Source organism: Streptomyces sp. PTL18 (assembly GCF_059510295.1).
Map to the genome: position 1 here is coordinate 1 of NZ_JCAJZO010000024.1, position 108965 is coordinate 108965.

At 71.0% G+C, this 108965-nt stretch carries 103 protein-coding genes and 3 pseudogenes; 47 read left to right on the top strand and 59 right to left on the bottom strand.

The window, feature by feature from the left end:
• The first annotated feature begins 194 nt into the window (after positions 1-194).
• Positions 195-506 (top strand): hypothetical protein, encoded by a 312-nt coding sequence (locus tag AC5WS8_RS31420; RefSeq protein ID WP_496106897.1) that lies wholly within the window; start codon positions 195-197, stop codon positions 504-506.
• A 241-nt stretch (positions 507-747) separates the two neighbouring features.
• On the opposite strand, the gene AC5WS8_RS31425 is transcribed toward AC5WS8_RS31420, so the two are convergent.
• Both AC5WS8_RS31425 and AC5WS8_RS31430 read right to left on the bottom strand, forming a co-directional pair.
• A complete protein-coding gene (locus AC5WS8_RS31425) occupies positions 748-1392 on the bottom strand; it encodes a response regulator (protein ID WP_496106898.1) in 645 nt (214 codons plus the stop codon).
• Positions 1389-2570: a sensor histidine kinase gene (locus tag AC5WS8_RS31430; RefSeq protein WP_496106899.1), complete on the bottom strand. Its 1182-nt coding sequence runs from the start codon at positions 2568-2570 to the stop codon at positions 1389-1391. Before AC5WS8_RS31430 ends, AC5WS8_RS31425 begins: the two co-directional genes overlap by 4 nt.
• Before the next feature lie 123 nt (positions 2571-2693).
• Here AC5WS8_RS31430 and AC5WS8_RS31435 point away from each other — a divergent pair, with 123 nt between their 5' ends.
• From AC5WS8_RS31435 to AC5WS8_RS31445, 3 genes are read left to right on the top strand one after another with little or no spacing between them, the layout of a single operon-like run.
• Positions 2694-3623, top strand: coding sequence for an ABC transporter ATP-binding protein (locus AC5WS8_RS31435; RefSeq protein WP_496106900.1), 930 nt, complete (start codon positions 2694-2696; stop codon positions 3621-3623).
• Positions 3620-4477, top strand: coding sequence for an ABC-2 transporter permease family protein (locus AC5WS8_RS31440; protein WP_496106901.1), 858 nt, complete (start codon positions 3620-3622; stop codon positions 4475-4477). The genes AC5WS8_RS31435 and AC5WS8_RS31440 overlap by 4 nt, the downstream gene beginning before the upstream one ends.
• A gap of 53 nt (positions 4478-4530) precedes the next feature.
• Positions 4531-5379 carry a hypothetical protein gene (locus AC5WS8_RS31445; RefSeq protein WP_496106902.1) on the top strand — a complete coding sequence of 283 codons (849 nt, stop codon included), beginning with the start codon at positions 4531-4533 and terminating at the stop codon, positions 5377-5379.
• Between the two features lie 799 nt (positions 5380-6178).
• Here AC5WS8_RS31445 and ychF read toward each other — a convergent pair.
• Positions 6179-7267, bottom strand: a complete 1089-nt coding sequence (ychF, locus tag AC5WS8_RS31450; protein ID WP_496106903.1) for a redox-regulated ATPase YchF — start codon at positions 7265-7267, stop codon at positions 6179-6181.
• Positions 7268-7674: 407 nt separating this feature from the next.
• On the opposite strand from ychF, the gene AC5WS8_RS31455 reads away from it, so the two are divergent.
• Positions 7675-8106: a DUF6542 domain-containing protein gene (locus AC5WS8_RS31455; protein ID WP_496106904.1), complete on the top strand. Its 432-nt coding sequence runs from the start codon at positions 7675-7677 to the stop codon at positions 8104-8106.
• Positions 8107-8154: 48 nt separating this feature from the next.
• On the opposite strand, the gene ppgK is transcribed toward AC5WS8_RS31455, so the two are convergent.
• Both ppgK and AC5WS8_RS31465 read right to left on the bottom strand, forming a co-directional pair.
• Complete coding sequence (gene ppgK, locus AC5WS8_RS31460) at positions 8155-8901, bottom strand: polyphosphate--glucose phosphotransferase (RefSeq protein ID WP_496106905.1); 747 nt, start codon at positions 8899-8901, stop codon at positions 8155-8157.
• 63 nt (positions 8902-8964) lie between these two features.
• Positions 8965-9969 (bottom strand): 4-hydroxy-3-methylbut-2-enyl diphosphate reductase, encoded by a 1005-nt coding sequence (locus tag AC5WS8_RS31465; protein WP_496106906.1) that lies wholly within the window; start codon positions 9967-9969, stop codon positions 8965-8967.
• A 90-nt stretch (positions 9970-10059) separates the two neighbouring features.
• On the opposite strand from AC5WS8_RS31465, the gene xseA reads away from it, so the two are divergent.
• Positions 10060-11292, top strand: coding sequence for an exodeoxyribonuclease VII large subunit (xseA, locus tag AC5WS8_RS31470; protein WP_496106907.1), 1233 nt, complete (start codon positions 10060-10062; stop codon positions 11290-11292).
• 9 nt (positions 11293-11301) lie between these two features.
• Positions 11302-11538, top strand: a complete 237-nt coding sequence (locus AC5WS8_RS31475; protein ID WP_496106908.1) for an exodeoxyribonuclease VII small subunit — start codon at positions 11302-11304, stop codon at positions 11536-11538.
• Positions 11539-11569: 31 nt separating this feature from the next.
• Here AC5WS8_RS31475 and AC5WS8_RS31480 read toward each other — a convergent pair whose 3' ends face one another.
• Positions 11570-12088 carry a DUF4245 domain-containing protein gene (locus AC5WS8_RS31480; RefSeq protein WP_496106909.1) on the bottom strand — a complete coding sequence of 173 codons (519 nt, stop codon included), beginning with the start codon at positions 12086-12088 and terminating at the stop codon, positions 11570-11572.
• Positions 12089-12216: 128 nt separating this feature from the next.
• Between AC5WS8_RS31480 and glpX the strand changes: the two genes are divergently transcribed.
• Complete coding sequence (gene glpX / locus AC5WS8_RS31485; protein ID WP_496106910.1) at positions 12217-13251, top strand: class II fructose-bisphosphatase; 1035 nt, start codon at positions 12217-12219, stop codon at positions 13249-13251.
• A gap of 72 nt (positions 13252-13323) precedes the next feature.
• On the opposite strand, the gene AC5WS8_RS31490 is transcribed toward glpX, so the two are convergent.
• Together AC5WS8_RS31490 and AC5WS8_RS31495 are read right to left on the bottom strand one after the other, a co-directional pair.
• Positions 13324-13695 carry a WhiB family transcriptional regulator gene (locus tag AC5WS8_RS31490; RefSeq protein WP_103838382.1) on the bottom strand — a complete coding sequence of 124 codons (372 nt, stop codon included), beginning with the start codon at positions 13693-13695 and terminating at the stop codon, positions 13324-13326.
• 163 nt (positions 13696-13858) lie between these two features.
• Positions 13859-14563, bottom strand: coding sequence for a DUF1707 SHOCT-like domain-containing protein (locus AC5WS8_RS31495; RefSeq protein ID WP_496106911.1), 705 nt, complete (start codon positions 14561-14563; stop codon positions 13859-13861).
• A 205-nt stretch (positions 14564-14768) separates the two neighbouring features.
• Here AC5WS8_RS31495 and AC5WS8_RS31500 point away from each other — a divergent pair, with 205 nt between their 5' ends.
• Positions 14769-16448 (top strand): fumarate hydratase, encoded by a 1680-nt coding sequence (locus AC5WS8_RS31500; RefSeq protein ID WP_496106912.1) that lies wholly within the window; start codon positions 14769-14771, stop codon positions 16446-16448.
• A gap of 207 nt (positions 16449-16655) precedes the next feature.
• Here AC5WS8_RS31500 and AC5WS8_RS31505 read toward each other — a convergent pair whose 3' ends face one another.
• Positions 16656-18080, bottom strand: a complete 1425-nt coding sequence (locus tag AC5WS8_RS31505; RefSeq protein WP_496106913.1) for a selenium-binding protein SBP56-related protein — start codon at positions 18078-18080, stop codon at positions 16656-16658.
• 383 nt (positions 18081-18463) lie between these two features.
• Here AC5WS8_RS31505 and AC5WS8_RS31510 point away from each other — a divergent pair, with 383 nt between their 5' ends.
• The 3 genes from AC5WS8_RS31510 to AC5WS8_RS31520 all read left to right on the top strand — a co-directional run bounded on the left by AC5WS8_RS31510 (position 18464) and on the right by AC5WS8_RS31520 (position 23047).
• The gene (locus AC5WS8_RS31510) at positions 18464-19849 is read left to right on the top strand and encodes a class II fumarate hydratase (RefSeq protein WP_496106914.1); all 1386 of its coding nucleotides are present in this window, start codon (positions 18464-18466) and stop codon (positions 19847-19849) included.
• A 95-nt stretch (positions 19850-19944) separates the two neighbouring features.
• Positions 19945-20655, top strand: a complete 711-nt coding sequence (gene fomD, locus AC5WS8_RS31515; RefSeq protein ID WP_496106915.1) for a cytidylyl-2-hydroxypropylphosphonate hydrolase — start codon at positions 19945-19947, stop codon at positions 20653-20655.
• Between the two features lie 274 nt (positions 20656-20929).
• Positions 20930-23047, top strand: coding sequence for a SpoIIE family protein phosphatase (locus AC5WS8_RS31520; protein WP_496106916.1), 2118 nt, complete (start codon positions 20930-20932; stop codon positions 23045-23047).
• Positions 23048-23127: 80 nt separating this feature from the next.
• Here the strand turns inward: AC5WS8_RS31520 and AC5WS8_RS31525 are convergent, their stop codons facing one another.
• Positions 23128-25533: a transglycosylase domain-containing protein gene (locus AC5WS8_RS31525; RefSeq protein WP_496106917.1), complete on the bottom strand. Its 2406-nt coding sequence runs from the start codon at positions 25531-25533 to the stop codon at positions 23128-23130.
• Positions 25534-25770: 237 nt separating this feature from the next.
• Here AC5WS8_RS31525 and AC5WS8_RS31530 point away from each other — a divergent pair, with 237 nt between their 5' ends.
• From AC5WS8_RS31530 to AC5WS8_RS31550, 5 genes are all read left to right on the top strand, one after another.
• Entirely contained in the window at positions 25771-26706 is a 936-nt protein-coding gene (locus AC5WS8_RS31530; RefSeq protein ID WP_496106918.1) for an SPFH domain-containing protein, read from the top strand.
• Positions 26703-26951 (top strand): type II toxin-antitoxin system antitoxin, encoded by a 249-nt coding sequence (locus tag AC5WS8_RS31535; protein WP_496106919.1) that lies wholly within the window; start codon positions 26703-26705, stop codon positions 26949-26951. The genes AC5WS8_RS31530 and AC5WS8_RS31535 overlap by 4 nt, the downstream gene beginning before the upstream one ends.
• Before the next feature lie 184 nt (positions 26952-27135).
• Positions 27136-27660, top strand: coding sequence for a PadR family transcriptional regulator (locus AC5WS8_RS31540; RefSeq protein WP_496106920.1), 525 nt, complete (start codon positions 27136-27138; stop codon positions 27658-27660).
• Positions 27657-28346, top strand: a complete 690-nt coding sequence (locus tag AC5WS8_RS31545) for an ABC transporter ATP-binding protein (protein ID WP_496106921.1) — start codon at positions 27657-27659, stop codon at positions 28344-28346. Before AC5WS8_RS31540 ends, AC5WS8_RS31545 begins: the two co-directional genes overlap by 4 nt.
• Positions 28343-30673: an ABC transporter permease gene (locus tag AC5WS8_RS31550; protein WP_496106922.1), complete on the top strand. Its 2331-nt coding sequence runs from the start codon at positions 28343-28345 to the stop codon at positions 30671-30673. Before AC5WS8_RS31545 ends, AC5WS8_RS31550 begins: the two co-directional genes overlap by 4 nt.
• Positions 30674-30689: 16 nt before the next feature.
• On the opposite strand, the gene AC5WS8_RS31555 is transcribed toward AC5WS8_RS31550, so the two are convergent.
• Positions 30690-31703, bottom strand: a complete 1014-nt coding sequence (locus AC5WS8_RS31555) for a LysR substrate-binding domain-containing protein (RefSeq protein ID WP_496106923.1) — start codon at positions 31701-31703, stop codon at positions 30690-30692.
• 152 nt (positions 31704-31855) lie between these two features.
• Between AC5WS8_RS31555 and AC5WS8_RS31560 the strand changes: the two genes are divergently transcribed.
• Entirely contained in the window at positions 31856-32410 is a 555-nt protein-coding gene (locus tag AC5WS8_RS31560; RefSeq protein WP_496106924.1) for a peroxiredoxin, read from the top strand.
• A 3-nt stretch (positions 32411-32413) separates the two neighbouring features.
• Positions 32414-32947 (top strand): alkyl hydroperoxide reductase, encoded by a 534-nt coding sequence (locus AC5WS8_RS31565; protein WP_496106925.1) that lies wholly within the window; start codon positions 32414-32416, stop codon positions 32945-32947.
• 136 nt (positions 32948-33083) lie between these two features.
• Here the strand turns inward: AC5WS8_RS31565 and AC5WS8_RS31570 are convergent, their stop codons facing one another.
• From AC5WS8_RS31570 to AC5WS8_RS31585, 4 genes are all read right to left on the bottom strand, one after another.
• The gene (locus AC5WS8_RS31570) at positions 33084-34439 is read right to left on the bottom strand and encodes an AI-2E family transporter (RefSeq protein ID WP_496106926.1); all 1356 of its coding nucleotides are present in this window, start codon (positions 34437-34439) and stop codon (positions 33084-33086) included.
• Positions 34440-34612: 173 nt separating this feature from the next.
• The gene (locus AC5WS8_RS31575) at positions 34613-35305 is read right to left on the bottom strand and encodes an aggregation-promoting factor C-terminal-like domain-containing protein (RefSeq protein ID WP_496106927.1); all 693 of its coding nucleotides are present in this window, start codon (positions 35303-35305) and stop codon (positions 34613-34615) included.
• Between the two features lie 412 nt (positions 35306-35717).
• Entirely contained in the window at positions 35718-37043 is a 1326-nt protein-coding gene (gene phoH2 / locus AC5WS8_RS31580; protein WP_496106928.1) for an RNA 5'-3' helicase PhoH2, read from the bottom strand.
• 350 nt (positions 37044-37393) lie between these two features.
• Positions 37394-38167 carry an isoprenyl transferase gene (locus AC5WS8_RS31585; protein ID WP_496106929.1) on the bottom strand — a complete coding sequence of 258 codons (774 nt, stop codon included), beginning with the start codon at positions 38165-38167 and terminating at the stop codon, positions 37394-37396.
• Positions 38168-38772: 605 nt separating this feature from the next.
• Between AC5WS8_RS31585 and AC5WS8_RS31590 the strand changes: the two genes are divergently transcribed.
• Positions 38773-39108 carry a DUF192 domain-containing protein gene (locus AC5WS8_RS31590; protein WP_496106930.1) on the top strand — a complete coding sequence of 112 codons (336 nt, stop codon included), beginning with the start codon at positions 38773-38775 and terminating at the stop codon, positions 39106-39108.
• Positions 39109-39368: 260 nt separating this feature from the next.
• Here the strand turns inward: AC5WS8_RS31590 and AC5WS8_RS31595 are convergent, their stop codons facing one another.
• From AC5WS8_RS31595 to AC5WS8_RS31675, 17 genes are all read right to left on the bottom strand, one after another.
• The gene (locus AC5WS8_RS31595) at positions 39369-40139 is read right to left on the bottom strand and encodes a class I SAM-dependent methyltransferase (protein ID WP_496106931.1); all 771 of its coding nucleotides are present in this window, start codon (positions 40137-40139) and stop codon (positions 39369-39371) included.
• A gap of 41 nt (positions 40140-40180) precedes the next feature.
• Positions 40181-41044 carry an LLM class flavin-dependent oxidoreductase gene (locus AC5WS8_RS31600; RefSeq protein WP_496106932.1) on the bottom strand — a complete coding sequence of 288 codons (864 nt, stop codon included), beginning with the start codon at positions 41042-41044 and terminating at the stop codon, positions 40181-40183.
• A gap of 40 nt (positions 41045-41084) precedes the next feature.
• A complete protein-coding gene (locus AC5WS8_RS31605) occupies positions 41085-41660 on the bottom strand; it encodes a dihydrofolate reductase family protein (protein WP_496106933.1) in 576 nt (191 codons plus the stop codon).
• Between the two features lie 76 nt (positions 41661-41736).
• Positions 41737-43533 (bottom strand): ABC transporter ATP-binding protein, encoded by a 1797-nt coding sequence (locus AC5WS8_RS31610; protein ID WP_496106934.1) that lies wholly within the window; start codon positions 43531-43533, stop codon positions 41737-41739.
• 140 nt (positions 43534-43673) lie between these two features.
• Positions 43674-43799, bottom strand: a complete 126-nt coding sequence (locus tag AC5WS8_RS31615; RefSeq protein WP_496106935.1) for a hypothetical protein — start codon at positions 43797-43799, stop codon at positions 43674-43676.
• Positions 43800-43974: 175 nt separating this feature from the next.
• A complete protein-coding gene (locus AC5WS8_RS31620) occupies positions 43975-44637 on the bottom strand; it encodes an OmpA family protein (protein WP_496106936.1) in 663 nt (220 codons plus the stop codon).
• A gap of 7 nt (positions 44638-44644) precedes the next feature.
• Positions 44645-45238, bottom strand: a complete 594-nt coding sequence (locus tag AC5WS8_RS31625; protein WP_496106937.1) for a hypothetical protein — start codon at positions 45236-45238, stop codon at positions 44645-44647.
• 15 nt (positions 45239-45253) lie between these two features.
• Positions 45254-45844, bottom strand: coding sequence for a pilus assembly protein TadG-related protein (locus tag AC5WS8_RS31630; RefSeq protein ID WP_496106996.1), 591 nt, complete (start codon positions 45842-45844; stop codon positions 45254-45256).
• Positions 45845-46161: 317 nt separating this feature from the next.
• A complete protein-coding gene (locus AC5WS8_RS31635; protein ID WP_496106938.1) occupies positions 46162-46908 on the bottom strand; it encodes a response regulator in 747 nt (248 codons plus the stop codon).
• The gene (locus tag AC5WS8_RS31640; RefSeq protein WP_496106939.1) at positions 46901-48205 is read right to left on the bottom strand and encodes a sensor histidine kinase; all 1305 of its coding nucleotides are present in this window, start codon (positions 48203-48205) and stop codon (positions 46901-46903) included. Before AC5WS8_RS31640 ends, AC5WS8_RS31635 begins: the two co-directional genes overlap by 8 nt.
• Positions 48202-49092, bottom strand: coding sequence for a DUF5936 domain-containing protein (locus AC5WS8_RS31645; RefSeq protein ID WP_496106940.1), 891 nt, complete (start codon positions 49090-49092; stop codon positions 48202-48204). Before AC5WS8_RS31645 ends, AC5WS8_RS31640 begins: the two co-directional genes overlap by 4 nt.
• 12 nt (positions 49093-49104) lie before the next feature.
• Positions 49105-50052, bottom strand: a complete 948-nt coding sequence (locus tag AC5WS8_RS31650; protein ID WP_496106941.1) for a type II secretion system F family protein — start codon at positions 50050-50052, stop codon at positions 49105-49107.
• A 57-nt stretch (positions 50053-50109) separates the two neighbouring features.
• Complete coding sequence (locus AC5WS8_RS31655) at positions 50110-51450, bottom strand: TadA family conjugal transfer-associated ATPase (protein ID WP_496106942.1); 1341 nt, start codon at positions 51448-51450, stop codon at positions 50110-50112.
• Between the two features lie 8 nt (positions 51451-51458).
• Positions 51459-51869 carry a TadE/TadG family type IV pilus assembly protein gene (locus AC5WS8_RS31660; protein ID WP_496106943.1) on the bottom strand — a complete coding sequence of 137 codons (411 nt, stop codon included), beginning with the start codon at positions 51867-51869 and terminating at the stop codon, positions 51459-51461.
• Entirely contained in the window at positions 51866-53482 is a 1617-nt protein-coding gene (locus AC5WS8_RS31665) for a CpaE/TadZ family protein (protein ID WP_496106944.1), read from the bottom strand. The genes AC5WS8_RS31660 and AC5WS8_RS31665 overlap by 4 nt, the downstream gene beginning before the upstream one ends.
• Positions 53483-53542: 60 nt before the next feature.
• Positions 53543-54256, bottom strand: coding sequence for a Flp pilus assembly protein CpaB (gene cpaB, locus AC5WS8_RS31670; protein WP_496106945.1), 714 nt, complete (start codon positions 54254-54256; stop codon positions 53543-53545).
• 119 nt (positions 54257-54375) lie between these two features.
• Positions 54376-55239, bottom strand: coding sequence for a hypothetical protein (locus tag AC5WS8_RS31675; protein WP_496106946.1), 864 nt, complete (start codon positions 55237-55239; stop codon positions 54376-54378).
• 351 nt (positions 55240-55590) lie between these two features.
• Between AC5WS8_RS31675 and AC5WS8_RS31680 the strand changes: the two genes are divergently transcribed.
• The gene (locus tag AC5WS8_RS31680) at positions 55591-57297 is read left to right on the top strand and encodes a chitinase (RefSeq protein ID WP_496106947.1); all 1707 of its coding nucleotides are present in this window, start codon (positions 55591-55593) and stop codon (positions 57295-57297) included.
• An 82-nt stretch (positions 57298-57379) separates the two neighbouring features.
• Here the strand turns inward: AC5WS8_RS31680 and argG are convergent, their stop codons facing one another.
• Complete coding sequence (argG, locus tag AC5WS8_RS31685; RefSeq protein ID WP_496106948.1) at positions 57380-58834, bottom strand: argininosuccinate synthase; 1455 nt, start codon at positions 58832-58834, stop codon at positions 57380-57382.
• A gap of 112 nt (positions 58835-58946) precedes the next feature.
• Between argG and AC5WS8_RS31690 the strand changes: the two genes are divergently transcribed.
• A complete protein-coding gene (locus AC5WS8_RS31690) occupies positions 58947-59666 on the top strand; it encodes a LysR substrate-binding domain-containing protein (protein ID WP_496106949.1) in 720 nt (239 codons plus the stop codon).
• Between the two features lie 48 nt (positions 59667-59714).
• On the opposite strand, the gene AC5WS8_RS31695 is transcribed toward AC5WS8_RS31690, so the two are convergent.
• Both AC5WS8_RS31695 and AC5WS8_RS31700 read right to left on the bottom strand, forming a co-directional pair.
• On the bottom strand, positions 59715-60281 hold the full coding sequence (locus AC5WS8_RS31695; protein ID WP_496106950.1) for a hypothetical protein: 567 nt from the start codon (positions 60279-60281) through the stop codon (positions 59715-59717).
• A gap of 214 nt (positions 60282-60495) precedes the next feature.
• A pseudogene (locus AC5WS8_RS31700) lies at positions 60496-60682 on the bottom strand (helix-turn-helix domain-containing protein); the annotation flags it as partial.
• Between the two features lie 341 nt (positions 60683-61023).
• Here AC5WS8_RS31700 and AC5WS8_RS31705 point away from each other — a divergent pair.
• On the top strand, positions 61024-62289 hold the full coding sequence (locus tag AC5WS8_RS31705; RefSeq protein WP_496106951.1) for an amino acid deaminase: 1266 nt from the start codon (positions 61024-61026) through the stop codon (positions 62287-62289).
• Positions 62290-62298: 9 nt separating this feature from the next.
• Complete coding sequence (locus AC5WS8_RS31710) at positions 62299-63909, top strand: N-acyl-D-amino-acid deacylase family protein (RefSeq protein ID WP_496106952.1); 1611 nt, start codon at positions 62299-62301, stop codon at positions 63907-63909.
• Positions 63910-63936: 27 nt separating this feature from the next.
• On the opposite strand, the gene AC5WS8_RS31715 is transcribed toward AC5WS8_RS31710, so the two are convergent.
• Positions 63937-64839 carry a trypsin-like serine peptidase gene (locus AC5WS8_RS31715; RefSeq protein ID WP_496106953.1) on the bottom strand — a complete coding sequence of 301 codons (903 nt, stop codon included), beginning with the start codon at positions 64837-64839 and terminating at the stop codon, positions 63937-63939.
• Positions 64840-64980: 141 nt separating this feature from the next.
• Positions 64981-65568: a hypothetical protein gene (locus AC5WS8_RS31720; protein ID WP_496106954.1), complete on the bottom strand. Its 588-nt coding sequence runs from the start codon at positions 65566-65568 to the stop codon at positions 64981-64983.
• A gap of 269 nt (positions 65569-65837) precedes the next feature.
• On the opposite strand from AC5WS8_RS31720, the gene AC5WS8_RS31725 reads away from it, so the two are divergent.
• The 3 genes from AC5WS8_RS31725 to AC5WS8_RS31735 all read left to right on the top strand — a co-directional run bounded on the left by AC5WS8_RS31725 (position 65838) and on the right by AC5WS8_RS31735 (position 68498).
• On the top strand, positions 65838-67049 hold the full coding sequence (locus AC5WS8_RS31725; protein ID WP_496106955.1) for a pyridoxal phosphate-dependent aminotransferase: 1212 nt from the start codon (positions 65838-65840) through the stop codon (positions 67047-67049).
• Between the two features lie 104 nt (positions 67050-67153).
• Positions 67154-67615 (top strand): SCO4983 family protein, encoded by a 462-nt coding sequence (locus AC5WS8_RS31730; RefSeq protein WP_496106956.1) that lies wholly within the window; start codon positions 67154-67156, stop codon positions 67613-67615.
• A 268-nt stretch (positions 67616-67883) separates the two neighbouring features.
• Positions 67884-68498 carry a hypothetical protein gene (locus AC5WS8_RS31735; RefSeq protein ID WP_496106957.1) on the top strand — a complete coding sequence of 205 codons (615 nt, stop codon included), beginning with the start codon at positions 67884-67886 and terminating at the stop codon, positions 68496-68498.
• A 178-nt stretch (positions 68499-68676) separates the two neighbouring features.
• Here AC5WS8_RS31735 and AC5WS8_RS31740 read toward each other — a convergent pair whose 3' ends face one another.
• Positions 68677-70500, bottom strand: coding sequence for a phosphoenolpyruvate carboxykinase (GTP) (locus AC5WS8_RS31740; protein WP_496106958.1), 1824 nt, complete (start codon positions 70498-70500; stop codon positions 68677-68679).
• Between the two features lie 308 nt (positions 70501-70808).
• Here AC5WS8_RS31740 and trhA point away from each other — a divergent pair, with 308 nt between their 5' ends.
• Positions 70809-71522: a PAQR family membrane homeostasis protein TrhA gene (gene trhA / locus AC5WS8_RS31745; RefSeq protein ID WP_496106959.1), complete on the top strand. Its 714-nt coding sequence runs from the start codon at positions 70809-70811 to the stop codon at positions 71520-71522.
• 55 nt (positions 71523-71577) lie between these two features.
• On the opposite strand, the gene AC5WS8_RS31750 is transcribed toward trhA, so the two are convergent.
• Positions 71578-72510: a DUF6528 family protein gene (locus tag AC5WS8_RS31750; protein WP_496106960.1), complete on the bottom strand. Its 933-nt coding sequence runs from the start codon at positions 72508-72510 to the stop codon at positions 71578-71580.
• Positions 72511-72833: 323 nt separating this feature from the next.
• On the opposite strand from AC5WS8_RS31750, the gene AC5WS8_RS31755 reads away from it, so the two are divergent.
• Positions 72834-73472 (top strand): TetR/AcrR family transcriptional regulator, encoded by a 639-nt coding sequence (locus tag AC5WS8_RS31755; RefSeq protein ID WP_496106961.1) that lies wholly within the window; start codon positions 72834-72836, stop codon positions 73470-73472.
• Positions 73473-73497: 25 nt separating this feature from the next.
• Complete coding sequence (locus tag AC5WS8_RS31760) at positions 73498-74229, top strand: Mut7-C RNAse domain-containing protein (RefSeq protein WP_496106962.1); 732 nt, start codon at positions 73498-73500, stop codon at positions 74227-74229.
• A gap of 84 nt (positions 74230-74313) precedes the next feature.
• On the opposite strand, the gene AC5WS8_RS31765 is transcribed toward AC5WS8_RS31760, so the two are convergent.
• The 3 genes from AC5WS8_RS31765 to AC5WS8_RS31775 form a co-directional block, all read right to left on the bottom strand.
• On the bottom strand, positions 74314-76344 hold the full coding sequence (locus AC5WS8_RS31765) for a thioredoxin domain-containing protein (RefSeq protein ID WP_496106963.1): 2031 nt from the start codon (positions 76342-76344) through the stop codon (positions 74314-74316).
• 258 nt (positions 76345-76602) lie between these two features.
• Positions 76603-77100 carry a transcription elongation factor GreA gene (gene greA / locus AC5WS8_RS31770; protein ID WP_496106964.1) on the bottom strand — a complete coding sequence of 166 codons (498 nt, stop codon included), beginning with the start codon at positions 77098-77100 and terminating at the stop codon, positions 76603-76605.
• Positions 77101-77268: 168 nt separating this feature from the next.
• Complete coding sequence (locus AC5WS8_RS31775; RefSeq protein WP_496106965.1) at positions 77269-77667, bottom strand: DUF4307 domain-containing protein; 399 nt, start codon at positions 77665-77667, stop codon at positions 77269-77271.
• Between the two features lie 172 nt (positions 77668-77839).
• Between AC5WS8_RS31775 and mca the strand changes: the two genes are divergently transcribed.
• Together mca and AC5WS8_RS31785 are read left to right on the top strand one after the other, a co-directional pair.
• Positions 77840-78718, top strand: coding sequence for a mycothiol conjugate amidase Mca (gene mca / locus AC5WS8_RS31780; RefSeq protein ID WP_496106966.1), 879 nt, complete (start codon positions 77840-77842; stop codon positions 78716-78718).
• Between the two features lie 6 nt (positions 78719-78724).
• Entirely contained in the window at positions 78725-78976 is a 252-nt protein-coding gene (locus AC5WS8_RS31785) for a hypothetical protein (protein WP_496106967.1), read from the top strand.
• Positions 78977-79197: 221 nt separating this feature from the next.
• Here the strand turns inward: AC5WS8_RS31785 and AC5WS8_RS31790 are convergent.
• Both AC5WS8_RS31790 and ilvA read right to left on the bottom strand, forming a co-directional pair.
• A pseudogene (locus AC5WS8_RS31790) lies at positions 79198-79345 on the bottom strand (daunorubicin/doxorubicin resistance ABC transporter ATP-binding protein DrrA); the annotation flags it as partial.
• 57 nt (positions 79346-79402) lie between these two features.
• Positions 79403-80632 carry a threonine ammonia-lyase gene (gene ilvA, locus AC5WS8_RS31795; protein ID WP_496106968.1) on the bottom strand — a complete coding sequence of 410 codons (1230 nt, stop codon included), beginning with the start codon at positions 80630-80632 and terminating at the stop codon, positions 79403-79405.
• Between the two features lie 164 nt (positions 80633-80796).
• On the opposite strand from ilvA, the gene AC5WS8_RS31800 reads away from it, so the two are divergent.
• From AC5WS8_RS31800 to AC5WS8_RS31810, 3 genes are all read left to right on the top strand, one after another.
• Positions 80797-81312 (top strand): MarR family winged helix-turn-helix transcriptional regulator, encoded by a 516-nt coding sequence (locus AC5WS8_RS31800; RefSeq protein WP_496106997.1) that lies wholly within the window; start codon positions 80797-80799, stop codon positions 81310-81312.
• A 187-nt stretch (positions 81313-81499) separates the two neighbouring features.
• Positions 81500-82003, top strand: a complete 504-nt coding sequence (locus tag AC5WS8_RS31805; RefSeq protein ID WP_496106969.1) for a sigma factor-like helix-turn-helix DNA-binding protein — start codon at positions 81500-81502, stop codon at positions 82001-82003.
• An 88-nt stretch (positions 82004-82091) separates the two neighbouring features.
• Positions 82092-82340 (top strand): hypothetical protein, encoded by a 249-nt coding sequence (locus AC5WS8_RS31810; protein WP_496106970.1) that lies wholly within the window; start codon positions 82092-82094, stop codon positions 82338-82340.
• A 9-nt stretch (positions 82341-82349) separates the two neighbouring features.
• On the opposite strand, the gene AC5WS8_RS31815 is transcribed toward AC5WS8_RS31810, so the two are convergent.
• Positions 82350-83504 (bottom strand): cystathionine gamma-synthase, encoded by a 1155-nt coding sequence (locus AC5WS8_RS31815; RefSeq protein WP_496106971.1) that lies wholly within the window; start codon positions 83502-83504, stop codon positions 82350-82352.
• A gap of 136 nt (positions 83505-83640) precedes the next feature.
• Between AC5WS8_RS31815 and AC5WS8_RS31820 the strand changes: the two genes are divergently transcribed.
• The 4 genes and pseudogenes from AC5WS8_RS31820 (at position 83641) to AC5WS8_RS31835 (ending at position 87087) form a co-directional block, all read left to right on the top strand.
• Positions 83641-84759: a hypothetical protein gene (locus AC5WS8_RS31820; protein ID WP_496106972.1), complete on the top strand. Its 1119-nt coding sequence runs from the start codon at positions 83641-83643 to the stop codon at positions 84757-84759.
• Between the two features lie 54 nt (positions 84760-84813).
• Positions 84814-85404 (top strand): annotated as a pseudogene (locus tag AC5WS8_RS31825) (DUF4291 domain-containing protein); the annotation flags it as partial.
• A 755-nt stretch (positions 85405-86159) separates the two neighbouring features.
• Complete coding sequence (locus AC5WS8_RS31830; RefSeq protein WP_496106973.1) at positions 86160-86339, top strand: hypothetical protein; 180 nt, start codon at positions 86160-86162, stop codon at positions 86337-86339.
• Between the two features lie 25 nt (positions 86340-86364).
• Positions 86365-87087 (top strand): DUF2637 domain-containing protein, encoded by a 723-nt coding sequence (locus AC5WS8_RS31835; protein ID WP_496106974.1) that lies wholly within the window; start codon positions 86365-86367, stop codon positions 87085-87087.
• 99 nt (positions 87088-87186) lie between these two features.
• Here AC5WS8_RS31835 and AC5WS8_RS31840 read toward each other — a convergent pair whose 3' ends face one another.
• From AC5WS8_RS31840 to AC5WS8_RS31855, 4 genes are all read right to left on the bottom strand, one after another.
• Positions 87187-88938: a S8 family serine peptidase gene (locus AC5WS8_RS31840; protein ID WP_496106975.1), complete on the bottom strand. Its 1752-nt coding sequence runs from the start codon at positions 88936-88938 to the stop codon at positions 87187-87189.
• A gap of 110 nt (positions 88939-89048) precedes the next feature.
• Positions 89049-89525, bottom strand: coding sequence for a hypothetical protein (locus AC5WS8_RS31845; protein ID WP_496106976.1), 477 nt, complete (start codon positions 89523-89525; stop codon positions 89049-89051).
• Between the two features lie 253 nt (positions 89526-89778).
• The gene (locus AC5WS8_RS31850; protein WP_496106977.1) at positions 89779-90165 is read right to left on the bottom strand and encodes a VOC family protein; all 387 of its coding nucleotides are present in this window, start codon (positions 90163-90165) and stop codon (positions 89779-89781) included.
• Between the two features lie 160 nt (positions 90166-90325).
• Positions 90326-91366, bottom strand: a complete 1041-nt coding sequence (locus tag AC5WS8_RS31855; protein WP_496106978.1) for an NAD(P)-dependent alcohol dehydrogenase — start codon at positions 91364-91366, stop codon at positions 90326-90328.
• A 166-nt stretch (positions 91367-91532) separates the two neighbouring features.
• On the opposite strand from AC5WS8_RS31855, the gene AC5WS8_RS31860 reads away from it, so the two are divergent.
• Entirely contained in the window at positions 91533-92456 is a 924-nt protein-coding gene (locus AC5WS8_RS31860; protein ID WP_496106979.1) for a helix-turn-helix domain-containing protein, read from the top strand.
• 346 nt (positions 92457-92802) lie between these two features.
• Here AC5WS8_RS31860 and AC5WS8_RS31865 read toward each other — a convergent pair whose 3' ends face one another.
• The 4 genes from AC5WS8_RS31865 to AC5WS8_RS31880 form a co-directional block, all read right to left on the bottom strand.
• Positions 92803-93486, bottom strand: a complete 684-nt coding sequence (locus AC5WS8_RS31865) for an ABC transporter ATP-binding protein (RefSeq protein WP_496106980.1) — start codon at positions 93484-93486, stop codon at positions 92803-92805.
• 39 nt (positions 93487-93525) lie between these two features.
• Positions 93526-94977 (bottom strand): ABC transporter permease, encoded by a 1452-nt coding sequence (locus tag AC5WS8_RS31870; RefSeq protein ID WP_496106981.1) that lies wholly within the window; start codon positions 94975-94977, stop codon positions 93526-93528.
• A gap of 156 nt (positions 94978-95133) precedes the next feature.
• Entirely contained in the window at positions 95134-96399 is a 1266-nt protein-coding gene (locus AC5WS8_RS31875; RefSeq protein ID WP_496106982.1) for a L,D-transpeptidase, read from the bottom strand.
• 222 nt (positions 96400-96621) lie between these two features.
• Entirely contained in the window at positions 96622-96975 is a 354-nt protein-coding gene (locus AC5WS8_RS31880; RefSeq protein ID WP_496106983.1) for a hypothetical protein, read from the bottom strand.
• Positions 96976-97085: 110 nt separating this feature from the next.
• Here AC5WS8_RS31880 and AC5WS8_RS31885 point away from each other — a divergent pair, with 110 nt between their 5' ends.
• Entirely contained in the window at positions 97086-97439 is a 354-nt protein-coding gene (locus AC5WS8_RS31885) for a hypothetical protein (RefSeq protein ID WP_496106984.1), read from the top strand.
• 222 nt (positions 97440-97661) lie between these two features.
• On the opposite strand, the gene hutH is transcribed toward AC5WS8_RS31885, so the two are convergent.
• The 3 genes from hutH to AC5WS8_RS31900 form a co-directional block, all read right to left on the bottom strand.
• The gene (gene hutH / locus AC5WS8_RS31890; protein WP_496106998.1) at positions 97662-99200 is read right to left on the bottom strand and encodes a histidine ammonia-lyase; all 1539 of its coding nucleotides are present in this window, start codon (positions 99198-99200) and stop codon (positions 97662-97664) included.
• Positions 99201-99282: 82 nt separating this feature from the next.
• Entirely contained in the window at positions 99283-100419 is a 1137-nt protein-coding gene (locus AC5WS8_RS31895) for a GGDEF domain-containing protein (RefSeq protein ID WP_496106985.1), read from the bottom strand.
• A gap of 136 nt (positions 100420-100555) precedes the next feature.
• A complete protein-coding gene (locus AC5WS8_RS31900; protein ID WP_496106986.1) occupies positions 100556-101362 on the bottom strand; it encodes an enoyl-CoA hydratase/isomerase family protein in 807 nt (268 codons plus the stop codon).
• Positions 101363-101597: 235 nt separating this feature from the next.
• Between AC5WS8_RS31900 and AC5WS8_RS31905 the strand changes: the two genes are divergently transcribed.
• Complete coding sequence (locus tag AC5WS8_RS31905; RefSeq protein ID WP_496106987.1) at positions 101598-102173, top strand: hypothetical protein; 576 nt, start codon at positions 101598-101600, stop codon at positions 102171-102173.
• A 74-nt stretch (positions 102174-102247) separates the two neighbouring features.
• On the opposite strand, the gene AC5WS8_RS31910 is transcribed toward AC5WS8_RS31905, so the two are convergent.
• Both AC5WS8_RS31910 and AC5WS8_RS31915 read right to left on the bottom strand, forming a co-directional pair.
• On the bottom strand, positions 102248-103387 hold the full coding sequence (locus tag AC5WS8_RS31910) for an adenylate/guanylate cyclase domain-containing protein (RefSeq protein ID WP_496106988.1): 1140 nt from the start codon (positions 103385-103387) through the stop codon (positions 102248-102250).
• Between the two features lie 179 nt (positions 103388-103566).
• Positions 103567-104460: a biotin--[acetyl-CoA-carboxylase] ligase gene (locus tag AC5WS8_RS31915; RefSeq protein ID WP_496106989.1), complete on the bottom strand. Its 894-nt coding sequence runs from the start codon at positions 104458-104460 to the stop codon at positions 103567-103569.
• Between the two features lie 159 nt (positions 104461-104619).
• On the opposite strand from AC5WS8_RS31915, the gene AC5WS8_RS31920 reads away from it, so the two are divergent.
• The 4 genes from AC5WS8_RS31920 (at position 104620) to AC5WS8_RS31935 (ending at position 107407) form a co-directional block, all read left to right on the top strand.
• Positions 104620-106203 (top strand): acyl-CoA carboxylase subunit beta, encoded by a 1584-nt coding sequence (locus AC5WS8_RS31920; RefSeq protein WP_496106990.1) that lies wholly within the window; start codon positions 104620-104622, stop codon positions 106201-106203.
• 24 nt (positions 106204-106227) lie between these two features.
• Positions 106228-106434 (top strand): acyl-CoA carboxylase epsilon subunit, encoded by a 207-nt coding sequence (locus AC5WS8_RS31925; RefSeq protein ID WP_496106991.1) that lies wholly within the window; start codon positions 106228-106230, stop codon positions 106432-106434.
• Between the two features lie 201 nt (positions 106435-106635).
• On the top strand, positions 106636-106764 hold the full coding sequence (gene mmpB, locus AC5WS8_RS31930) for a morphogenic membrane protein MmpB (RefSeq protein ID WP_496106992.1): 129 nt from the start codon (positions 106636-106638) through the stop codon (positions 106762-106764).
• Positions 106765-106786: 22 nt separating this feature from the next.
• The gene (locus AC5WS8_RS31935; protein ID WP_496106993.1) at positions 106787-107407 is read left to right on the top strand and encodes a Maf family protein; all 621 of its coding nucleotides are present in this window, start codon (positions 106787-106789) and stop codon (positions 107405-107407) included.
• A gap of 63 nt (positions 107408-107470) precedes the next feature.
• Here the strand turns inward: AC5WS8_RS31935 and AC5WS8_RS31940 are convergent, their stop codons facing one another.
• A complete protein-coding gene (locus AC5WS8_RS31940) occupies positions 107471-108004 on the bottom strand; it encodes a hypothetical protein (RefSeq protein WP_496106994.1) in 534 nt (177 codons plus the stop codon).
• Positions 108005-108355: 351 nt separating this feature from the next.
• Between AC5WS8_RS31940 and AC5WS8_RS31945 the strand changes: the two genes are divergently transcribed.
• The coding region (locus AC5WS8_RS31945) for a biotin carboxylase N-terminal domain-containing protein (RefSeq protein WP_496106995.1) at positions 108356-108965 on the top strand (610 nt) is incomplete at its 3' end.

A 108965-nucleotide genomic window follows, 5' to 3' on the forward strand; every position in this document is an offset into this window, starting at 1 on the left:
TGCGTCCCCCACCAGTTCACTCACACAGGGATCAACGACCCGGAACACCTACCGTTTCGGATCGATATGACCAGCAACAACTCGCCCACGATCGCCCGCGTTTATCCGACGGAGTTGCGTGCCCCCCCCACCTTTCCCACCCGCCACAGCCGGACGGCATGAACTCCGTCCCGGCCAACTGGAGTCAACCGCACATGAGAACCCACTGGCGCTCCTGCGCCATCGTGGCCGGCAGCATCGGGGCACTCGCGTGCCTGCTGCCCCAGCCCCCTGCCTCGGCGGACACCCTTTCTCCCACCATCACCGTCGGAGCGACAGGCCCGAACGGCAGCTCCGGCGTCAGCCTCTACGGGGAACCCGGTGACATCACCCTCCACGTGGCCAACCCTCCCGCACAGCCCGCCTACATCCGGCTCATCATCCAGCCGGGAACAGGCCAGAGCGGAGGCCTGGCGCTGCAGATCGACAGTTCTCGGGTGGTCGCCGATCCTGAGGCAGACTCATGACAGAGTCCTTGCAGCTCAGTGGCTATGCGTCGGCACGGTATTGATCGCGACAGGTGTGGCGCAAGGCGTATCGGCTAGCTTCACTCATCCAGGGGCCATGGGAGCGCTTACTGGCTGATCCCGGTGTTACCCGGCCGAGACGTGGGCAGTCGTTTCAAATCTTGCTGACCCCAGAACTGGGGGTGGTACGACCGATGGCTTGGCCTATCGGTTTGATGGCGGTCAGGTTCCACTTGAGTGGTCAGGCCATGCCTGACTCGTAGGCGGCGATGACGAGCTGGACTCGGTCGCGGGCATCGAGCTTGGTCAGCAGACGCGCCACGTGGCTCTTGGTGGTGGCCATGCTGATGTACAGGTGGGCGGCGATCTCGGCGTTGGACATGCCGCGTCCGATAAGGGTCAGAACTTCGCGTTCGCGGTCGGTGATCCCCTTGATCTCACGTTGGCGTCGGGCGGGGACGGCGCCCCGGCCGGTGAACCCCTGGATGAGGCGGCGGGTGACGCCGGGTGCGATCAGGGCGTCGCCGGCGGCGACGACGCGGACCGCCGTCACGATGTCATCCAGCACCATGTCCTTGATCAGGAAGCCGCTTGCGCCGGCGTGCAGCGAGGCGTAGACGTTCTCGTCGTCGTCGAAGGTGGTAAGGACGACCACGCTCGCCTGGGTTTCTGTCTTGATAAGCCGGGTGGCCTCGATGCCGTCCATGACGGGCATCCGGATGTCCATCACGACGACGTCTGGGTGGAGATCGGTGGCCAACTGGACGGCCTCGGCTCCGGTCCCGGCTTCACCGACGATCTCGATGTCCGGGATGTCGTTGATCAGCATGCGCAGTCCGGCGCGGACTACTGGCTGGTCGTCGGCGAGGAGCACACGGATCGTCATATGGGCAGCCTAGCCGCGACCCGGAAGCCGCCTTCGGTCCGCGGTCCGAAGCTGAAGTGGCCGTTAAGCAGGGCGATGCGCTCGCGCATTCCGGTTATTCCGTAACCGTTGTGCGTGCTCGTGGTCGCCGTGGCGCGTCCGTCGTCGGTGATCTGGATGGACAGTTCCTCCTCCTCGTAATCGACGCGCACGAGACAGTGTGCGGCGCCCGCGTGACGTACTACGTTGGTCACCGACTCCTGGATGACGCGGTAGGCGGCGAGCTCGATCTCGCGCGTGAGTGGGCGTCGTCGGCCATGCCACTGCACCTCGAGCCGCACCCCGGCGTCCGCCGCCGTCGCCGCCAGCCGGTCGACGTCCTCAATGCCCGGTACCGGGGTGAATGACGCTGGTTCTGAGTCGGCCTCGCGAAGGACGCCGAGCATGCGCCGCAGCCCGGTCAGCGTCTCCCGGCTGGTTTGCTCGATGATGCCCAGCGCCTCGCGCACACCGTCCGGCTGGCTGTCGACGGCTCGCTTTGCCGCACCGGCTTGGATCGCGATGGCACCGATGCTGTGGGCCACTATGTCGTGCATCTCCCGGGCGATCCGCAGCCGCTCGGCCTGGACCGCCTGAGTCGCAGCCTGTGCCCGCAGGGCCTCGGCGTGGTCCTGCCGCAGTCGGATCCAACTGCCGAGGATCCAGGCGACGGCGGTGGCCACGACGAGGACCGACCACGGACCGGTGAGGACCTCGAAGGCTCCCGGTCCGGGCACGAAGGCCGTCGCGGCCAGCACCCAGACGGCCAGCACGCCCGTCACCGCTGCGGCGGCGGCCCGGCGCGAACGGGTGACGGCTATATAGAAGACCAGGACGTCCGCCGCGAGGAACAAGGGCCACGTCGTGTCCCCGCACACCCGGGCCGCGACCGCCTCAGTCAGCAGCACCGCAAGGACCGGTGACGGTCGGCGGCTCGCCCAGCCGACCGGCCATGCCATCAGCAGAGCCATCCCCATCAAGGCCCAGCGCCCGATGTGAACGAAGTGACCGGACGGCAGGAAGACCGGGTGCGCGGGCTGAGGCATCGCGGTGTAGAGAACCAGCACGAACGCGGGGACGGCGCACCAACCGAGTGCCGTCAGCGGGTCCGGCGACAACCGGCGCAGCAGGGCCGCGGGCAAAGGGAGGCGAGGTCGCACCAGGCGATGCTATCCACCGAGGTTGAGGGCGGTATCGGTCCGTGGTCTGCATCCTGTGGGCTGACACGGCGGGAGCCCGCGGGCTGATGTGACACTGCCCCGGTCAGCGACAGCCTGGATAGCGTGATCGAAATCAACCAGCTGACCAAGCGCTACGGCAGCGTACTGGCCGTAGACAATCTGACCTTCTGTGTCCGACCCGGGCAGGTGACTGGGTTCCTTGGTCCTAATGGCGCCGGCAAGACCACCACGATGCGCATACTTCTCGGCCTGAACGCCCCCACCAGTGGCACCGCGACCATCAACGGCCGTCCCTTCCAGGACTTCGGTACCGGCCTGTGCCACGTCGGCGCCCTGCTGGACGCAGGTGACGTCCACCGGGGGCGCACCGCGAAGGCACACCTGGCCGCACTGGCCCGCAGCAACGGCCTGCCCCGCCGCCGGGTGCAGGAGGTCCTTGAAATGGTAGGTCTGGGCGAGGCGGCCCGTCGGCGGGTCGGCGGGTTCTCGCTCGGCATGCGTCAGCGTCTGGGGATCGCCACCGCCCTGCTCGGTGATCCCCCGGTCCTGCTCTTCGACGAACCGATCAACGGCCTGGACCCCGAGGGCATCCGGTGGGCTCGCGAACTGTTCCGTCGCCTGGCCGCCGAGGGACGTACCGTGTTCGTCTCCAGCCACCTGATGAGCGAGATGGAGCACACCGCCGACCACCTCGTCGTCGTCGGCGGCGGCAGGCTACTCGCCGACGAGTCCCTCGCCCTCTTTGCGGCCCGCGCCAGCACCGCCGGCGTCACTGTGCGGACCCCCGACCCGGCTGTGCTGGCCGAGGTGCTGCGCACTGCGGGAGCCTCGGTGCTGTCGCAGGGCCGCGACGGCCTAACCGTCACCGGCCTCACCTCGGCTCGCATCAACGAACTCGCCTTCACCCACCGTGTCCTGGTCCACGAGGTCGCCGCGCACGACGGAACGCTGGAGGACGCCTTCATGGAACTGACAGCCGCCAGCGTCCAGTACCGCGCCTCAGCCACGCCCGAGAGGAGCGAGGACCGATGACCGCCCTCTCGACGCCCCCCACAGCTGTCACCCGACGCGGCGCTGCCGGACCTGCCCGCTGGCGCGATCTGCTCGGCGCCGAGTGGATCAAACTCTGGTCGCTGCGCTCGACCCCCATCGTGCTGGGCGTTCTCCTCGTCTTCTACCTCTACTTGGCCTACCGCGCCGCTCAGCTCGCCCACGACTCCTATCCGACGTGGCCCGCCTTTGCCAAAATCGACCCCGACCCCGCGCACGACGCCTTCGACTTTCCGAAGTTCCTCCTGCTGATGGCCACCGCCGGCACGGTCGGCGCGATGAACGTCGCCGGAGAACACGCGAGCGGACTGATCCGCATCACCCTTATCGCTGTGCCGGCCCGAGGCCGCGTGATGCTCGCCAAGGTCATGGTGGTGTGCGCCGTGTTGGCCGTCCTCGGCCTGCTCATCGGGATCGGGTGCTGGGGCATCACCCTGGCCGTCATCTCAGATCGGATCACCGGCTTCTCCTTCACCACCCCCGGCATCCGGCGTCTCATCGCAGGCACGACGGTCATGGTCCCGGTCTGCGGTTTGATCGGCATGGCCGTCGCCACGCTCATCCGCAGCACGGCCGGCACCGTCTTCTCCGTCCTCGTCTTCTTCCTCGTCGGTCCACTGGCCGTCAAGGCGCCCCTCCCTCTGCTGTCCGCCAATCAGCGGGCAGATCTGGGCAACACCCTTCCCGCATACGCCTGGGGCCGCCTGACGATCACGAGCCACGGGCACCTTGTCGAACACGTCTCCTCCGTTCCGGCGGCCTGGATCTCGCTCACCGTCTGGGCCATCGTCTCGGTCGCCGTCACCGTGACGGTCCTGCGGCACCGCGACGTGTGACGGCGGCACCGACGCTGGACACCCGACAAAGCACTCCTCTCCCGGACTGACACATGCGACGAGGAACCCTGATGGTCACAACTACCAGACCGACAACAGCCGCGACCGGTGCCGAACTCCGCGGCCGATTCCGCAACCTGCTCGCCGCAGAACGGATCAAACTGTTCTCGCAGCGCTCGACCTACGTCCTGCTGGCACTTGCCCCAGTGATCACCATCTGCGGTGAGTGGTTCACCTGCTCGGGTGTCCACTTTGTCAGCGCGTCGGCGCATGCCGCGTACGATCCGCTGAGAGGTTCCTTCAACTCCGGCACCTGGGGCTTCCTCATGGTCGGCGCCAGCATGCTCGGTGTCCTGGAGATGAGCAGCGAGTACTCCAGTGGACTGATCCGCACGACCTTCCTCGCCGTCCCGAACCGTCGGCGCGTCGTACTCGCCAAGGCGGTCGTCGTCGCGAGCGTGACGGCCGCCGTCGGCCTTGTCACGGCGATCACTTCGTTCATCACTGCCCAGACGATCCTGTCCGGCGACCAACTAGGCGTATCGATCAGCCAGCCCGCCGTCCTGCAAGGCTTCATGGCATCCACCGCAGTCCTGCCGGTATGTGCGGTCTTCGGCATGGCCATCGGCACGCTCATCCGCACCTCCGTGGCCGCTCTATTCACGGCCGTTCTGGCCCCGGTCCTGCTGGGCGCCATACCACCCAACAGCAACCAGTTTGCGGCCACTCTGAACAACTCCGCACCCCAGAACGCGTGGAATAACCTGACCAGCCTCGGCACCGAATGGGACCATGTCGGTTCCTTCCCTTTCACGGCACTCCAGTCCTGGGCCGCGCTCGCGTTCTGGCCGCTCCTCGTGCTTCTCGCCGCCGTAATCGTCGTGTGCCGCCGTGACGTGTGAGCCATGAACAGCCCCAATGTTCACGTCAATCGAGCCCTCGCGCTGGGCGCCGACGCAGGCCGTCGACAACCGGTGTGTCGGGGGCGTCCCGCTCGGCTTCAGCGGACACCAATGCACCGGCGTGATCGCCGGATTCCTTCCGCCGTTGTGACGTTTGAGCTGGTCGACGTCATCGGGCGCTCCGAAGCCGGACTCCCCGCCATTGTGGTCATGCCCCTGTTGCTCTTGCGGTGTTCAGTCTGCTGATCAGTTGGCGGTTGGCGGATCGTGCGGCCTGGAGGTCCTGATCTCGTTCTTCGAGCTGGCCGGTCAGTTCAACGACTTGCTGTTCCAGCGCGGTGATCCGGCTCTTGAGTTGTTCGATGTCGTCCGGTGCTCCGACGCCGGACTCCCGCCATGCTTGTTCACCGAGGAGTTCGGAGAGCTTGGTCTCCAGATGCCTGACGCGAGCGGCGAGGCGGCTACCGCGGTCCAGTGCGTTCGCCAGGTCGGCCTGCAGGGAGGCCCGGCTGACGAGGGGACCGGTGTCCTCGCCGGGCGGTTCGGCGCTGGCGGCGTGGACTTCGGCGCCCCGTCCGCTGCGGAATCTGTAGCCGAACGTGAACCCTACAAACCTGACTTACCGTCAGCTCGATCCAGCGCCGATCCAGCAAGGGTGCGGATAACCAGGGATGACGGCAGGTGACGAAATCCAGCACGGATCCAGCAGGGGATGCAGCGACGGGGCCGGCCCTGGATAGGGCCGACCCTGCCTGACCTGCTCATTTGCCAGATCGCTACGCCGACGCTACGGCGGCAACTAAACGTTGAACCGGAACTCCACCACGTCCCCGTCCTGCATCACGTAGTCCTTGCCCTCCATGCGCGCCTTGCCCTTGGCGCGGGCCTCGGCGACCGAGCCGGTCTCCACCAGGTCCTCGAAGGAGATGACCTCGGCCTTGATGAAGCCCTTCTGGAAGTCGGTGTGGATGACGCCTGCCGCCTCGGGGGCGGTGGCGCCCTTCTTGATCGTCCAGGCGCGGGACTCCTTGGGGCCCGCCGTGAGGTAGGTCTGCAGGCCCAGGGTGTTGAAGCCGACCCGGGCCAGGGTCGCGAGGCCCGGTTCGTGCTGGCCGACCGACTCGAGGAGCTCGAGGGCCTCGTCCTCGTCCAGCTCGGCGAGGTCCGCCTCCAGCTTGGCGTTGAGGAAGATCGCCTCCGCGGGGGCGACCAGCGCGCGCTGCTCGTCCTTGAAGGCGTCGTCCATCAGCTCGTCCTCGTCGACGTTGAAGACGTACAGGAACGGCTTGGTGGTGAGCAGGTGCAGGTCGTGCAGGAGCTCGGCGCGCTCGCTGCCCTGGACGATGCCGTGGGCGAAGAGCGTGTCGCCCTTCTCCAGGATCTCCTGGGCCTCCTCGACGGCCTTCACCTTCGAGGCGACGTCCTTCTTGATCCGCGACTCCTTCTGCAGGCGTGGCAGGACCTTCTCGATCGTCTGCAGGTCCGCGAGGATCAGCTCGGTGTTGATCGTCTCGATGTCGTCCTTCGGCGAGACCTTGCCGTCCACGTGCACGACGTTCTCGTCCTTGAAGGCGCGGATGACCTGGCAGATCGCATCCGACTCACGGATGTTCGCGAGGAACTTGTTGCCGAGGCCCTCGCCCTCGCTCGCGCCGCGCACGATGCCCGCGATGTCGACGAAGTCCACGGTCGCCGGGAGGATCCGCTCCGACTTGAAGATCCCGGCCAGCTCGGCGAGACGGGCGTCGGGGACGCCGACGACACCGACGTTCGGCTCGATCGTGGCGAACGGGTAGTTGGCCGCCAGCACGTCGTTCTTGGTCAGGGCGTTGAACAGGGTCGACTTGCCGACGTTGGGCAGACCGACGATTCCGATCGTGAGCGACACGTTGCGACTTCCCGTACGTGAGGTTGGAGGACTGGGCTTGCGGGCCCGGGTCCGTCAGGAGAGTGTGCGGGCCGATCCACCAGTCTACGGCGTGCCGGGCCGCACTCCGGCGACGTATCGAACGCTTGGACAAGCTCTCGCCAACGTCGTGTGTCATGCGCCATTCCGCACATAAACCGACCTAAGTTGGTCCGGTGGAGCAACACAGGACGCGACCCCCGCAACACGGACCGCGACGCGGTGCCCCCCTTCCCCCGCAGGGCCGGCGCAGCGCCGCCGCGCCCGTACGGTCCGGCGCGGCCGCACGGCCCGCCCGCCCCGGCGGTCCCGAGGTACGCGACGGGGACGCCTGGGCGCGGCCCCCGGGCCAGGGAGCCGGTGGTACGCAGCGGCGCCCGGCGGCCCGGGTGCGGAACACTCCCCCGCTCGGCCAGGCGGTACGGCGACTGCCCGGCCCCCGGCTCACCGGGCTCGGCGGCGGACTGTTCTGCGGCGCCGTGATGCTGGTGCTGGGGTGCCTCGACCAGTTGCTGTTCGGGGCGTCCCTCACGGTCTACGGGGTGCTGTTCCTGCCGGTGGCCGCGCTGACCGCGCTGTGGGTGCGGCGCGGGGACCTGGTGACGGCTCCGGTCGTCGTGCCCATCGCGTTCGCCGCCGGGCTGCTGGTCATGTCCGACGGCGACAGCGGGGTCGCGGGACGGCTGGTGGGGCTGGTCACCGCACTCGCCACGCAGGCCGGCTGGCTGTACGGCGGCACGCTGATCGCCGGCGTCATCACGACCGTGCGCAAGGTGCGGATGCTGCGGCGCAAGGCGGCGGCGCGCCGTCGGAGCGGTTGACGGCGCGGGGCGCGCGCACCACCGAGCGCCCCGCGCCGGTGCCTGCTGCTATCCCTGCTTCGCCGCTCTCATCGCCGCGCCCACGATGCCCGCGTTGTTCTGGAGCCGGGCCGGGACGATCTCCGCCTCGATGCCCTCGATGAGCGGGAGGAACTTCTCGGACTTGCGGCTGACGCCGCCGCCGATGATGAACAACTCCGGCGAGAACAGCATCTCCACGTGCGCGAGGTACTTGCGCACCCGGCGGGCCCAGTGCTCCCACGTCATGTCGTTGTCCTCCTTTACCTTGGAGGACGCGCGTTTCTCCGCCTCGTGCCCGCCCAGCTCCAGGTGGCCGAACTCCGTGTTCGGCACCAGGACGCCGTCGGTGAACAGGGCGCTGCCGATGCCCGTGCCGAACGTCAGGACGATGACCGTGCCCGTGCGGTCGCGGCCCGCGCCGAACTGCATCTCGGCCACGCCCGCCGCGTCCGCGTCGTTCACCACGGTCACCGGGAGACCGCCCAGGCGCTCGCCGAACAGGGCGCGCGCGTCCGTGTCGACCCAGCTCCTGTCGACGTTCGCCGCTGAACGGATCATGGTGCCGCCCGTCACCACGCCGGGGAACGTGAGGCCGACCGGACCGGTCCACCCGAAGTGCTCGACGACCTCCTTCACGCCGTTCGCCACCGCGTCGGGCGTCGCCGGGTGCGGGGTGAGCACCTTGAAGCGCTCCTGGGCCAGCTCGCCCCGCTCCAGGTCCACGGGCGCGCCCTTGATCCCGGATCCGCCGATGTCCACACCGAAGATCTGCATGGGCACCACGGTACGTCGTGGCACCGACAGGTACGTTCCGGTGTCGTGGCGGCGGGCCGCGCCCTACTTCTCGCCGGTGCGCTCGGCCACCAGCGCCGCGGCCTCCTCACGCAGGTCGCGGCGGAGTTCCTTGGGCAGCGAGAAGGTGATGGACTCCTCGGCGGCCTTGACGATCTCGACGTCCTCGAAGCCGCGCTGCGCGAGCCACTCGAGCACCTGCTCGACCAGGACCTCCGGCACGGAGGCCCCCGAGGTCACGCCGATCGTGGACACGTCCCGGAGCCAGGACTCGTCGATCTCGTCGGCGAAGTCCACCAGGTAGGCCTCGCGCGCGCCCGCGAGCTTGGCGACCTCGACCAGTCGCTTGGAGTTGGAGGAGTTGCGGGAACCGACCACGATCACCAGGTCCGCCTCGGCGCCCATCTGCTTCACCGCGAGCTGCCGGTTCTGGGTGGCGTAGCAGATGTCGTCGCTGGGCGGGGAGACCAGCTGCGGGAACTTCTCCTTGAGCGCGTCGACCGTCTCCATGGTCTCGTCGACGGAGAGGGTGGTCTGGGACAGCCAGACGACCTTCGACGGGTCGCGCACCTCGACCTTCGCGACGTCCTCGGGGCCGTCGACGAGCTGGATGTGGTCGGGGGCCTCGCCGGAGGTGCCGATGACCTCCTCGTGCCCCTCGTGCCCGATCAGGAGGATGTCGAAGTCCTCGTCGGCGTACCGGATCGCTTCCTTGTGGACCTTGGTGACCAGCGGGCAGGTCGCGTCGATCGTGGCGAGCCGGCCCCGCTTCGCCTCCTCGTGGACGGTGGGCGCCACGCCGTGCGCGGAGAACATCACGATGCTCCCCGGCGGCACCTCCTCCGTCCGCTCCACGAAGATCGCGCCCTTCTTCTCCAGGGTCTGCACGACGTACTTGTTGTGGACGATCTCGTGGCGGACGTAGACCGGGGCCCCGTACTGCTCGAGGGCCTTCTCGACGGCGATCACGGCACGGTCGACGCCCGCGCAGTAGCCCCGGGGGGCGGCGAGCAGGACACGGCGGCCAGACGAAGCAGTCATGCGATCCATCGTAAGCCCGGGCCGGGGGTCGTAGATCGCCTCCTTGCGGAGAGGTTGCGCCGACCGGCGTTGTCGGTCCCGGCCACTACGCTCGGGCGCATGGCTGTCAGTACGTCCGCGGAGAACCCCCTGCCCGTCGGTGAGGTGTCGCGGCTCATCGGCGGGTGGATCGACCGGCTCGGTGCCGTGTGGGTCGAGGGGCAGATCACGCAGTTGTCGCGGCGGCCCGGCGCCGGGGTCGTCTTCCTGACGCTGCGCGACCCGTCGTACGACATCTCCGTCGGCGTCACCTGCTACCGCCAGGTGTTCGACTCCGTGGCCGACGTGGTGAGCGAGGGCGCCCGTGTCGTCGTCCTCGCCAAGCCCGAGTGGTACGCCCCGAGGGGACAGCTGTCGCTGCGGGCGGCCGAGATACGGCCCGTGGGTGTCGGGGAACTGCTCGCGCGGCTGGAACAGCTGAAGAAGGCGCTGGCCGCCGAGGGCCTGTTCGCACCGGAGCGCAAGAAGCCGCTGCCGTTCCTCCCGCAGCTCATCGGGCTCGTCTGCGGCCGGGCCTCGGCGGCCGAGCGCGACGTGCTGGAGAACGCGCGGCACCGCTGGCCCGCCGTCCGCTTCGAGGTGCGCAACGTCGCCGTGCAGGGTGTGCACGCCGTACCGCAGGTGGTGCAGGCTGTGAAGGAGCTGGACGCGCTGGACGAGGTGGACGTGATCATCGTGGCGCGCGGCGGCGGCAGTGTGGAGGACCTGCTGCCGTTCTCCGACGAGCAGCTCGTGCGGGCGGTGGCCGGCTGTCGTACGCCCGTGGTGTCCGCCATCGGGCACGAGCCGGACAACCCGCTGCTCGACCACGTCTCCGATCTGCGCGCCTCCACGCCGACCGACGCGGCCAAGAAGGTCGTACCGGACGTCGGGGAGGAGCTGGAGCGGGTACGGCAGCTGCGGGACCGGGCACGGCGCTGCGTGCGGGCGTTCGTGGAACGTGAGGAGCGCGGGCTGGCGCACGCGCTGGCGCGGCCCTGCATGGAGGATCCGCACCGCATGGTCGACGAGCGGGCCGACCAGGTGACCGCGATGGTCGACCGCGCCCGGCGCACCCTCGGGCATCTGCTCGACCGCGCCGAGTCGGAGCTGAGGCACACGCGGGCGCGCGTGGTCGCGCTGTCACCGGCCGCGACGCTGCGGAGGGGATACGCGGTGCTGCAGAAGGCGGACGGGCACGTGGTCCGCGCGCCGGACGAGGTGACGGCGGGCGAGGCGCTGCGGGCGCGGGTCGCCGAGGGCGAGTTCACGGTACGGGCCGACGGCGAGGGTTCCGCCGGCAACCAGGAATAGGGTGGGCGCATGACCGGCAGGACGGACGAGGCACTCGGCTACGAGCAGGCGCGGGACGAGTTGATCGAGGTGGTACGGCGCCTGGAGGCCGGGGGCACCACGCTCGAGGAGTCCCTGGCGCTGTGGGAGCGGGGCGAGCAGCTGGCCAAGGTGTGCCGGACGTGGCTGGAGGGTGCCCGCAGGCGGCTCGACGCGGCGCTGGCCGAGGAGGAGGGCGCGGCGGAGGGTGCCGACGGGGCCGGGTGACCGGGCGGGGCCTGACGGCGCCACCGCCTCGTCAGCCGGTCCGCAGCGCCTCGGCCATCTTCGTCAGCTGCGCGAACGACGCGGTGCCCGTCACCACGGTCGTGGCGCCCCTGCCCTTGAGCACGAGCGCGTCGTAGCGGCCGCCCGTGTACCGCTGCCAGGTCTGCCCGCCGACGCGCTGGGTGTCCTTGGTCTCCCGGGCGCCCTGGCTGGCGTCGTCGATGAACGCGGCCGCCCGCTGAGTCGACTGCTCGATCGCCACGTACTGTCCCTCGGGGTCCTGGAAGCCGAGGTGCCAGGCGTCGAAGGGTTCGTTCTGGAAACGCACCGAGGTGGCCTTCCAGGTGCGGGGCAGGCCTTCGGGCGCCGCGACCGGGTAGTTCGCGGCGCGGCGCGCCGTGAGCAGCTCGACGCGGTAGTCGACCCGTTTGATGTCGGGAGCGTGGTCGTCGTGGGGGATGAAGAGATAGATGACCCCCGCCATCAGCCCGATGAGGGCCAGGGAGAGGATCATGTCCCGGACCGTCTGCTTGCCTTTCATACCTGCCACGCCCCTATCGTCGCAGGTGCCGGGGTCTGCTCATCCGTGGGGTGCCCTGCTCATTTTGTCTGTTCGGCGATAGAGTCGGGGGCAATCACCCTCATCCGGCCGTCGTCGTATCAGAAAGGTGCGCTCCGATGACCGAGAATCATCATCTGCCGTCCGAGCTGGAAGTTCCCTCCGAGGCTCCGGACCGCAACCTCGCCCTCGAACTCGTCCGGGTCACCGAGGCCGCCGCGATGGCCGCGGGCCGCTGGGTCGGCCGCGGGGACAAGAACGGCGCGGACGGCGCCGCGGTGCGCGCCATGCGCACCCTCGTCTCGACCGTGTCGATGAACGGCGTCGTCGTCATCGGCGAAGGAGAGAAGGACGAGGCCCCGATGCTCTTCAACGGGGAGCGGGTCGGCGACGGCTCCGGCCCCGAGTGCGACATCGCCGTCGACCCGATCGACGGCACCACGCTCACCGCGAAGGGCATGCCGAACGCGATCGCGGTGCTGGCCGCCGCCGACCGCGGCACGATGTTCGACCCGTCCGCCGTGTTCTACATGGACAAGCTGGTCACCGGCCCCGAGGCGGCCGACTTCGTCGACATCGACGCGCCCGTCTCGGTGAACATCCGCCGGGTCGCGAAGGCCAAGCACTCCACGCCCGAGGACGTCACCGTCGTCATCCTCGACCGGCCACGCCACGACGGTCTGATCAAGGAGGTACGCGAGACAGGCGCGCGCATCAAGCTCATCTCGGACGGCGACGTGGCCGGTTCGATCCTGGCGTTGCGCGAGGGCACGGGCATCGACCTGCTGCTCGGCATCGGCGGCACGCCCGAGGGCATCATCTCCGCCTGCGCGGTGAAGTGCTTGGGCGGCACCATCCAGGGCAAGCTGTGGCCGAAGGACGACGAGGAGCGGCAGCGGGCCCTCGACGCGGGTCACGACCTCGACCGGGTACTGACCACGGACGACCTGGTCTCCGGCGAGAACGTCTTCTTCGTCGCCACCGGCATCACGGACGGCGAGCTGCTGCGGGGTGTGCGCTACCGGTCGGAGACCGCCACCACCGACTCGATCGTCATGCGCTCGAAATCGGGCACGGTCCGGCGGATCGACTCCGTGCACCGGCTGAGCAAGCTGCGCGCGTACAGCGCGATCGACTTCGACCGGGCGAAGTAGGCCTGCGCGAAAAGGGGCGCCCTCGGTGCGGAGGGGGCGCCCCTTTCCGTATGCGCCTGAATGCGCGGCCGCTCAGCCGGCCGCCGCTATCGTCCCCCGCGCGGCCTTCTTCAGCTCCAGTTCACGGCGGCGGCGCCGGGCCAGCACCACACGGCGTTCGGCGGCCGTGAGACCGCCCCACACCCCGTACGGCTCGGGCTGCAGCAGTGCGTGTTCGCGGCATTCGACCATCACCGGACAGCGTGCACAGACCCGTTTGGCCGCCTCCTCACGGGACAGGCGAGCCGCCGTGGGTTCCTTGGAGGGGGCGAAGAACAGGCCGGCCTCGTCGCGCCGGCACACCGCCTCCGTGTGCCACGGGGCGTCCTGATCCCTGTCGCGCACTGGCACCCGCTGATGCGGAACGTCAGCGACCTGCAGGGACGAATGCGGCGGTTGCAGCACGGTCTACTCCTGACGACGGCTTCGCGAGCGAGAGACGATGCAGCAAGGCCTACCCGCTGTGCGCGCGCCTATGCACTGAGTTCCCAACCGCAGGAACCCGAGGGGCTGTTCACGCCGTCGGAATGTGACCGGCGCATGCTGCGCACGGCCGGATTCACAAGCGTCAATGGTCCAGCTGTTTGCGCAAAGCCTTGTCCACCTTGTGCGACACGCGGTCGAGGATGTCGGCGACCGTCTTGCCGCGCCTGGGCTTCGCCTCGACGTTCCCGAACACGGCGAGCCCGTCGACGTGGACGACCGGCGCGTCGGGATCGCCCGAATCCAGCGGGCTCACCTCGAAATTGCCGAGCACTCCGCCGCCGGTGCTGCGCAGCGACACGTTCTCCGGGACGCGTATCTGCACATCGCCGAAGACCGAGACCGCCTTGATCACGACCTGCTGGTACTCGAACATCGCCTCGCTGAGGTCGATCTCCACACTGCCGAAGATCGCGTACGCGTGCGTGCGGCGGCCGGGGCGCCAGCGGCCCCGGCGCGTGGCGCTGCTGAAGACCGCCACCACGTTCTCGTCGGCGTCCCTCGGTATCGGCAGCGGGACGGGGCGGCCGGGCGGCGCGGCGTACACCGGGGCGGCCCGGCGCGGGTGGGCTGCGGGCAGGTCGCGGACGAACCGGTCGAGCTCACCGACCGTCTTGGCGTGCAGGACGCCCTCGACGCGCTCGGCATGCTCCTCGGCCGTCAGACGCCCCTCGGCGAGGGCGTCGCGCAGGATGTCGGTGATGCGGTCGCGGTCGGCGTCGGAGCAGCGAAGCTCGGCCGGGGTCACGGGCCGGCCGTCGGCCGGGGCGGGGCTCTGGTGAAGGTCCACGGCAGCAGCGTAGCGAAACGCGATAGATCGCGACTACCCCTCGAACAAGCCTGTGGAGAACGCACCCCCCACAGAAGCGAACCCACGACCGGGTGGTCGCACGGATCCCGGGACTGAGCCCTACCTCACAGGCCCGCGGCCGGACCCAGGTTCTACGCTGGTGGACGCTGCCAACGGAGGCCAGCCGCTGTCTGTCGAGTGAGGAATGGGCGAGATGCCTGAGTTCGCGTACACCGATCTGCTCCCCACGGGAGAGGACACCACCCCGTACCGGCTGGTGACGTCCGAGGGCGTCTCCACCGTCGAGGGACCCGACGGGCGTACGTTCCTCAAGGTGGAGCCGGAGGCGCTGCGCAAGCTGGCCGAGGAGGCCGTCCACGACATCCAGCACTACCTGCGCCCCGCCCACCTGGCACAGCTGCGCCGCATCGTCGACGACCCCGAGGCCAGCGCCAACGACAAGTTCGTGGCCCTGGACCTGCTGAAGAACGCGAACATCGCGGCGGCGGGCGTGCTGCCGATGTGCCAGGACACGGGCACCGCGATCGTGATGGGCAAGCGCGGCCAGAACGTGCTGACCCGGGGCCGCGACGAGGAGGCGCTCTCCCGCGGCATCTACGACGCCTACACCAGGCTGAACCTGCGCTACTCGCAGATGGCTCCGCTCACCATGTGGGAGGAGAAGAACACCGGTTCCAACCTCCCCGCCCAGATCGAGCTGTACGCGGCCGACGGCGGCGCCTACAAGTTCCTGTTCATGGCGAAGGGCGGCGGCAGCGCCAACAAGTCCTTCCTCTACCAGGAGACGAAGGCCGTCCTGAACGAGGCCTCCATGATGAAGTTCCTGGAGGAGAAGATCCGTTCACTGGGCACGGCCGCGTGCCCGCCGTACCACCTGGCGATCGTCGTCGGCGGCACGAGCGCGGAGTACGCCCTGAAGACCGCGAAGTACGCCTCCGCGCACTACCTGGACGAGCTGCCGGCCGAGGGTTCCGAACTGGGCCACGGCTTCCGGGACAAGGAGCTGGAGGAGAAGGTCTTCGAACTGACGCAGAGGATCGGCATCGGCGCCCAGTTCGGCGGCAAGTACTTCTGCCACGACGTGCGCGTGGTCCGCCTCCCGCGGCACGGCGCGTCCTGCCCGGTCGCCATCGCCGTCTCCTGCTCCGCCGACCGTCAGGCGGTCGCGAAGATCACGGCCGAGGGCGTCTTCCTGGAGCAGCTGGAGACGGACCCCGCCCGCTTCCTGCCGGAGACGACGGACGAGCACCTGGACGAGTCGTCCGACGTGGTCAGGATCGACCTGAACCAGCCGATGGAGACGATCCTCGCCGAGCTGACGAAGTACCCGGTCAAGACCCGCCTGTCGCTGACGGGCCCGCTGGTCGTGGCCCGGGACATCGCCCACGCCAAGATCAAGGAGCGGCTCGACGCGGGCGAGGAGATGCCGCAGTACCTGAAGGACCACCCGGTGTACTACGCCGGCCCGGCGAAGACCCCCGAGGGTTACGCCTCGGGCTCCTTCGGCCCGACGACGGCCGGCCGCATGGACTCCTACGTCGAGCAGTTCCAGGCGGCGGGCGGCTCCAAGGTGATGCTGGCGAAGGGCAACCGGAGCAAGCAGGTCACGGACGCGTGTGCCGCGCACGGCGGCTTCTACCTCGGCTCCATCGGCGGCCCGGCGGCCCGCCTCGCCCAAGACTGCATCAAGAAGGTCGAGGTCCTCGAGTACGAGGAGCTGGGCATGGAGGCGGTCTGGAAGATCGAGGTGGAGGACTTCCCGGCGTTCGTCGTCGTGGACGACAAGGGCAACGACTTCTTCCAGGATCCCGCACCCCAGCCGACGTTCACGTCGATCCCCGTGCGGGGGCCCGGCCTCGGCTGACGCAGTCCCGGCACGCCGCAGAGAGCCCCTGTCCGACGGTCGGGGGCTCCTGCCGTTCCTCCCCCGCACTCGGCCCGCACCGGACCGCGCAGACCTCTGCACCGTCACGGAGCGCGGGCGGCCCGCACCCGTCGGCCGATACCTGTTTCGGGCGTTCGCGTTCGACGTGGACCGCCCCGACAGCAGTGCCGGAGCGAACCGGCTCCGTCAGCGCCGGTAGCAGTACGAATCCGAGGAGGCGTCGCCGCCCTGCAGGCGGGTCTGGTGCACGCGCAGGCCGAGGAAGTCCGCCCCGTGCGGGAAGAAGCGGCTGTCGACCGAGAGCCCTCCGTGCGAGGTGTCGGCGTCGAGTTTGACCATCCACGGGTCGATGCCCGCGGGATAGAACTGTTCGTCCCAGGCGGAGTACAGGGAGTTGGTCACGTACACGCGCCGCCCGTCGCGGCTGAGCTCGACCATCTGCGCTGCTCCCGTCAGTGCCCTGTCCGGCTCGGCGGGATGCGGCTGTCGGCCGGCGATGCCGCCGAGACGCACGGCCGCGGTCCGCCTGGGACGGAACGGGTCGCTCACGTCGTACTGGAGCAGGTCGCCGGTCCCCCAGGCGGATATGTACAGCCAGCGGTCGTCCACGGACAGGTCGATGTCGGTGATCAACGGGGGCACGGCGCCGAACGGCTGCAGCGCCGGGGGCAGGTCCTCCGCCTGCGCGGGCTCGGCCGGAACGGTGATCACCTTGCGGACCACGAAGTCCTCGCCCTCCCGGTTCCACAACCACACCGATGCCGACAGGTCCTCCACGTCGACCACGGTGTTGGTGAACCCCCACGTCGCCTCCGGGTCGTGCGCGGGGCGCAGTTCCAGCACCATCTGGTTCTCGTCCGCCAGATCGACGCGCCGCAGGTGCCGACCGGAGTCGAGCTCCCAGAAGTGCAGGGAGTGGCCGTACTCGCGACCCAGCAGCAGTTCGGGGACAAGGCCGTCCTCGATCATCGAAGGGGTCCCCCACTCGCTCGTCACAGCGATGTTCTGCCCCAGATGCCACCAGACGTCGTAGGCGAACCGCTGCGGCCCGCGGTCGCTCTCCCAGGCGCGCAGGACCTCGAAGCTTTCGTGGTCCAGGAGCGCGACGCCGCCCGGCCCGTCAGCACCGTCCGCGCCGCCCAGGCAGGACAGGAAGACCCCGTCGGGACCGCAGTGCAGTGTGTGCGGTCGCGAATATCCGGCCTTGGCGGCGAGCTCCTCGGACTCGACCACCTTGACCAGGCGGGGGCGGGCGGGATCGGGGGTGGTGTCGAAGACGTGCAGCCGGGACGAGCGCAGTCCCGGAACGATGAGGTAGCGACGCGCGGCGTTGTGATGACCGGCGTGCGCCAGCGCGCTCGAGCAGGCGTTCCAGCCGAAGTGGTGCAGTTCGTTGCCCAGGCCGGGTAGCTCGGCGTGCGAGAGCACGCGGCCGTATTCGCGGGATCCGGGGTCGGTGCCGACGGTGAACAACGCGTCCGCGCGCTGCGCGGTCGGGTCGAATCCGACGACATAGGCGAGCCTCTCCGGAGGCGCGGCGACGGCATCCGCCGGAGTGCGGTACAAGGTGGGGTCACTGCGGTCGTCGCGGTCGTGAACGCGCTCGGTCATCCTCATGGCTCTTCCTTAACTCCCCGAACAAGCCTGGATACGGATGAACTCCGGACGAGAGCCCCACTCGCTCGTTCGGGATCGACGTGCAGGCGAGGAAGGGATGTGTCGGTAGAGATGCCGCATATCGAGCGTTTCACAGCCCTGGCCCCGTGCCAAGGCGGCAGCGCGACGGGCGACCGCCGAACGTGGACGGTCTTCCGGTCGCCGATCACCCCGACGAGCACCGCCGGATCCTTCATCGCATCGCCCCGACGGTGCCGAGTTCCGTCCGGGGCTTCTCGCGGGACGGCTTCGCCCCCGGAGGTCCCGGCCGGGGAGTGCGCGCACCCGGGCGGACCAGGCCACGGAACATCCCCGCCGCCCCGATCGCTGTAACCGGTATGAGCGACTACCGGATCGAACACGATTCCATGGGCGAGGTCCGTGTCCCCGCCGACGCCAAGTGGCGAGCCCAGACCCAACGTGCCGTGCAGAACTTCCCCGTCTCCGGGCAGCGGATCGAGCGCGCGCACATCGAGGCGCTCGCCCGCATCAAGGCCGCCGCCGCCAAGGTCAACGCGGAGCTCGGCGTGCTCGACAAGGACGTCGCCGACGCCGTTCGGGCCGCCGCCGCCGAGGTGGCCGAGGGGCGGTGGGACGAGCACTTCCCCGTCGACGTCTTCCAGACGGGCTCCGGCACCTCCTCCAACATGAACACCAACGAGGTCATCGCCACCCTCGCGACCGAGCGCCTCGGCCGGGACGTGCACCCGAACGACCACGTCAACGCGTCCCAGTCGTCCAACGACGTCTTCCCCTCCTCCCTCCACATCGCCGCCACCGCCGCCGTCAGCCGCGACCTCGTCCCCGCTCTCGACCATCTCGCCATCTCCCTCGAACGCAAGGCCGAGGAGTTCGCCGACGTCGTGAAGTCCGGGCGGACGCACCTCATGGACGCCACACCTGTGACGCTGGGTCAGGAGTTCGGCGGGTACGCGGCACAGGTGCGGTACGGCATCGAGCGGCTCACCGCCTCCCTCCCCCGCCTCGCCGAACTCCCCCTCGGCGGCACCGCGGTCGGCACCGGCATCAACACCCCGCCCGGCTTCTCCGCCGCCGTCATCGCCGAGATCGCCCGCACCACCGGGCTGCCGCTCACCGAGGCCCGCAACCACTTCGAGGCCCAGGGCGCCCGGGACGGGATCGTCGAGCTCAGCGGGCAGCTGCGGACCATCGCCGTGGGCCTCACAAAGATCGCCAACGATCTGCGGTGGATGGCCTCCGGGCCACGCACCGGCCTCGCCGAGATCACCCTCCCCGACCTGCAGCCCGGCTCCTCGATCATGCCCGGCAAGGTCAACCCCGTGATCCCCGAGGCCGTCCTGATGGTCGCCGCCCAGGTCGTCGGGAACGACGCCACCGTGGCGATGGCCGGCGCCTCCGGCAACTTCGAGCTCAATGTGATGATGCCGGTCATCGCCAAGAACGTGCTGGAGTCGATCCGGCTCCTCGCCAACGTCTCGCGGCTGCTCGCCGACCGCACGATCGACGGCATCGCCGCCCACCGCGAACGCGCCCGCGAGTACGCCGAGTCGTCACCCTCCGTCGTCACGCCGCTCAACCGGTACATCGGCTACGAGGAGGCCGCCAAGGTCGCCAAGAAGGCGCTTGCCGAGCGCACGACGATCCGTCAGGCCGTCCTGGAGTCGGGCTACGTGGACCGCGGCGACCTCACCCTCGACCAGCTCGACGAGGCACTCGATGTCCTGCGGATGACGCACCCGTAACGGCTCCCGTCATACCGGCGCACATCACCCGTCCGTGACGCGAACCGATGACGGGCACCGCAGCGTCGTATGCCTGGGGCACCTAATATCTGTGCATGGCAGAGGGTGGAGCGGTGAGACGAGTGGAAGCGGGCGAAACGAGCGAAGCGGACGGGGCGGCGGGGCGCTGGGCTCCCGGTGACCAGATCCTGTGGCGGTACCGGGAGAACGCCGGAGAGCGCTTCCACATCGCCCGCCCCGTCACCGTCGTACGCGACGACTCCGACCTGCTCGCCGTGTGGATGGCGCCGGGGACGACGTGTGTGAAGCCCGTCCTCGCCGACGGCACGCCGCTGCACGCCGAGCCGCTCCGTACCCGCTACACCAGACCGCGCACCGTGCAGCTCGACCGCTGGTTCGGCACCGGCGTGCTCAAGCTGGCCCGGCCCGGCGAGCCCTGGTCGGTGTGGTTGTTCTGGGAACCGGGCTGGCGGTTCAAGAACTGGTACGTCAATCTGGAGGAGCCGCTGGTGCGCTGGGCCGGCGGGGTCGACTCGGAGGATCACTTCCTGGACATCTGCGTGTACCCGGACCGCAGTTGGGGCTGGCGCGACGAGGACGAGTTCGCCCAGGCCCAGCAGGACGGGCTGATCGGTCCTCAGCTCGCCGAGCGGGTACGGGAGGCGGGGCGGTCCGCGGCGGAGGTGATCCGCGCCTGGGGCACGCCGTTCTCGGACGGCTGGCAGCACTGGCGTCCCGATCCGTCCTGGTCTGTGCCTCGACTGCCGGACGACTGGGACCGCACTCCCGCGTACATGACGTCATGAGACCCTTGTTGCGCCCCCGCGGTACAACCGTAGGATCGTCCTCCGCAAGGGCGCACCACAGCAACTCCCGAACCAAGCGCTGGGCTTGACCGAACGTCACCGAGGGGCGGCAGGACGTGAGCGAGGGGTACGAGGGCCACACCGGGAAGGCTCGTCGGGCCGGTGCACCAGGAACAGCGTGTGACCCGGCGGGAAATCCGTTCCTGGGGCATGTATTCCGGGTATCGGCTTCACTGCGGGACGAACTGCACGCACGGCGCGCAGCCCCGAACGGATGGATTCGACACGCGTGACGGAGCACCCGACCTCCCATGAGCGCCCCCAGCCGGGCGCCGGCCCCGCGGAGCCCCGCGGGGCGCTCCTGCGTACCCCGGAGCCGCTGACCGCACCGCCGGCCACGGCCTTACCCGTACAGACCCGGGCGGGCGACCCGCCCGCCTCTTCCGCCGCGCCGCTGCCCTGTGCCCAGCACGGATCGCCGGGCTCCCCGGGCGGCGCCTCCGCGCCGCTGCCCGCGGCGGACGGCACCGAGCACTCCCAGCCGGCCGCCGACGAACCCGACGCGCACCGGCCGCGCCCGGCCCCGGAGGTGATCCCGGTCCAGCCGAGCGGGGAGCAGGACCGTGCCGTCGCCCTGCCCGACGGCACGGAGCGGCGCACCGGTCAGAGCCGGCCGAGCGGGCCCATGCCGATGCGGCGCGACGGCGACCGGCTGCGTTTCGTGGGCGCGGCGACCCGCCGGATCGCCCGCGGCATCGACCTGGACGAGATCGTGATGGGGCTGTGCCGGGCCACGGTGCCGACGTTCTCGGACGCGATACTCGTGTATCTGCGGGACCCGCTGCCCGTGGGTGACGAGCGTCCCACCGGGCCCCTGGTGCTGCGGCTGCGGCGTACCGACCGGATACCGCAGGAGCGGGATCTGGAGGACGGCATCCTGCCGGTGCCGGTACCGGAGGACTCCGCGGTCGTGGAGCTGAGCAACGAGCTGTGCGAGGTGCGGCCCGGCGGTGCGCTCGCCGAGGTGCTGCGCGGGGTGCGGCCGGTGTTCGCGGACGCGCCCGCCGCCCGCGCCGCGCTGCCCGAGCTGCTCGGCGACGACCTGGCGGTCCCCCCGGGTCAGCGTGCCATCCTCGCGCCGCTGCGCGGACGGCGCCGGGTGATCGGTGCCGTGCTGTTCCTGCGCCGCCCGGAGCGCCTGGCGTTCGAGGCGGACGACCTGCTGGTCGCCGCGCAGCTCGCCACGCACAGCGCGCTCGGCATCGACAAGGCGGTGCTGTACGGCCGTGAGGCGTACATCGCGGACGAGTTGCAGCGCACGATGCTGCCGGAGACGCTGCCGAACCCCACGGGCGTGCGGCTGGCGTCCCGCTATCTGCCGGCCGCGGAGACCGCGCGGGTCGGCGGCGACTGGTACGACGCCATTCCGCTGCCCGGCAGCAGGGTCGCCCTGGTCGTGGGTGACGTCATGGGCCACTCCATGACGTCCGCGGCGATCATGGGTCAGCTGCGGACGACGGCGCAGACGCTGGCCGGCCTGGATCTGCCGCCGCAGGAGGTCCTGCACCATCTGGACGAGCAGGCGCAGCGGCTGGGCACCGACCGCATGGCGACCTGCCTCTACGCGGTGTACGACCCGGTCTCGCACCGGATCACCATCGCCAACGCGGGCCATCCGCCGCCGGTGCTGCTGCACCTGGGCGGCCGGGCCGAGGTGCTGCGGGTGCCGGCGGGCGCGCCCATCGGTGTCGGCGGGGTGGACTTCGAGGCGGTGGAGCTGGACGCGCCCGCCGGGGCCACCCTGCTGCTGTACACCGACGGGCTGGTCGAGTCGCGCCTGCGGGACGTGTGGACCGGCATAGAGCAGCTGCGGGAGAAGCTCGCCGCGACCGCACGGATCACCGGTGCCGACCACCCGCCGCCGCTGGAGGCGTTGTGCGACGAGGTGCTCGACATGCTCGGGCCCGGCGACCGCGACGACGACATCGCGCTGCTCGCCGCCCGCTTCGACGGCATCGCGCCGAGCGACGTCGCGTACTGGGTGCTGGAGCCGGAGGACGCGGCGCCGAGCCGGGCGCGGCGGCTGGCGCGCCGGGCGCTCGACCGCTGGGGACTCCAGGAGTTGACGGACTCGGTGGAGTTGCTGGTCAGCGAGGTCGTCACGAACGCGGTGCGGTACGCGTCGCGTCCGGTCACGCTCCGGCTGCTGCGCACCGACGTGCTGCGCTGCGAGGTCGGCGACGACGTGCCGCAGCTGCCGCGTCTGCGGCAGGCACGGGCCACGGACGAGGGCGGCCGGGGGCTGTACCTGGTGAACCGGCTGGCCCGGCGCTGGGGCGCGACCCGGCTGAGCACCGGCAAGGTGGTCTGGTTCGAGCTGAACCGGGGCTGAGAGCCCTCAGCCACGACAACGGAGAAGGGCGCCCGGTGGCCGGTCCACCGGGCGCCCTTCGCGTACGACAGGGCCTACTGTCAGCCCTTGGGATTGAGGGGGTTCCCCGGCGGCGGCGACGGCGACGCCGGGGAGTCGGTCGGCGACGGCGGGGCCGAGCTCGTCGGGGGCTGGCTCGATGTGGGCGGGTTCGACGGCGGCGCCGAGCTCGTCGGCGGCCTGGTCGTCGGCTTCTGCGAGGTCGGCGACGACGACGGCGAGGTGGTCGGCGACTGCGAGAGGCTCGGCGTCACGCTCGGCTGGACCGCCGCGCCCTGTGTGGTGTCCAGGTCGAACTTGCTGACCTGGTCCATGGCCTCGAAGGTGTACGCGGCCCAGATCTGCGCCGGGTAGCTGCCGCCGTTGATTCGGCCGCTCGGGCTGCCCGGGACATGGCCCGTGGCACCCGTCATGGGAACCTGGGCGTGGGACTTGGGGTCCTCGCCGAACAGGCCGACGGAGGTGACCAGGTCGGGCGTGTAGCCGGTGAACCAGGCCGACTTGTTGTTGTCGGACGTACCGGTTTTGCCCGCCACCTGCTGGCCGTCGCGCGCCGTGTTGGCGGCCACCGACGTCCTGGCCGTACCGTCGTCGACCACACCGGTGAGCACGGAGGTGACCGTGTCGGCGGCCTGGCGGCTGATGACCTGGTCGCCGATCGGATTCGGCAGGGTGACCGTACGGTCCTTGTGGTCGGCCGACTTCAGGATCGTCGGGGTGACCTTCCTGCCGTGGTTGTCGAGGGTGGCGTAGATGCCGGCCATCTCCAGCGGGCTCGCGCCCATGGAGCCCAGGGTCTGGGCGGGTACCGCCTGCATGCCCTTGGTGTCCATGCCGAGCTTGCCGGCGACGCTCATGACCTTGTCCATGCCCACGTCGACGCCCATCTGGGCGAAGACGGAGTTGACGGACTGGTTCATGGCCGTCTGGACGGAGATGGGGCCGTAGTTCGTGTTGTCCTCGTTCGGCGGGCCGAAGCCGACCTTGGTGCCGTTGTCCACGGCCTGGCGGCCGCTGGTGCCGTCGTAGACGGTGTTGGCGTCGATCGCCCGGCCGTCCTGCGTCTTGGCGCCCTCGTCCAGGGCGGCGGCGAAGATGACCGGCTTGAAGGTGGAGGCGACCTGGTAGTCGCGGCGGGTGGCGTTGTCGGTGAAGTGCTTGAAGTAGTCGACGCCGCCGTACAGGGCGAGGACCTTGCCCGTCTTCGGGTCGACGGAGGCGGCTCCGGCCTGGACGACGCCGTCGACGGAACGCTTCTTCGGGTTGAGTTTGCTGGTCAGCTGGTCCTTGACGGACTGCTCCAGCTGCTTTTCCCGCTTCTTGTCGATGTTGAGCGTGATGGTCCAGCCGCCCGCCCTGACCAGCGCCTCCGCGTCACCGAGGGAGGACGCGGTGCCCTGGGAGACGAGTTGCTTCTCCAGCTCCGCGTTCGCCTCGTCCACCAGGTAGCCGGTCTGCCCCTCCATGCCGGGCGCGCCCTTGGGTGTCTTGGGCACCGGGAACTTCATGGCCTGGCGCTTGCCCGCGTCCAGCCAGTGCATCTGGACCATGTTGTCCAGGACGTAGTTCCAGCGCGCCTGCGCCAGCTGCTTGCCGGTGTCGGTGGCGATCGCCCAGTCGTACTGGTTCGGCGCCTGGAGCAGGGCGGCCAGGTACGCGCCCTCCTCTACCGTGAGGTTCTTGGCGTCCTTGCGGTAGTACGCCTGGGCCGCGGCCTGGATGCCGTAGGCGCCCCGGCCGTAGTAGCTGGTGTTGATGTAGCCCGCGAGGATGTAGTCCTTGGACTTCTTGCGGTCCAGTTTCAGCGAGATGACCAGTTCCTTCAGCTTGCGCGTGACGGTCTGGTTCTGGTTCAGGTAGTAGTTCTTGACGTACTGCTGGGTGATCGTCGAGCCGCCCTGCGCGCCCTTGCCGGAGAGCGTGTTGATGATGCCGCGGGCGGTGCCCTTCAGGTCGACGCCGGAGTCCTGGTAGAACGTCTTGTTCTCGGCGGCGACGAAGGTGTGCTGGACGGGCTTGGGGACCTCGGCGAGGTCGACCGTCTCGCGGTTGAGCTTGCCGCTGCGGGCGAGGATCGAGCCGTCGCTGTACTTGTAGACGTTGCTCTGCACCGTCGCGTCGGCGTTCGCCGCCGCCGGTATCGGCGTCAGCAGGTACAGCGCCACGAACGCGCCCATGACCAGCAGCACGAGACCGAAGAGTGAGCCGAGGACGGTCTTCCAGGTGAAGAAGCGGCGTATGCCGCTCTTACCCGCCTTGCCCTTGGCCTTGCCGCGACTCTTCGCGGCGGCCCGCGCGGCGGCCCGGCCGCCGGCCGGGGCACCGCCCGGTGCGTCGCCCGGGCCGACCGCGCCGATCGACGGGGACTCGGCCGTCCCGGGCGAGCGCTTGGGCGCCGCGCGGCGACCACCGCGCTGCCGCGCTCGTCTCTCTTCCGCTCGTCCCATGGGTCGATCCGCTCCGCTTCACTCTCGTGTGTCACACAGGTGCGTGGTTCAGGTCAGCTCAGAAAGCTAACACCGCGCGGTATGACAAAGGGTTGTCGATCACGTCTTTTACGGACGTGAGATCCAGCACCCGTCCCATCGGAACCGACGAACAGGAGGTGCGGAAGGTTGTTCGGACGGATAATGTGATATCACTTAGCTAGTCACGAGCCGACACGAAAACGGGGGAGAGCACCCATGTCGACACAGGCCGCGTCCGCCACCACGGACATACCGGAGATGCCCGGCCCGCGCGTGCGGGAGTTCCCGGCGCACAGCATCGGCGGCGGACTGGCGCTGCTGCTCGGCCTGGTGGGACTGGTGCTGGGCGTCGGCCTGGTCGCCGCCGGGTCGACGCTCGCCGCGTCCGGCGCCAAGGCCGCGTTCATCGTCGCCGGGGTGCTGATCGGCCTCGCGGCGTTCCTCGCCATGTGCGGTCTGAACACGGTGGCGCCGGGCGAGGCGCGGGTGGTTCAGCTCTTCGGGCGCTACCGCGGCACGATCCGGCAGGACGGGCTGCGCTGGGTGAACCCCTTCACCTCGCGCACGAAGATCTCGACTCGGGTGCGCAACCACGAGACCGCCGTCCTGAAGGTGAACGACGCCTACGGCAACCCGATCGAGCTGGCCGCGGTGGTGGTCTGGAAGGTGGAGGACACGGCCCAGGCCACGTTCGAGGTGGACGACTTCCTGGAGTTCGTCGGCACCCAGACCGAGGCGGCCGTGCGGCACATCGCGATCGAGTACCCGTACGACGCCCACGAGGAGGGCGGGCTCTCGCTGCGCGGCAACGCCGAGGAGATCACCGAGAAGCTCGCCGCCGAGCTGCACGCGCGCGTGGAGGCCGCCGGGGTGCGGATCATCGAGTCCCGGTTCACGCACCTCGCGTACGCTCCGGAGATCGCCTCGGCGATGCTCCAGCGGCAGCAGGCCGGGGCGGTGGTCGCGGCACGGCGGCAGATCGTCGACGGTGCGGTCGGGATGGTGGAGGCGGCGCTGGCCCGGATCGCGGAGCGGGACATCGTGGAGCTGGACGAGGAGCGGAAGGCGGCGATGGTGTCGAACCTGATGGTGGTGCTGTGCGGTGACCGGGCGCCGCAGCCGGTCCTGAACACGGGGTCCCTCTACCAGTGACGGCTCCCTCCGGGGGCGCCGACCCCCAGCGCCGGCCGCAGCAGCGCAAGCAGGTGCTACTGCGGCTCGACCCGTCGGTGTACGAGGCGCTCGCGCGGTGGGCCTCGGACGAGCTGCGCTCGGCGAACGCGCAGATCGAGTTCCTGCTGCGGCGGGCGCTGGCGGAGGCGGGGCGGCTGCCGCGCGAGGCCGGGCCGATTCCCCGCCGGGGCCGGCCGCCGACCTCGGGCGAACCGGAAACATAGGCGCCGCCCGGGGTCCCCCGGGCCTCCGCCTCCGGGCCGCCGCACCGGCGACCGCCCGACCCGGCGGCGGGTCGTGTGGCAGAACTGTGACAATCGGTCGCCACCTGCGGGGGCTCACTCGCCGCCACGGCCTATACGCGGCATGTATACGCAAGGTGTATACGCTGTGTGTACAGTGCTTGGCATGTCCATCGGTCACACCCTCCTAGGACTCCTGGAGTCCGGGCCCCGCCATGGTTACGACCTGAAGCGGGCCTTCGACGAGAAGTTCGGTCATGACCGGCCGCTCCACTACGGCCAGGTCTACTCGACGATGTCCCGGCTGCTGAAGAACGGGCTCGTCGAGGTCGACGGGATCGAACCCGGCGGCGGGCCCGAACGCAAGCGGTACGCGATCACCGGGGCCGGCGTCACCGACGTCCAGCGGTGGCTGGCGACACCGGAGAAGCCCGAGCCGTATCTGCAGTCGACCCTGTACACCAAGGTCGTCATCGCCCTCCTCACCCACCGCGACGCGGCCGGCATCCTGGACACCCAGCGTGCCGAGCACCTGCGGATGATGCGGATCCTGACCGACCGCAAACGCAAGGGCGACCTGGCCGACCAGCTCATCTGCGACCACGCCCTGTTCCACCTGGAGGCCGACCTGCGCTGGCTCGAGCTGACCGCCGCCCGACTGTCCAAGCTCGCCGAGGCGGTGGCCCAGTGACTGCTCCCGCCGGTTCCCTGCTCGCCGCCGAGGGCCTGCGCAAGGCGTACGGGCCCACCGTCGCCCTGGACGGCGCGGAGTTCTCCATCCACCCCGGCGAGATCGTCGCCGTCATGGGCCCCTCCGGGTCGGGCAAGTCGACCCTGCTGCACTGCCTCGCCGGAATCGTGCCGCCCGACGCGGGCTCCATCGTCTACAACGGCCGCGAGATGGCCGGCATGAGCGATGCCGAACGCAGCCTGCTGCGCCGCACCGAGTTCGGGTTCGTCTTCCAGTTCGGGCAGCTCGTCCCCGAGCTGACCTGCGTGGAGAACGTGGCGCTGCCGCTGCGGCTGAACGGCACCTCCCGCAGACAGGCCGAGCAGGCCGCCCTGTCCTGGATGTCCCGGCTGGAGGTCGACGACCTCGCGGGCAAGCGGCCCGGTGAGATATCCGGCGGCCAGGGCCAGCGCGTCGCCGTGGCCCGCGCCCTGGTGACGGGCCCGCGCGTGCTGTTCGCCGACGAACCCACCGGCGCCCTCGACTCGCTCAACGGCGAGCGGGTGATGAACCTGCTCACCGAGGCGGCCCGGTCCACCAACGCCGCCGTCGTCCTGGTCACGCACGAGGCGCGGGTGGCGGCGTACTCCGACCGCGAGATCGTCGTGCGCGACGGGAAGTCCCGGGACATGGAGCGCCTCGTATGAACGCCAGCCAGTGGTCGAAGGACCTGGTCATGGGTGCCAGGTTCGCGTTCGGCGGTGGACGTGAGGGATGGGTCCGGCTCCTGCTGACGGGTTTCGGCGTCGGCCTCGGCGTCGCGCTGCTCCTGCTCACCACCGCCCTCCCCAACGCGATCGCGGTGCGGCACGAGCGGGACAACGCACGTGCGGACCACACCTTCAACCAGGAGCCGAAGCCCAAGGCCGACAACACCCTGGTGATCGCCGACGTCGACACCACCTACCGGCAGAAGGACATCCGCGGACGGGTGATGGAGCCCGAGGGCGCGCGGGCGCCGTTGCCGCCCGGCCTCGACAGGTTCCCGGAGCCGGGCACGATGGTCGTCTCGCCCGCCCTTAAGAAACTGCTCCAGTCCGGCGACGGCGCCCTGCTGCGGCAGCGGCTGCCGTACCGGATCACCGGCACCATCGGGGAGAGCGGGCTCATCGGCTCGCACGAACTGGCCTACTACGCGGGCGCCAAGGGGCTCGCGGCCGAGATCAGCCCCCCGGACGTGGCCCGCATCGACACGTTCGGGCCCGACGAGACCACGTCCGAGAAGACGGACCCCGTCCTGCTCCTGCTGACGCTGGTCGTCTTCGTCGTCCTGCTCATGCCCGTCGGCGTCTTCATCGCCGCGGCCGTGCGGTTCGGGGGCGAGCGGCGCGACCGCAGGCTGGCGGCGCTGCGGCTGGTGGGTTCGGACAGCGGGATGACCCGGCGGATCGCCGCCGGTGAGGCGCTCGCGGGGGCGGTGCTCGGGCTGGTCTTCGGTACGGCCTTCTTCCTGGCCGGGCGGCAATTCGCCGCCTCCGTCGAGGTCTTCGACATCAGTGTCTTCCCCAGCTACCTGGACCCCTCGCCTCTGCTGGTCCTGCTCGTGGCGGTCGCGGTCCCGGCGGCGGCGGTGCTGGTCACCCTGTTCGCGCTGCGCGGCGTGGTCATCGAACCGCTCGGTGTGGTGCGCACCGCGAAGCCCGCGCGGCGCCGGCTGTGGTGGCGGTTGCTGCTGCCGCTGGCCGGCCTCGCGATGCTCTACCCGATGGTGGGCAAGGGCCACACCAACGGGAACTTCAACGAGTACCTGGTGGTAGGGGGTGTGCTGCTCCTGCTGGTCGGCGTCACCGCGCTGCTGCCGTGGGTCGTCGAGACGGTCGTAGCCCGGCTGAACTCCGGCGGTGTGGCCTGGCAACTGGCGGTGCGCAGGCTCCAGTTGAGCAGCGGCACCGCCGCCCGCATGGTCAACGGCATCGCGGTGGCGGTGGCCGGCGCGATCGCCCTGCAGATGCTGTTCTCCGGCGTCGAGGGCGACTACACCAAGCAGACGCGGGAGGACGTGTCACGGGCGCAGATGCAGGTGGCCCTGCCCAGCGACGTCCGGGTCGCCGCAGCCGCCGAGGAGTTCGGCCGGACCAAGGGCGTCCGCCAGGTCATGGCGTTCTCCGGTTCGGAGATGGGCGACCGGCGCAAGGACCCCGGCACCACCAGCCAGGTGACCGTCGGCGACTGCGCGTCCCTGCGTGAGGTGGCGCACCTGCCCTCGTGCCGCGACGGCGACGTCTTCGTGCTGCGGGGCGGTGACGGCGACACCGACACGCCCGCCCTGGCCAAGCCGGGCCGCACCCTCTACCTCGACCCCTCGTACGGCGACGAGAAGGGCACGGAGTTCGCCTGGAGGGTGCCGCGGGGCGTCGAGCAGGCCCAGTCCCGCGAGGACCCGACCGGTGTGCGGCGCGGCGGTTTCCTCTTCACCCGCGGCGCGCTGCCCGCGCAGGCGGAACGCGGCTTCCACGGGGAGATCTACCTCGCGCTCGACCGCTCGGTTCCGGACGCCCCCGACTACGTACGGAACACCGCGGCCCGGGTCGTCCCGTTCTCGAGCCCCATGACCTGGGCGGCCACCGAGCAGTCGGTGCGCTTCACCTCCATCCGCACGGGGTTGTTCGTCGGCGCCACCTGCGTGCTGATGCTGATCGGCGCGAGTCTGCTGGTCTCCCAGCTGGAGCAGCTGCGCGAACGCAAGAAGCTGCTGTCGTCGCTGGTCGCCTTCGGCACCCGGCGCCGCACGCTGAGCCTGTCGGTGCTGTGGCAGACGGCGATCCCCATCGCGCTCGGCCTGCTGCTGGCCTCGGTGGTCGGACTGACGCTGGGCGGCGTGCTGCTGAAGATGTCCGGCGCGACGGTGAGCGTCGACTGGGCGAGCGTGCTGACGATGACCGGTATCGGCGCGGGGGTCGTGCTGCTGGTGACCGCGCTCAGCGTGCCGCCGCTGCTGCGGCTGATGCGGCCGGACGGACTGCGCACGGAGTAGGCCGTGCGGGCCCTTGTCAGTCCTCGGGCCCCAGCACCCGTACGGGGAGCGGTCGCAGCGCCTCGCGCAGGGCCGTGGCCAGCTCCTCGTACTCGGCACCCCGCGCGGCGCCCACGCGCATGGCGAAGGCGACGCGCCGGGTGGGGGCCGGATCCGCGAAGTAGCCGGTGAGGAGTCGGCCGTTGCGGGTGGTCTCCACCTCGACCGCCGTGCGCGGCAGCAGGGTGACGCCCAGGCCGCCCGCGACGAGCTGGACGAGGGTGGACAGACCGGCCGCGGTCGTCGTCACAGGCGCGCCCTCCCGTCTCCCACCGCCCTCGGCCGAGGGGCTTCGCCCCGCCCCGCTGATTGCGCGGCCGGCCTCCCGGCAGATGTCGAGAGCCTGGTCGCGCAGGCAGTGCCCCTCGTCCAGGAGCAGCAGGTTCAGCTCGCGCAGCGCCTCGCGGGGTATCCCGTCCCGGCCGCCGAGCCAGTGGTCCAGCGGGGTGACGAGGACGAAGTCCTCGTCGAACAGGGGGAGTTCGGTGACGCCGGGCACGCCCAGGGGGACGGCGAGCAGCAGCAGGTCGAGGCGGCCACTGGTCAGCCCGTCGAGCAGGTTCGCGGTCTGCTCCTCGTGGACCTGGAGGTCGAGGTGCGGATAGCGGTCGTGGACGAGGTTGAGGACGGTGGGCAGGAGGTACGGCGCCACCGTCGGGATCACGCCGAGCCGCAGGACGCCGGTGAAGGGCGCGCGGACGGCCTCGGCCTCTTCCATCAGCGCGCCGACCTCCTCCAGCACCGCCTTGGCCCGTACGGCGAGGCGTTCGCCGGCGGGTGACAGGAGCACCTTGCGGGTGGTCCGCTCCAGCAGGGTCACGCCCAGGGCCTCCTCCAGGGCGGAGACGGCGCCCGACAGGGCGGGCTGGCTCATGCCGATCGCGGCGGCGGCGTCCCGGAAGTGGAGATGCTCGGCGACGGCGGCGAAGGCGCGCAGCTGTGCGAGCGTGGGCCGGCGGCGCCCGTTGGTCCTGGTCCCACCCACGGCCATGCTCTGACTCCGGATCACTGATAGCCGATATCGATCAACGCGACCAAGTGTAGCTATTTCCCTAATCAATGCGCCCTGTGCCAGCATCGGAACAGTCCAACCCATGAGAAGCACCTTGCGTTCCGGGTGCTTCTGTGCTGCAAGGAGAGCGTGTGCTCACTGTCGGTGACAAGTTCCCCGAGTTCGAACTGACCGCCTGTGTCTCGCTGGAGAAGGGCAAGGAGTTCGAGCAGATCAACCACAAGACCTACGAGGGCAAGTGGAAGATCGTCTTTGCGTGGCCCAAGGACTTCACCTTCGTGTGCCCGACCGAGATCGCGGCCTTCGGCAAGCTGAACGACGAGTTCGCCGACCGTGACGCCCAGATCCTCGGGTTCTCCGGCGACTCCGAGTTCGTGCACCACGCCTGGCGCAAGGACCACCCGGACCTGCGCGAGCTGCCGTTCCCGATGATGGCGGACTCCAGGCACGAGCTGATGCGTGCGCTGGGCATCGAGGGCGAGGACGGCTTCGCGCAGCGTGCCGTCCTCATCGTGGACCCGAACAACGAGATCCAGTTCACCATGGTGACGGCCGGGTCCGTGGGCCGTAACCCCAAGGAGGTCCTGCGGGTCCTGGACGCCCTGCAGACCGACGAGCTGTGCCCGTGCAACTGGAGCAAGGGCGAGGAGACCCTCGACCCGGTCAAGCTGCTGGCTGGTGAGTGAGCCATGTCGCTCGACTCCCTGAAGTCCGCTCTGCCGGACTACGCCAAGGACCTGAAGCTCAACCTGGGCTCGGTCATCGGCAACTCCGATCTGCCGGCGCAGCAGCTGTGGGGCACGGTGCTGGCGACGGCGATCGCGTCGCGCTCGGCGATCGTGCTGCGCGAGCTGGGGCCGGAGGCGAAGGCGAACCTCTCGCCGGAGGCGTACACCGCGGCGAAGTCCGCGGCGGCCGTCATGGCGATGAACAACGTCTTCTACCGCACGCGGCATCTGCTGTCGGACCACGAGTACGGCAGCCTGCGCGCGGGGCTGCGGATGAACGTCATCGGCAACCCCGGGGTCGACAAGGTCGACTTCGAGCTGTGGTCGTTCGCGGTGTCCGCGATCAACGGCTGCGGGATGTGCCTGGACTCGCACGAGCAGGTGCTGCGCAAGGCCGGGGTGGAGCGTGAGGTCGTCCAGGAGGCCTTCAAGATCGCGTCCGTGATCCAGGCGGTGGGTGTCACCCTGGACGCGGAGGCGGTGCTCGCGCAGTAGTCCGCGACGGCGCGTGCGTCCGGGCCCCGTTCACCTCGGTGGTGAGCGGGGCCCGGGTGTTCTTCACGCGTTCCCCGGAGCCCGCCCCTGCGCTGCCGCGCCCGGACCCTCACCGACGGACCGCAGGGCGCCCGGCTCAGTCGTCCCTGGTCGCGATCCTCTCGGCGGCCCTTTCGCGCTCCCCTTCGCTCGGGGTCGGTGATCCCACGGTCGTGCTCTCCCGCGACGGGGGCGGCGCCGTCGGCTGCCGATGCGCCGCCGGCCCGCTCGCGTACGACCGCAGGTAGCCCACCACCGTGTTCGTCACCGCCACCAGCGGCACCGCCACCACCGCGCCGCCGATCCCCGCGATCATTCCCCCGGCCGTCACCGACAGCACCACCGCAAGGGGGTGCACCCGGACCGCGCGGCCCAGGATGAAGGGCTGCAGGATGTGGCCCTCGATCTGCTGGACCGCCAGCACCACGAGCAGCGTCATGATCGCGGTGAAGACGCCCTGCGTGACCAGCGCCACCAGGACCGCCAGCGCGCCCGAGGCCACCGCGCCCACCAGCGGGATGAAGGAGAAGAGGAAGATGAACACCGCGAGCGGCACGGCCATCGGGACGTTCAGGAAGTAGATCCCCAGCCCGATGAAGATGGCGTCGATGAGGGCCACGAGCACCGTGCCCCGGACGTACGCCGTCAGCGTGCGCCAGGCGCGGGGACCCGCCCCGGCCACCCCCGGCCGCGCCGCCGTCGGCACCAGCTTGAGCGTCCACTCCCAGATGCGCCGGCCGTCGTACAAGAGGAACAGCGTCGAGAACACCGTCAGGAGGATGCCGGTCAGGGCCTCCACGATGACCTGCACGCCCTGCAGGCCCGTCGACGTGATCTGGTCCGCGTTCGCGCCGATCGCCTCGCGCAGGTTCTTGGCTATCTGGTTGATCTGCTTGTCGGTGACATGGAAGGGGCTGTGCAGCAGCCACTTGCGCAGCTGGTCGATGCCGTCCTGGATCTGGTTGGACAGCGAGTCGATGTTCTCCATGACCTGCCAGGTCACGAACCAGCCGATCAGGCCCATGATGACGAAGCCGAGGATCGCGGTCAGCGCGGTCGCCGGGCCGCGCGGCACGCCGTACCGCCTCAGCCGGGCCACGGTGGGCTGCAGCAGTGCCGTGATGAGCAGCGCGCACACGAACGCGAACACCACCAGCTGCACCGTGCTGATGATCTGCATCAGAATCCAGACGGTGCCCGCGAGGACCAGCAGGCGCCAGCCCGCCTCCGCTGCCACCCGTACGCCCCACGGCACCGCCTCCGCGGGATGCGGTCGCGGCTGCGGCCGCGTCGCGGGAGCATACGCGGGGGGCGGCGGGGCGCTGTCCACCGACGGGGCGGGCTGGGGCTCGCCGTGCTCCTTCTCGACCTCCGCGCGGCGTTCGTCCAGCCGCTCCCCCATCTGGGTCAGTCCGGCGCCGAGCCGGGAGAGCCACCCTGGCACTTGCGACATGATCCGTCCTCTTCCCCCGCTTCCCCGGGTGCTCCCCACCACTCCCCCCTGGAGTCGTCGGTTCCGACCGTACATGGTGGGGCCGGCGGTGCCTGGGACGGCCGCAGCCCCTCACCCATAGACGGTGAGAGGCTGTGCGGGGTTGAGCATCGCGCGTGGACGAGGCCGAGGCCTCAGTACCAGCTGTTGGCCTGCCAGAAGGACCACGCCTGGCAGGGGCTGCCGTAGCGGCTGTCCATGTAGTTGAGGCCCCACTTGATCTGCGTGGCCGGGTTGGTCTGCCAGTCGGCACCGGCGGAGGCGTACTTGCCCGCCGGCAGCGCCTGGAAGAGGCCGTAGGCGCCGGAGGAGGCGTTGACCGCGTGGTAGTTCCAGCTCGACTCGTGGTTCACGATGTTGCTGAAGCACTGGAACTGGTCGGCCGCCACCATCTGACGTGCCATCGCCTGGATTTGCGCGACCGTGTACGAGCTCTGGACCGGGAAGCTGGAGGCGTCACGGCTGGCGCTGCGGCTCGCGGCCTCCGAAGCCTTGCGCGCCTTGGCTTCCTCTTCGGCCTTCTGCGCCGCCTTCTGCTTGGCGATCGCGTCTGCGGCCGCCTGCTTGCGCGCCGCTTCTTCGGCGTCCTTCTTGGCGAGCGAGTCCGCGGCGATGGCCTGGGCGTCGGCCTGCTGCGTCAGCGACGCGGTCTGGACCTGCGCCTGCTGACCGGCGGGTATGTCGGCGAGGAGCGTCGAGTCGGCTGCGGTCGCCTCGGCGTCGTTCGTCTGGGCAGTGCTGCCCGAGGCGACTCCGACGACGCTTCCGACAGCGGTGACCGCCGTGGCCGAGGCCACTGCGAATCCCCGGACCGAGATCGGGCTCACACGGTTTCCTTCCAGCATCGCCCGCTTCGGTGACCCTGGCGGACGCAATCGTGCCCCTGACACTGGCCTCCCACCTTCGTGGGTCACGGGAGGCACGGGCCCGGTGGGCAACTCCCGCTGGGGAGCGCCGCGTGGTGCTCGGGCGGCATACGACGGCTCTATGCAGTTGGTGTCTCTGTGGCGCTGGACCGCTGGGGGTACAGCTGTGTCGTATGCGGGGCCTGACAGGAACGAGACTCTGCCGTAATCCGGCGCCGCGTTGCAATTCCGAGATGAGTGTGAAAGCTCACATCCCGTTTGGAGCACGCAATTCTCGGAACCTCCCGCACACGACGGCGCCGCCCGGCTAGGCTCTGTGCCTTTGCCGGACGGCGCCAACTGACGGGTAGCTACTCCCGGTTGAGCATATGGGTCAGATCTGCCCGTCCTCGAGCATTTCGGTCACAAGGGCGGCGATCTGGGACCTCTCGGACCGGGTGAGCGTGACGTGCGCGAAAAGCGGATGCCCCTTCAGTTTCTCCACGACGGCGACGACTCCGTCGTAGCGCCCGACGCGCAGATTGTCCCTTTGCGCCACATCATGGGTCAGAACGACCCGCGAATTGGCACCGATCCGGGACAGAACGGTCAACAGCACATTCCGCTCGAGTGACTGGGCCTCGTCCACGATCACGAACGCGTCGTGCAGCGAGCGGCCGCGGATGTGGGTGAGCGGGAGGACCTCCAGCATCCCGCGCGCCGTGACCTCCTCGATGACCTCGCGCGTGGTGACCGCGGAGAGGGTGTCGAAGACCGCCTGGGCCCAGGGGCTCATCTTCTCCGCCTCGGTGCCCGGCAGGTACCCGAGCTCCTGCCCGCCCACCGCGTACAGCGGGCGGAAGACCATCACCTTCTGGTGCTGCCGCCGCTCCAGCACGGCCTCCAGGCCCGCGCACAGCGCCAGCGCCGACTTGCCGGTGCCGGCCCGGCCGCCCATCGACACGATCCCGATGTCCGGGTCGAGCAGCAGGTCAAGCGCGATCCGCTGCTCGGCGCTGCGGCCCTTGATGCCGAACACCTCCCGGTCGCCGCGCACCACCTGGACGTTGCCCTCCGCGGTGACGCGGCCGAGCGCCTTGCCCCGCTCCGACTGGATCGTCAGGCCGGTGTGCACGGGCAGGTCGGCGGCCTCCGGCACATATAGGTGCCCCTCTTCGAAGAGGATGTCCACCTGTTCGGCGGACAGGCTCAGTTCCGCCATTCCGGTCCACCCGGAGGAGTCCGTGATGGCCAGCTCCGCGCGGTACTCCTCGGCGAGCAGGCCGACGGACGACGCCTTGATCCGAAGCGGCAGGTCCTTCGACACGACGGTGACGTCGAACCCCTCCGCCTGCAGGTTGCGGGCGACCGCGAGGATGCGCGAGTCGTTGTCCCCCAGGCGGTAGCCGGTGGGCAGGACGCTGGGGTCCGAGTGGTTGAGCTCCACCCGGAGCGTTCCGCCGAGGTCCCCGGTCGGGATGGGGGCGTCGAGCCGGCCGTATCGCACGCGGTAGTCGTCGAGCAGGCGCAGGGCCTGCCGGGCGAAGTAGCCGAGTTCGGGATGGTGCCGCTTGGCCTCCAGCTCGGTGACCACGACGATCGGCAGCACGACCTCGTGCTCCTCGAAGCGGGTCATGGCATGGGGGTCGGCCAGCAGGACGCTGGTGTCGAGAACGTAGGTGCGCCGGTCTGGCTTGGGGCGCTTTGTGCTGGTCACCACGGAAGGACGTACCCCCTCGGATGAGGTCGGGGAGCGACGAGGCGGAGCTGGACCGGTCGTCGGCCACGATGCACGGGCCGAGAACCGGCCCTCCGCGTCTGCGTCCGTGCTGTGACCGCACGGTCGGGCTGGTGCAAAGGGCCTCCCGGGCGGACGGCCCCGTGCCGTCCGCTGAGATACGACACCCGTGGTTCGGGTGTCGACCTGTCTGGCTTATGCCCTCGAAAATGCGCCGTCATGCCACGTCATATGACGGCACCCCGATGAACTCCTCGTTACGTCCCATCCCCCGACCGAGCGACACCCCGGCGCGGCGCGGGTGGCTGCCGGATGTCTCGCACGAAAGGTGCTCAGCCGCCGTAGCGACGGTGTCGCGCCGCGTAGTCACGCAGGGCGCGCAGGAAGTCGACCTTGCGGAAGGCCGGCCAGAAGACCTCGCAGAAGTAGTACTCGGAATGGGCCGTCTGCCACAGCATGAATCCGGACAGACGCTGCTCGCCGCTCGTACGAATCACCAGATCGGGGTCGGGCTGGTCACTCGTGTAGAGGTGCCGGCCGATCATGTCGATGTCGACGGACTCGGCGAGCTCCTCCATCGAGGTGCCCTTCTCGCGGGCGTCGAGGAGCATGGAGCGCACGGCGTCGGCGATCTCCTGACGGCCGCCGTAGCCGATGGCGACGTTGACGAGTATGCCGTCGACGTGGGCGGTGGCCTCCTCGGCCTCCTTCAGGATGGTCTGCATCTGCGCGGGCAGCAGGTCGAGCGCGCCGACGTGGTGCACGCGCCAGCGGCCGTCGGCGGCGAGGGAGCGGACGACGTCCTCGATGATCTTCAGGAGCGGGACCAGCTCCTCCTTGGGCCGGTCGAAGTTGTCCGTGGACAGCAGCCAGAGGGTGACGACCTCGACGTCCGTCTCGGCGCACCAGCCGAGGAACTCCTCGATCTTGTCGGCTCCGGCCTGGTGCCCCTGCGCCGTGGTCGATCCCGCGGCCTTCGCCCAGCGTCGGTTGCCGTCCATGATGACGCCGATGTGCTTGGGCACCTGAGCGTGGTCCAGGTGGCCTTCCACCCGGCGTGCGTACAGCCTGACGAGCAGGCCGCGCAGCTTGTCGCGCAGGTTCACGTGATTGTCAGCCCCTCCGTGCGGTTCAGACAGGCGCGGTCGTGCGCGATCCCCGTCAGATGGCGGTCCACGAAGCCGAAGCCTACCGCCGGAAAGGGCGGGGGCGGCCACGGGTGTCAGCGGGTTGGTTCGGGTTCGTGGGCGTGAAGAGGGGTGGAGGTGGGGGGATTTGGGACGGTGTGGCCATTCACCCACCGGCCCACTCGCGCATCAGTCCCCAGGGCCGGAGCACTGGAGGCGCGGTCCCCGACGGGGGACCGGAGCGGGGCCCTTGGGACAAAGAAACGGGCCGGTCCGTGGGGGGGAGACGGACCGGCCCGAGGGGGGGCTTCCACCATAACCCTTCGTAAGGGATGTCGCGCGCATCGGCATGCAACAACTACTCTCCGGAATCGCCCGGCAACGCCGCGATGGCCTCGGAATCTCTCATTCAGGTCGCGATCATGGCCGAAAGCCGATGGACTCCTGGGAAATTCGGCCGAAAACAAAGGGAACCAAGGGGTTTGGGTTCACTTGCGGGCCATCTGGCGACATGTCCCGCGATACTCCGCCCGGGTGACCCGTACCGGAAGTCCCCGTTTGACGCCGGCGCTAACTTCGCAGTCATGCCCTTGCTCAGTACACCGCAGACGGCCCACCCGGTACCCCTGGAGATCGCACGGTCCGCCCGCGCCCGGCGGCGCGGCCTGCTCGGGCGCGACGGGATCGACGGAGCACTGCTGCTGAGTCCGGCGAGTGCCGTGCACACCCTGGGGATGCGGTTTCCGATCGACGTGGCGTACCTGGACCGGACCTTGCGGGTGGTGGCGGTACGCACGATGCCGCCGGGCCGTGTCGGCCTTCCCCGCCCGTGGGTGCGCCATGTCCTGGAGGCGGAGGCCGGGGCGATGGAGCGCTGGGGGATCAGACGCGGCGTGCGGGTCGCCGTGCGGGACGAGTGACGCCGCACCGGAGCCGCAGCGGCACGGAGTGCACGGAACCGCGCAGCCCCCTCCACTGCGCGGTGCCGCCCGCGCAGCTTCACTGGCGCGAATTACCTTGGTCCGAACTTACGCGATTCAACGGGACCGACGGGAGTCGGCCTCCATAACGATGCGGAAAATCCCGCTGCTTCGTCCCACATTTCGGACAAGCGTTCCATCGGTGTGTGTCTCCGACACACGGTGTGCCCCCGCTCGCCCGATCCCCGCCGTGCGGCCGCCTACGCCCCCGGCTTGCGCGCCTCGATCAGGAACCGCGTGCTGTGCGCGACGAACGGCCCCTGCGACACGATCCGCTCGTGCAGGGACCGCAACCGGTCCTCGTACCGCTCCACGGTGAAGTCCGGCACCATCCAGACCACCTTGCGCAGGAAGTGCACGACGGCCCCGATGTCCTGGAACTCCATGCGCAGCCGGGCCTCCCGCAGATCCACGACGTCCAGGCCCGCCGCTTCGGCCGCGGCGCACGCCCGCCGCGGATCGCGCCCGGTGCGCACCTCTTCCGGCTGCGGCCCGAGGAAGTGCTCGACGACCTCGAAGGCGCTCGCCGGGCCGACCTGCTGCGAGAAGTACGTGCCGCCGGGGCACAGCACCCGCGCGATGTCGACCCAGTGCGTCCGCACCGGATGCCGACTGGTGACCAGGTCGAACGCGGCGTCCGCGAACGGGAGCGGCGCCTCCTGCGCGGAGGCGACGACCACGGCGCCGCGCGGATGCAGCAGAGCGGTGGCCCTGGCGACGTTCGGCGGCCATCCCTCGGTGGCGACGGTGACCGGCGGCAGCGTGGGCGCGGAAGCCAGGACCTCTCCTCCACCGGTCTGGACGTCGAGCGCGGCCGACGCGCGGGCGAGCCGCCGCGCCGTCGACCGGGCGTACCCCCACGGGGGCCGCTCCTCGGTTGCCCGCCCCTCGAACCAGGAGAAGTCCCAGCCGTCGACGGGGGCGTCGACGGCCTCGCGGACCAGGTCGCCGTACGAACGGTGCGTGGACATGCCGCGATCTTCCCAGCGTCCCGGAAGCGGACGCGACCGAATTACGGCACGAGCGGCCGTACCCTCTCGGCCACGAACCGCACGAACTCCTCCGGGTCCGGCTCGTCGCCGGTCGGCTGCAGGACCACCGTGCCGGCCCCCGCGTCCGCGAGTTGCTGTACGGCCTTGGCGACCGTGGCCGCGTCTCCCGCCACGCCGTGCTCCGCCCCGCCCTCCCGCTCGATCTCGGCGCGCAGCCGGGCGGCGGCGTCCGGGCCGGTGGCGGCGCGAAGGTAGACGACGACGGGGTGCGGGTCGGTGCGACCGGCCGCCTCGCGTCCCTCGTCGATGAGCCCACGGGCCGCTCGTACGCCCTCCGGTGACGTGGCGGCGGTGAGGAGCGTGCCGTCCGCCGCCTCACCGGACAGCCGCAGCGAGCGCGGACCGGTGACCCCGGCGAGGACACGGACGGCCTGCGCCGGCGGCCAGTCGAGGGCGACGTCGTCCAGCTTCACGTACCGCCCGTCCGTGGTGACCCGCTCACCGCGCAGCAGGGCACGCAGCGCGCCCAGGTACTCCCGCAGCAGCGTCACGGGCGACTGCGCGCGGGCGCCGACCTGTCCCATCCAGCTCTGGACGCCGTGCCCGACACCCAGGGCCGCCCGCCCGGGGAACATCCGCTCGAGCGTGGCGGCCTCCATCGCGGTGAGGGCGACGTTCCTGAGCGGGACGGGCAGCAGTCCGACGCCCACGCGGAGCCGTTCGGTCCAGGCGAGCGCGGCGGACGCGGTGGAGATTCCCCCTTCCAGGAAGCAGTCCTCCCACAGCCACAGCTCCTCGAGGCCCGCCTCCTCCGCGAGCCGCGCGATCGTCCGCAGCCGCTCCGGGGGCAGTTGGGGCCGGAACACCACGCCGAGTCCAGTCATGCGGCCTTCCTACCCGGCGGGCACCTGCCCGGCAACGCCTTTACCGAACGCCCGCTTCGGGGCGACCGTAGTGCAGGAGCACGACGCCGTTGCCGAACCGGCGGGCGTCGATCAGCCGGAGGCCGGTGAGCGCGTCGTGCTCGGGGAACAGCCGCTTGCCGCGGCCGACGAGCACCGGGTGGACGTAGATGCGGAACTCGTCGATGAGGTCGTGCCGCAGGAACTCGGCGGCGAGATCGGCACCGCCGAGCGCGAGGTCGCCGCCGTCCTGCGCCTTGAGCGCGAGGATGTCGTCGACGACCACGTCCCGGGCGATGGTGGTGTGCCAGCCGGCGTGCTGGAGGGTGCGGGAGAACACCACCTTCGGCATGCTCCGCCAGATCCGGGCGAACTCGGCCACGGGGGCCGGCGCGTCCGGGTCACGGTCGGCGTCGGGCCAGACCTCGGCCATGAGCTGGTAGGTGACGCGCCCGTCGAGGAAGGCGCCCATCTCCTTGAGGACGTCGTTGAAGTGCTGGTGGAGCTCGTCGTCGACGAGATGCCAGTCGATCTCGCGGTTCGGGCCCTCCATGTAGCCGTCGAGGGACACCGACATCATCAGGACGATCTTCCGCATGGCCCACCTCATCGACGTCCGACCCGGCACCGGCGCCCACGGTACTCAGCGCGGGCGCCTCCATCACGGAAGACCGTCACCGGGCTCGGCCGGCTTCGGCCGTCGGGGGCGGCCCGGGGGTGGTGACGGTGGCGGTGCCGTCCGACACGTGGAGGACGAGGTCGGCCTGCGCGGCCAGGCGCAGGTCGTGGGTGATGAGGAAGGTGGTGCGGCCTGCCGTGAGACGTCGCAGCGGTTCCATGACGCGCGCGGTGGAGGCGTCGTCGAGGCCCGCCGTCGGCTCGTCGAGGATCAGCACGGGCGCGGTGCGGAGCATGGCCCGGGCCAGGGCGATCCTGCGGCGCTGGCCGCCGGAGAGTCTGTTGCCGCGCTTGCCGACGGGGGTGTCGTAGCCCTCGGGCAGGGCGCTGATGAACCCGTGGGTGTCGGCGGCCGAGGCGGCGGCGAGTACGTCCGTCTCGGAGGCGTCGGGTCGGCCGTAGGCGATGTTCTCGCGGACCGTGCCGTCGAAGAGCATGCTGTCCTGGGACAACAGGGTGATGTGACGGCGCACTTCGTCCACCGCGAGGTCGGCGATGTCCCGGCCGTCGAGCAGGATGCGGCCGCGGGTGGGCTCGTGGAAGCGGAGCAGCAGCTTGCCCAGCGTGGACTTGCCGGCGCCGCTGGGTCCGGTGACCGCCACCAGCGTGCCGGGGGCGATGTCCAGGTCGACGTCGTGCAGTACGGGGCGGCCGGAGCCGGGGTAGGAGAAGCCCACGGCCTGGAGGGTGACGGCGCCGCGGACGGGTTCGGCCAGCGGCGGGGCGTCCGGCCTCCGCTCGGCCTCGGAGACGGGGCGGGTGCGCAGCACCTCCAGGAGGCGTTCGGAGGCGGCCGTGGCGGAGGAGGCACTGACCAGCAGTTCGCCGAGTTCCTGCAGCCGCGGATGGAGATGGCCGAGATAGGCGGCGAAGGAGAGCAGACCGCCGACGGTGAGGTGGTGCTCCGAGATCTGCCAGGCGCCGGCGCCGATCACCGCCAACACGCTGACCGTCTCCAGGAGTTCGCCCAGCGGCCCGTACACGGCGGTCAGGCGGATCTGCCGCAGGCCGGCGCGCATCCAGACCCGGCCCTCGCGGTGGACCTTGGCGCGTTCGGCCTGTTGCCTGCCGTACGCCTGCACGAGGGGCATGTTGGCGAGGGTCTCCTCCAGGAGGGAGGCGAGCCGCCCGTTGCTGTCGCGTTCGGCGCGGCTCGCGGTGCGCATGAGGGTGCCGAACACCCGGGCGCCGACCCAGATCAGCGGTGCCACGACCAGGGTGATCAGGGCGAGTTGCCAGCTGGTCCAGAACGCGGCGGCGGCGAAGACGACGGCGCCGACGACGGACGTGATCAGCTCGACGGGAGCGGAGGCCACCAGCTGCTCCACGGCCTCGACGTCACCGGTGAGGCGGGAGACCAGGTCGCCGGTGCCGTACCGGTCCAGGGAGTCCGGCGGCAGCTGCTGGAGGTGCCGGAAGACGCGGTCGCGCAGGCCGAGCAGGAAGTGTTCGCCGGTCCAGCCCGCGAGGTAGCTTCCCACCGCGGACGCCACCGCGCCCACGGCGGCGAGCCCCAGCCACACGGCGGCGGGACCCCAGAAGGCGCCGAGGTCACCGGGGGTGAGGGCGTCGTCGGTGAGCCGTCCGACGATGCCGATGGCGGCCGTGTCGCACCCGGCGGAGACCACCAGCAGCAGCGCGGACGCGAGCACGGCGGCACGGTTGACCCGCACCAGCGGCCAGAACTTCCGGAAGGCCGCCGTGGGGGAGATCCGCGCGTGACGCATCCGCGCGGAGGCGTCGGGTTCGGCGACCGGAACGGTGATCTGTGCGGCGGTGGTCGCGGTGCTCATGGCGTGGCCGTTGCTCCCTGGGCGCTGCCCGCTGCGACCCGCCGACACGCCGGGATCCGCCCGCTGTGGACGACACGGACGGACCCCGGCGGGGCCTGGCTGCGCGGGTCCTTTTTATGTGGCCCGGTTACCCGGCCCGATTACTTGGCGGCCTTCTTGTGCTTGCGGTGCTTCTTGTGGTGGTGCTTCTTGTGTGCTTCCTTCGCCGCGCAACCGACTTCCTTCTTCTTGGCCTTCCTGCCCAGCATCAGCTTGTCGAATGCCATGGTCTGCCGCCCTTTCCCGGTCGGTACTCAAGGTGATCTCGATGACCATGAATACGAACAAGGGGGCGAGGCCGTTCAAGGAAAAACCACACTTACCGACAACTTGCCCTCTTACTTCATTCCTACGGAATCACGGGATCCCCTCCATTGCCGCGAGGGCTGCCCGCCGGAGGTGTCAGCCGCCGGAAACCGTCGAGCCGCCGTCGCCCGACGTGCCGACGCCCGCCGAGCCTCCCCTCGGGAACGACACCTCCACGCGGCGGTTCTTCCGGCGGCCCTCCTCCGTGGAGTTGTCCGCGATCGGGTAGTCCTCGCTGTAACCGCGCACCTCGAAGGTGACGTTCCCGCCGAGGCGGGCGGCCAGCTCGTCGTGCACCGCCTCCGCGCGCTGTTTGGACAGGACGAGGCCGTGGGCGTAGGTGCCGAGGTTGTCCGTGAAGCCGAAGACGCGGACGGTGGTCGCCTTCTGCTTCTTGGCCTCGTCCGCGATCGCGTCGATCCGGAAGCGCGCCTCCGGGTTCAGTTTGGAGCTGTCCTTGGGGAACAGCACCTCCGCCTGGAGCGCGAAGGTGACGTTCTCGTTGGTGTCCTCGCGCCGCTCCTCACCACCGAGGTCCTCCACGACGGACTTGATGTCCAGCACCTTGGCAGGCGCGAGGACGGCTCCGTCGGCGAGTTTCAGGCCCGGGCTGGCGGGGTCGACGGAGGGGGGTGGGGAGGTGGTTACGGTGCCGGGCGCCGGGCCGGGGGGGTTGTCGGCGGAGACCGGGGGTGCGCCGAGAAGGGTCAGGACGGTCAGAGCCGTCAGGGCGGTGGCGGTGCGGGCGGTGAGGGCCACGGTCACCTCACCCCTCGGAGAGTTCGATGGAGGCGGGGGGCATGGAGCCGACCTGGAAGTCGAGCTTGTCGGTGCCTTCGGGCGGGGCGGGGAACTGGGCGAACCACTGGGTGGTCGCGCCGTCCTTGACACCGATACCGAATTGGGTGCACAGGCAGCGGCCAGAGGTGTCGCGCAGGATGAGGTACTTCTTCTTGCCCTTCTGATCGACCAGGCTGGCGCCCGCGAGGGAGCCGCCGTTCTTGGCCAGCTCCTGCTCGTCGCCACGCCAGTCCCCCGCGATCCACACACTGCCCGTGTTGTTGGTGACAGTCCCCTCGACGGTCACAAAGCCTCCGCCTTCTCGCTTGGCGGAGGTGATCGTCAGCGTCAGCCCGTTCTCCCCTTTGACTTCGGCCAGCGTCGTGTCGGACTGCGCCGGCTTCGGCTGCTTCTGGCTTCCGTCACTGCCGCTCTGAGCAGGAGCGGCGGAAGCCGCCGCTCCCTTGTCCGACTTACCGTCCCCTCCCCCGCCACAACCGGCCACCGCGAGGAGCAGCCCGGTCGTGATCGCGACCGCGCTCAACGCCCTGCGGCCCTTCATGGTGCGCCGAAAGTCCATCGGTACGGCTTCCTCTCACTCGACCAGGTGCACAGAGAACAGCACGGACGCGTCAGGGAGGTCGCCCGAATGGAAATGTCCGGGGTCGATTTTGACCGTCCGGCCGTCGCAGTCCAGTTGCACGGGTTTCTTGGGGTCTGCCTTCGGATCGAAGTCGCAGCGCGGTTGAATCACAGCGATGGCATGCGCCCTCGCATGCATGCCCTCCGTACCGAGAATGACCGAATGGCCCACCGTGTAGTTCGTCTGCACAGCCACCTGGAATCCGGGGTAACCGTCCCTGGTCACCGGCTGGACTCCGCCCTCGACGGCCGCGTCGTTCTCAACAGCCAGTTGCTCCGCGGCAGCGCCGGCTCCGTCGTCGGCGGGCAGCAGACCACTCAACCAGGTCAGCCAGTCGGCGTCATGCCCCACCGCGCCCTGGAGGCGGTCCATCAACTGGTCCCGGGCATCCTGTGCCGCCGCCAAAGCGGCGGCGTCCGCCGCGGACTGGGCTCCATTGCGGGCAGACGCCGCCTCGGCGAAGGCGAAGAAGGCAAAGGCGGCGAACAGGAGAATGCTCGTCAGCCAGATGTAGACGGGCAGCGCCTGTCCGCGGTCGTTCAGCCGCCCGTGACGTTGCTCACCGCCTGCGAGATCGCCTGCGCGATCACCTTGTCCAGCCCCAGTCCATGAACCATCGTGAAGATGCTCGCCACGATGATCATCAACCCGGCGTACTCCACGAACCCCGCCCCGGCATCGCGCCCGGCTCCCCGCATCCGAGCCCCCACGGCCCGCCCCCATGCACCGACCCCACGCCTCACCCTGCTCATCACGGCCCTCGCCCTCCCACCCGATGCGACACTCGATCCCAGCACCGTAGGTGAAGGCACTCTCACTCTTCGTGGGCCCAGGGGCCCAACTTCCACCCGCCGGCACGCTCATCGGCCCCACCCCTCCCGAGCCGTCCCCAGCCAGCGAGCAATCGCTTCGCTCCGCGAAGAACTCCGCAGCTTCGCGAAGATGCGGTTGATGTGGTTCTTGACCGTCTTCTCGCTGATGAAGCAGGCGGCGGCGATCTGCCGGTTGTTCATACCGGCCGCTATGAGGTCCATGACCTCCACCTCCCTCGAACTCAGCCCGAAGGCCGGCCATCCCGCGACGCCGCGACGGGGTCCCCCCTCCCGGGCGGCCACACCCCTCGACGACTGTGCCATAACCGGTTGCAGGTGCGAAGAGGGTTCCTTCTCTTCGTAGGAAACGCCGAGCGAGGACCGGACAGCGCACGGGGACACCGTCCGCCGGCCCTCCCTCAGGCCCCGTACGGCCGCGACCAGTTCGAGGGCCGTGAAGTCGCCGTGGACCAGGTAGCCCGAGGCTCCACGACGCAGTGCCTCCGCCACCACCTCGGGTTCTCTGCTGTACGTCAGCATCATCACCGGGGCCCGGGCGGCCAGTCGCGGCAGTGCCGTCAGGCCGTCCGTGCCCGGCATGCGGTGGTCCAGAAGGATGGCGTCGGGGCAGTGCCGAGCGGCGAGGGCGACGGCCTGGGCACCGTCCGCCGCTTCCGCCACCACCTCGATGTCGTGGTGGGCGGACAGCAGGGCGGTCAGGCCCGCCCGGACGACCGGGTTGTCGTCGGCCACGAGGACGCGCAGGCGCGGGCCGGGTTGTGCCTGGTCAGGCATGTGCGGCCTCCTCTTGGTGAGTGGGGGGAGCGGTCGTGGGGCGGGGGAGGTGCAGGTGGATCTCGGCGCCGCCCAGCGGTGAGCGGGCCAGGCTGAGCCGGCCGCCGAGGGAGGCGGTGCGTTCCGTCATGCCCAGCAGGCCGAAGTGGCCGGTTCTCGCCAGGCTCTCGGGCGTGGCGGACGCGGGCAGGCCGACACCGTCGTCTCCCACCCGTAGGTCCAGCGTTGCGTTCCCGGGCGCCGCGAGTTCGATCCGTACCCGGGTCGCCCGGGCGTGGCGGTGGGTGTTCTCCAGTGCCTCCGAGACGATCGCCAGGACGTGCTGCGCGGTCGTGTCCGGCAGGAGCAGGGGGGCGTCCGGTTTCCTCAGGGCCACTTCGATGCCGGTGCGGCACGCGAAGTCCGCGGTACGCGTGGTGAGTTCGGCGACGAGGTCCAGGTGGGTCCCCGTGTCTCCCGTACGGCGCCGCAGGTCCGAGAGCAGGTCGCGGGACTCCGCCGCCGCCCTGCGTGCGGCCCCGGCGACCAGTGCGGCCTGGCGCTTGAGCGTGTGGGGGTCACCGTGGTCCGCCGAGGCGGCCAGCGCCTCGGCCGCCAGGGCCAGGCCGTGCAGCGTCTTCGCCACCGAGTCGTGCATCTCCCTGGCCAGGCGGGCACGTTCGGACTCCACCGCCTCCGCGGCGGCCAGCCGGGCCTGGGCTTGGGACAGCGCCTCGCTGGCCGCGCCGAAACGGAACACCAGGTTGCGCAGGGTCACGCCGATGATGCCGGCCGCGACGCAGAAGCCTGCGACGAGGAGGGTGCTGGTGCCGGCGCCGGGACGGTGTTCCCAGGCGCGGAACACCGAGAGGACCACCGCGAGCTGGAGGCCCGTGAGGACTCCCGCGCCGCGCCAGCCGTACAGCAGGCCGGACAGGAGGGGCGTGCAGACCGTGGCGTACGCCAGCGGGGAGGCGGGCGAGGCGGTCAGGAGCAGTGTGGCGACGAAGAGCAGGTCCAGCGCCATCAGCGTGGGGTGTGCGAGGAGGCGCGGGCCCACGCGGTCCCAGTCGCGGAGCACGGCGTAGGAGGCCGTGACGCCGAGGACGGCTGCCGCGACGGCGGCGTGGCGGGGGCCGTCCTGCGGCGTGTTGGCCAGGGCGAAGGGTGTGCCGATCAGAATCAGGGCGAGGCGTACGGCCACGGTCTGGCGGCACAGCGCCTGGAGCGCGCCGAGCTGGAGGCGGACGCCGGCGGGAGCGGGGGCGTCGTCCTCCAGGTACCCGGGGGCGGGCTGACCCGTGCGGCTCGTCGTCATCGGCCCAGAATCGATCCGAAGTCCGTCCCCGACCCCAGGAACATGCCCGTGGCGATGAGGATCATCGTCGCGGGGAGCATGAAGACCAGGGTGACCAGCGTGGCCTTGGGGATCGTCTTGGCGGCGCGACGGCGGGCGTTCTGGGCGTCCGTGCGGCGCATGTCCGTGGCCAGCTGGATGAGGGTCTCGGCGATCGGCGAGCCCAGTTCCTCGCCCTGTTGCAGCGCCGACACGAACTGGGCCACCTGTTCGGAGGAGTTGCGCCTGCGCAGTTCGTCGAAGGCCTGGCGGCGGCTGACGCCCATGTCCATCTGGCGCAGGGTGATGCGCAGTTCGTCGGCCCAGGGGCCCTCGTACTTCTCCGCGACCCGGTCGAGGGCCTGCCGGAAGCCGAGGCCCGCCGAGACGACGACCGCGAGGACGTCCAGGAAGTCCGGCAGGGTGCGGTCGATGACGTCCTTGCGTTCCCGGACGGCCTGCCAGATCAGCACGTCGGCGGCGCACAACCCGAAGGCGAACGTGACGGCGGCGAAGAACAGTCGGCCGTTCGTCAGGAACATCAGGCCGAGGACCAGGCCGAAGATGCCGTAGACCGCCCGGCGTGCGGCGTACCGGTTCAGGGTGAGGCCGCCGGGGTTGCCCGCCATGTCGATGCGGCGCCGCTTGGCCTCGACGCGGCGCGGGCCCATCAGGCGCAGGACCAGCGGGGCGAAGCGAATGCCCAGCCGGTCGACGGCCGAGCCCGCCTTGGAGACCCGGGTGGCGCCGACCTCCAGGGCGAGCGCGAGGTCGCTCGGCAGTTTCACGTCCGCGCGGATCATCCGGACGCCGAGGAGGATGCCCGCGACGGACACGGCCATCAGCAGGGCGAGGAGCAGCGGCAGCATCGCGTTCTCCCCTCACACTTCGATCTTGCCGAGGCGTCGGATGACGAAGAAGCCGATCGTGTAGAGGCCGAGGGAGAGCAGGACCAGGCCCTGGCCGAGCGGGGAACCGGTGACGCGGGCCAGGGCGCCCTCGCTGGAGGAGTTGACCAGGATCAGCGAACCGAGGCCGAGCATGGGGACCGTGAAGGCCGTCGCGTTCACTTCGGAGAGCATCGTGCGGACCTCGCGCCGGGTCTCCTTGCGGTCCTCCAGGGTCTGGGTGAGGTTGCGCAGCGAGCTGACCACCGAGCCGCCCGCCTTGTTGGCGAGGACCAGGGTGGTGACCAGGACGATCAGCTCGCGCGAGGGGAGGCGTTCGGCCAGTTCGTCCAGGGCGTCGTCGACCGAGCGACCCAGCGACAGCTGGTCGGCGACCCGGGCCAGCTCCTCGCCCGCCGGGGCCTCCAGCTCCTCCGCCGCCATGGCGAGGGCGGTGCGCAGGGCGAGTCCGGCGGCCGTGGCGTTGGCCAGCAGGCGGGCCACGTCCGGGAGCTGGTTGATGAACGCCTCGATGCGTTTCTGCCGCTGCCAGTTGAGGAAGACGGCCGCGCTCCAGATGCCGACCAGGCCGGCGATCGGGCCGAAGAAGGGCGCCAGGGTGGACGCCGCGACCAGCCACAGCGCCACGACGACAGCGGTGACGTAGGTGAAGAACTCCCCCGCCGTCAGGTCCAGGCCCGTCGCCGAGAGGCGCATGTGGATGGCACGTCCCAGGCGGGTGCGGCGCAGCCGCCGGTCCACGGCCGTGAAGCGCCGTACGCGGCCCGCCGCCGTGCGGGCCGGGCCGCCCTCGGTGCCGGAGAGCCGGTCGACGAGCACCCGGCGCCGGGCGCGGCCGGAGGCGTACGAGTGCACGCCCGCGACGGCGAGCGCGCCGGTGAGGACGGTGGCGCCGAGGGCGAGGAGGGCGGGGTCGTTCATGGCCGGCTCCTGAGGTGGGCGGGGTCGTTCACGGCCGGCTCCTGAGGTGGGCGGGGCTCATCCGATGGCCTGCCGCGTGTTCAGTACGTCGAGGGCGTCCGCGACACCGAAGGCCGGCGGAAGGGGTTCGCCCGCGCCGTACAGCTTCTCCGCGACCGGCCGGGGCAGCGGCAGGTGCTCGAAGCGGCCGCGGACGATCCGGTCGGGGCCGAGGGGCTGGGGCACGAAACGGGACACGGTGGCGACACGGAACTGGTCGCGGCCGTGCGACACGACGAGCGCGATCTCCACGACCTTGCGGGAGCCGTCGGGGTAGCGGGCGAGCTGCACGACCACGTCGACGGCCGAGTTGATCTGGTCCTTCAGCGCCTCGAAGGGGATCATCACCTCCGACATCGAGCCGAGGGTCTGCAGCCGCATCAGCGCGTCCTCCGCCGAGTTGGCGTGGACCGTGGCGAGGGAGCCGTCGTGGCCCGTCGACATGGCCTGGAGCATGTCGAGGGTCTCGCCGCCGCGGACCTCACCGACGATGATCCGGTCGGGGCGCATGCGGAGGCTGTTGCGGACCAGGTCGCGGATGGTGATCTGGCCCTTGCCCTCGACGTTCGGCGGCCGGGACTCCAGGCGGATCACATGCTCCTGCTGGAGCTGGAGTTCGGCGGAGTCCTCGATGGTGATGATGCGCTCCTGGGCGGGGATGAGCGCGGAGAGCGCGTTGAGCAGGGTCGTCTTCCCGGAGCCCGTGCCGCCGCTGACGATGAGGTTGAAGCGGGCGCGGACGAACGCGGCGAGCAGCATCAGCATCTGCTCGTCCAGCGAGCCCAGGCCGATGAGTTCGGGCAGCGTGTAGGCGCGCGGGAAGCGGCGGATGGTGAGGGTGGGGCCGGTCAGGACGAGCGGCGGGATGATCACGTTGACACGCTCACCCGTGGGCAGCCGGGCGTCGACCATGGGGTTCGACTCGTCGACACGGCGGTTGACGGTGGAGACGATGCGTTCGATCGTCTGCATCAGCTGCTCGGCGGAGGCGAAGCGGAGCGGAAGCTGTTCCACGCGGCCCGCCCGCTCCACGAAGATCGAGTCGGGGCCGTTGACCATGATCTCGGTGATGGACGCGTCGGCGAGGAGCGGTTCGAGGACGCCGAGGCCGAGGGCCTCGTCGACGACCCGGCGGATCAGCTGGGAGCGCTCGGCGGAGGACAGCACCGGGCCCTCACGGCTGATGAGGTGCCCGAGGACGCGTTCGAGCCGGACCCGGCGTTCGGCGGTCGCGAGACCCGACATCTCGGCGAGGTCGATCTCCTCCAGGAGCTTGGCGCGGTAGACCGCGACGAGGTGTCCGTCCTCGCGGGCGGCTCCTCCGTCGTCGGGGGCGGCGATACGGGAGCGGAGGCTCATGCCGGTCGTCAGCTCCTTCCCGGGATGGCGGGGCCCGGGTCGTTGGGCATGGTGGCGTGGCGGCGGACGGGAATGTTGTCGAAGAGAGGGATCACCGCCGGGACGTGGACGGTGACGACGGCGGTGGTGGTGTCGCCGCCCGACTCAACGACGGGCTCCGGGCTCAGCCAGTCGCTGACCGCGGCCCGGCCCGCGGCCCGGCCGGTGCCCTCGTGCAGGGACTCCGCGCGAGCCGCCGCCCGCGCAGCCGTGCCCGCCTGGTTGATGCCGTACCCGACGAGGCCGAGCTGGACGGCCGCCATGCCGATGACGAGCAGGATGGGCAGGAAGCCCGCGAACTCCAGCATGGAGACGCCTCGGTCGTCCCAGCGGCGGGTGCGTTTCGACTGCGTTCGGTGGCGGCGGAAGAGGCCTTTCACCGGGCGTCTCCCTCCAGCGCCGCTCCCGCGCTGCCGACCACGTGCCAGCCCGGGTTGATGCCCGGGAAGAACAGCGGCACATCGGCCGTGACGGTCGCCTTCATCACCGGCCCCTCCGGCCTGCACTCGATCACCGCGCCACTCCACGCGTCCGGGAGATGTCGGGCGCCCGCCGCCTCGCAGGGCCCCATGTAGTCGGTCCCCTTGGACGCCGCGAACGCCGCGGTGCCCGTCCGGGCCGCCTCGTCCGCCGCGTTGCCCGCCAGCGAGTACGTGTAGCCGTACAGCACGCACTCCCACAGCAGCGCCATCACGACCAGCAGCAGCGGGAACGTCCCGGCGAACTCCAGGGTCACCGACCCCCGGTCGCCGCCCTTGCGCCACAGGCTCAGCGCGCCCCGGTCCGACGGGGCCCTCCGCCGCCGGCCGCCGCCCTCCTGCGCCTTCACCAGCTCCAGCTCCCCGGCCAGCGCCCACAGCGCCTGCTTCACGCTGGAGCGGGCGTCGAGGTCCTGCAGGCGTCCGGCGTCCACGACCGACTGGAGTTCCTTGAAGGCGGCCGGGACGGCGGTGCGGGCCGCCTTGGTGCCGGTGACGCGTTCGACGAGGGCGGGCTGGATCTCCGTACCGCGCGAGTGCCGGTTGACGACGGTCAGCGTCTCCTCGGCCTTGCGGATCTGGAGCCGGTCCCACAGCCGGACCATCCGCTTGGCGGCGCGCACCGCGACCACGTCCGGGGTGACCAGCAGCAGCGCCTGGTCGGCGAGCTCGACGGCCGCGGCGGTGGCGGCGGTCATCTGCGAGCCGCAGTCGACGACCACCACGTCGTGGCGGGAGCGCAGCGCGCCGAGGACCTGGCGGGCCACCCGGTCGGTGATCTCCTCCCCGCGTTCCCCCTCGGCGGGTGCGAGGAGCAGTCCGACGCCGCTGTCATGGGTGTAGAGGGCGTCCTGGAGGACGCGCGGGTTGATGTCCGCGATCCCGGCGAGGTCGGCGACCGAGCGCCGGAACTGCACGTCGAGGTAGGAGGCGACGTCCCCGGACTGGAGGTCGAGGTCGACCAGCGCGACCGTGCGGCCCGACGCACGGGCCGCGAGCGCGAGGTGCACGGCCGTGACCGTGGCGCCGACGCCGCCCTTCGCACCGGTCACGGTCACCACGGTCCCTCCGGGACCGGTGTAGGACTCGGGGGCGCCGCTGCTCAGGTGCCGCCGCATGCCGGCGGACCAGGCGGCGGCGGCCTGGACGCGTTCGGCGAGGGCGTCGTAGCCGAGGGGCAGGGTGACGATGCCGCGGGCGCCGGAGTCCATCGCGGCGGTGACCACGCCGGTGCCGGTGTCGGCGGTGACGAGGACGACCCCGACCGCCGGGAACCGCATGACCAGGTCGCGGATCAGGTCGAGCGCGGGCACCGGGCCGATCCGCTCGTGCACGACGACGACCTCGGGCAGCTCGTCGAGGGATTCCGCGGCCAGGCGCGCCAGGGTGTCGAGCAGGGCCGTGGAGTCGTGGACGGGCGGGGCGGGCTCGGCGTCGGGGAGCTGGCCGAGCAGGGTGGTGAGCGAGCGGCCGGCGTCGAGGTCGCCGACGGCGGGCAGGACGCGGACGGTCATCGGCGACACCCCGCACCGCCGGACAGCGTGGGGACCGGTACGGACCTCATGCGCGGCCTCCTACTTGTCCTCGTCGAGGGTGTACGTGCGGTCGCCCGGCGCCACCGCGGTCTGGGAGCCGCCCGCGACCAGGGCGAGCCGGACGTGAGTGGCGAACGACTCGGCGTAGGCGACCCGCTGGGCGTCGGCCGTGTCGAGCGCGAAGGTGATCGGGACGGCCTCGGTGGCGGTGCGCCGCCGGTCGTCGCTGGACTGGCCGGGGTCGAGGGCGGTGAGCTTGCCGACGTTGAGGACGCGGGCGTTGGTCACGATGACCTTGGACTCGTCCTTGGTCTTGTCGTTCTGGCCCTTGAAGGTGGCGTAGATGTTGACCCGGGAGCCGGGGTCGATCTGGCCCGCGACGCCGGTGGAGGCGTCGATCATGATGGCGATCTCCTGCTGTCCCGGCCGGAGTTCGGGACGGTCCACGATCATGTCGCTCTGGAGCAGGGATCCCTGCTCCAGACGGGTCACGGCGATCTTGCCGCGGATCCGGGCCAGATCGGTGACGGCGGTGACGGGCAGCCACCGTTTCGGCATGGAGATCTTCTGGAACTGGTCGGGCGAGAGTTCCCGGTAGGGCTCGATGTCGTCCTTGAGCCGGTACGCCGTGACCTCGGGGCCGACCTTGGAATTCACGTCACGGATCACCGACAGCACCCCGGCGAAGGCGGCGACGGCGGCGAGGGCCGAGAGGACCAGCAGGATGACGCCTCGGCGCTGGCGTGAGTTCATGCGGGAACAACCTCGATCGGAGCGGGCGAACGGCGGGTCGGGCGGTTGCAAGGTCGAACGGTCGAACGGTCGAACATGGTGCGAGGCGCACTGCGGGTCGCTGCGGGGTCGTGCCGGGTCTATGTGCCGCCGCGCGGCAGGGCGGCGCGGACGGCGCCGGCCGGTTGCTGTTCGGGGGGCGGCGGGAGGGGTGCGGCGCAGAACCCACAGCGGTCGCCGATGAGTTCGAGTCCGCACCAGTGGCAGGTCTCGCGCCGCACGGACGACACGAGCTGGTAGAGCACGGACACGTCGTGCAGGCCGGCCGCGAACTCGACGAGCCGGTTGGTGCCCCACCAGCGGGCGGAGTCCTGGGGCAGGGGCACGGTCCCGACGGCCTGGACCCGCCAGGCGGGGGCGAGGGAGGCGGTGACCCAGTCGGAGGGCGGCTGCCCGGTGGCGACGACCATCCGGGTGCCGAACTCGGGACCCGGTAACTCCTCCTGGCCGACCCGTACGAGCTGGAAACGGGGGCCCGCGAGCACGGCGAACTGGGCGCCCGGCACCCAGGACTTGGCGTGGGACGTGAGGGAGACGGGGACGCGGTCGAGCTTGGCGACCGAGCCGAGGAGGGCGCCGGCGTAGATGTAGTGGGCCAGCAGGCGCGCGGACGACGCCAGGACGCCGGGGCTGAAGTCGCAGACCGACAGCTGGCGTAACTGCTGGGCGAGCAGCGCGAGTCCGAGCGGGGGCAGGTCGACGCCGAGCAGCGCGACACGGTCGCTCTCCAGGACGGAGCGTACGGTGCGCAGCCGCTGCACGGCCGGGTCGTCACCGGAGGCGGGGTGCAGGGCGATGACGTATCCGTGCTGCTCGATGAGCGCGTGCATGCCGGTCAGGGACGCCTCCAGCGTGGGCCGGGGCTGGACGGCGGCGGTCGGCGTCTGCCGGTCGAGCGGTGGGAGCACCAGGTCGGGACTGGTGACGGCTATCGCGGTCGGCACGGCTGCTCACCACCCCGTTCACTGCGGCGGGTGGTCGACCACCGCCTCAGATCGCCCCTGTGACGTCCTGTTGCATCGTCCTGCAACAGCACCATATCCACGGCATGCCCCGCTCAACACAGATTCGGGAAGATCATCTCACCCAAGGTGGGGGCATGATCCACACAGAGTAGGGGCATATGCCGCAACTCCGGTCGTACAACGGGCAGTTGAGGATGCCCGGCCCCTTGACACGATGATTGGTCTGGACCAAATTCGTGGGACATCGGGCGGCGGCACCGTTCCGCACATCCCCTCCCGCCCCATGCCCTTCCCGACCCCTCCTTTCCTCTCCCCACACCGGAGGCCGAAGTGGACCGCGTACCAGCCCTGCCCCGCCGCAGACGGACCCTCGCCGGGGCCGCCGTCGCCGCGCTCGCCCTGTCCCTCCTGGGCGCCGGCCACGCGGCCGCGGCGGACGTGAACAACGCGAAGAACGCCGGTTTCGAGGCGGGCCTCGCCGACTGGACCTGCTCGGCGGGCAGTGGCACGACGGTGTCGTCCCCGGTGCACGGCGGCACGGCCGCGCTGAAGGCGACGCCCGCGGGCCAGGACTACGCGCAGTGCGCCCAGACGGTCGCGGTGGAGCCGAACTCAACGTACACGCTGAGCGCATGGGTGCAGGGCGGGTACAGCTACCTGGGCGCGACAGGGACGGGCACGACGGACGTGTCGACGTGGACGCCGGACTCGACGAGCTGGAAGCAGCTGTCCACGACGTTCACGACGGGCGCCTCGACGACCTCGGTGACGGTGTATCTGCACGGCTGGTACGGGCAGGCGGCGTACTACGCGGACGACGTGTCGGTGTACGGCCCGGACGGCGGCTCGGGGGGCGGCCCCTCCCCCGGGCTCCCCTCGCCCCCCACGGGTTTGGCGGTCTCCGGCACGACCTCCTCCTCCGTGTCCCTGTCCTGGAACGCGGTGACGGGCGCCATGGGCTACAACGTCTACCGCGACGGCACGAAGGTGACGTCGGCGAGCGGTACGTCCGCGACGGTGGCGGGCCTGTCCCCCGCGACGTCGTACTCCTTCCAGGTGACGGCGACGAACGCGGCGGGCGAGTCGGCCGGGTCGGCGGCGGTGACGGCCACGACGGCGTCGTCCGGCGGCGGGGGCGGGGGCGGTACGGGGCTCCCGAAGCACGCGGTGACGGGGTACTGGCAGAACTTCGACAACGGCGCCACGGTGCAGCGGATCTCGGACGTGCCGTCGCAGTACGACATCGTCGCGGTGGCGTTCGCGGACGCGACGAGCACCCCGGGCGCGGTGGGCTTCACCCTGGACTCGGCCGGCCTGGGCGGCTACACGGTGGACCAGTTCAAGGCGGACATCGCCGCGAAGAGGGCCCAGGGGAAGAAGGTGGTCATCTCGGTCGGCGGCCAGAACGGCACGGTGTCGGTGAGCGACGCGACCTCGGCGGCGAACTTCGCGGACTCGGTGTACGCGCTGATGCGGACGTACGGCTTCGACGGGGTGGACATCGACCTGGAGAACGGCCTGAACGCCGCCTACATGTCGCAGGCGCTGCGGCAGCTGTCGTCGAAGGCGGGCTCGTCCCTGGTCATCACGATGGCCCCGCAGACGATCGACATGCAGTCGACGTCGAACGCCTACTTCCGGACCGCCCTGAACGTGAAGGACATCCTCACGGTCGTCAACACCCAGTACTACAACAGCGGTTCCATGCTGGGCTGTGACGGCAAGGTGTACTCGCAGGGCACGGTGGACTTCCTGACGGCCCTGGCCTGCGTCCAGCTGGAGGGCGGCCTGTCCCCGTCCCAGGTGGGCCTGGGCGTCCCCGCCTCCACGAGGGCGGCGGGCAGCGGCTACGTGTCGCCCTCCGTGGTCGACAACGCCCTGGACTGCCTGGCGAAGGGCACGAACTGCGGCACGTTCAAGCCGTCGAGGACGTACCCGGACCTGCGGGGCGCGATGACCTGGTCGACGAACTGGGACGCGGCGGCCGGGAACACGTGGTCGAACTCGGTGGGCCCGCACGTGCACGCGCTGCCGTAGACGGGGGCCGGCCGCAGGGCACGGCCCGCCCGGCGATGGAGGCGGGCCGGGCCGTGCGCTGTGGACCGGACGCGTCCGGGTCTCAGTCGGTGCCCGACTCGATCGCGGCGTGGTCGAGCAGTTCGGCTTCGTCGGTGGTGCCCTCGCCACGGGAGGCGATCGTCTCCGCGCCGCCCTCGGGCATCGCACCGATCAGGCCGGTCGAGGCCGCCTGGGCGGCGCCGATCAGCGCCGGGTCCGGGCTGCCGCCGACCATGCCGAGCCGGGCGTACTGCTCCAGCTTGGCGCGCGAGTCGGCGATGTCGAGGTTGCGCATCGTCAGCTGGCCGATACGGTCGACCGGGCCGAAGGCGGAGTCCTCGGTCCGCTCCATGGAGAGCTTGTCCGGGTGGTAGCTGAACGCCGGCCCGGTCGTGTCCAGGATCGAGTAGTCCTCGCCGCGCCGCAGCCGCAGCGTCACCTCTCCGGTGACCGCCGTCCCCACCCAGCGCTGCAACGACTCGCGCAGCATCAGCGCCTGCGGGTCCAGCCAGCGGCCCTCGTACAGCAGCCGGCCGAGGCGACGGCCCTCGTTGTGGTAGGCGGCGAGCGTGTCCTCGTTGTGGATCGCGTTGACCAGGCGCTCGTACGCCGCGAACAGCAGCGCCATGCCCGGTGCCTCGTAGATGCCCCGGCTCTTGGCCTCGATGATCCGATTCTCGATCTGGTCGCACATGCCCAGGCCGTGCCGGCCGCCGATGGCGTTGGCCTCCAGGACCAGGTCCACCGGGGAGGCGAACTCCTTGCCGTTGATGGTGACCGGGCGGCCCCGCTCGAAGCCGATGGTGACGTCCTCGGGGGTCACCTCGACCTCCGGGTCCCAGAACCGCACGCCCATGATCGGCTGGACGATCTCGATACCGGTGTCGAGGTGCTCCAGGGACTTGGCCTCGTGCGTGGCGCCCCAGATGTTGGCGTCGGTCGAGTACGCCTTCTCGGCGCTGTGCCGGTAGGGCAGGTCGCGCTCCAGCAGCCACTCGGACATCTCCTGGCGGCCGCCGAGCTCGCTGACGAAGTCGGCGTCCAGCCACGGCTTGTAGATCCGCAGGGAGGGGTTGGCGAGCAGACCGTAGCGGTAGAACCGCTCGATGTCGTTGCCCTTGAAGGTGGAGCCGTCGCCCCAGATCTGCACATCGTCCTCGAGCATCGCGCGCACCAGCAGGGTGCCCGTGACGGCCCGGCCGAGCGGGGTGGTGTTGAAGTAGACGCGGCCGCCGGAGCGGATGTGGAAGGCGCCGCACGCCAGGGCCGCGAGCCCCTCCTCCACGAGCGCGGCCCGGCAGTCCACGATCCGGGCGACCTCGGCACCGTAGGCCGTGGCCCGCCCGGGCACGGAGGCGATGTCGGGCTCGTCGTACTGGCCGAGGTCGGCGGTGTAGGCGCAGGGCACGGCGCCCTTCTCGCGCATCCACGCGACCGCGACAGAGGTGTCGAGGCCGCCTGAGAAGGCGATCCCGACGCGTTCACCGACAGGCAGGGAAGTCAGCACCTTGGACACGAGGCAAAGTGTATGCACACTCTCGCATGATTATGCAACCCCGAGATCCCGACGGCTTTCCTCCCGTGTCGTCGGCCGGTCGGCGGACGGGCCGCCTCCGAGAAGGCGCGAGTTGCCCGGCGAGCAGCGCGGCCGGGGCGAGGACGAACCCGATCGGCTGAAGGCCGGTGAAGCTCTCGCCGAGCAGGAGGGCGCCGAGGGCGGCGGCGACGAGCGGGGAGAGCAGCCCGAGCAGGGCGGTCGCGGTGACGGGCGGGCGCCTATGCCGCGCTCGAGCGACGAGCTCACGGCCGGGGTACGCGAAGGCGGGCTCGACATCGCTTTCCTGGGGCTGCCCGAGACCGACCGCCCGCGTGGCGTGCGGGCCCGGGAGCCGGCCCGCGACCGCCTCGTGGCCGTGGTCGACACCACGCACCCGCTCGCCGCCACCGGCGAGGCCGACCCGGCGGGGCCGGGCGAGGAGACCTTCGTCGACTTCCCCGCCGGAACCCCGGGGCGCGCTCAGAGCGACCAGGCCTTCACCGCCGCCGGTCTCGGCCGTGAGGTCGCCTCCGAGGTCACCCCCGCGGACCTCATGACGCGCATCGTCGGCAGGGCCTCGCGGTCTCCCTCCGCAAGCGGCGTTCACCCACGGTCTGCCGGACGTGGTCACCGTCCCGGTCACCGACGGTCCCGGTGCGGGTCGCGCACCTGGTGTGGAGCGATGTCAACCCGAGCCCGGCGACGCCGGCCTTCCCCGACGTTCTCCAGGCGTGGACGGCGGTCGGCGTGCCCGTGGAGTGAGCCGAGCCTGTGCGGCAAGCCGGCCGGGAGTCACCGCGTCGGGCGGTAGTGCCCGGTGGCGGCGGGGGGCCCTCTCCGGGAGGGCCGTGTCCCACGGTCAGTCGTCGTCCTTCTCCGGGGCGGCGGGTTCCTCCTCGGCGTCCTCGAAGTAGGCGTCCAGCACCTCGTCCAGCCGGGACTCCCACTCCGTGAAGCGGGCACGGGAGTCGGCCTCGATCTCGATGGGGTACCAGCGGCGCTCCGAGGTGTGCACGGTCACCGTGAACCGCTTGCCGAAGCGCGCGGTCTGCGTCTCCACGGCGCCGATCTCGTCCCAGCGGAACTCGCAGTCCTGGTCGTCCAGGCGGAGCCGTACGCCGCTGTGGTCGGCGACGATCCGGGCGCGGCGGTCCGCGGCCTCGAAGACCGGTCCGTCGGGGGCCTCCTGTTCCTCCGCGGGGGGCTCCTCGGCGGCCTCCGGCTCGGGTTCCGGCTCCCCGGCGACGGCCTCCTCGTCCGGCACCGCGTCCTCCGGCTCCACGGACTCGTCCGGCTCCAGGGAGTCGTCCGGTTCGACGTCGGCCTTCTGGTCCACGGACACGGGTGCGGTGAGCCCGGGGACGAAGGCCGGGTCGACCCCGGCGCCGTCCAGGGGCTGGCTGCTCGAACCAATGCGCTGCTCCACAGCGGGCAGTATGGTCCAAGATCCTGTGCGGGACACAGCCGGCCCCCGCATCGTTATCCGAATCCAGCCCGACGTCCTACGTCCTTGGCCCCATCGGGCCTCATATCGTCACGGGACCGATGCGCGTGCGTCAGCCGAGGACGGCCGGCGCGTCGATCTCGATGAGCGGTCCGGCCGGGAGGCCCACGTGGACGGTGGTCCGGGCGGCGGGCGGCCGGGCGTCGGACGGGCGGTGGACCAAGCCGTGCTCGTCGAGGGGTGCAGCAGGCGCAGCGAGGGTGTGCAGCAGGCGCAGCGCGGTGAACTTGTGCACCGAGCCGGTCGGCGACCTGCCCGAGAGCGGCGGGTCCCTCGGCGAGCAGCGGCAGGATGCTCAGGGCGCGGTCGACGGTCTGGCTCATGGGGTGCGCACCTGATCGGGGGACCGACCGGCCCGCGTCCGGCCCGGGCCGAGTCGAGGTGTCTCCCGGGCGTCGTCGTCCAGGGCGGCAGGCGGTCGGCCTGCTGCGGGAAGGGGGTACGGCGAGGTCGCCGGGGACGGTGAGGGCGGCCGCCGCCCGGAAGTGGGGCCCAGCGAGACGACATCGACGGTGTAATCAGCGTGAGCGATGATGACCCCTGTCGTGATCCGGGCGGCGGCTCCGTCGACCCGGTGCCGGCGAGATGCTGGACACCAGCAGCATTCTGCGCAACGGCCGTTGCACTGCATGCAACAGCACAACAGCACCGAGAGAGGGGCTCCATGAGCACCGCGGCACTCGCCCGCCTGGCAGAGGAACGCGTCGGCCACCGCTTCAAGGGCCTCCCGCCGGACGCCGGGGCACTGACCGTCGGCGAGCTGGCCGCACAGCGCCGCAATCTCTTCACCGGCGGCTTCACGACCCCCGTCCTCGTCCTGTCCGCCGAGCGTCTGGAGCACAACCTGGCGTTGATGGAGACGTACGCGACCCGGCACGGCCTCGCCTTCGCCCCGCACGGCAAGACGTCGATGGCCCCGCAGCTCTTCCGGCGGCAGATCGAGCACGGCGCCTGGGGGATCACGCTCGCGGTGCCCCACCAGGTGCGCGTGGCACGGGAGTTCGGCGTCCGGCGGATCTTCCTCGCCAATGAGCTCGTCGACGCCTCGGCCCTGCGCTGGATCGCCGCCGAGCTGGCCGCCGACCCGCAGTTCCGGTTCGTCTGCTGCGTCGACTCCGTGCGCGGGGTGGAGCTGATGGACGCGGCCCTGCGGGGCACCGCCCGCCCGGTGGACGTCGTCGTGGAGCTGGGCGCGGGCGAGGGGGCCCGGACGGGCGTGCGCACGGAGGCGGAGGCGACGGCGGTCGCGGAGGCGGTCGCCGGGGCGCGGACACTGCGGCTGGTGGGCGTCGCGGGCTACGAGGCCCAGGTGCCCGGCGCCTCCCCGGAACGGGTCCGGGAGTGGCTGGCACGGCTGGTGGCGCTCGCCGCCGGGTTCGACCGGGCGGGGCGGTTCACGGGGGCGGAGGAGATCGTGGTGAGCGCGGGCGGGAGCGAGTGGTTCGACGTGGTCGCCGACGTCTTCTCCGAGATCCCCGAACTGTCCCTGCCGGTGCTGAAGCTGCTCCGCTCGGGCGCGTACGTCTCGCACGACGACGTGCACTACCGCAGGCTCACCCCGTTCAACCGGGTCCCCGGGGAGGGCGCCCTGGAGCCCGCGTTCCGGCTGTGGGCGCAGGTCGTCTCGCGGCCCTCCCCCGACCAGGCCTTCGTCAACGCCGGCAAGCGGGACGCGGCCCACGACCTGGACCTGCCCGTCGCCCAGGTGGTACGCCGGGACGGTGACGAGCGCCCGGCGAGCGGGATCGAGGTGACCGCCCTGTCCGACCAGCACCTGTGGCTGCGCACCGGTCCGGAAGCGGACGTCGAGGTCGGCGACTGGGTCGGCTTCGGCCTGTCCCACCCGTGCACGTCCTTCGACAAGTGGCAGCTGATCCCGGTGGCCGAGGCGGACGGGACGGTCGTCGACTACATCCGCACGTATTTCTAGGGGGCCTTCGTGGAGGACCTGGTCATCCGTGACGCCGACGTCGTCGACGGCAGCGGGGAGCCGTCGTACCGCGCCGACGTGGTCGTCGACGGCGGCCGTGTCGTCTCGATCGTCAAGGAGGCCGCGGCGGCGGGCTGCCAGCGCCCGCGCGCCAGGCGCGAGCTGGACGCGGAAGGCCTGGTCCTCTCCCCCGGCTTCATCGACATGCACGCCCACTCCGACCTCGCCCTGCTGCGCGACCCCGACCACAGCGCCAAGGCCGCGCAGGGCGTGACGCTGGAGGTCATCGGGCAGGACGGCCTGTCGTACGCGCCGGTCGACGACCGGACCCTCGAAGAGGTGCGGCGCGCCATCAGCGGCTGGAACGGGTACGGCGACGACATCGACTTCACCTGGCGTTCGGTGGGCGAGTACCTGGACCGCCTGGACGAGGGCATCGCGGTCAACGCGGCGTACCTCGTCCCGCAGGGCACGGTCCGGATGCTGGCCGTCGGCTGGGAGGACCGGGAGGCGACGCCCGAGGAGCTGGACCGGATGCGGCGGCTGGTGGCGGAGGGCATGGAACAGGGCGCGGTCGGCATGTCGTCCGGGCTCACCTACACGCCCGGCATGTACGCGAGGGACGCCGAACTCACCGAGCTGTGCCGGGTGGTGGCCTCCTACGGCGGCTACTACTGCCCGCACCACCGCAGTTACGGGGCGGGCGCCCTGGAGGCGTACGCGGAGATGGTGAGCCTGGCCCGGGAGGCCGGCTGCCCGCTGCACCTGGCCCACGCCACCATGAACTTCGGTGTGAACAAGGGCCGCGCCCCCGAGCTGCTGTCCCTGCTCGACGAGGCCCTCGCGGCCGGCGCCGACATCACGCTGGACAGCTACCCCTACACTCCCGGCTCCACGACGCTGGCGGCGCTGCTGCCGAGCTGGGCGAGCGAGGGCGGCCCGGAGGAGATCCTCAGGCGGCTCACCGACGACACGACGGCCGAGCGGATCCGGCACCACATGGAGGTCGTCGGCGCCGACGGCTGCCACGGCGTGCCCGTCGAGTGGGACACCGTCGAGATCTCGGGCGTGACCGACCCGGCGCTCGCGTCGTACGTCGGCAGAACGATCCGGGAGTCGGCGGAGGGGCGCGGCGAGACCCCGTGGACGGTCGCCCGCCGCCTGCTGACCGAGGACCGGCTCGGCTCGACGATCCTCCAGCACGTGGGCCACGAGGAGAACGTGCGGGCGATCATGCGGCACCGCGTCCACACCGGCGGCTCGGACGGCATCCTCCAGGGCGACAGGCCGCACCCGCGGGCGTACGGGACCTTCCCGGAGTATCTGGGCCGCTGGGTGCGGGAGTCGGGGGTGCTGTCCCTGGAGGAGTGCGTGGCGCATCTGACCGGCCGACCGGCGGCCCGCCTCCGCCTGCCGGACCGGGGCCTGGTGCGCGAGGGCCACCGCGCCGACCTGGTGCTCTTCGACCCGGCCACCGTCGCGGCGGGCTCCACCTTCGAGCACCCGCGGACACCGCCGACGGGCGTCCCGTACGTCCTCGTCGACGGCCGTTTCGTGATCGAGGACGGCCGCAGGACGGACGTGCTGGCGGGGCGGGCGGTCCGCAGGAGTCGCGGGTGACCCCGGACCGCCCGCCGCACCGTCCTCCTACGGCTTGGGCAGGACGCAGCCGCTCGCGCTCAGGTCCAGCTTGTTGCCGGCTCCGAAGCAGGCGGGTATCAGGTAGGTCTCCTCGGCGTAGTTGATGCCCTGACGGACGGTCACGTCGCCGCTCGCGTCGACCTCGCAGGGGTTGTTCTCCGTGCAGCGCTCGCCGTCCTCGTTGCCGGTGTTGTTGACGGCGACGACCTTGCCGGTGGCGTTGTCGATGACGGGCGACCCGGAGGTGCCGCCGATCGTGTCGCAGGCGGAGGTGTAACGGACTGAGTCCTTCCAGGTCCAGTCGCCCTCCTTGAGCCGGTACACGAACCCGTCGATGGAGCAGCTGTAGACGCGCCTCCAGTAGCCGGAGACGACCTTGATGGCGGTACCGGCGACGGGGTGGGTGTCGCTCACGGTCAGCGCGCTGATGCCGTAGGAGCTCTTGATCTGCGCGTAGGTGGTGGTGAGGCGGTAGATCGTGACGTCGGTGTCCGTCATGGTCGAGTAGACGACCTGGTCGGCACGGAGCGTGGCGATCCTGCCGCCGGAGGAGTTCAGCAGGCCGAAGGAGCGTCTGGAGGACTGGCCGGTGATCACCTCGCCGGGCTCGGGGAAGCCGGTCTCCAGGCAGTGGCCGTTGGTCAGGACGAGCGCCGGGTCGCTGTCCGCGGAGTTCGGGAAGCGGATGACCGAGCCGGAGCAGTTGCTGAGCGAGACGGTGCCGGCGAAGTCGACGGCCCGGATCGTGGCCGTCCTGTCCTTCGTCGCCGTCCCGGCGGCCTCGGCCGTGGCCGCTGGGGCGGCCGTGACCGTCGCCGTCCTGGCGGCCGCGGGTACCGCGACCGCCGGCGCCGCACCGGCTCCGGCCAGGGCCAGAGCGAGGAGCGCGGCGGCGAGAGGCTTTCTCATGTGGGGGTCCCCTCTCGATGAGGTGGCGCTGACGTGGGCGGCCGAGGTCTTCCGGCCGCACCTGTTTGTCATGCGCATTGTCAATGGAGGGGCATGCGGGGACAAGGAGCGGTTTTCGGCCGCGGGCTCCGCGCGGCCGGCCTACTTCGGCCCTTTGGTGGCCCCCCGCCCACGGCCGGGCTTGCCGCCGGAGTTGCCCGGCGCGACGGCGCCCGCGGTGCCGCCGGGAGGGACGGAGGACGCCCCGGCGGTGGGCCCGGTGGATGGGGGCGCCCCGGACGCGGCCGGCGCCGGAGCGGCGGCCCGTGAGGCGCCCGGCGTGGCGGACACGTCGGTGGTGGCGGCGCGGGACGGCTCGGCGGCGGAGGGGGAACCGGTCGCCTCCGCCGGCGGCGCCGACGGTGCCGCCTTCGGCCGGGCCGACTGCCCGGCGTCCGTGGGACCGCCGGAGGGACCGGAACCGAAACCGCCGGCGAGTGCGGCGGCGACGCCCACGGCACCGAGCGCGCCCACGGCCACGGCCGCGCGGCGGGGCAGACGGGACCGCGTCCGCGCCCGGCGCCGGGATCCGCGGGTCTCCCCGACGACCGCTGGAGCACCGGCCCCGACACCGTCGCGGGTCACGGGCAGCTCGCGCGTCTCGTCGTAGGCGTTCTGCCAGCCATGGGCGGCCGCCGGATCGGTGAAGCCGTCGTAGTCGGGTGGCGCTACGGCGTACGGGTGATACACGTTCAGGTGATTCCGGCCCTCGCCGCCGTCCGGATGTGACCCCTCGGGGGAGTACCCGGCCGCCGCCCCGTTCACGGCGTTCGGCCCGTAAGCCCCGCCTTCCGGGCCGTACGCACCATCGCCAGACTGATGCTCCCATGACATGTGGGCGCATTGTAGAGGCGCGAGGATTGTTTGGTGCGGTCGAGGCGACAACCGGCCGATCTCCCCCGTCTCACGTGGTGGAAAACACGCCGCGTGCGGCACTACGCGGCCGTAAGCTCACGGGCATGCAGGTGATCCAGTCCACGAAGCTCGCCAACGTCTGCTACGAGATCCGGGGCCCGGTTCTCGAGGAGGCGATGCGGCTGGAGGCAGCGGGTCACCGCATCCTCAAGCTCAACACCGGCAACCCGGCGGCCTTCGGCTTCGAGTGCCCGCCCGAGATCCTCGAGGACATCCTCCGCAACGTCTCGACGGCGCACGGCTACGGCGACGCGAAGGGCCTGCTGGCTGCGCGCCGGGCGGTCGTCATGCACAACCAGACCCTCGGCATCGAGACGGACGTCGAGCACGTCTTCATCGGCAACGGCGTCTCCGAGCTGATCGTGATGGCGATGCAGGGCCTGCTGGACGACGGCGACGAGGTACTCGTACCGGCACCTGACTACCCCTTGTGGACGGCCGCCGTGTCCCTGTCCGGCGGCACGGCCGTCCACTACCGCTGCGACGAGCAGTCGGACTGGATGCCGGACCTGGCGGACGTGGAGCGGAAGGTCACCGACCGCACCAAGGCGATCGTCATCATCAACCCCAACAACCCGACGGGCGCCGTCTACGACGAGACGGTCCTGCGGGGCCTGACGGACATCGCGCGCCGCCACAACCTCCTCGTCTGCTCGGACGAGATCTACGACAAGATCCTCTACGACGGCGCACGGCACGTCCCGACCGCCGCGGTGGCCCCGGACCTGCTGACCCTCACCTTCAACGGCATGTCGAAGGCGTACCGGGTGGCCGGGTACCGGGTGGGCTGGATGTCGATCTCGGGCCCCCGGGCGCACGCGGAGTCGTACATCGAGGGGCTGACGATCCTGGCGAACATGCGCCTGTGCGCGAACATGCCGGGCCAGCACGGCGTGGTGGCGGCGCTCAGCGGCCGGCAGACGATCAACGACCTGGTCCTGCCGGGCGGACGCCTGAAGGAACAGCGGGACGCGGCCTATGACCTGCTGACGCAGATCCCGGGTGTGACATGCGTGAAGCCGAAGGGCGCGCTGTACCTCTTCCCCCGCCTCGATCCCCAGGTCTTCAAGATCAAGGACGACCGGCAGATGGTCCTGGACCTGCTGCGACGCGAGAAGATCATGGTCGTCCAGGGCACGGGCTTCAACTGGACCGAGCCGGACCACTTCCGGGTGGTGACCCTGCCGACGGTGGCGGACCTGACATCGGCGATGACCCGCATAGGGAACTTCCTGGACGGCTACAGCCAGCCCTGACGCTCGCGCCCGGTGACCACGGACCACCACTTCCGTGATCCAGCCAATTTTAGACGAGTTCTAAGCTAAGATGGCTTCCTGTCAGGCGTCAGGAGGCCGTTCCCATGTACGAACCGATCCGCACCAAGTCGGTCCACACGATGGCCGACGCCGCGGGCGCGGACTTCCCGCACCGCTCACGCGAGGAGGAGCTGGACATCCAGCTCGCAGGCCATCTTGCGGCCCTGCTCGCGGTGACGGACGAGTTGCGCGCCCTGGCCCCCTCCGCCGACCTGGACACGGCCGCGGAGCGGCTCGCCGAACAGGTGTCGCGGTTGCGAGGGGGGTCCCCCCTGCCCGAGCGCAGCCGAGAGCCCGGGCGAGGGGCACCGCCGGCCCGCGCGACGGCGACCGCACCCGGGCCGCAGGTCACGGCACTCCACCGCCGCGCCCAGGCACTGGCGGGCCGAGCCCTGGTGGTGGCGGCATCCCGCGCGGACACGGCGGCGGCGATCCTGTCGGCGGAACGCATGGACGCGCATACCGCCGCGCTGACCGAGCCGCGGGAAACGGTCACCGCGGGCTGACCCCCCGTGCCGCCCCGGCGGGCGGCCTCCTCATACGGCCCCGGTCCGCGTGGACACCCAGAGACGCGCGGACCGGGCGCCACGACCGACGCAACGGGAATCACGGACAGCGCCTGGGCCGTCCGCCACCGGACCGTACCTGCTCCGCCGATGCGGTGACCGTGCCGCGCGCCTGCCTTCTGGTGGGCACATGCCACCGAACTATGGCTGACGAGGTTCGAATGCGCCTCTGGAGTTGACCTCCATTCGGTTCCACAAGGAGCAATTCATGAGTCCTGAGAACAGGACCCCAGCGTCCGGCCTTGGCCCCCTTTCCCGGCAGGGAGTGCGGCTCGCGGGCGGCGCGGCGGCCACGCTTGCCCTCCTGATGCTGGGCTTCACCGGCCCCGCGGCCGCGGCCGTGCACACGGCCAAGACGCCGAGCGGTCCCTGCCGGGTCGCCGGCGGCGGCGACCCGTGCGGCGACAACGGGCACAAGGGGAACGGGAACAACAACTACCCTCCCGTCACCATCGTCAACCCGTGCGCCGACTTGGCCACGCTGAGCGCTGTCGTCGCCACCCCGACGGGTACCACTCCCACCACAGTTCCGAACGAGTTCGACGCCGCGCTCCAGAACGGACGCGTGTCCATCACGCAGAGGCCCGCGGGTCTGGCCGTCGCCCCCTTCGACACCTCACTGGTCGCGCCTCCGAACGCCTGTGGGGTCGACCTGCGTGCCGTGGTGAACACGGCCGGCGTGACCACGGGCATCGCGGTCGACGTGGTCACCACGACGGGCTACCTCTACGAGGCCACGTGCACTCCGGTTGCGCCGACGACCACCGCGCAGGACGTGACGCTCACCGCGTGCACCTCGTTCACCTTGATCGGGCACGTGTGAGGGACCTGAAGGACAACCAGGGTCCCCCGGCCCTTTGACCGGGCCGGAACCCTCGGCGAAGCAACGTGTGCCGTGCCCGTTCCTACCGGGCACGGCACACATGCGTCTGCACCGCGGCCGACCGTGACGACGTCGCAGGTCAGGGCAAGTCGGGCCGGCCGCGGAGCTCATGCGGGGCTCAGCCCAGGCGCTGCACCAGGGCGTGGTACTCGTCCCACAGCTCCTTCGGGGTGTGGTCGCCGAAGGTGTTGAGGTGCTCGGGGACCAGGGCGGCCTCCTCGCGCCAGACGTCCTTGTCGACCCTGAGCAGGAAGTCCAGGTCGGACTCGGACAGTTCGAGGCCGTTCGTGTCCAGGGCCCCCTTGGCCGGCAGGATGCCGATCGGCGTCTCGACGCCCTCCGCCCCGCCCCCCAGGCGCTCGACGATCCACTTCAGGACGCGGCTGTTCTCGCCGAAGCCCGGCCAGACGAACTTGCCCTCGTCGTTCTTGCGGAACCAGTTGACGTAGTAGATCTTCGGCAACTTGGACTGGTCCTTGTCCTTGGCGACCTCGATCCAGTGGGCCATGTAGTCGCCCATGTTGTAGCCGCAGAACGGCAGCATCGCGAACGGGTCGCGGCGCAGCTCGCCGACCTTGCCCTCGGCCGCGGCGGTCTTCTCGGAGGCGACGTTGGCGCCGAGGAACACGCCGTGGTTCCAGTCGAACGACTCCGTCACCAGCGGCACCGCGGTGGCGCGGCGCCCGCCGAACAGGATCGCCGAGATCGGCACGCCCTTCGGGTCCTCCCACTCGGGCGCGATGATCGGGCACTGCGAGGCCGGGACCGTGAACCGGGCGTTGGGGTGGGCGGCCGGGGTCTCGGACTCCGGCGTCCAGTCGTTGCCCTTCCAGTCGGTCAGGTGGGCGGGCGGCTCCTCGGTCATGCCCTCCCACCAGATGTCGTTGTCGTCGGTGAGGGCGACGTTGGTGAAGACCGCGTTGCCCCACAGCGTCTTCATCGCGTTGGCGTTGGTGTGCTCACCGGTGCCGGGGGCGACGCCGAAGAAGCCCGCCTCGGGGTTGATCGCGTAGAGCCGGCCGTCCTCGCCGAACCGCATCCACGCGATGTCGTCGCCGATCGTCTCGACCGTCCAGCCCGAGATCGTCGGCTCCAGCATGGCGAGGTTCGTCTTGCCGCAGGCGCTCGGGAAGGCGGCGGCGACGTACTTGGACTCGCCTTGCGGGGGCGTGAGCTTGAGGATCAGCATGTGCTCGGCCAGCCAGCCCTCGTCACGCGCCATGACCGAGGCGATACGCAGGGCGTAGCACTTCTTGCCGAGCAGCGCGTTGCCGCCGTAGCCGGAGCCGTAGGACCAGATCTCGCGGGACTCGGGGAAGTGCGAGATGTACTTGGTCGAGTTGCAGGGCCAGGGCACGTCCTCCTGGCCGGGCTCCAGCGGGGCGCCCAGGGAGTGGACGGCCTTGACGAAGAAGCCCTCGGAGCCGAGTTCGTCGAGGACCGCCTGGCCCATGCGCGTCATGGTGCGCATGGAGACCGCGACGTAGGCGGAGTCCGTGATCTCCACGCCTATCGCGGAGAGCGGCGAGCCGAGCGGGCCCATGCAGAAGGGCACGACGTACATCGTGCGGCCGCGCATGGAGCCGCGGAACAGGCCTTTTTCGCCCTGGAAGATCTCCCGCATCTCGTCGGGCGCCTTCCAGTGGTTCGTCGGACCCGCGTCCTCCTCCTTCTCGGAGCAGATGAACGTCCGGTCCTCGACCCGGGCGACGTCCGTCGGGTCGGAGGCCGCGTAGTAGGAGTTCGGGCGCTTGATCGGGTCGAGCTTCTTGAAGGTGCCCTTGCGGACGAGCTCATCGCACAAGCGCTCGTATTCGGCCTCGGATCCGTCACACCAGACCACGCTGTCCGGCTGGGTCAGTTCGACGATCTCGTTGACCCACGAGATCAGTTCCTTGTGCTGGGTGGGGACGGTTGAGGGAGCCGCGATGTCGCGCGCCACGATCGCTCCTAGATGAGGGATTTTGTGTTGGTTGCCCCGTGGGGGCCGCGACCCGGATGCTTCGTAGCCGCTCATCCGGTGCCGACCGCACTCATTTGATCATCCGACGAGATTGCCCATCTGTCCAGAGGACGTCACACCTGAGCGGAGTGGGGATCGCCACACGTTTCCGCGTTTCTTTGCGTGCACGTAGACTTCGACAGAAGGTTTTTTTGCGCGGCGGCCGTATCCGTACGGGTCGGGCGAGCAGGGTGATACCGGTCGCACGTTGATCCGCAACTTACGGTTCCGTAGGTACCATGCGGCGCATGACTGCGTCCGTCCCCGACGCGCCCACGGACTCGCCGGCAGCCGGCCGCGGTCCCGTCGCGCTCTCCCTGCCCCACCCGGTCAAGCCGAAGCTCCGCGGCTGGCTGCACCTGGGGATGTTCCCGGCCGTACTCATCTCGGGCCTCGTCCTCACGGCCCTCGCGCACTCCACGAGAGGCCGCATCGCCTGCGGCATCTACGTCCTGACGGCCTGTCTGCTCTTCGGCGTCAGCGCGCTCTACCACCGCGGCAACTGGAGCCCGCGCATGGACGGCGTGCTCCGCAGGCTCGACCACGCGAACATCTTCCTGATCATCGCGGGCACGTACACACCGCTGACCCTGCTGCTCCTGCCGGGCAGCAAGGGGCGGTGGCTGCTGTGGGGCATCTGGGCCGCCGCGGCGGCGGGCATAGCCTTCCGGGTCTTCTGGGTCGGCGCCCCGCGCTGGCTCTACACGCCTTGCTACATCGCCATGGGCTGGGCGGCCGTCTTCTTCCTCCCGGACTTCATGCGGACGGGCGGGATCGCGGTGCTGGTGCTCGTCGTCGTCGGCGGACTGCTCTACAGCGCGGGCGGCGTGGTCTACGGCATCAAGCGGCCGAACCCGTCACCGCGCTGGTTCGGCTTCCACGAGGTCTTCCACTCCCTCACGCTCGCCGCCTTCGTCGTGCACTACGTGTGCATCTCACTGGTGGCGTACCAGCACGCGTAGCCGAACACGGTCCTGCACGGTGCAAGGAACGAGGACGGCCCACGCCGAGCCCGGCTCAGCCGCCCGGCCGACCCTCGAGCCACCATCGCGCCTTGTACACACGTGTGCCGGTCAGTGCGTCCTGCCCGCTCGGATCCACGAAGTCGACACGCGAACTGCACCAACTGCAGGAAGTCCGATCATCAGGGCTGACCATGACGAGCTGCCCTGTCGTCGGATGCTGGCTGATGCTCTTGACGTGCGCCCTGTCGATGCCGCCGGGTGCGGCGGCCCGAGCGAATTCTCCGCTCGTCAGGGAGACCCGGTAGACATGGCGGCCGGTGGTCACCCAGCGGTCATCGGGGGCGCCGACGACCGGAGCGAGATCGTGGCCGTCCTCGTCGGGCAGCGCGAGCCGGCGTCGCAGGGTGAGGCCGGGTGCGGCCGTGGTCCCGTCGACAGCGAGTGCGTGCAGCTCCGAGGCGCCGAGCGCCCACAGCAGACGCTGACCTGCGTCCCACGAGACGGCGTGGGCCCCGGGCAGAGGATGCTGCACGTAGTGGCGGGAACGCGGGCCCTGGGACGATGTGTAGACGCGGATGTATCCGCCCGTGCCGGCAGCCACGGCGATATTGCCGTCCGGCAGCATTTCCAGACTGTGGAGATTGTTGGAGCCAGGGACACTCGTCGCCCAGTAAGTGGATCCCCGACTGCGGTTGAAGGCGACGGCCATACCGCCCGAGGCGCAGGTCAGGAGCAGCGTCCCGGCGGGCGTCTCGACTTGTTTCGCCTCACTCACATTGATCCAGCTCCTGGACGGGAGCAGGTCGGCCAGCTCTGCATCCGACGCGGGAGACCAGGACCAGAGCGCGGTCAGGTCCAGTCGACGTTCACGGTACGCCCTGAGGATTCCGGCCTCCGTGAGGATCACGGACTGCGATTGCTGATCGCAGAGGACGATCAGCCGGCGGTCGCCGGCCGGACGGGGAACGCCCTGTGCGGCGGCCATGGGTTCACCGGCAGGGGGAATGGCTGCGGCCGAAGCACCCGCACGCAGAAAGCGCCGCCGCGTCAGGCCCGGACCCCTGGAAACGTGTGCAGCGGACAGTGCCGGATTTCTCACCGTGACAGAGTTATCAGCCGAGTCCTGGGTTGTTGAGGGACGCGCCCTGGGCGCACGCGACCCCGAGAACAGTCACACCAACACACCGCGACCGCTGTCCCGAGGCCGGCGCGGGCCTGTGGCCGGGATTTCGGACCGCCGCACGGGGCAAGCCGCGAGTCCGCCCCGGTTTTGATCGCCACCGGGGCGGATGCCGGACAATGACCGTCATGACGGCCGCACGTTCCCCCCACCCCCCTGCCGACCGCCCCCGGCTCGGACTGCGCGAGCGGAAGAAGATCAAGACCCGCGAGGCGATCCGCGCCGCGGCCTACGCGCTGATCGGAGAGCAGGGGTACGACGCCACGACGGTCGAGCAGATCGCCGACCGGGCCGAGGTGTCGCCGTCCACCGTCTTCCGTTACTTCCCGACCAAGGAGGACATCGTCCTCACGGACGAGTACGACCCGCTGCTGCTGGAGGAACTGCGCGCACGGCCCGAGGACGAGCCGTGGACGGACTCCCTGCGGTGCGTGCTGGGCAAGGCCCTCGACCGCAGCGAGCAGGAGGAACCCGAGGTGCTCCGGCTGCGGGCCCGCCTCGGGGTCCAGGTCCCCGCCGTCCGCTCCCGGTACTTCGAGAGCATGTCGGAGACCGGGCGCCTGCTCCGCCGGGCTCTCGGGGAGCGCACCGGCCGCGACCCGGACAGCCTGGAGGTGCGCGTCAGCGCGATGGCCCTCATCGGCGGCATGCTGGAGGTCTCCATGTACTGGGCGGAGAACGGCTTCGAGGGCGAGCTCCGTGACCTGATGGACCGGGCGCTGGACGTCCTGGAACACGGGCCGGCGCGGAAACCCGGGGGCTCGTGAACCGCCCGCGTGCCATCCTGACCACGTGAACGGACCCGAGATCCACATCGAGTTCGCCCCCGAGCTGGGGCTCTTCGTCCCGCACGCGCGGCGCGGCCGCCCCACGGAAGTCGTCACCGACGGGGCGTCCACGCTCGGTCACGTCGTCGAGTCGCTGGGTGTGCCGCTGACCGAGGTCGGGGCGCTCGTCGTGGACGGCCGCACCGTGGCCGTGTCCCATGTGCCGGCCGCCGGGGAGACCGTCGAGGTCCGTCCCGTCGAGCGGCCCCAGCGGGTGCCCGGCGCCCCGCTCCGCTTCCTCCTCGACGTCCACCTCGGCACCCTGGCGCGCCGGCTGCGGCTGCTCGGCGTGGACGCGGCGTACGAGTCCACGGACATCGGGGACGCCGCCCTCGCGACCCGGTCCGCCGCCGAGCGCCGGGTGATGCTCAGCCGTGACCGGGGGCTGCTGCGCCGCCGCGAGCTGTGGGCGGGCGCCTTCGTCTACAGCACCCGCCCCGAGGAGCAACTCCGGGACGTGCTCGACCGGTTCACGCCCGAGCTGCGCCCCTGGACACGCTGCACGGCCTGCAACGGCCTGCTGCGCGACGCCACCAAGGACGAGGTCGCCGATCAGCTCCACCACGGCACCCGACGGACGTACGACGTCTTCGCCCGCTGCCTCGACTGCGGCCGCGCCTACTGGAAGGGCGCGCACCACGACCGGCTGGAGGCGATCGTGGAGCGCGCCCTCGCGCAGGGGTCGAGCCCCGGCTGACGCGTCTTCAGGGCCGCCGGCTCGTGACCGCCGCGGAGCGAGGGAGGCGACGCCGACCGGACGTCCGGCAAGAGGGCCGGCGTTTCAGCCGCTCAACGCCGCGCGGAGCCGTGCCGGGTCGGTGGTCGGGGCGTCGCACGTGAAGTGGCGGCAGACATACGCGGTCGGTTCGCCGTCGACCAGAGTCCGGTCGACCAGGAGCGGCAGTTCACCGCTCTCCGGAGTGCCGAGGGCCACGACCGCGCCGGGCGCCGTACCCAGAAGCGCCGTGCGGTGCAGGACCCTGGTGGCCGGGTCGTCGAGCGCCGGGCCGAGGACCGCCACCTCGCGCGGCCCGTCCAGGAGCGCCTCGGCGACCGCGAGACCCCACCCGATGAAACGCGGCACCCGCGGCCCGAGCGCCTTCACGACACCCAGCGCCCGCTCGGCTGCGACACGGTGGGGTTCCGAACCGGTCTGGGCGGCGTACGACAACAGCGCGCCCGCGGCGGCGGTCCAGCCCGACGGGGTGGCGTTGTCGGTGGGGTCCTGGGGGCGGCGGATGAGCTTCTCGGCGTCCGCGGCGGTGTCGTACAGCGTGCCGCTGTCGTCGGTGAACCGCGCGAGCACGTGGTCGAGCAGGAACCCGGCGAACTCCAGCCACACGCCCTCACCGGTGGCGGAGGCGAGCGCCAGGAAGCCTTCGGCGACATCCGCGTAGTCCTCCAGCACGCCTGCGTTCGCGCCCACCCGGCCGTCCTTGGAGGTACGGGCCAGACGGGCGTGCTCGTCCAGGTGCAGCCGTACGAGCAGGTCCGCGGCGCCGAGCGCGGCGTCCACGAGGTCGGGGCGGTCGAAGTACACGCCGGTCTCGGCGAGCGCGGCGATCACGAGGCCGTTCCAGGCGGCGACCACCTTGTCGTCACGGCCGGGGGCGGGGCGCTCGGCCCGCTTCCCGAAGAGCCGGCGCCGGACCGACTCGATCCGCTCGGCGTCGAACACCCCCTCCTGCTGGGGAAGTTGGAGGACGGAGGAACCCTGCTCGAAGGTCCCCTCCCCGGTCACCCCGAAGTACCGGGCGGCGAGCTCGGCGTCGTCGTCCCCGAGTGCCTCACGGAGCTGCTGCGGCGTCCACACGTAGTACGCGCCCTCGACGTGCCGACCGGTGCCGTCGTCGCTGTCCGCGTCCAGCGCGGAGGCGAACCCGCCCTCGGCGGTGCGCAGTTCGCGCACCATGAAGTCGGCGGTCTCCAGGGCGACCCGGCGCGCGATGTCCGAGCCGGTGGCACGCCACAGGTGCGCGTACACCCGGCACAGCAGGGCGTTGTCGTAGAGCATCTTCTCGAAGTGCGGCACCACCCAGTCCCGGTCCACGGAGTAGCGGGCGAACCCGCCGCCGAGCTGGTCGTAGACGCCGCCGCGGGCCATGCGCTCACAGGTGTCCTGCGCCATCTGCAGGGCGCCCTCCGAGCCGGTGCGGGCGTGGTGGCGCAGCAGGAACTCGATCACCATCGCCGGCGGGAACTTGGGCGCACCGCCGAAGCCGCCCCGCTGCGGGTCGTACTCGCGGGTGAGCCCGAGGAGCGCCTGGGCGAGGTCCTCCTCGCCGGGCGCCCGGGTGTCGCCGTAGCTGATCTCGCGCTGGGCGAGGTCCCGCGCGATCTTCCCGGCGACCTCGGTCACCTCGTCCCGGCGACCGGCCCAGGCCTGCTGGACGCCTTCGAGGACCTGCCGGAAGGAGGGCATGCCGTGGCGGGGGGAGGGCGGGAAGTACGTGCCGAAGTAGAAGGGCTCGGCGTCGGGGGTCAGGAACACGGTCATGGGCCAGCCGCCGTGGCCGGTCGCGGCCTGGACGGCCTCCATGTAGACGGCGTCGACGTCGGGGCGCTCCTCGCGGTCGACCTTGACGCTGACGAAGTGCTCGTTCAGGTACGCGGCTGTCGCGTCGTCCTCGAAGCTTTCCCGAGCGAGGACATGGCACCAGTGGCAGCTCGAATAGCCGACGCTCAGCAGTACCGGAACATCACGCCGTCGCGCCTCCTGGAATGCCTCCTCCGACCAGGGCCACCAGTCGACGGGATTGTCGGCGTGCTGGAGCAGATACGGGGACGTCTCATGGGCCAGTCGGTTCGGCATGACTCCATCCTGCCCCAGGGTGCCTGCGACCGGTGGCGCTGCGCCCTGCCTCAGCCGGACGCGTCCGCCGCTTGCGACCCATCCGTGCGATGCCATGGGGGTTCGGCCCCGTGCGGTCCGGTCGACCCCTGCTGCCCCGTAGTGGTCCGTCGAGCCCGCACGGACGACCTCGCCAAACCCTCCGGACTCGTCCGGGGACACGACGAGGCCCCCGGGCGCGCCCTGAGGGCCCAGGGGCCGCGAAGTGTCGGGAGGGACTCAGCCCTGGTAGGGCTCGGCCCTGAGGATCCGCACCATGGCCTTCTTGCCGTTCGGCAGCTCGTACTCGGCGTCCTCGCCGACCTTCTTCCCGTTCACGCCCGCGCCCAGGGGGGACTGCGGCGAGTAGGTCTCGATGTCGCCGCTCGCGTACTCGCGGGAGGCCAGCAGGAAGGCCAGGGTGTCGTCCTCGTCGCCGTCGAAGGCGATCGTGACGACCATGCCCGGTGCCACCACGCCCTCCGCCGCCGGAGCCTCGCCGACCTTGGCGTTCTCCAGGAGCTGGGTCAGCTGGCGCACTCGGAGCTCCTGCTTGCCCTGCTCCTCCTTGGCCGCGTGGTACCCGCCGTTCTCACGCAGGTCGCCCTCCTCGCGCGCGGCCGCGATCTTGGCGGCGATCTCCGTGCGCGCAGGACCAGAAAGGTACTCCAGCTCGGCCTTGAGCTGGTTGTACGCCTCCTGGGTCAGCCAGGTGACGTTCTCGCTGGTCTGGGTCACAGGTGCTCCTCGTCGGTACTGGGAATACAAAGCATCGCCCTACCCAGAAGCATGTTCCTCCACGGGTGGGCGAAACCACGAGCCTAACAATTCACCGGCGAAAGGGGGAGGACATAAGCCACCAGAATTACGTCCACGCAGGTCAGGACCTGTGCGACACGAGTCACGTCACTCGGCGTGGCAGCCCAGCAGCTCCGCCGTGGTCCCCGGCGCGGTGGTGCGCAGGGTGACGACCTTGTCGATCCGTGTGGCGTGCCCGCCGAACCGGAAGTCCGCCCGGCCGACCTCCGTGCCGTCCGCCGACTGGGACCGCAGGGTGCAGTACCCGGTGGCGTCCGCGTCCTTGCGCACTTCCAGATGGGCCTTGACCGTGCCCTGGGAGCCCTCGAACGTGATGACCTGGCCGCTGATCCTGTTCTGGCCCACGTAGTGGTACGCGAACCAGCCGACGAGCACGAGCAGCGCCGCCCCCAGCACACTGCCGACGATCTTGAGGGTGCGGTCGGCGCGCTCGTCCGAGGAGCGCCCGTAGCGGTCCCGGGGCGGCCGCGTGCTCACCGTGGTCATGATCGTCCTCTCGGCCGGTCCGGGACGGGTGTCCCGAAAAGGAGCTCCGGGGACCGGACCCGGAATTTTTCACCCTCCGATTCGGTCACTATAGAAGCCGCCCATCGCGCCGCATGACACCGGGCGCCGACTTGCCGACTGGCCGACTGGCCGACTGACCGAGGATCGAGTCTTGACTGACCAACTGCGACTGATGGCCGTGCACGCCCACCCCGACGACGAGTCGAGCAAGGGCGCGGCCACCATGGCGAAGTACGTGTCCGAGGGGGTGGACGTGCTCGTGGTGACCTGCACGGGCGGGGAGCGCGGCTCCATCCTCAACCCCAAGCTGCAGGGCGACAAGTACATCGAGGAGCACATCCACGAGGTACGCAAGAAGGAGATGGACGAGGCCCGCGAGATCCTCGGCGTCAAGCAGGAGTGGCTCGGCTTCGTCGACTCCGGTCTGCCCGAGGGCGACCCGCTGCCTCCGCTGCCGGAGGGCTGCTTCGCCCTGGAGGACGTCGACAAGGCGGCCGGCGAGCTGGTGCGCAGGATCCGCGCGTTCCGCCCGCAGGTGATCACCACCTACGACGAGAACGGCGGCTACCCGCACCCGGACCACATCATGACCCACAGGATCTCGATGGTGGCGTTCGAGGGCGGGGCGGACACCGAGAAGTACCCGGAGGCGGAGTTCGGCCCCGCCTGGCAGCCGCTGAAGCTGTACTACAACCAGGGCTTCAACCGGCCCCGCACCGAGGCCCTGCACCAGGCGCTGCTGGACCGCGGGATGGAGTCGCCGTACGGGGAGTGGCTCAAGCGGTGGGACGAGTTCAACCGCGCCGAGCGCACCCTGACCACCCACGTCCCGTGCGCCGACTTCTTCGAGATCCGCGACAAGGCGCTGATCGCGCACCGCACGCAGATCGACCCCGACGGCGGTTGGTTCCGGGTCCCGCTGGAGCTGCAGAAGGAGATCTGGCCGACCGAGGAGTACGAGCTGGCGAAGTCGCTCGTGGACACCTCGCTCCCCGAGGACGACCTCTTTGCAGGCGTCCGCCGACCCTGAGGGACAATGCCTGACATGAGCGCAAGCGTGAGCCTGGCCGTGACGCACCTGGTGCCGCTGGCCGAGGTCGACGAGAACAAGGTCACCCCCGGTGTCCTCGGCTTCATCGTCTTCGCGGTGATGGCACTGGCCGTGTGGGGACTGATGAAGTCCATGAACAAGCACATGGGGAAGGTGTCCTTCGAGGAGGACGCCGACGCCTCCGGCGAGGAGGCCGGGACGAAGGGGCCGGGCGCGCCCAAGGCCCAGCGGGGCTGAGGTTCCAGGCCTGCCCGTCCGGTTGCACCGGCCGGGCTGCGGCGCCGTGCCCCAGCCCGGCCGATCACCGGTCGCCTCCGTGGGGTCAGGCCGTCGCCGTGCGGTAGGCGCGGGCCGCCGGGGTGCGGAAGATCAGGGTGAACGGGACCGACCGGATCAGCGCACCCCGTACGGGGTGCTGCACGGGCCAGGCGTCGGGCGTGCGGAAGCCCGGGCTTCCCCTTGCCGCGCATCCGGTGGAGCCGGCCCACCATCGGAAGGATCTCGCGGCCGGTCAGGTACTCGTCGACCGCGGGCGAACCGCCCGGACAGGCCGACCGGGCGGCGCGCCGCGTCGGGGTCCTTCAGCACGTCGATGCCGTGCACAACGCGATATACCGCTTTTTTCAACGGTTTCCGCCGGCTGCTCCGACCCGGGTGCCGGCCTCAGCCGATCACGGTGTAGCCCGCCTCCCGCAGCGCGTGACCGACCTCCGCGCAGTGCTCCGGGCCCTTCGTCTCCAGGTGCAGCTCGACCTCCGCCTCCGTGAGCCCGAGCCGGGGGTCGGTCCGCACGTGGCTCACGTCGAGGACGTTGGCGTCCACCACCGACAGCACGCCGAGGAGCGTGGCCAGGGCGCCCGGGCGGTCGGTCACCCTGAGCCGTACGGCCAGGTAGCGGCCCTGCGCCGCCATGCCGTGGCGCAGGATGCGCTGCAGCAGCACCGGGTCGACGTTGCCGCCGGACAGCACCGCGACCACCGGGCCCTCGAAGGCGCCCGGATCGCTCAGCAGCGCCGCGACGGGGCTCGCGCCGGCCGGCTCGACCACCAGCTTGGCCCGCTCCATGCAGAGCAGCACCGCGGCGGACAGCGCGTCCTCGGACACCGTACGCACCTCGTCGACCAGATCGCGGACGATACGGAACGGCACGTCACCGGGCCGCCCCACCCTGATGCCGTCGGCCATGGTCGCCGCGCTCGCGACCGACACCGGCCGCCCGGCCGCCAGCGAGGCCGGATACGCGGCCGAGCCCTCCGCCTGCACGCCCACCACCCGCACGTCCGGGCGCAGCGCCTTCACCACGGTCGCGATGCCCGCGACCAGTCCGCCGCCGCCGGTGCCGACGACGATCGTGCGCACACCGGGGCACTGCTCCAGGATCTCCAGGCCCACCGTGCCCTGGCCCGCGATGATGTCCGGGTGGTCGAACGGGTGGATGAACACCGCGCCCGTGTCGGCCGCGTACTCCTGCGCGGCGGCCAGCGTCTCGTCCACCACCTGGCCGTGCAGCCGTACGTCCGCGCCGTACTCGCGGGTCGCGCTGATCTTGGGCAGCGGGGCGCCCTTCGGCATGAACACCGTGGAGTGCACACCGAGCAGCGCGGAGGCGAGGGCCACGCCCTGCGCGTGGTTGCCCGCGCTCGCGGCGACGACACCCGCGGCACGCTCCTCCGGCAGCAGCCCCGCGATGCGCACGTACGCGCCGCGCAGCTTGAACGACCCGGTCCGCTGGAGGTTCTCGCACTTCAGGTGCACCGGGGCGCCGATCATCTGGGACAGGTGCCTGCTGCCCTCCATGGCGGTGACACGTGCGACGCCCGAGAGCATCTTCTGGGCGCCTCGGACGTCGTCCGCGGTCACCGTCGGCAGGGAGTCGGCCGGGCTGTAGTTCATGACCACCAGTCTCGCAGTTCACGTCCGTGCACAGCGGCCGTGACCAAGCCTCGGAATGGGTTTGCACAGCCCTGGTACACCCCGTGCCCCGGCCGCGTACCCTGTCCCCCAACCCAGCTCCCCACGCACGAAGTGAGCCCCCGGCGATGCCCACAACACCTGAGATGTCGATGGACATGACCGACATGAGCACTGTCGGTGACACCGGTCTTCTGGACACGCTGCAGCACGAGGTCGCGGTGTTCGCGCGCCGTGCCGAGCAGACGCGGCTCGGCGGGGTGGGGCAGGTGCGCAACTCCATGGACCGTGCCGCGTACCTGCTGCTCAACCGCCTGGACAAGGAAGGCCCCATGGGCGTCAAGGCCCTGGCCGCGAGCATGGGGATCGACTCCTCGACGGTGACCCGGCAGGTCGCCCCGCTGGTCGACACCGGCCTGGTCAAGCGCACGTCCCACCCGGAGGACGGACGCGCGGTGGTGCTCCAGCTCTCCCCGCGCGGGCTGTCCCGGCTCGAGGAGGTACGTTCCTCCAGACGCCGGTTGATGGCCGAACTGACGCACGACTGGGCGCCGGAGGAGCGCGAGGCGTTCACCACGCTCCTCACCCGCTTCAATGTCGCGCTCTCCGCCCGGCAGGCCACGCAGGGTGCCGCCGGCCCGGAGTCCCAGCCGGCGTCCTGAGCCTGCCGCACGCGTACGCCGTGACGCCGACCCACGCGCGTGCGGGTGCTCCCGGCTCTTGACCCCGAAGGCGCCGCCGGTCTCCCATGAGAGCGGGACCCTGTCGTCCGTACGCCGTCCGGCCCTTCACACCGCACGCAGGGCGACGGGTCCGGTCCCTCACGGTCACCGTCACGCGGGAGGCGCGGTGGGAGAACGGCATGCGTCGCGCGACGCCCGCCGGGCCCGGGAGTTCGAGGTGTTCGTCGCGGGTGCCGCCGGGCGGCTGCTGCACGCCGCGACCCTGCTCACCGCGGAGGCCCCCGACGGCAACCCGCGCGCGCGGCGCCTGCTGACGCTGGCCCTCGCGCAGACGTACGCCTCCTGGGACCGGCTGCGCGGCGAGGACCCGTACGCCCGGGCACGCCGGCATCTGGCCACCCGCTTCGCGCGCGAGGCGTGGCACCGGTACGGGGCGTTCGGCCGGCACCGGCCGGTTCCGGGCAGCCCGCTGGGGAACCTGTCGCCCCAGGAGCGGCTGATCCTCGTCCTGAGGATGTACGAGGGGGTCGCCGAGGAACAGACGGCGGCACTGCTCGGCCTGCCCGTCGACCGGGTACGGGCGATCTGCGCGCGGGCGACGACGACGCTGCTGCATCCTCCGCGACAGGCGGCACCAGCGGTGCCGGCACCGAAGCCGGCGCCGTCGTGACCGTGCCCCGCGCGGGCCGGCGCGGCCCCCGGCCCGCCGCGCACCGCGGGACCGCCCTCGCCGGGCCGTGCGCCGAAGGAGGTGTCCGGTGAACGTGTCCGAACGGGAGGCGACCGTGCGGCGGATGCTGGAGCGGACGCCGCCCGCGGTGCCGCCGGACCTGTACGCGGACGTGGTGCGGCGCGGCAGCCGCATGCTGCGCCGCCGCACGGTGGCCCTCCGCGTGCTGTGGCTCGCCCTGCTGGCCGCGGCGCTCGCCTTCACCGTCTGGGCGTCGGTCGCCCGCCCCTGGGTGGAGCCGCCGTCGACGACGACTCCACCGGTCAGCGACTGGTGAGGCCGCGCCTCAGCCGAGAGCCTGCTTCAGGTCCTCCAGAAGGTCGTCGACGTTCTCGATGCCCACGGAGAGACGGACCAGGTCGGCGGGGACCTCGAGGGCCGAGCCGGCCGCGGACGCGTGCGTCATGCGCCCGGGGTGCTCGATCAGGGACTCGACGCCGCCCAGCGACTCGCCGAGTGTGAACACCTTCGCCCGGTTGCAGACCTCGACGGCCGCCTCCTCGCCGCCCTCCACCCGGAAGGACACCATGCCGCCGAACGCCTTCATCTGCTTCGCGGCGACCTCGTGACCGGGGTGCTCCGGCAGGCCCGGGTACAGGACGCGGTGCACGCGCGGGTGCCGGCTGAGCATGTCGGCGACCTTGGCGGCGTTCTCGCTGTGCCGGTCCATGCGCACGGCGAGCGTCTTCGTACCGCGCAGCACCAGCCAGGAGTCGAACGGTCCGGCGACCGCGCCCATCGCGTTCTGGTGGTAGGCCAGCTGCTCGCCCAGCTCCCCGTCGTTCACGACGAGCGCCCCGCCGACGACGTCGGAGTGACCCCCCATGTACTTGGTCAGGGAGTGCACGACGATGTCCGCGCCGAGCGCCAGCGGCTGCTGGAGGTAGGGGGTCGCGAACGTGTTGTCGACGACGAGCCGGGCGCCCGCGCCACGGGCGACCTGAGCGACGGCGGCGATGTCGGTGATGCCGAGCAGCGGGTTGGAAGGGGTCTCCACCCACACGACCTTGGTCCTCGGGGTGAGAGCGGCCCGCACGGCGGCCGGGTCGCTGGTGTCGGCCACCGACCACTCCACGCCCCACCGCGAGACGACCTTGGCGAACAGGCGGAACGTGCCGCCGTAGGCGTCGTTCGGGATCACCACGTGGTCGCCGGGGACGAGCAGCGTACGCAGCAGGCAGTCCTCGGCCGCCAGCCCGGACGCGAACGCGAGGCCTCGCCGGCCGCCCTCCAGGGCGGCGAGGTTCTCCTCCAGGGCGGTGCGGGTGGGGTTGGCGCTGCGGCTGTACTCGTAGCCGCCGCGCAGCCCGCCGACGCCGTCCTGCTTGTAGGTGGAGACCTGGTAGATCGGCGGGACGACCGCGCCCGTCAGGGGGTCGGCGGTGTTCCCCGCGTGAATCGCGAGGGTCTCGAAGTGCTGACTGATGTGCCTGTCGCTCATGGGTTCCGAGGGTAGTGCGCCCGCGGCCGGGGCGACGGACCGCGAGGCCGGACACCGAGCCGGGCCGGGCGGCGGGTTTTCCACAGCACGGCGACCAGGATGGTCAAGTGTCGGACCGGTCTGGTTCGCTTGGGCCATGGCGATTGTGTGGGTCCTGATGGCACTGGCCCTGTTCAGCGTGGTCCTGCTCCCCGTCCTCATGCGCAGGCGCGGGGGCATCCAGCAGGTCTCGCCGGGCGACCCGGACGCCGCGGACCCGGCGGACTACGGCTTCCTCCGCCAGGAGGAGCTGGACGTCCGCATGCCCGGGCCCGACCAGGACCTGCTGGACGTGCTGGACGTGGTGCAGCACACGCAGGACTACCGGGCGGCCGCGCAGCTCCTGGCCGGCACGGAGGCGGCGGGCGAGACGCGCTGGCAGCGCGTGCAGGCCTTCGCGGGCGCCGCGTCCCTGGAGCTGCAGCAGCGGCCCGGCGGGGTGAGCGAGACCCCGGGCGGGCAGTGGCTGCGGGTGTGGCGGGCCGAGAACCCGAAGGACGCGGGCGGCGCGGCCGTGCACGCGGAGTTCCTGGTGCAGCAGGCCTGGCGCACGTCGACGCCTGGGACGGAAGAGTTCCGGATCATCATGGAGGAGGCCCGGTCGGCGTGCGCGGACGCGGCGCTGCTGGCTCCCGGCGACCCGGTCCCCCACATCATCGAACTCTCCGTGGCCCGCGGCCTCGCCTACCCGCAGCCGGAGTTCGAGCAGCTCTGGATGGGAGTCCTGGACCGGGCGCCTGCCCACATGGGGGCGCACCTGGCGGCGCTGCACTACTGGTGCGAGAAGTGGCACGGCTCGCGGGAGCTGGCGTACTCCTTCGCGGAGGCGGCCGCGGCCCGCGCCCCGCGGGGTTCGCTTCTCGCGGCCATGCCGCTCTTCGCGGTCTTCGAGCACCTTCCCGAGGTGAACCTGGTCCGCAGCTTCTACCAGAGCGAGGTGGTGACGAAGGCCGTCCACGGCGCGCTGCACGCGGTGCACTCGGCCCGCCCCGACGACCCGATGCCGGCGCACGTCCGCCATCTGCTGGTGTTCTTCCTGGTCCGCAGCGAGCGCTGGGCGGAGGCGATGGCCCAGCTGGTCCACGTCGACGGCCACGTGGGCGCGCTGCCCTGGACCCTGACCTCCGATCCGGCGGCGGACTACGCGGTGTACCGGGCGCTGGCGGTGGCGGGGTACGAGGCGAACGGGGGGAGCCCGGCGACGCTGCCGCACTGAGCCGGGTCGAAAACCAGTGGCCGGCGAGGACCAGGCGGCCTCACCCTGAACGCCATGGAAGAACCGCAACGCAGGATCCGCGCCCTCCACACGGACTCGACGATCACCGTCTACCAGGCATACGCGCCGGAAATCGGGAAGCCTGCGGTTCGCCGGGGACGTTTCCCCGACGGGTGGAAGCGGGGCCGGATGACGTGGATCAAGCCGTCGTTCCTGTGGATGATGTACCGCTGCGGCTGGGCCACGAAGACGGGACAGGAGACCGTTCTCGCTGTCGAGATCACTCGCGACGGCTTCGAGTGGGCGCTGCGCAACGCCTGCCTGTCGAGCTTCGCCCGTGGGGTGCACTCCGACCGCGACGTCTGGCAACGGCAGTTGAAGCGTGCACCGGCCCGCGTCCAGTGGGATCCCGAGCGCGATCTGCACCTTCGGCCGCTGCCCTACCGCTCGCTGCAACTCGGGCTCTCCGGTGAGGCGGTACGACGATACGCGGACGAGTGGACGGTCTCCATCAGCGACGTGACTCCGCTCGCCACCGAGATCCGCACACTCGTCGGCAGCGGCGACCTGAACTCCGCGACCCGGCTGCTGCCCAGGGAACGTCCCTACTCCGTGGGGGACGACCTGATGGCGCACCTGGACCCGTCGAACCGAGGCCGGCACATCACCGGCCGGCGTGCCGGGCTCTGCGCGGAGGGATCACCGAGTGGGGCCGACGGTGACCTCCCCCGTGTCCGTGCTGTTGATGTCCACGGAGTGGACGCAACCGCCGGTGTTGCGGTGGCCCCCGGTTCCTCCGGTGATCGCGAGATCGCCCCACCCCAACCGGCGGGGTCAGCGTGCGCACCTCGCCGTAGGTTCCGACCGTCGCATCCTCATTTCAACAGCTCATCCGAAGATGACGACTTCGTCTCCCGGACCCGCGCCGGACGGACCCACGTCGACGAAGGTGGGCGGCGGCGTCACCCTGGCCACCACCTGGAAGGCCTCCTCGCGTGGCCTCCCGGGCCGCTGCTGCCGGCGGCTGTCGCAGGTGGAGCGCGGACAAGGGCGACGGCCGTGCCGACGGCGGCCCCGGGAAACGTCGCTCGACCGGTCGCACTCCGGATGTCCTCGGTAGCGGCCGAGGAGAGGTCCCGAAGGAATCCACCGTGGCCGCACGGCGGTGGAAGACGCCGAAAGGCCTCCGGTGATCACCCCGCGGGTCTCCCGTCGGACGAGCGAGCCGAAACGGCTCACCCTCACACCTCACTCACCGTCAAATCCTATTCCCACACATAAGGTTGCACGGATATCGGGAATTACTGCGGCCAAGTACTGTCATCTGACTGCCGAAACGATTCTCCGTCGATTCATTCCCCCAAATGCCGGATACCTGGGCGCCCCGTTGCGCTCGTTAGGTGATCGTGACTTGGAACGAACCGGAAGATCAGATCCCCGTCGGAAGCGGCGCCGGCTGGCACGAGTCGGCCGGCGGTGAGGTGCGCCTGAAGGGCTGTTCGGACCTTCTTGAAGATTTCCTCAAGAAGATCAGCGACATGGAGAGCGAATACCTGCGCGCTCTGGACGGAGCATCCTGACACAGAGCTCGGAGGAGCTTCGAGAATGGACAGGCTTCAAGGCGAGCCAAGCCTCTACGATCTTCAGTTCTCCCTGAGATCCGATCATGACGTGCTCGGCCAGCCCTCTTATCAAGTCGATCCCCTCGGGACGCATCCCGTCTGGAACGCCCCCGACTCGGACATCGCGCCGAACGGCTGGGACCCCGACGAAGAGCTGGCCCAGATGCTCTCCACCGTGTCCGCCGCGGACCCCGCCCCGCCCCCACTGGACGGACATCACCGCCACCGGATCGACCGACGGCGCCCCCGGCCGGCCTCCCACATCCTCGACGGCGGTCAGCGACTCAGCCCCGTCACACTCCTGGTCGCCACGATCGCCGCGTGCGCGGTGGCCATGCTGGGCTGGTCCACCGCCTACTCCTACAACCAGCTGCGCGAGATCGCCGCCACGGTCCTGCCCGCGCCGCTCGCCCAGTGGTGGCCGCTGACCGTGTACGGGCCGTGGTTCGTGGCGGCGCTGTCCATCCTGCGGGCGGCCGTCCAGCACCGCACCGCCCGCCGGTCCTGGTGCGTCATCCTGATCGCCTCCGCGACGGCGGTGGCCCTGTGCATCAGCCACTCCTCGTACTCCGTGCTCTCGATGGTGATCGTCGGGATTCCGCCGATCACCGCCCTGGTGTGCTTCCGGGAGCTCGTCGGCCAGGTGTCGTGCAAGTACCGTCCCCGGCACGCCGCCCCCGGCAAGGAGCCGGCCGGCGGCGGCTGACCCGCCCCCCGCGCACCGCACCCCACGCACCGCACCCCACGCACACACGGCTCGGCACCCGCCCCGAAAGCGAGCGGGTGCCGAGCCGTCGGCGCGTCGTCACCCCGCCATGGACGGGGCGTACGGCGACAGGGCCGGAGCGGGCTGCACTCCGGGAGCCAGGCCCAGGGCCACCAGTGCGTCGGGCAGACCGCGTCCGACGCGCGTGGCCTCCAGCGTTCCCGGGGCGGCCAGTTGGCGGCAGCTCCCGGCGATGATCCCGAACAGGTGCTGCACCCGGCCGGGGCCGCGCGGCAGCAACTGGCCGTGGAAGTCCTCGTGGTGGGAGAGGACGAGGGCGGCGAGTCCGGCCACATGGGCCGAGGCCGTGCCGGTGCCGTCCAGCGCCGTGTATCCGCCGCGCGGGGCGCACGACAGGACGGCCACGCCGGGGGCGGCCGCGTCCACGCCGGGGCCGTAGCAGCTGAACGGCGCGGCGAACAGTCCTTCGGGGGTCAACTGCGGTCCGATGTGGGTGGCTTGCGAGGTGTCCTGCGGATACGAGCCGAAGACTCCCAGCGCGCCGACGGTGAACACGGTGGGCAGCGAGCCCGGGAAGCCGACCGGCCCGCCGGTGTCGCCCGCGGGGGCGACGCAGGCGATGCCCGCCGCGTAGGCGTCGGCGAGCTTGCGGGAGACCAGCGCCGAGGGGTACGGCGTGGCCACCGCGAGATGGGCGATGTCGACCTCCCGCTCGATGCAGTGGTCCAGAGCGGCGATCAGGTCGCTGAAGTGCCCGCCGGGCAGCACCTTGCAGACCTCGATCTCGGCGTCGACAGCGATGCCGATGATCCCCTTGCCGGTGTCCGCGCCGGCGATGATGCCCGCCGCGTGGGTGCCGGTGCCCAGTGTGTCGTGGGCCCAGCCGCGGTCGGTGCCGTGCAGGAGATCGACACCGGAGCGCACGCGTTGCCTCAGGTCGGGGTGCTCGGCGCTGACGCCCGAACCGATGACCGCGACCCGGACGCCGAAGGCGCGGAACGTGGGCGGCAACCGGTCCAGCCGCATGGCCTGCTGGCCCCAGCCGTACTGCTGCCGCTCCTCCAGCTCCGGGTACACCTGGGTCAGCGGCGTGAGCGTGACCAGGTTCTCCTGCGTCGCCGACAGGTCGGGCCGGTGGATCCAGCGGTCGGCGTAACCGCCCACGGGCCGGACGTAGAGGGACTGGACGGTCTCCGCGGTCTCCGTCGCCAGGGCGAGGGTGACCGTCCCGTCGGACGCGGTGACGCCCTGGCTCGGCCAGGTGGCCCCGATCAGGAACACGCCCGCGCCCGCCAGCGGTTCGCCGTCCGGGCCGCACACGCGCAGCGAGATCTCCGCCGCCTCCTCCAGCGGCATGACGAGGCCCGGATCGCGCAGCGGCAGCACCCCCGCGGTCGGCGTCGCGGCGGGTCCTGTGGCGGACAGCGGCAGATCCGGTTCGATGTGCACGTTCAGCGACCGCATGGCCGACACCTGGGCCTCGGCCGCCTCGACGACCGCGATCTCCGGGCAGGAGGGCTGCACTCCGGCCGACTTCAGTTTCTCCGGCGGGCGGAGCCTGCGGGTCACGGTGACCTCCGGCATCCGCTCCAGCCGATCGCACAGCGCGTCCATGCCGAGTTCGGCGGCTCCCGGGGGGAGAAGACCCTGCGGGAGGGGTGTCACCATGTACCGGGCCCTGCGCGGCTGCACCGTGATCGGTGACGGGCCGCCCTTCCTGCGCGGCCCCGTTTCCTTGCCCTCGGGTCCCGGCCCGCCGGCCCCCGCTCCCTCGGACCCGCTCTCCCGGTTGTTTCCGGGCCTTTCCTTGACCATTGCGTCCACCTTCACCACGCCGTCGTTCCTTAGCTCCTGATCCGGTGACGGCGGCCGCGCTTCCACAGTGATGCGGTGTGCCCGGGAACCGCTCCTGGGCACACCGCATCGCGCGCCGCCGGACGTCAGCCGATGCCGAAGGGCATCTGGCCGAAGCCGGGCTGCTGGTACTGCTGCTGCTGGTACGGCTGGCCGAACTGCTGGCCGCCCGATCCGCCGGGGCCCCAAGGCTGCTGGCCCTGCTGGCCCTGCTGGCTCTGCTGGACCAGCGTCAGGATCGCGATCGGCAGCGCCTGCTGCACGGACTGCTCCACCGCGTGCCGCACACCCTGGCGCAGCGTCGTGTGCAGCGCGATGGCCAGGTACGGGTGCGCATGGTGGGCCATGCCCTGCTGCTGAAGCTGCTGCTGGACCTGCTGGATCTGCTGCAGCGTGTGCTGCATGCGCTGCGCGATCTGCTGGCTCGCCTGCTGGCAGGCCTGCTGGATGGCCTGCTGGACCACGTGCCCGATCGGCTGCTGGGCGCCGAGCTGCTGGCCGAACTGCTGGCCGAACTGCTGGCCGAACTGCTGCAGGGGCTGGGTACCGGTCATCACCGACATGAATGCTCCGTTCGATGGCACCAGGGGTGAAAGCCGACATAGAGAACCTATGTGGCTTTGTCGGAAGATTCCGACGCCCTGAAGCTAAGGTGGCGCACTCACGATCGCAATCCGATGACCATGCCGACCGCCCGGGCGGTGAGACCGGTCCGGCGGCGCCTTCGGTGCGCTCCACGCCCGCAGCCCAAGCCCGACGCGGCCCGGACCGGCGTCCCGGCCCGGCCCCGCGACGGTGCCTCCGACCGGATGAACCTCAGTCGCCGCCGCTCCCGTACGGCCGCGTCAGGATCTCCATGCGGTGACCGTTCGGGTCGTCGAAGTACGCGCCCCGGCCGCCGTCGTTGTGATTGATCTCGCCGGGGCGGTGGTGGTACGGGTCCGCCCAGTAGCTCAGGCCCCTGTCCCGGATACGGGCGAAGATCACGTCGAAGTCGTCCTCGGAGACCAGGAACGCGTAGTGCTGCGGAGTGATCGAGCCGGTGGTCTCCATGTAGTCCAGCGTCACGCCGTTGGAGATCTCCAACGGGGTGAACGGGCCGAACGGCGGCGCCACCTCGAGCCCCAGCAGATCGGCGAGGAAGCGCGCGGACGCGCTCTTGTCGTGTGCGGCGACGATCGTGTGGTTGAGCTCCACGGACATGCTCGGACCTCCTGTCCCCCGGTTGCCGTAACCACTTCCCACGCTAGAAAGCGCGACGGCCCGGCGCATCGGTCTTCGGGCCCACGCCGCTGCGACCTTCGGCCCATCACGCACGTGAGGCGGCCACGGGGGCCGCCTCACGCGTGTGGTCGGTGGGTTCTCAGATGGTGGCCGTGTCGATCACGAACCGGTACCGGACGTCGCTGCCCAGCACCCGCTCGTACGCCTCGTTGATCTCGGAGGCGCTGATCAGCTCGATCTCGGCGCCGATGCCGTGCCCCGCGCAGAAGTCCAGCATCTCCTGGGTCTCGCGGATGCCGCCGATGGCGGAGCCGGCGAGGGTCTTGCGACCGCCGATCAACGAGAACAGGTTGAGGGAGACGGGCTCCTCGGGGGCGCCCACGTTCACCAGAGCGCCGTCGACCTTCAGCAGCGACAGCAGCGCGCCGAAGTCCATCGGCGCCGACACGGTGGAGACGATCAGGTCGAACGTGCCGCGCAGCTCCTCGAAGGTCTTCGGGTCGCTGGTGGCGTAGTAGTGGTCGGCGCCCAGCTTCAGGCCGTCGTCCTTCTTGCGCAGGGACTGCGAGAGCACGGTCACCTCGGCGCCCATCGCATGGGCGATCTTGACGCCCATGTGGCCGAGGCCCCCCAGGCCGACGATCGCGACCTTCTTGCCGGGGCCCGCGTCCCAGTGGCGCAGCGGGGAGTACGTGGTGATGCCGGCGCACAGCAGCGGGGCGGCCACGTCGAGGGAGAGGCCGTCCGGGATGCGGACGACGAAGTTCTCGTCGACGACGATCTTCTCGGAGTAGCCGCCGTAGGTGGGCTCGCCGTCCTTGCCGACGGCGTTGTAGGTGCCGACGCCGCCCTTGAGGCAGTACTGCTCCAGGCCCTTGGCGCAGTTCTCGCACTCGCGGCAGGAGTCGACCAGGCAGCCGACACCCACGCGGTCGCCGACCTTGAACTTGGTCACGCCGGGGCCGACCTCGGAGACGACCCCCGCGATCTCGTGGCCGGGAACCATCGGGAAGATCGCCTCACCCCAGCCCTCGCGGGCCTGGTGGATGTCCGAGTGGCAGATACCGGCGAACTTGATGTCGATCAGGACGTCGAACTCGCGGACCTCGCGGCGCTCGATCGTGGTGCGCTCGAGCGGGGCCTTCGCGGCGGGTGCGGCGTATGCAGCAACGGTGGTCATGCGGAGTTTCTCCTAGGGGTCGCGCGCCCGGCTGCCTTTCACCGGGCACGGCGTCCAGCCTGCCGGACGGCAGCGGACTCACCCAGGCCACGGCTCTGCCTACGACCGGCCGTCCTACCACTGGCGGGGTCAGGCTCCCGGTCGTACCACCAGGAATACTGGACGCATGGACGAACAGCTCGACTCCCTGCCGGAGCCCGCCGCAGGAGCCGGTCAGCCCCTGGACCGGCGCGCCGAGCTCAGCGAGTTCCTGCGCACCCGCCGGGCCCGGCTGAAGCCGGAGGACGTGGGACTGCCGGACTTCGGCCGCCACCGCAGGGTGCCCGGGCTCAGGCGCGAGGAGCTGGCGCAGCTGGCGGGCGTCTCCGTGGCGTACTACACCCGCCTGGAACAGGGCAACGGACGGAACGTGTCCGCGGAGGTCCTCGACGCGATCGCCCGCGCGCTGCGGCTGTCCGACGCCGAACACGCACATCTGACGCATCTCGCCAAGCCGAAGGCGCACAAGAAGAAGCCGGCGGCCAGGACGCAGCAGGTGCGGGCGTCGCTCAGGCAGCTGCTGGACTCCTTCGACGGGGTCCCGGCGTACATCGTCGGGCGTCATGCGGACGTCCTGGCGTGGAACCGGATGGCCGCGGCCGTCTTCGGGGACTGGGCCCAGCTGCCGCCGCAGGAGCGGAACTGGGCGCGGATGACGTTCCTCAAGCCCGAGTACCAGGACCTGTTCGTGGACTGGGAGCAGAAGGCCATCGACATCGTGTGCCAGCTGCGCTACCAGGCGGGGTGTCACCCGGACGATCCCCGGTTGTCCGCGCTGGTCGGGGAGCTGTCGGTGAAGAGCGAGGAGTTCCGGCGGCTGTGGGCGACGCACGACGTCAAGGAGAAGAGCCACGGGCTGAAGCGGTTGCGGCATCCACTGGTGGGCGACCTCGCGCTGCAGTTCGAGTCGTTCCGGGTACCGGACGACGGTGAGCTCGCGATGGTGACGTACCACCCCGAGCCGGGGTCGGCGTCGGCGGAGGCGCTGCGGCTGCTGGCGAGCTGGGGCACGGACGCCACCCGCGCGGGCACGACCGCCCCGCACGCCTGACGGCCCCGGGCACGACCACGCCGCACGCCTGACGGCCCCGGGCACGACCACGCCGCACGCCTGACGGCCCCGGGCACGACCACGCCGCACGCCTGACGGCCCCGGGCACGACCGCGCCGCCCCATGGCAGCCGGGAGGGACGGCCGCACCGCACGACGGCCCACCGGAGGCATCGCTCCCGGTGGGCCGTCCGATGAGCGTGATCCGGTGCGGAGCCGTCCGACCGCCCGCGCCACCGCGGGTGGTCGCGGGCTTCGCCGGGGGGTGGTCTCATTCATGCACACGTCACCCCCGGACCACGCGGCACGGCCCATCGAACAGCCCGCCGAACGACCCGCCGAACGACCTAGGGTGCGGCGTTCTCCTTGACGATGATCCTGCCCTTGCGGAGGGTGGCGAGCCGCGGGGCCCTCCTCGCGATCGCCGAGTCGTGGGTGACCATGATGAACGTCAGCCCGTGCTCCTTCCACATGCGTTCGAGCACGTCCATGATCTCGTCGCGCATCGACTCGTCGAGATTCCCGGTGGGTTCGTCGGCGAGCAGCACCTTCGGCTGCTTCACCAGGGCGCGGGCGATCGCGACGCGCTGCTGCTGGCCGCCCGACATCTCGCCGGGCAGATGCCCGAGCCGCTCGCCGAGGCCCACGGACTTCAGCGCTTCGGCGGCCCGTTCGCGCCGCTCCCCTGCCTTCACCCCGAGGGGGACGAGCGCGGTCTCGACGTTCTCCTGCGCGGTGAGCGTGGGAATCAGATTGAAGGACTGGAAGACGAAGCCGATGTTCTCGCTGCGCACCTTCGTGAGCCGGGCCTCGGAGAGCCCGGCCAGGTCGACGCCGTCGAGTTCCACCTGACCGGTGGTCGGCTTGTCGAGCGCACCGAGCATCTGCAGCAGCGTGGACTTGCCGCCGCCGGTGGGGCCCTGGATGACGAGGCGGTCGCCGTCGCCGATGGTGAGGTCGACGCCGTCCAGGGCGTTGATCGTGTCCTTGCCCCGGGTGTAGCGCTTGGTGACGCCTCTGAGTTCGTACATGGGTGCAACTCCTGGGATACGGAAGGGGGCGGGCCGGGACTACTCGACGCGGCGCAGGGCGTCCGCCGGGCGCAGCCGGGAGGCGCGCCAGCCGCCGAAGGCGCCGGCGACCAGACCGCCGGCCACGGCGAGGGCGACCGCGAGGGCGATGGTGGTGGCGCTGACCGGTGCGGTGAGCGCCACCTGAAGCGTCCGGGCCGCCTGCCGCCCGGGGCCGGCGAAGCCACCGCCGCCGCCGAAGCCGCCACCACCGCCACCACGACCGAGCTGTGCCTGAAGCGTGGGGCTGATCGCGGTGACGGCGTACGCGCCCGCCAGGCCGAGCGCGATACCGAGGACACCGCCGACCAGGCCGTTGACGACGGCCTCGCCGACCACCTGCCGCGTCACCCGGCCGGACTTCCAGCCGAGCGCCTTGAGCGTGCCGAACTCGCGCACCCGGCGGGAGACGGCGGAGGAGGTGAGCAGACCGGCGACCAGGAACGCGGCCACCAGCACCACGACGGACAGCCACTTGCCGACGTTGTCGGCGAGGCTGGAGGCGGTGGACAGCGAACCGGAGACGGTGCTCGCGAGGTCGGCGGAGGTGGTGACCGTGGTGCCCGAGACGTTCTTCTGGATGGTCTTCTTGACTCCGGCGATCTGCTGCGAGTCGGTCGCCTTGACGTAGATCGTGGTGACCTTGTCCTTCACGTCGGCGAGCGTCTGGGCCTGCTGCAGGGGGATGTAGAGGTCGGCCGCCGAATCCCCGCTGTCGGCCGTGGCGATGCCGATGATCCGGAACGTGACGCTCTTGATGGTGACCGAGCCGCCGACCGAGAGCTTGTTCTCCTTGGCGTACGCCGAGTCGACGACGGCGACCTTGGCGTCGGTCTCCGACGTCTTGAAGGTGCGGCCACCGGTGATCCTGGAGGAGGTCAGGGGGCCGAGGGCGGGCTTGGTGACGTCGGTGCCGTAGACGGAGTAGTTGTTGACGTCGAAGTCGGCGCCGCCGCCCTCGACCTGCCCCTGCGGCTGCCCGCCGCCGAAGCCGCCGCGTCCGCCCCGCTCACCGCCGTTCTGGTTCTGGCGGAACTGACCCCGCGTGAACTGTCCGCTGATCTTGATGACCCGGAGGCTCAGCCCGCCGACGGCCTGCGAAACCCCCTTCTGTGTCGCCACCTTGGCGACCGTGCTGCTCGCCAGCGTCTGGAAACCCCGCACCATGACGCGGTCGCTGCTCTGCGTCTTGTTGGAGTCGCTGTCGCGTGCGTCGAAGTTGAAGCGCGGTCGCTGTGAGCTGCCGGAGGTGGGATCGGCCGCCTTGGTCACGGTCATGTCGGTGCCCAGTCCGTACAGCGACTGGAGCACCTTGTCCTGCGCCTTCCCCATGCCCGAGGACACGGAGTCGACCACGATGACGAGGGCGATGCCCAGCGCGAGCCCGGAGGCGACGACGAGGGCCGCCCTTCTCCGGCGGCGCAGCTCGCGCCTGAGGTAGGTGAAGAACATGGCCGCAAGCTAGGGAGGCACCGTGATGAACCCATCAACCGGGCATAAGAGAACGATGAGAAGCACGTCCGCCCGGCGTTCCCCCGGACACGACGATGCCGCCGGCTGCCCGCGTCGGGCAGCCGGCGGCATCTCGGGGAGGCGCCGGCCCGGGTGTCAGACGGCCGAACCCGCCTTCCACTGGGCCCAGCTCATGTTCCAGCCGTTGAGGCCGTTGTCCGGGGCGACCGTCTTGTCGCCGGTGTTCTGGACGACCACCACGTCACCGATCAGCGAGTGGCTGTAGAACCACGCGGCCGGCGTGCTCGGGTCGTTCGCGCCCTTCTTGTCCTGCAGGCCGACACAGCCATGGCTGGTGTTGACATTGCCGAAGACGGACGGGGCGCCCCAGTAGTTTCCGTGGATGAAGGTGCCGGAGCTGGTCAGGCGCATGGCGTGCGGCACGTCCTTGATGTCGTACTCGCCCTTGCCGTCGGAGTCCTTGAAGCCGACCGTCGCGCCGTTCATCCGGGTCTGGGTGAACTTCTCGGATATCACCATCTGGCCCTGGTACGTGGTGTGCTCCGGGGAGCCGGCGGAGATCGGTATGGTCTTGACGACCTTGCCGTCCTGAGTGACCTTCATCTGCTTGGTCTTCGCGTCGACGTACGAGACCTGGTTGCGGCCGATCTTGAAGGTGACCGTCTTCTGCTGCACGCCGTACACGCCGCTCGCGCCCTGCACGCCGTCGAGGTTCAGCTTCATCGTGACGGTGGAGCCCTCCTTCCAGTACTGCTCGGGACGGAAGTCGAGCCGGTTGGCGCCGAACCAGTGGCCGACGACCTCCTGTCCGCTGCTGGAGGTGACGGTGATCCCCCTCTGCACGGCGGCCTTGTTGGTGATCGCCTTGTCGAAGTCGATCGAGACGGGCATGCCCACACCGACGGTCGAGCCGTTGTCCGGCGTGAAGTTGCCTATGAAGGAGTGCGCCGGGGCGACGGTGGTGAAGGAGGCGTTCTCGTGGGCGTCGCGGCCCGCGGAGTCCTTGGCCGTCACGGCGACCTTGTACGTCGTGGCCCGGTCGAGCTGGGCGGTCGGCGCCCAGCTGGTCTTGTCGGCCGACATCTGCCCGGCGACGGGGGTGCCGGACGAGGTGGTCATGGTGACGTTGGTCAGCGTGCCCTTGGCGACCGTGACCTTGGCGGCGTTGTTGATGGAGGCGTTGTCGGAACCGTCCGCCGGCGTGATCTTGATCTGTGCCTCGGAGGTCTTCTTGGCGGCCGCCTCGTCGACCGAGGCCTGCGAGTCCTTGTTGTCCCCGCCCCCACTCGCCGCCGAGCTTCCTCCGCTGCACGCGGAGAGCGCCAGCACCCCGCCGAGCAGTGCGGACGCGGCCATCAGGCCCTTGCGCCGCTTACCATCCGTCATCACACGCTTCTCCATGGTTGCCGAATCCCCAAAACCCCGTTGAGTCCCCGCAAGAACCCTCAACGCTACGACCGGTTCGCCCCGTTCCACATCCGGTGCCGGTGTGGGACACACCACGTCGGCCCGACGGGTGCCCGAGAGTCCTCCGTGTCATGCGGGACACCGGGGAACGTCCTTTGAGACGACGGAGCCCCGGGCGCCGGTTGCCGCCCGGGGGCACCTTTTTGCCAAGGCATGTCAGCCGAGTCGGACGCCCTCGTCGTCCTCGTCGCCCCCCGGCTCATCATCCTCGTCGAGGGCCCAGTCCGGCGAGTCGGGGTCGTAGTCGACGATCTCGCTGCTCCAGGAGGCCTGGGCGAGTTCGACGCCCGGCACGTCGCCCAACAGGTCGGACGGCTCGACGAGATACGCGACGGCCTCGGCCGTGTCCTCCGCCACCGCGCTCTCCGTGTAGGCGCGCTCGCCTTCGGGCATGTCCGGATCCTCGGCGATCCGGCGCAGGGCGGCCTTGGCTACGGCGTCGACATCGTCGATCTCGACGACCAGTTCCACACGAAGGCGGACATACCGTGATGTCTCAGAAGTGCTCATGGCGCGCAGCGTACGGCCCGGAGGGCTCGCGACTTTCCCACGACCCGCGCCTTTCACTAGCATCGCTCCACACGGCCAATTCGTAAGCGCCCCAGGGGGATCGGAATTTCGTGTCCGTCGCACGTCGAACGTCGTCCACCACCCGCCGGACGTTGCTGACCGCCACCGCCGCGGGGACCCTGCTGGGGGCCCTGTGGTTCGTGCCGTCCGCGAACGCGACCCAGAACACACCGGAGAACCCGCGGACCGCGACATCGGCGACCGCCGACCGGACGACGACCACAGCGCACGCGGCGAGCGCGACGGAGGCGACGGGCGCGGCGGGTGCGACGGCCCACACGGAACTGGCCGACACCGGCAGCGTGGACACGACGCCGTACGTCATCGGGGGGACGCTGTTCCTCGGCCTGGGGGCGGGATTCGTGACGTACTCGGTACGCCGGGAGCGCAGCGGGGCGTACTGAGCCCGCCCGCGGCCGGGTGGTACGCAGGGCCCCGCCGCCACCGAGAACCGAGCGGTGACGGCGGGGGACTGGTGAGGCGTCAGCCTGGCGTGGCCGGGCAAGGCCCCCAGGTCGAGGGCGAGGGTGCTCGCCCACCCGCCGCACCTGCTCTCGGGGAGCGGCCGCCGGGCGATCGGCGGCCTGCGCGTGGGGCCGCTCGGAGCGGCGGCCCCACCCGGTTGCTCAGACCAGCGGTCCCGTGACCGACTCCACCGCCGCGAGCAGACGACCGTCGCGCAGGAACGCGTCCGCCGCCGCGAGGTCCGGGGCCAGGAACCGGTCCGGGCCGGGGCCCGCGACGCCCGCCTTGCGCAGGGCGGTGATCGCCGCCTGGCTGGCGGGGGCCGGGGTCAGGCCCTCGCGCAGCTCGATGGCGCGGGTCGCCGCGTACAGCTCGATCGCGAGGACACGGGCCAGGTTGTCCACCGCCGTGCGCAGCTTGCGGGCGGCCGACCAGCCCATGGAGACGTGGTCCTCCTGCATCGCGGAGGACGGGATCGAGTCGGCGGAGGCCGGTACGGCGAGCCGCTTCATCTCGCTGACCAGCGCCGCCTGCGTGTACTGGGCGATCATCAGCCCCGAGTCGACGCCGGCGTCGTCCGCGAGGAACGGCGGCAGACCGTGCGAGCGGTTCTTGTCCAGCAGCCGGTCGGTGCGGCGTTCCGCGATCGACGCCAGGTCCGCGGCGGCGATCGCGAGGAAGTCCAGCACGTACGCCACCGGCGCGCCGTGGAAGTTGCCGTTGGACTCGACCCGCCCGTCGGGCAGGACCACCGGGTTGTCGACGGCCGAGGCCAGCTCGCGCTCGGCGACCAGGCGGGCATGGGCCAGCGTGTCCCGTCCGGCGCCCGCGACCTGCGGGGCGCACCGCACCGAGTAGGCGTCCTGGACGCGCGGCGCGTCGTCCTGGTGGTGGCCCGTGAGATCCGAGTCCTTCAGTACGGCCAGCATGTTGGCGGCCGACGCGCCCTGCCCGGGGTGGGGGCGGATGGCGTGCAGCTCCGGTGCGAGGACCTTGTCCGTGCCGAGCAGCGCCTCCAGGGAGAGCGCGGCCGTGATGTCGGCCGACTTGTAGAGGGTGTCCAGGTCGGCGAGGGCCATGAGCAGCATGCCGAGCATGCCGTCGGTGCCGTTGAGGAGCGCGAGGCCCTCCTTCTCGCGCAGCTCGACCGGGGTGATGCCGTGCTCGGCGAGGAGTTCGGCGGCGGGACGTACGACGCCGTCGGGGCCTTCGGCCTCGCCCTCGCCCATCAGGGTCAGCGCACAGTGGGACAGCGGAGCCAGGTCGCCGGAGCAGCCGAGGGATCCGTACTCGTGCACGACCGGGGTGATGCCGGCGTTGAGGAGGTCGGCCATGGTCCGCGCGACCTCGGGGCGTACGCCGGTGCGGCCCGAGCAGACGGTCTTCAGCCGCAGGAACATCAGGGCGCGCACGACCTCCCGCTCCACCCGGGGGCCCATGCCGGCCGCGTGCGAGCGCACGATGTTGCGCTGCAACCGGGTGCGCAGCTCCTGGCTGATGTGCCGGGTCGCCAGCGCGCCGAAGCCGGTGCTGACCCCGTAGACGGGGTCCGGCTTCGCGGCCAGCGCGTCCACCACCCCGCGGGCCGCCGCCAGGGCCGTCAGGGCTTCCTCGGAGAGTTCGATCCGGGCGTCCGCGCGCGCCACGGCGAGAACGTCGGACGCGGTCACCCCGGACGTCCCCACCACCACAGTGTGCATATCCATATTCAGGAGCGTACGCAGTGAATTCGAAGATGTCACCAGTGGGGTACGGGTTCACCCCTTACCGGCCTCGGGCACCTCAGAGCCGGCCGCGGAACCTGCGGCGCTCCCCGGCGGGCGGCGGCTCGTCGGCCAGGCGGACGACGGGGTCGTCCGGTCCCTCGCGGCCCGCCACCACGGGCTTCCCCGCGTGCAGCGCCTTCGCCCGGTACTGGGCCGCGTCCGCGAACCGGAACAGCCGTCGCGCCGAGTGCACCGGGCCGATGGCGTCCTGGGTGGAGGCGACCCCGCAGGCGACACCGTCGCCGATCTCCAGTTCGGCGGCACGACGGCACACCTCGTCGGCGGCCCGCACCACCTCGTCGGCCGACGGGCCCACCGCCAGCAGGCAGAACTCGTCACCGCCCAGCCGGGCCACCAGCGCACCCGGCAGCATGGCACCGCACAGTGACAGCACCGACCCGAAACGCTCCAGCAGCCGGTCGCCCACGGCGTGACCCTGCGTGTCGTTGACGCGCTTGAGCCCGTTGACGTCGCAGACGACCAGCGAGACCACGACGCCGTCGGCCCGGTGCCGTTCGATCGCCTCCTCCAGGCGCACGTCGACGGCGCGGCGGTTGGCGAGGCCGGTGAGGGCGTCGGTGAAGGCGAGCCGGCGAGCCTCCTCCAGCCGTTCGGTCTGCGCGATTCCGGCGGCCACCACGGAGGCGAGGACGGTGGCGAAGTCGGCGTCGTCGCCGTCGAAGACGGGCTCCCCCGCCGCGCGCGCCACATACAGCTCCCCCCACGCCCGGCCGTGCAGCACCACGGGCGCGACGACGCAGCAGCCCCGGCGGCGCCGGCGCAGGGCCGCGACCCGCTGGTGGCAGTACCCGGGCTGCCCCGTGGCCGGCCCCTCGGCGGTCTCCACCCAGGCGCTGGGACCGCCACCGCCCGCCCACCGCTCGTGCAGGAACTCGGTGATCTCCGGGAACTGGTGCACGGGGTACGCCTCACGCTCGGGGAACTCCTCCTCCTCGGGCGCCCGCTCCCCCACATTGACGAGGACCCGCAGCCGTCCGGCCTCCCGCTCCCACACCGACAGCGCGGCGAAGCTCCCGGCGAGCGCCCGGCACGCGCCCAGCGCGGCGGCCCGCCAGGCCTCGTGCGGAGTGTGCGCCGCCGCCATGCCCTGCGCCAGCGCCACCACGGCCCTCAGCCGACTGTCCTCAGCCACGCCTCCAGGCTAGGGCGTGCCCTGCGGTTCAGCGCGGAGGAAGGTGCGGCGTCCGGTGCCTGCGAAGACGTGGCACCGGAGCGCCCTCGTGGGATCGGTACGGCGATCGGGTGCGCGGGGTCTCGGCGCTCCTCGCCTACTCCCCCGGCCACTGCGGGGTGCGCTTCTCGTTGAAGGCGGCCACCCCCTCCGCGCGGTCCCCGGAGAACGCCACCGAACGCCACGCCGCGTCCTCGACCTCCAGACCGGTGCGCAGGTCCAGGCCGTGGCCGAGCCTGAGGGCCCGCTTCGCCGCGCGCAGGCCCACCGGGGAGTTGGCGGCGATTCGGGCGGCGAGGGCGAGCGCCTCCGCACGGTCCCGGCCCTCCGGCACGAGGTCGTCGACCAGGCCCAGCTCCCGCGCCTCGGACGCCTCCAGACGCCGGGCCGTGAAGATCAGCTCCGCGGCGCGCGCGGCGCCCACCCGGCGGGGCAGCAGCTGCGTACCGCCGCCGCCCGGGATGACCCCCACGGACACCTCGGGCAGCCCCACCACCGCCGTCCGGTCCGCCACGATCAGGTCGCAGGACAGGGCCAGCTCGAAGCCGCCGCCCAGTGCGAAGCCGTGCACGGCGGCGATCGTCGGCATCGGCAGCTCCAGGACGCCGGTGTAGGCGGCGCGGGCGACGGGGCGCTGGCGCATCAGGTCGGCGTCCGTGAAGGAGTTGCGCTCCTTCAGGTCCGCGCCCACACAGAAGGCCCGCTCGTGCGTCGATGTCACCACCGTCACCCGGGCGTCGCGGTCGTCGGCGAGGTGGGCGCACGCGGCGGCGATCGAGCGGGCCATGTCCGTGGACACCGCGTTCATGGCCTTGGGCCGGTCCAGCGCCAGCTCCGCGACGTACCCGTGCCGCCGTACGACGACGTACTCGCCGAACCGCCGCTCGTCCCCCTGCTCCGCCATGACACCCTCCCGGTTAACGCGGGTTAACTACACGTCGTCCCGATCATCGCAGGCGAAGCGGCCCCGCGAAAGCCACCGTGCGCCTTCGGCGGGTGCGCGCCCTTTACCGCCCCCTGTCCCCGTTCGAGTGAATTCGAGTCACCTGCGCATCGCCCGCCCCCCATCACCACATAATCTGCGCACCGCTACGCCGCTACGGCACTTGGGGGAGTGCGGGCGACCGGGAGGGACGGGCATGACGACGGACACGGCCACCGACGACACCACGGCGACGGTGCACCACGCCTCCGGCCTCTGGTTCCGCCCGGCGGGCCGGCACCGCAAGCCCCGTCACCGGCGCCTGGCGCTCGCCGTCGGCGGGTTGGCGCTCGCCGCAGGCGCCCTGAGCCTCGTACGTCTGGCACCCGAGTCGGTGACGGGCGGAGGCGGCACCGCGGAGGCCGAGCCCCGGGTCGATGCCAGCGACACCGCGGCAACGGTCAGCGGCGTGCCGTCCAAGGGGGCGGCAGGGCCTTCGACGACGGCCCTCACGGCAAGGGCGGGCATTGCGGCCTCCGCGTCGGGCGACGCGAGCCCGTCCGGGCTTCCGTCCCGACCGGTCCCACGGGTCACCGACCCCGCGACCGGCATCCCGGAGGCACTCTCGACCCCGACGGCGTCACGGACACCCGAGCCTCCGGTCACGACGACGACCGCCCCGCCATCCGCCCCGCCCCCGGCCTCGACCACCCAGGCGCCGCCGCCACCGTCCTCCTCGAACCCGGCGGGGCTGTGCGTGCCGCTCGTGGGACTCTGCGTCCACGGCCTCTGAGCACGCTGAACCGGGAGCGCGACGGACGGCTGGTGCCGCGGCAGGCAACGGGGCGAAGGTTGCCTGATGCGGCACTAGGAGGAGCCGTTCCGCCGGGCCAGCAGCCACGGCTCGATCACGCCGAGGCCGCGCACGGGACGCTGCCACATCGGCTGCAGCGCGAAGCGGTGGGTGGGCGGCTCCTTGCCCTCCTTCTCGGCGACGGCCGCGGCCTCCGCGGCCGCCGCCTCGGAGGCGGGCGCCTCGGCCGTGCGGATCAGCTCCTCCGCGAAGGCATGGTCGACGAGGACCGCGTCCCGGGGCGCTATCGAGGTGAGCCGGCTCGCCAGGTTGACCGTCGTACCGAAGACATCGCCCATCCGGGTGGTCACCGTGCCGAACGCGATGCCGACGCGCAGTTCCGGCATGGTCTCGTCGTTCGCCATGGTCTCGATGAGGCGCAGAGCGATCTCGGCGGCCACGCCCGCGTCGTCCGCCGCGTACAGCACCTCGTCGCCGAGCGTCTTGATCAGCCGTCCGCCGTGCGCGGCGACCAGGTCGGCCGCGGTGGTCTCGAACGCCTCGACGAGCTCGCCGAGCTCCTCCTCCTCCATACGGCGCGTCAGGCGGGTGAAGCCGACCAGGTCCGCGAAGCCGACGGCGAGACGGCGGTCGACCATCTCCTCGTCGTCCGCGGCCTGCACCACCCGGCCGGTGGCGGCGGCGAGCTGGCGCCGCCAGACGTAGACGAGGAACTCCTCCAGCTCCGGCAGGAGCAGCTCGACCAGCGGGTACGTCACCTCGGTGCGGGTCATGCCGGGCTCGGGCGGCTCGGTCAGGCCCTCCAGGAAGGAGTCGATCTGCCACTCGGCCAGGCGTGCGGTGGTCTGCCCGGTGGAGCGGGCCACCTGGACGGCCATGGCCTCGCTGAGCAGTCCGGCCTCGACGAGACCGGCCAGGCGCCGCAGGGCGAGGACGTCCGCCTCGGTCAGGGCTCTGGCCTGACCTATGTCGGCGAAGCCCATGGCCCGCCAGAAGCGGGACGCCAGTTCCATGGAGACGCCCGCGCTGCGGGCCGCCTGGAAGGGGGTGTAGCGGCGCTCCGCCCCCAGAATGAGCTGCTCCAGGCGGAGCGCGAGGGGGTTCTCCTCGGACTCGGCGTGTGCGTCGCGCCCCGGATCACCGTCGGGGGCGGGGTGGACGCCCGTGCCCGAGCCCGTGTCGTCGACGGTCACGCGTGCTGCCCTTCCGATCTGCCGCGGTCAGGTTCGACCGCGGTCAACTCTACGGCAGGTGTGCGGTAGCTCACTCCTCCGCGGCCGTTACCTCCCCGGCGGGGGGTGCGCACCCGGCTTCCGGGTCGTCGTTCCCTGAGTTCCTCCGAGCGGGAGAGCGCAGACGGGCCGGTCGGTGCTCACGCAGGCCGCAGGTGCACGACGTCTCCGGCGCCCACCGGCTCCTGCACCCCCTCCTCCGTCGCCAGTACGAGCCGCCCGTCACCGTCGATCGCCACCGCCTCGCCCGTGATCGAGCGGTCGCCCGGGAGTTCCGCCCGGACCAGGCGGCCCAGGGTCGCGCTGCCCGCCGCGTACGTCTCCTGCAGGCCGCTCGCGGCCGGGTCGCCGTCCGCCGCGCGCCAGCGGCCGTACCAGACCTCCAGGGAGCGCAGCACCGCCCGCAGCAGCGGGTCGCGGTCGGTGGTACGGGCTCCCGCCAGGGCCAGGGACCCCGCCGTGGGCACCGGCAGCTCGTCCTGGCGGAGGGTGACGTTGACGCCGATACCGATCACGACCCCCTCGTTCCCGGCCCGCTCCGCGAGGATCCCGCCGGTCTTGCGTTCCTCCCCGCCCACGGTGACCAGCACGTCGTTGGGCCACTTGAGCGCCGTGTCGACGCCGGCCGCCCGTGCCAGGCCGGCCGCGACCGCGACCCCGGCCAGCAGCGGGAGCCAGCCCCAGCGGGCCACGGGCACCCCGGCCGGGTTGAGCAGGACCGAGAAGAACAGACCGGAGCGGGGCGGAGCCGACCAGATCCGGTCCAGCCGCCCGCGCCCCGCGTCCTGCTCCTCGGCGACCAGGACGGCACCCTCGGCGGCCTGACCGGCAGCGGCGCGGGCGACCAGGTCGGTGTTGGTGGACCCGGTGCGCTGCACCACCTCGACCCCGGTCCACAGCCCGCCCTCGCGCACCAGCGCCCGGCGCAGCGCGGCGGCGTTCAGGGGCGGGCGGTCGAGATCGGACCAGCGGCTGCCACCACCCGCGGCACCGTTCGACCTGTCGTTCGCGTCAGAGGAATCTCGCGGCATCATGCAAGCCACCCTAGGTGTGGTAAACGCCGCACTGCCGATCGGTAGGCACGCCACTACGCTACGGATGAGTAACCGTTCCTTCTTCTGAGCACTTACAGCACGTACAGGTAGCACCTCACCCTCACGTCCCCACTTGAGCAGGCAGGGAGCCGCATCCCGATGTCCGAGCCGGAAGAGATCGACATTCACACCACTGCGGGAAAGCTCGCGGACCTGGAGCGCCGCGTGCAGGAGGCGACGCACGCCGGCTCGGAGCGCGCCGTCGAGAAACAGCACGCGAAGGGCAAGCTGACGGCGCGTGAGCGCATCGAACTGCTGCTCGACGAGGACTCGTTCGTCGAGCTGGACGAGTTCGCCCGGCACCGCTCCACCAACTTCGGTCTCGAGAGGAACCGGCCCTACGGAGACGGTGTCGTCACCGGGTACGGGACCGTGGACGGCCGTCCGGTGGCGGTCTTCTCCCAGGACTTCACCGTCTTCGGCGGGGCGCTGGGCGAGGTCTACGGCCAGAAGATCGTCAAGGTGATGGACTTCGCCCTGAAGACCGGCTGCCCGGTCATCGGCATCAACGACTCCGGTGGCGCCCGGATCCAGGAAGGCGTCGCGTCCCTGGGCGCCTACGGGGAGATCTTCCGGCGCAACACCCACGCCTCCGGCGTCATCCCGCAGATCTCCCTCGTCGTGGGGCCGTGTGCGGGCGGTGCCGTCTACTCCCCGGCCATCACCGACTTCACGGTCATGGTCGACCAGACCTCGCACATGTTCATCACCGGCCCGGACGTCATCAAGACGGTCACCGGCGAGGACGTCGGCTTCGAGGAGCTGGGCGGCGCCCGCACCCACAACTCCACCTCCGGCGTGGCGCACCACATGGCCGGGGACGAGAAGGACGCCATCGAGTACGTCAAGCAGCTGCTGTCGTACCTGCCGTCGAACAACCTCAGCGAGCCCCCGGCCTTCCCGGAGGAGGCGGACCTGTCCGTCACCGAGGAGGACCGTGAGCTGGACACGCTGGTGCCGGACAGCGCCAACCAGCCGTACGACATGCACACGGTCATCGAGCACGTCCTGGACGACGGCGAGTTCTTCGAGACCCAGCCGCTGTTCGCGCCGAACATCCTCACCGGCTTCGGCCGGGTCGAGGGCCGCCCGGTGGGCATCGTCGCCAACCAGCCGATGCAGTTCGCCGGCTGCCTGGACATCGACGCCAGCGAGAAGGCCGCCCGCTTCGTGCGGACCTGCGACGCCTTCAACCTCCCGGTCCTCACCTTCGTCGACGTGCCCGGCTTCCTGCCCGGCGTCGGCCAGGAGCACGAGGGCATCATCCGCCGCGGCGCCAAGCTGATCTTCGCCTACGCCGAGGCCACCGTGCCCCTGATCACGGTGATCACCCGCAAGGCGTTCGGCGGGGCCTACGACGTCATGGGCTCCAAGCACCTGGGCGCCGACCTCAACCTCGCCTGGCCGACCGCCCAGATCGCCGTCATGGGGGCGCAGGGCGCCGTCAACATCCTGCACCGCCGCACGATCGGCGAGGCCGACGAGCCGGAGGCGGCCCGCGCCCGGCTGATCCAGGAGTACGAGGACACGCTCCTCAACCCGTACGTCGCGGCCGAGCGGGGTTACGTCGACGCGGTGATCAGGCCGTCGGACACCCGCCGCCACATCGTCCGAGGCCTGCGTCAGCTGCGCACCAAGCGGGAATCCCTTCCCCCGAAGAAGCACGGCAACATCCCTCTGTAACCCCCGGGCCTCTTGGGAGCCGTCATGAACATCAAGGTCATACGGGGCAATCCGACCCCGGAGGAGCTGGCCGCCGCCCTGGCGGTGGTCCGCGCGCGCGCCGCGGCGGCGGCCGCCACGCCGTCCGGCGCGGCACCGCAGGACTCCTGGGCCGACCCGGCCCGTGTCGCGGCCCACCGTCTGCCCCCGCCGGGTCCCACGGCCTGGGCCCGCACCTACTGGCCCGGCTGACCGGCGGCGCCCGGGCAGGTCCGGCACCTTCGCGACGGCTTCGGCCGTCACCGCGTACCCGCGTCGTCCGGGTGCGGGTGACCGCCGGAGCCGTGTGCCGCCGTCGGCGGTCGGAGGGACGGCCGGGCGCGGCGGCCGGCGCCGCAAGTTGAGTACGGGTACTCAGGCGCCGCCGCGGCCGCCCGCCGGACGATGGAGGGCATGCTGTGGTCCGACCCCGAGAACGAACCGCCCGAGGAACTCCGCGAGGTGCAGCGGATGTTGAGGCGGCTGGGGGTCCTCATGGCGCTGGCCATGCTGCTGGCGATGATCGTCCTCGGCATCAGGTGAGGGCCGCCTATACGCTGAGCGCATGACCGATCAACCGCGCCGCCGTCTCGTTCTCGCCTCCCGGTCCCCCGCCCGGCTCGGACTGCTCCGACAGGCCGGACTCGACCCCGAGGTCATCGTCAGCGGGGTCGACGAGGACGCTGTCACCGCCCCGACCCCCGCCGAACTCGCGCTCGCGCTCGCCGAGGCCAAGGCCTCCGTGGTGGCGGCGAAGCCCGAGGTCAAGGGCGCTTTGGTGATCGGCTGCGACTCCGTGCTCGACCTGGACGGCGAGGCCCTCGGCAAGCCCGCGGACACGGAGGAGGCGACGGCCCGCTGGAAGTCGATGCGCGGCAGGGCGGGCACGCTGCAGACCGGTCACTGCGTCTACGACACGGTCAGCGGCCGGTACGCGTCCGCCACGGCGTCCACCGTGGTCCGCTTCGGTGAGCCGACGGACGAGGAGATCGCCGCCTACGTGGCCTCCGGCGAACCTCTCCACGTCGCCGGAGCCTTCACGCTGGACGGCCGCTCCGCGCCCTTCATCGACGGCATCGACGGCGACCACGGCAACGTCATCGGCATCTCGCTGCCCTTGATCCGCCGACTGCTCGCCGAACTGGGCGTGGGCATCACGGAGTTGTGGGCGCCGCGGGAGCGGTGAGCGGGTCCGGCCCGGGGACGTCGGCCCGGCAGCGTCGCCCCAGAAGCCTTGGCCCAGGGACGTTCAGGGCGTGACCGCTGCCGGGCCGCCGTCCTCCAGGGGGCCGGTCCGCTCCGGGGGCTCGGCGGAATCACGGGCCTGCCGCGCGGCCCTGTCGCCGTCCTCCGGGCCGCCGTCGGCGGGCGGCGCACCGGCCGCCGGGCCCTCCGGGCGGTCGTACGTCATCAGGGTGAGCACGATCAGCCCGAGCACCGCCATCATGAAGGCGAACGCACCCCAGCCGACCAGACCGACCACGAACGTCCCGATCAGGCCGTGCACCACGGCTGCGGTGATCAGCAGGATGCGCCAGACGCCGGACGGCGCCCGGTCCCGCACGGCGACCAGGAGGGCCGCCAGCCCGCACACCGCGAAGTAGAGCCCGAAGACGACACCGGACGCCTTCGAGGACACGGACATGATGTGCGGATCGGCGCCGGCCATGGACATGTGCTGCCGGTCGACGACCACGCCGAGGAGCCAGTTCAGCATCGCGACACCGAACGCCTCCGCGAAGAGGACGAGCGCCACGACCCATGCCACCGGTCTGCGGACCACCGGCCTCCACCCACCTTCGAGTGCCCTACGGCTTACTTCAGCATCGGGAACGCTACTAACGGGTAAACCTTCGGACAAGAGGCACGGCAGGAGCAAAGTTTCGTTGGGCCATTAGTAGGGACTCCACAAAGAAACACGACGGGCGGCGGGACTACTTCATAGAGACCTTGGCCACGTCCGAGGGCTAGGGTTTTCCGGTGGATTCCCATGTACGGCGGTACGACAAGGGACTTCGCAGGTGGAGTGAGCCTGGTTTCACGCTCCGTGTGGGCAAGCTCACCACTGGGGACGGGTCGAAACGTCGTGTCGGCAGTCCCTAAACTCGGCTTGTTTCAAGGAGAGGGAGCCAACGTGCGCAAGGTGTTGATCGCCAACCGTGGCGAAATCGCTGTCCGCGTCGCCCGGGCCTGCCGGGACGCCGGGATCGCCAGCGTGGCCGTGTACGCCGACCCGGACCGGGACGCCCTGCACGTCCGCGTCGCGGACGAGGCGTTCGCCCTGGGCGGCGACACCCCGGCCACCAGCTACCTGGACATCGACAAGGTCCTGCAGGCCGCCAAGGACTCCGGCGCGGACGCCGTCCACCCCGGCTACGGCTTCCTCTCCGAGAACGCCGACTTCGCCCAGGCGGTCCTGGACGCCGGGCTGATCTGGATCGGCCCGCCGCCGCAGGCCATCCGCGACCTGGGCGACAAGGTCGCCGCCCGGCACATCGCCCAGCGCGCCGGCGCCCCCCTGGTCGCCGGCACCCCCGACCCCGTCTCCGGAGCGGAGGAGGTCGTCGCCTTCGCCGAGCAGCACGGCCTGCCGATCGCCATCAAGGCCGCCTTCGGCGGTGGCGGACGCGGCCTGAAGGTCGCCCGCACCCTGGAGGAGGTCCCCGAACTGTACGACTCGGCGGTACGGGAGGCGGTGGCCGCCTTCGGCCGCGGCGAGTGCTTCGTCGAACGCTACCTGGACC

Coding starts and splice junctions, on each gene's coding strand:
- cpaB (WP_496106945.1), bottom strand. CDS start 54,256: ATGAACTCACGCCAGCGCCGAGGCGTCATCCTGCTGGTCCTCTCGGCC.
- AC5WS8_RS31665 (WP_496106944.1), bottom strand. CDS start 53,482: ATGACCGTCCGCGTCCTGCCCGCCGTCGGCGACCTCGACGCCGGCCGC.
- AC5WS8_RS31475 (WP_496106908.1), top strand. CDS start 11,302: ATGACCGGCAGGACGGACGAGGCACTCGGCTACGAGCAGGCGCGGGAC.
- AC5WS8_RS31525 (WP_496106917.1), bottom strand. CDS start 25,533: ATGGGACGAGCGGAAGAGAGACGAGCGCGGCAGCGCGGTGGTCGCCGC.
- ilvA (WP_496106968.1), bottom strand. CDS start 80,632: ATGAACTACAGCCCGGCCGACTCCCTGCCGACGGTGACCGCGGACGAC.
- AC5WS8_RS31870 (WP_496106981.1), bottom strand. CDS start 94,977: ATGTTCTTCACCTACCTCAGGCGCGAGCTGCGCCGCCGGAGAAGGGCG.
- AC5WS8_RS31765 (WP_496106963.1), bottom strand. CDS start 76,344: ATGCCGAACCGACTGGCCCATGAGACGTCCCCGTATCTGCTCCAGCAC.
- AC5WS8_RS31730 (WP_496106956.1), top strand. CDS start 67,154: ATGTACGAACCGATCCGCACCAAGTCGGTCCACACGATGGCCGACGCC.
- AC5WS8_RS31785 (WP_496106967.1), top strand. CDS start 78,725: ATGCCTGACATGAGCGCAAGCGTGAGCCTGGCCGTGACGCACCTGGTG.
- AC5WS8_RS31640 (WP_496106939.1), bottom strand. CDS start 48,205: ATGACGACGAGCCGCACGGGTCAGCCCGCCCCCGGGTACCTGGAGGAC.
- AC5WS8_RS31865 (WP_496106980.1), bottom strand. CDS start 93,486: ATGTACGAACTCAGAGGCGTCACCAAGCGCTACACCCGGGGCAAGGAC.
- glpX (WP_496106910.1), top strand. CDS start 12,217: ATGACCGAGAATCATCATCTGCCGTCCGAGCTGGAAGTTCCCTCCGAG.
- AC5WS8_RS31655 (WP_496106942.1), bottom strand. CDS start 51,450: ATGAGCCTCCGCTCCCGTATCGCCGCCCCCGACGACGGAGGAGCCGCC.
- mmpB (WP_496106992.1), top strand. CDS start 106,636: ATGCTGTGGTCCGACCCCGAGAACGAACCGCCCGAGGAACTCCGCGAG.
- AC5WS8_RS31725 (WP_496106955.1), top strand. CDS start 65,838: ATGCAGGTGATCCAGTCCACGAAGCTCGCCAACGTCTGCTACGAGATC.
- AC5WS8_RS31465 (WP_496106906.1), bottom strand. CDS start 9,969: ATGGATCGCATGACTGCTTCGTCTGGCCGCCGTGTCCTGCTCGCCGCC.
- AC5WS8_RS31565 (WP_496106925.1), top strand. CDS start 32,414: ATGTCGCTCGACTCCCTGAAGTCCGCTCTGCCGGACTACGCCAAGGAC.
- AC5WS8_RS31635 (WP_496106938.1), bottom strand. CDS start 46,908: ATGCCTGACCAGGCACAACCCGGCCCGCGCCTGCGCGTCCTCGTGGCC.
- AC5WS8_RS31775 (WP_496106965.1), bottom strand. CDS start 77,667: ATGACCACGGTGAGCACGCGGCCGCCCCGGGACCGCTACGGGCGCTCC.
- AC5WS8_RS31880 (WP_496106983.1), bottom strand. CDS start 96,975: ATGAGCACTTCTGAGACATCACGGTATGTCCGCCTTCGTGTGGAACTG.
- AC5WS8_RS31445 (WP_496106902.1), top strand. CDS start 4,531: ATGCGACGAGGAACCCTGATGGTCACAACTACCAGACCGACAACAGCC.
- AC5WS8_RS31605 (WP_496106933.1), bottom strand. CDS start 41,660: ATGCGGAAGATCGTCCTGATGATGTCGGTGTCCCTCGACGGCTACATG.
- AC5WS8_RS31500 (WP_496106912.1), top strand. CDS start 14,769: ATGGGCGAGATGCCTGAGTTCGCGTACACCGATCTGCTCCCCACGGGA.
- AC5WS8_RS31920 (WP_496106990.1), top strand. CDS start 104,620: ATGTCCGAGCCGGAAGAGATCGACATTCACACCACTGCGGGAAAGCTC.
- AC5WS8_RS31915 (WP_496106989.1), bottom strand. CDS start 104,460: ATGATGCCGCGAGATTCCTCTGACGCGAACGACAGGTCGAACGGTGCC.
- AC5WS8_RS31595 (WP_496106931.1), bottom strand. CDS start 40,139: ATGTCCACGCACCGTTCGTACGGCGACCTGGTCCGCGAGGCCGTCGAC.
- AC5WS8_RS31645 (WP_496106940.1), bottom strand. CDS start 49,092: ATGCTGCCGCTGCTCCTCGCCCTGCTGATGGCCGTGTCCGTCGCGGGC.
- hutH (WP_496106998.1), bottom strand. CDS start 99,200: ATGCACACTGTGGTGGTGGGGACGTCCGGGGTGACCGCGTCCGACGTT.
- AC5WS8_RS31925 (WP_496106991.1), top strand. CDS start 106,228: ATGAACATCAAGGTCATACGGGGCAATCCGACCCCGGAGGAGCTGGCC.
- AC5WS8_RS31570 (WP_496106926.1), bottom strand. CDS start 34,439: ATGTCGCAAGTGCCAGGGTGGCTCTCCCGGCTCGGCGCCGGACTGACC.
- AC5WS8_RS31855 (WP_496106978.1), bottom strand. CDS start 91,366: ATGACCACCGTTGCTGCATACGCCGCACCCGCCGCGAAGGCCCCGCTC.
- AC5WS8_RS31935 (WP_496106993.1), top strand. CDS start 106,787: ATGACCGATCAACCGCGCCGCCGTCTCGTTCTCGCCTCCCGGTCCCCC.
- AC5WS8_RS31820 (WP_496106972.1), top strand. CDS start 83,641: ATGGCGATTGTGTGGGTCCTGATGGCACTGGCCCTGTTCAGCGTGGTC.
- trhA (WP_496106959.1), top strand. CDS start 70,809: ATGACTGCGTCCGTCCCCGACGCGCCCACGGACTCGCCGGCAGCCGGC.
- AC5WS8_RS31835 (WP_496106974.1), top strand. CDS start 86,365: ATGGACAGGCTTCAAGGCGAGCCAAGCCTCTACGATCTTCAGTTCTCC.
- AC5WS8_RS31505 (WP_496106913.1), bottom strand. CDS start 18,080: ATGACCGAGCGCGTTCACGACCGCGACGACCGCAGTGACCCCACCTTG.
- AC5WS8_RS31440 (WP_496106901.1), top strand. CDS start 3,620: ATGACCGCCCTCTCGACGCCCCCCACAGCTGTCACCCGACGCGGCGCT.
- AC5WS8_RS31650 (WP_496106941.1), bottom strand. CDS start 50,052: ATGAACGACCCCGCCCTCCTCGCCCTCGGCGCCACCGTCCTCACCGGC.
- AC5WS8_RS31715 (WP_496106953.1), bottom strand. CDS start 64,839: ATGAGAAAGCCTCTCGCCGCCGCGCTCCTCGCTCTGGCCCTGGCCGGA.
- AC5WS8_RS31900 (WP_496106986.1), bottom strand. CDS start 101,362: ATGGCGGAGCAGGGGGACGAGCGGCGGTTCGGCGAGTACGTCGTCGTA.
- AC5WS8_RS31420 (WP_496106897.1), top strand. CDS start 195: ATGAGAACCCACTGGCGCTCCTGCGCCATCGTGGCCGGCAGCATCGGG.
- AC5WS8_RS31550 (WP_496106922.1), top strand. CDS start 28,343: ATGAACGCCAGCCAGTGGTCGAAGGACCTGGTCATGGGTGCCAGGTTC.
- AC5WS8_RS31875 (WP_496106982.1), bottom strand. CDS start 96,399: ATGGAGAAGCGTGTGATGACGGATGGTAAGCGGCGCAAGGGCCTGATG.
- AC5WS8_RS31590 (WP_496106930.1), top strand. CDS start 38,773: ATGCCCTTGCTCAGTACACCGCAGACGGCCCACCCGGTACCCCTGGAG.
- fomD (WP_496106915.1), top strand. CDS start 19,945: ATGGCAGAGGGTGGAGCGGTGAGACGAGTGGAAGCGGGCGAAACGAGC.
- AC5WS8_RS31755 (WP_496106961.1), top strand. CDS start 72,834: ATGACGGCCGCACGTTCCCCCCACCCCCCTGCCGACCGCCCCCGGCTC.
- AC5WS8_RS31540 (WP_496106920.1), top strand. CDS start 27,136: ATGTCCATCGGTCACACCCTCCTAGGACTCCTGGAGTCCGGGCCCCGC.
- AC5WS8_RS31905 (WP_496106987.1), top strand. CDS start 101,598: ATGACGACGGACACGGCCACCGACGACACCACGGCGACGGTGCACCAC.
- AC5WS8_RS31860 (WP_496106979.1), top strand. CDS start 91,533: ATGGACGAACAGCTCGACTCCCTGCCGGAGCCCGCCGCAGGAGCCGGT.
- AC5WS8_RS31510 (WP_496106914.1), top strand. CDS start 18,464: ATGAGCGACTACCGGATCGAACACGATTCCATGGGCGAGGTCCGTGTC.
- AC5WS8_RS31800 (WP_496106997.1), top strand. CDS start 80,797: ATGTCGATGGACATGACCGACATGAGCACTGTCGGTGACACCGGTCTT.
- AC5WS8_RS31425 (WP_496106898.1), bottom strand. CDS start 1,392: ATGACGATCCGTGTGCTCCTCGCCGACGACCAGCCAGTAGTCCGCGCC.
- AC5WS8_RS31520 (WP_496106916.1), top strand. CDS start 20,930: ATGGATTCGACACGCGTGACGGAGCACCCGACCTCCCATGAGCGCCCC.
- AC5WS8_RS31625 (WP_496106937.1), bottom strand. CDS start 45,238: ATGGACTTTCGGCGCACCATGAAGGGCCGCAGGGCGTTGAGCGCGGTC.
- AC5WS8_RS31705 (WP_496106951.1), top strand. CDS start 61,024: ATGAGCACCGCGGCACTCGCCCGCCTGGCAGAGGAACGCGTCGGCCAC.
- AC5WS8_RS31845 (WP_496106976.1), bottom strand. CDS start 89,525: ATGTCGGTGATGACCGGTACCCAGCCCCTGCAGCAGTTCGGCCAGCAG.
- AC5WS8_RS31615 (WP_496106935.1), bottom strand. CDS start 43,799: ATGGCATTCGACAAGCTGATGCTGGGCAGGAAGGCCAAGAAGAAGGAA.
- AC5WS8_RS31735 (WP_496106957.1), top strand. CDS start 67,884: ATGAGTCCTGAGAACAGGACCCCAGCGTCCGGCCTTGGCCCCCTTTCC.
- AC5WS8_RS31610 (WP_496106934.1), bottom strand. CDS start 43,533: ATGAGCACCGCGACCACCGCCGCACAGATCACCGTTCCGGTCGCCGAA.
- AC5WS8_RS31815 (WP_496106971.1), bottom strand. CDS start 83,504: ATGAGCGACAGGCACATCAGTCAGCACTTCGAGACCCTCGCGATTCAC.
- AC5WS8_RS31530 (WP_496106918.1), top strand. CDS start 25,771: ATGTCGACACAGGCCGCGTCCGCCACCACGGACATACCGGAGATGCCC.
- AC5WS8_RS31750 (WP_496106960.1), bottom strand. CDS start 72,510: ATGGCCGCCGCACAGGGCGTTCCCCGTCCGGCCGGCGACCGCCGGCTG.
- xseA (WP_496106907.1), top strand. CDS start 10,060: ATGGCTGTCAGTACGTCCGCGGAGAACCCCCTGCCCGTCGGTGAGGTG.
- AC5WS8_RS31555 (WP_496106923.1), bottom strand. CDS start 31,703: ATGGCCGTGGGTGGGACCAGGACCAACGGGCGCCGCCGGCCCACGCTC.
- AC5WS8_RS31850 (WP_496106977.1), bottom strand. CDS start 90,165: ATGTCCGTGGAGCTCAACCACACGATCGTCGCCGCACACGACAAGAGC.
- AC5WS8_RS31600 (WP_496106932.1), bottom strand. CDS start 41,044: ATGACTGGACTCGGCGTGGTGTTCCGGCCCCAACTGCCCCCGGAGCGG.
- ppgK (WP_496106905.1), bottom strand. CDS start 8,901: ATGCAGATCTTCGGTGTGGACATCGGCGGATCCGGGATCAAGGGCGCG.